This window comes from Algoriphagus hitonicola (assembly GCF_900113375.1).
GTDB classification, from domain to species: domain Bacteria; phylum Bacteroidota; class Bacteroidia; order Cytophagales; family Cyclobacteriaceae; genus Algoriphagus; species Algoriphagus hitonicola.
On the sequence record NZ_FOPC01000005.1, the window covers coordinates 1 to 115,343 of the forward strand.

The window sequence follows — 115,343 nt, forward strand, 5'->3', positions numbered from 1 at the left end:
TAAAGGCAGCAATGTCATAGCCGAGCAGTACTAATTGCCCGAAAACTTACCGTAACGCTGTTGCAGTTTCTACAAGATATGTTAAAAGAACAGACACAAGATATTGGATTTAAGACGTTGGACAAGACAGACCGGTGGTCATGAAACTTGATACTAACTACTTGAGTCTTCCAATTTAGGCGGCCCAGCGCAGGGGTCCCACCTCTTCCCATCCCGAACAGAGAAGTTAAGCCCTGCCGCGCCGATGGTACTGGGGTTACACCCGGGAGAGTAGGTCGCCGCCACATTATTCCAAGCCCCCTCAGAAATGACGGGGCTTTTGTGTTTTGAATCCAAGACAAGGGGATTACACCCCGGGACCGTGGAGCCTGTCCCAACGTTCGGGGTCGCCGCCACATCATTCCAAACTTCAGTAAAATTGATGGGGCATTTTTGTTTTGGGCCTATTCCAGGATAAGCATTACCAGACAAACGCTTGCCGCTGGATAGTTCCTAAAGCATGCCTAACTCAAGGCGTCAATAATTTTTTCCTAAAAACCTGACTTTTATCAGTTTTCCTACTGGATTTAGTCACACTCTCAGAAAAAGCTTCGCGGTAGTTTTGAATCAAAATAACTGCCATGGAGATCAAAACCTCATACGCTTCTAAATTTCATCTACCGGAAGAAATTCTGAAGGAGTATAATTGTCCTCAACTCAGCGCTGACTTTTCTCCCTCGGATTATGAAAGGCAATTTTGTGAACCATCTGAAAGTCCTTCTCTGATAAGTGTTGACTTATATAAGGTGCTGGATTGGTTGCATGGAAGTGATCTGCCTAAACCCTTAGAAAAAGAAGTATGTGAAATCCCGGTTTTACTTTATGTTTCTGATTTTTCTACCAAACACCTTCTTTTTCATTATGATGGGACACCTGAGTCTGCGCATTTGATCAAAAAATTCATCGAACTTTTCTCAGACCTAATTCAGCAGAGTAAAGCCACCATCATTTCTCCAAGCTTTATCCCAAAATCCAAAATCCGGGAGGAGCAGGAAATCATCCAACTTGTCTCTCAGACCACTCAGGAAACCAGTTTTATTAAGTTTAATTTCACTAGGATTGGAGATTTTTGGTCCTACGCCGTGAAGCACAATTGCACCCTTTTGGTGACCACTAAAAACTACCAGGCAGATTTGGCAAAAGTCCTTTTTCATTTTTATAAGGGAAAGATGTGGAGCTCTAAGCTTTCCTTCTATCTCTCAGTTTAATTTTCCCTCAATATGATTTTCATCATGTTTTTCACGCGTTTTATACACTAATTTTAAAAAAAGGAAACCTTATGCCTTCTACAATTCAAAAATCCGAACTCAAATGTTACCACTGCGGTGAGCAGTGCGAGCATGGCAGTTTGGCTATAGAGGATAAAGTTTTTTGCTGTCAAGGGTGTAAGCTGGTTTATGAGGTATTGGCTGAAAATGATCTTTGTACCTATTATGATCTGGAATCTTTTCCTGGCGAAAGCCAAAAAACCAAACCGTCTAGGAGTAATCGCTTTGATTATTTAGAAGACCAAAGTACCGCAGATCAACTCTTGGATTTCAAAAATGAAACCGAAAGCCATGTCACTTTTTATATTCCCTTGATTCACTGTGCTTCGTGCATCTGGCTCCTTGAAAATCTCTATCAAGTGCATCAAGGGATTAGTTTTAGTAGGGTTGATTTTATCAAAAAGAAAGTGCAGATCAAGTTTTTAAATGATAAAATAAGTCTCAAAGAACTTGTGAGCTTGCTTTCGATGATAGGGTATGAACCTAAAATCAGCCTAGCAGCTATTGACCAAAAAAATAAATCAGCCGTAGACCGCCGAACTGTGAAGCGGCTGGCTGTCGCAGGCTTCTGCTTTGGAAATATGATGCTGTTTAGCATTCCTGAATATTTCTCCGAAGCTGAGTTGATCGCTGAAAACTTCCGAGGACTATTCAATTATTTGAATGTGATTTTGGCTCTGCCAGTGGTTCTTTATTCGGCTAGTGATTATTATTTATCAGCTTGGAATGCGATCAAGCAGCGGCGAATTAATATGGATGTGCCCATTGTATTGGGGATCATCGCCTTATTTTTTTATTCCCTATGGGAAATATTTGCACTAGGAAATGCCGGATATATGGATAGTCTCGGCGGGCTTTTGTTTTTTCTCCTTCTCGGAAAAGTATATCAGCAAAAAACATTTGCCACGCTGGAATTTGATCGAGACTACAAATCCTATTTTCCGATAGCCGTGACCAGACTGGTCAAAGACAAAGAAGAAGTCATACCGGTGACCAAGCTGGAAGTGGGAGATTTGATTTTAGTACGTGATGAAGAATTGATTCCTGCTGATTCTCTCCTGATCAGTTCATCTGCCAATATCGATTACAGTTTTGTAACGGGTGAAGAAATACCCATTCCCAAAAAGAAAGGTGAACTGATTTACGCCGGGGGCAGACAAAAAGGAGATGCTGTGATACTAACAATCCAAAAATCACCATCTCAGGGCTATTTGACAGATCTCTGGAATAATGAGGCATTTGAAAAAGGGAAAGAAAAACTCCTTGAACCTTTATCTAACCGGATTTCGGGTATTTTCACTTGGACTGTTTTGATCATAGCATTTGGGGCCTTTGGGTTTTGGGCGGGGTATGATCTTCCTCTGGCTGTAAAGGCATTTACTTCGGTATTGATCGTAGCCTGTCCCTGTGCCTTGGCCATGTCGACTCCTTTTACCTTGGGAAATACGCTACGCATTTTCGGAAAAGGGAAATTTTACTTAAAAAACGCCAGTGTGGTGGAGCGGATGGCGCTGATTGATACGGTCGTTTTTGACAAAACAGGAACACTAACAGATCCCAAAAGAGCAAAAGTCAATTACAATGGCGAATCATTATCAGATGAAACTAAATCGATACTAAAATCAATGGTATCCCGATCCAGTCATCCCTTAAGTCATCGCATTAACTACTGGTTAGGTGAAATTCCATCGTTAAGTTTGGATGGAATCGAGGAACTAAAGGGAAAGGGAATTCAGGCGTATTACAAAGGTCAATTAATCAGATTGGGATCGGCAGACTTTACGGGATTCGTTTCCAATCAAGTCCTGGAAACTGGCAACTATGTTTATTTGGCAATCGAAGAATCTGAAATTGGATATTTCCATATTCAATCCGGATTGAGGGCGGAGGCTGATCAGGTGGTAAAATCGCTCAACCCAGCTTACGAATTGCATTTGCTTTCAGGAGATCATCCTCATGAGCAAGCTTCATTAAAAGAGAAGCTTGGACACTCAATCCATTTTAATTTTCTCCAAAGTCCAAGTGACAAGCTTGAATATTTGGGAAAATTGAATCAATCTGGCCTTCAGACAATGATGGTGGGTGATGGCTTAAATGATGCTGGAGCCCTTCAGAAGAGTGCAGTCGGAATTGCTGTAACCGACACAGTAACTCATTTTTCTCCTGCCAGCGATGCGATATTGGATGCTACAGCTTTTCATCAGATTCCAAATTTCCTTGCATTTGCCAAGGAAAACAGAAAAATCATTAAAGCAAGTTTTGGTCTGAGCTTTTTATACAATGTAGTCGGTGTTTCCCTAGCGGTGCAAGGGATATTAAGTCCTGTGATTTGTGCAGTTTTGATGCCTTTGAGTAGTATTTCAGTGGTGGTATTTACCACCTTAGCTACCAATGCGGTTGCTTGGAAACGTGGATTATTAAACCCAAAAAGTATTTGATATGGAAGTTATCTTTCTATTGATAGCCGTCAGTTTAGTATTAGCCATTACTTTTCTAGTCCTTTTTTTCAGGGCTATGAAGGATGGACAATTCGACGACGACTACACCCCATCCGTTAGGATTTTATTCGATAATCATAAAAAAACAACAAAAAAAGATCAACCATCAAAACCTAAGTCCTATGAATGATACGATACTGGAGAGGTTCCATTATGACAATAAGATAGTCAAGTATTTTGGAGCAGCGACGATTATCTGGGGCCTAATTGGGATGCTGGTAGGGGTTTTGGCCGCTACACAGCTATTTCTTCCGGAGGCCAATTTGGGCAATCCCTACACTACTTTTGGTAGGATCAGGCCCTTGCATACCAACGCCGTCATTTTCGCTTTCGTTGGGAATGCGATTTTTGCGGGGGTATATTATTCCATGCCGAGATTGCTTAAAACTCCCATGTGGAATGAAACCCTGAGCTGGTTTCATTTCTGGGGCTGGCAACTAATTATAGTAGCAGCTGCCATTACGTTGCCTCTCGGACTGACTACCTCAAAGGAATATGCTGAACTGGAATGGCCAATTGACATCGCGATTGCGATAGTTTGGGTGGCCTTTGGGGCCAATATGATTGGTACCCTCATCAAGCGGAGAGAGCGTCATATGTATGTGGCTATTTGGTTTTACCTCGCCTCATTTGTGACGGTTGCCGTTTTGCATATTTTCAACTCTTTTGAGCTTCCGGTTAATTTTTGGAAAAGTTATTCAGCGTATGCCGGGGTACAGGATGCCCTTGTACAGTGGTGGTACGGACACAATGCTGTGGCATTCTTTCTGACTACTCCATTCTTGGGATTGATGTATTATTTCCTTCCAAAGGCTGCGAATAGACCCGTTTATTCATACAAGCTATCCATTGTCCACTTCTGGTCCTTGATCTTCATTTATATGTGGGCAGGACCGCATCACCTGCTTTATACAGCACTACCCGAGTGGGCTCAGGTGTTGGGTACGGCATTTTCGGTAATGCTGATTGCTCCCTCTTGGGGAGGTATGGTTAATGGATTATTGACTTTGAGAGGGGCCTGGGATCGAGTGAGAGAAGAACCCGTTTTGAAATTCATGGTAGTGGCTATTACGGCATACGGGATGGCGACATTTGAAGGACCAATGCTATCCCTGAAAAATGTCAATGCCATAGCGCATTACACGGACTGGATCGTGGCCCACGTGCATATAGGTGGATTGGGATGGAATGGCTTCCTGACTTTTGGAATGCTGTATTGGATGTGGCCAAGATTATTCAATACTTCTATTTATTCTAAAAAACTTGCAAATACGCACTTCTGGATCGGTACGCTAGGCATTCTTTTCTACGCATTACCTATGTATGTGGCTGCATTTACTCAGTTTTTGATGCTGAGAGAATTTGATGAAATGGGTAGGTTAGCCTACGGCAATTTCCTTCAGACAGTGGTTGAATTGGTTCCCATGTACATGTTACGGGCCTTTGGAGGATTGCTATATCTCAGTGGAGCAGTGATGATGATGTACAATATGTACAAGACTGCCCAAAAAGGAGTATTCCAAAAATATGAGGAAGACCAAGCACCAGCCTTGACCAAAAGCTACAATGCGACTGGTGAATTTTGGCATAGAGCCTGGGAGCGAAAGCCAATATTCTTCACTGTGCTCTCTACAATTGCCATAGCCATCGGTGGAGCGATTGAGATTATTCCTACCATTTTGATCAAGTCAAATGTGCCGACTATTTCTTCGGTGAAGCCCTATACTCCACTAGAATTGGAAGGAAGGGATCTTTACATTGCCAATGGATGTGTGGGATGTCACTCTCAAATGATCCGTCCATTCCGATTCGAAACCGAGCGATATGGAGAATATTCTAAGGCAGGTGAATTTGTCTACGATAGACCATTCTTGTGGGGCTCCAAGCGAACTGGTCCAGATTTGCATCGGATCGGAGGCAAATATCCCGATTCCTGGCATTATTTCCACATGGAAGATCCAAGAAGTATGTCACCGGGATCTTTGATGCCGCCTTACCCGTGGATGACAACCAATCTGATGGATTATTCTGACCTGCCTGCAAAAATCCGAACGCTTCAAAAGCTAGGGGTACCCTATCCTGAAGGATATGATCAGCAGGCTATGCAAGAACTGGATGAGCAGGCTAATCAAATTGCTGAAAATCTTAAGGAATCGGGTGTAGAGGTCTTGCCTCATACTGAGATAGTGGCTCTGATTGCTTATTTACAGCGATTGGGGACCGATATTAAAACTTCAGCATCTAATTAAACATCAGAAATCATGTATAAAGAAGTCTTAAGATCAATCGAAAATATAGAAATCTACCCGATTATTTCACTTCTCATCTTTGTGCTGTTTTTCCTCGGCGTATTTATTTGGGTGAAAACAATGCCTAAAGATCTGGTAGATCATTTGAAGTCTTTGCCAATGGAAAAAGACGAGGACCAAAACAAAGAACAGCCATGAAAAAGCTATTGACCCTCATGTTGATATTGAGTTCCATTTCGGCCAATGCCGCCTGGGCTCAAAGCGAGTCATCTACTTGGTATACTGATCTCCAAGCGATGGATTCCGGACAGTTGACCCTTCTGATCATTTTGGCAATTGTATTGGGAGTGATCCTTTTACTGTTGATTTTGATGGTTTATCTCATGTCTTTTATGAAGGCTATTATTCGTAAAGAAAGCCCCGAAAAGGTTCAGCAAGCGAGCTGGTGGGATAAATTCAAAGAGCGGTTTGTAACTGGAAAAATGGATGAGGCAGGGGGATTGGCTGAGCGCAAAAAAATGATGGCCGATCACTCCTACGACGGAATTACCGAATTGGATAATTTTATGCCGCCCTGGCTTCAGTGGGTGTTTACTTTATCGACTGTCTTCGCAATCATCTATTTTGTCCACTATTCTGTACTGGGTACAGGAAAAACAGGAATAGAGGAATATGAGGAAGAGTTACGTGTAGAAGCGATTGCTGCTGAGCAGAGACAAGAAAATATGGCCTCGTCCATAGATGAAGATAATGTAGCCTTTGACAGTTCGGAAGAAGCTTTCAGTGTAGGGAAATCCATCTTTGAGGTGAATTGCGCTGCCTGTCATGCCAATGATGGAGGGGGAGGAGTCGGCCCTAATTTGACCGATGAATACTGGATCCATGGTGGCTCGATCAGTGATATTTTCTCTGTGATCAAATACGGTGTAGTCAGCAAAGGGATGGTTCCATGGGAGGATCAACTAACCCCGCTGGAGATCCAGCAGGTATCCAGCTATATTATGACTTTGGAGGGTACTACTCCTGCTAATCCTAAAGAACCTCAGGGTGAGATTTATTCTCCAGAGGAAAATTCCTCCGAAGCTGAGGAAGTGACAGAAGGCACAAGCGGGGCTGTCAGTTTATAATAAATTTATGACGTCGGGAGACCAATCCCGACGTCCTAACCCTAGTCAGAAATGGCCAAGAACAATCCACATTTAAACCCGGATGCTTTCAGGGATGCATTAGCGACTGTCAAAGAGGACGGAAAGCGGAATTGGGTATATCCCAAAAAAGTTAAAGGGTTCTTTTATCGATATAGAACCTATCTTTCTTGGATATTATTGGCCATTTTATTTGCTGGACCCTTTATTCAAGTGGACGGCAGACCATGGCTTTTATTCAATATTTTTGAACGAAAGTTTATCATATTTGGAGCTGTTTTCTGGCCACAAGACACCCATTTGTTGATATTCCTACTGCTCATCTTTTTTGTTTTTATAATTCTGTTTACGGTGGTTTTTGGTAGGATTTGGTGCGGGTGGGCCTGTCCACAGACTCTTTTTATGGAAATGGTTTTCCGTAAAATAGAATACCTGATCGAGGGAGATGCCAATCAACAGCGAAAACTTAATGAGGCTCCTTGGGATGGGAATAAAATCCTCAAAAAAGGGATAAAACTGAGCGTTTTTGCCATGATTTCTCTAGCAATAGGTCATTTGGTAATGGCATACCTCATCGGAATAGATCAAGTAGCAGAAATTGTATCGAAACCGCCTGCTGAGAACCTTGCCGGTTTTATCGGATTAGTTGCCTTCTCGGGAATTTTCATGTTTGTCTTCACGTGGTTTAGAGAGCAGGCTTGTATTGTAGTCTGTCCTTATGGTCGATTGCAGGGTGTATTGTTGGATAACAACTCCATCAATGTCATGTACGATTATGTCAGAGGAGAACCCCGTGGACCTATTCGGAAAAATGAAAAAGAAGTTTCTTTAAAAGGGGATTGTGTTGACTGTTCGCTATGTGTTCAGGTTTGTCCTACAGGAATCGATATCCGAAATGGGATTCAAATGGAATGTGTGAACTGTACCGCCTGTATTGATGCCTGTGATGAAGTTATGGTTAAGGTAGACCGTCCTAAAGGACTAATCCGATATGCTTCTGAGAATAGTATTAAAGAAGGGGTTCAGAAATTGATTACCAATCGGGTGAAAGCCTATTCTGTGGTTTTGGTTTTATTAATTGCTGCTTTTATTACGTTGATCGCAACTCGCGATGTGTTTGAAGCTACCATCACACGCTCTCCGGGAATGACCTATCAGCTGCGGGATGATCAGACGGTGTCTAATTTGTATCAAATCACCCTGATCAATAAAACCTTTGAACATCAGGAGGTAAATTTAGAGTCGATTGTATCCGGATATCGAGTGGAGAAAGTTGGTGATCAGAATTGGGTTTTGGAGCCGCAGTCAAAAATGGAAGGTAGATTCTTTTTAGTGAAAGATCAGATCTCGGTAGAATTACCGCAGGAAGAAGTATCTCTGTCGCTTACCCATGAAGGAGTAGAAGTCGAAAAAATCAACACGAGCTTTATGGCTCCTGTATACAAAGAAAATTAAACGTTATGGATTGGGGAAAAGGAATAATATTAACCATAATTGGATTCGTTATCGTCGTCATGACAATGGTCGTGATTTCGGTTCGGATGGATGGAATCGAATTGGTCACTGATAACTACTACGAGCAGGAAATCAAATACCAAGACCGGATTGATGAAGAAAAACTGACTTTGGCTTTGGGGAGAGATGTACTGGTTTATGAATCGGATACCAAGTCGGTTATTTTGGATTTGCCGGTAGGTTCCAAGGGAAAACTTAATCTTTTTCGTCCTTCCGAAAGAGCATTGGATCAGGAACTGGCTGTGGAAATTAAGGATGTTGGAAAAAAGGAGGTTTCCATCAAGCATTTGAAACCCGGCTATTGGAGAGTTCAACTTTCTTGGACTGAAAATGGCGAAAATTACTACCAGGAAAAGAAAATATCGCTTTAATGTTACTTTGGACTGCATTTCTGCTCGGATTTCTCGGCTCTTTCCATTGCATTGGAATGTGTGGTCCTATTGCCCTTGCCGTCGGAAACGCCAAAGGGAATACCTATTTGATAAACAAAGTTTTTTATAATCTTGGAAGAAGCGTCACGTATGCGATTTTAGGGTTGGTTATCGGAAGCTTGGGCTTTACCCTATCCCTAGCAGGTTTTCAGCAAGGATTCTCCATTTTGATGGGAATTGTCATTTTAGGACTAGCTATTAGTTATAAAAAATCGGATCAATTCCTTTCACTTCCAATCTTCTCAGGAATAGTCAAATGGATTAAAAGCAGGCTTTCTTTCTTTTTGAAAAAAGGCGGGACTTGGGCTTTTTTTGCTACCGGTTTGGCCAATGGACTTTTGCCTTGTGGAATGGTGTACATGGCCTTAATAGCCGCATTAGGTTTACAGAGCCCACTTCTTGGCGCTACTTATATGTTTTTCTTCGGCTTGGGGACTATTCCTTTGCTATTGGTTTTGATGTATTCGGGAAGTATTATTCCCTTAAAATTGAGATTGAATTTTCAAAAGGCGATTCCTTACGTAGGAGTACTCATCGGATTGATTTTCATCTTTAGAGGTTTGGGATTGGGTATTCCTGGATTAAGTCCCAGCTTGGAAGTGTTTAATTACGGCACCGCCCAATTCGAAATTACCATGTGCCATTGATTTTACCGAAAGTAAAAAGCGCTGGAGTCAATTATGCCTTAAATGACCTTGCTAAACGTAAGCTGCCCTTGGGATTTGTGAATCAGTCTCAGGTCAAACTGCATACAAATCGTTCGGATCAATGCCATGCCCATTTCGGAAACCTGTATGGATTTCCCATTGATTTCTAGGAGATCCTCCGATTGCATCTCCTGCAAGTTTTTCAGATTTTCAATCGGCAGTTGGTCTAGGATCTCAGTAGGAATTTCTGCTTTTCCAGTACAAATCAATCCTAAGATAAGCGCTTTGATTTCGAGATCTTCTTCGCTGAGGATATGTCCTTTTTGTAGGGGCCAATTCCTGTCCAATAGATTGTTTTCGTAAGCGGATATGGATTTTTCATTTTGGCAATAGGCCAGGTAAATATCACTGATACTACTCGCTCCCAGTCCAATCAAAATCCTGGAAGGGGAAGTCGTATAGCCCATAAAATTCCGGTGAAGTGTGCCTTTTGCCTTGGCGACAGATAGAGGATCTTCAGGTTTAGCAAAGTGATCCATACCGATTTCCTCGTAACCCATCTGGATCAGTTTTTCTTTCCCATATTCATAAAGGGCTCGTTTCTGCTGTTCCGAAGGAAGGAAGCTTTCATAACTCCGCTGCGCAGGGAAAGAGCTAGGTACATGGGCGTAGCTATAAAAAGCAATCCGATCCGGTGCAAGTCTCGCCACTTGCTCAAAAGTAGCCTCAAGAGTCTTCAAGGTCTGATGGGGAAGCCCGTAGATCAAATCAAAATTGACTGAATTGTATCCTGTTTTGCGTGCATTAAGCGTGGCTTCTTCTACCTTCTCAACGGGCTGAATTCGATGGATGGCTTTTTGGACAGTCTGATCAAAATCCTGTATTCCATAGCTCACGCGATCAAAGCCCAAATTGGCCAACACTTCTAAATGCTCCAAAGTGGTATTATTGGGATGTCCTTCGAAGCTGAATTCTTTGCTTTGCAGGATTTCGACATCTTTTAAAATATTGCTTAAAAGATAATGCAGTGACTCCGGGCTAAAAAAGGTGGGAGTTCCACCACCTAGGTGGATTCCCGCTAATTTTGGTTTTTCGTCAAATAAAGCAAGATACTTTTTCCATTCTGTCAGCAAAGCCTCGAGATAGGGTGACTCGACTTGATGATTTTTTGTGATTCGTTTATTGCAGCCGCAATAGGTGCAAAGGCTTTCACAAAAAGGGAGATGAAGATAAAGTGTAATTCCCTCTGACTTTCCGTATTGGTGAAATGATTTTTTTACCAATTCTCCCCAATTTTCCGCATTCAGATTATTTTCCCAAAGCGGAACAGTCGGGTAGCTGGTATATCTTGGGGTGGGTTTATTGTATTTTTGAATGAGCGAAGCGGGGAGATTCATAAGAAAGCTTTTGGCAAAAATGGGCTGATAAGAGGTAAAAAATGCTGATCAAGATGAGCTTAAAACCTGATAAAAATCAGGATTGAATCAAAATATCTATTTTATTGATATGCGGAGTTTTGACGGATATACCTCGACTTTCGGCCTTCCTCCTTTTAAATCAAACTGATTCTGAGACATAGAAAAGCCGAGGCCAATCAGTTAATTGATCTATGCAAAGAAGCGGTTATCCATAGTTTGTTTTTCAACAATAAAAAAAGCGTTATTTTCAAGATGATTGAATTCAGATCTATGAACAGTAGTTTTAAGAAAATAGGGTTTTTCAGTGCGCTGATTCTGCCCGTATTGCTGATAGCAGGTTATTATATCGGTGGTTTGGGCATATTTTCTATTCATCTGTTTGTGTTTTTACTTGTCCCGATCATGGATTTTTTGATAGATCGAGATCGAACTAATATTGCTAAAGAAGCGGTGTCTGACGTGGCAAAAGAGCGTTTTTACAGATGGGTGACCTATGGTTGGGTTTATGTCCAAATGGTGGTTTTGTTTTGGGGATTTCATGTGGTCTCATCAGATCTATTGACACCAGTCCAATGGATCGGAATAATCAGTGGCATGGGACTAATCACGGGAGGAATCGGAATTACAGTGGCACATGAGCTCGGGCATAAGAATACGAGATTACAGCAGTTTTATGCCAAAATTCTCCTGATGACAGTTTGCTACATGCATTTTTTTATTGAGCATAATCGGGGACACCATGTTCGAGTGGCGACAATAGAGGATCCGGCGACGAGTCGAGAAGGTGAACATTTCTATGCCTTTTGGCTACGATCTATTCGCGACGGCTATCGAAGCGCCTGGCATTTGGAAGGAAAAAGACTGGAAAAAAAGAGCGAAAGGTTCTGGTCTATTAGAAACCAAATGTTCCCCTTCACCATCCTGCCATTGGTTTTTGTGGGATTGGTTTTTGGTTTTTTTAGTTTATGGCAGGATCGGATAGTTTGGGAAGTTTTACTTCTGTTTTTTGGGCAAAGTCTTGTAGCTATCAGTCTTTTGGAGGCGGTCAATTACCTGGAGCATTATGGTATGGAGCGAAAAAAGCTCCCCAATGGATTTTACGAAAAAGTCACTCCACTTCATTCCTGGAATGCCAGTCAGCGAGTTAGTAATTTTCTCCTTTTTCAGCTTCAGCGTCACTCAGATCATCACGCATTTGCCCACAAACCTTACCAAGTATTGAACCATTACGAGGAAAGCCCACAATTACCCGCGGGTTACTCGGCTATGATTTTGGTAGCTTTTATACCACCTATTTGGTTTGCGATGATGGATCCGAGATTAGAGGCGTGGAAAACCAAATCCCGACTATCAGTCCAATAGGAAGTTGTTGAGAAAACTGCTTTTGAGCATCAACCAAATCAAGAAAAACAAAATCCCCCAAAAAAGGTAAACTCGGTAATAATCCGTGGTTTCCTTATATCGGTTTTCGATGATTTCTGTTTTTTCCAAAGTATCGATTTGATCAAAAATATTCTGTAGGGCATTTCCGTCCGAAGCCCGGAAAAATTCCCCGTTGGATAAATTCGCGATTTCCCTCAGCGTGGTTTCGTCGAGGTAGCTTTCGACCATTTGTGGTCGTCCAAAAAAGTCTGTGCCATAGGGAACCATTCCGTCTTTTCCGACGGCGATTGTGTAGATTTTTATTTCCAGAGCAGAAGCTAATTCAGCTGCAAATAGTGGATCTACATTTCCTGCATTGCTTTCTCCATCACTCAAAAGTATCATCACTTTGGAAGCTGATTCTGCTTCTTTCATCCGATTGGTTCCCGAAGCAATCGCGGAACCGATAGCCGTGCCCTTGGCCTCCATCATGTCAAAGGCTATCTCTCTGATCAATTCTGTCAGGAGCTTGTAATCATTGGTCAGCGGGGCCAAAGAATAGGCTTCACCAGCAAAAACCACCATCCCGATTCGATCTCCCACACGGCCATTTATAAAATCGATGGCTGTATTTTTTGCGGCTTCGAGTCGATTAGGTTTGAAATCCTGCAAATCCATGGATTCTGAGATATCCATGACCAACATGATGTCTATTCCCTCAGTGTATTGTTCGACGCGCTCATTGCTTCGCTGTGGTCTGGCGAGTGCCAAAATTATTAGAGTTAGTGCTAACAGGAATACTCCGGTAGGAATCAGCCTTAGGTAAGTCCAGGGATTATTTCTGGCTATTCGTTTGGGAAGCGAAAGCTCCAATACCGGGTTTTTCAAGAATTTGATAAATTTCCGGATGATCATCAAAAGGGGGACCACCCAGATCAAATTGAGAAGCAGCGGCTTCTCCCATTCGTAAGTGCTGAAGGTCTCCGGTAAAAACCACGACCAGCTAAAAAACTCGGTTAGTTGCTCGATCATGCTTTAATTTGGCTTAATTTTTCCTGATATTTTTTTCGGGCTACCTCCAGAAGGTATGCATTGGCCTCTTGATATTCTCCTGTTTTTCCGGCATAAATAAGGATTTCTACGACACGCAGGGAGCTGAAGACTTTCGGGTCATTTAGGTTTTTACCGATTTCACTTGCGGTCCATTCCTTGATCGGTAAGGAAGTAATGTGCTCTAGGTAGCCTTTCCATAGCCCGAGCAATTCATCGCCTGCCTGAGTGGTTTTTTGATCTTCAAGTTTTTGGGTGGACAGGTTCCATTGTTTTTCAAATCGTGCCCATTGTCGCTTCGTGTTTCGCTCGGCCCAAAGTAACCTAATCCGATCGGCAAACAACCAATAGAGCAATCCAAGAATGAAAACGAATATTAATGCCCCGATACCCAAAAGAATCCAATTCCATCCTTTTTCGATGGATTGATAGACATTATTTTCTTTAAAAACCAATTGCTCCGGAATACTATCCAGCGTCAATTTCAGCTTAAGCTCGGCTTCTAATGGAAAATGAGCAATACTGTCATATCGATTCAGTTCATAGACTGGCAATGTCAGATAACTGCTTGGTTCCAAGGAAAAATTGGAAAGAAAATAAACCGTGCTGTCCTGCGTGATACTATCCGTGGTAGAAGAGATGTAGGTCTTTTTTTCCAACAAGACAAAGGGCTCAAAATCAAATGTAGAATCGGGAAATATGAGTTGCTTATCTTGTGGATAGGTGGCCTTCAGCACATATCCTACCCGCTCGCCAAGCTTAGCCGAATCCTGCATAAAATACCCATCAATGCTCACATCTTGCTGGGCAAAAAGCGATGATACTGGAAGTAGCGCAAAAATGAAAAGCCAGAATTTACCCACGTTTCATGCTTTTGTTTCGGTACTTGAATAATTCGATCAGCGGTAGCACGATATCCTGAGTGGTATCGATGGCTAGGTAGTTAATTTGATTCTTTTTGCAAAGTTCTTTCAACCGATCCCGCTCTGTGGTAAAGGTATCGGCTATTTTTTTAGAAAAGCTTCCAAATGCCGTATTGACCCAGGTAGTTTTGCCTTTTTCTTTATCGTAAACAGGAATGATTCCCAAAGCCGGGAGGGCTGATTCACGAGGATCAGTCAGTTGAATAGCCACCAAATCATGTCGCTCTGCCAAAGCCCGGAAGGGTCGCTCGTATCCTTCGTCTATAAAATCAGAAATCACAATGATAATACTTCGTTTTTTAATCAGATTCAATGCAAAAGTAAACATGGCATTCAAATCCGTCTTCAGGGAATTATTTTGATGGTCAAATATCCCACGGATCATTTTGATGCCCTGCTTGCCACCCTTTGCCGGAAGAATAATTTTCTCTTTTTGGTCTGAAAAAATAACTAACCCTACTTGACTTCCCTCAAATATTGCGGCAAGAGTCAGTACCCCGCTGATTATTTTTCCCTGATCTATTTTTTTATTTCCTGCCTGACCGATGTCCTGACTCCCGGAGATATCCAGTAAAAAATAAACTGACTGATCTTTATCCTCTCTGAAGGTTTTGACAAATGTGCCGTGGCCTTTGGCAGAAACTTTCCATTCGATGGTCCGTACATCATCACCGTATTGATAGGGTCTGAGATCGTCAAATTCAAGCCCGGACCCTTTGAAAATTGATTGGTACTCTCCCTGCAAGTGGTTATTGGCCACTTTCCGGATCATTATTTCATATTTGCGGAGCTTACTAAAGAGCTGATTCATCCTTGGGTGATTTGAACAGCCTAAGTTATGGTACTGCGAGCAATTATAAAATTTCCCTTACAGGAAGGGTAAGAAGATTATCCGTTAAAAAAACCTAATTTTGTACTGTGAAAAACTATTTAGCTCTAGTCGTCTCGATCTTTTGCCTGATTTCATGTAGTGAAAAAGAGTCTGTGGAGGATGTGCTTCCCGAAGACCAAATGGTAAGTGTCTTGGTGGATATTCACCTGACCGAAGGCATAGCCAGCGCCATGCCCATCCCCTATGATTCTTCGCAGACCCTCTATAAATTAATGGAAAGGGATGTTTTTTTGAAACATGATGTATCAGATTCGGTTTTCAACGAAAGTATGAGATACTACCTCCAATATCCCGACCAGATGGACAGGATTTATGCACGTGTAATTGATTCCTTGGTCGTTCGTGAGACCAAGCCAGAAAGCGAAGAAAAACGCTAATGTTATATCCAAAAAATCTCGAGCAAAAAATAAATTTTCAGAAGATCAAAGACCTGCTCAAAGAAGAATGTACTTCTGCTTTGGGAATGGACTATGTCGATAAAATTGCTTTTTCTTCTGACCCTCGACTCGTTCAGAAACTCCTGGACCAGACGGATGAATTTCTTCAGATAATCATTTCAGGAGAATTTTTTCCCAGTTCCAACTTTACCAATTTGAATCCATTTCTGGAAAAGGCCAAACTGGAAGGCGCTTTTTTGGACCAAGACGAATTCCATGAAATCAAACTTTCCCTCCAAACTCTTCAGGCTTGCCTGAAATTTTTTGCCAAAAATGGAGAAAACTATCCAGCTCTGAGTCAGCTTTTGGGATTGGTGATGGAGTTGGACATGGGCTTACTCAAGGCTATCGAATTGATTATCGATGAAAAAGGGAAAATCCGGAGTAATGCCAGCAAGGAACTTCAGCTGATCCGCAATCAGATTCTGTACGAAGAAGGAAGACTCCGAAAGGTGATGGATCGGGTTTTCAAGGAGGCCAGGGCAAAAGGATTGACTCCGGAGGATGCAGCGATCACGATTCGGTCGGGGCGTTTGGTCATCCCGGTGGCAGCTGAAAACAAACGAAAATTACGGGGATTTATCCATGATGAATCTGCGACAGGCCAAACGGTGTACATGGAGCCTGAAGAAGCGCTGGATATCAATAATGAGATTCGGGATTTGGAATATATGGAGCGTCGGGAAATCATCAAGATTCTCACGCAGCTCACGGATAGGCTTCGGCCATCCATTCCTTTGCTTCGAAAAGCCACCAATTTTCTGGGGTTGATTGACTTCATTCGGGCCAAAGCCAAATTTGCGCAAAAAACAGAAAGCACCAAGCCTGTATTGGTGCGAGAGCGCACGATTTCTTGGATGAATGCTAGGCATCCACTATTGGAGTTGGCACTGAAATCTCAGGGGAAAAAAGTCGTTCCCTTGTCAATAGAACTAGGAGGGCAGGATCGTCTTTTGGTAATTTCCGGTCCTAATGCAGGCGGAAAATCCGTCACGCTGAAAACCGTAGCTCTCCTTCAATACATGCTGCAATGCGGAATTTTGATTCCGGTTCATCCAGACTCTAAAAGTTCGCTTTTTGACCATTTCTTTATCGATATTGGAGATGAGCAAAACCTGGAAAATGATTTGAGTACTTACTCATCCCACTTGATGAGCATGAAGTATTTCACCCAATTCGCCAATAAAAAGACCTTACTTTTTATCGATGAATTTGGGACAGGGACGGAACCTCAGTTTGGAGGAGCGATTGCCGAGTCGATTTTGCTTTCCTTAAACAAAGCCGGTGCTTTTGGCGTGGTGACCACACACTATGGTAATCTCAAGCAGGTAGCCAGTAAAAATCAAGGCTTGGTCAACGGCGCGATGCGCTATGACGTAGAAAAGCTGGAGCCACTTTATCAATTAGAAATCGGCAAGCCCGGATCGTCTTTTGCTTTGGAGATTGCATCAAAAATTGGGGTTTCGAAAGAAATTTTGGATTATGCAAAAGCCCAAATTGGAGAAGATCGGGTGCGATACGATCGCTTGCTGACCAAGCTCGAAAATGAGAAAAATCAATATGCTGAGCTACTCCAAGAAGTCAAGCAGAAAGAAAAACTGCTCAAGACTCGGTTGACAGAATACAATGAATTGAAAGAGACTCTGGATCAGACCAAAAAGCGCTATATCCAAGAAGCTAAATTGGAGGCAAAGCGGATTTTGGATGAGACTAATAAGAAAATCGAAAAAACGATCCGGGAAATCAGAGAAGGAAAAGCTGAAAAAGAGAAAACTATTCAACTCAGAAAGGAACTTGAAGTCTTTAAAGAGGAGGTAAAGCCTGAGAAAAATGTGATAAAAGATCCGGAAGTTAAGGTTTTGGGTGGGAAAATCGAAGTTGGTGACTGGGTCAGATTGAAGGATAATGGAGCGATTGCTCAGGTTTTGCAACTCAAAGCCAAAGAAGCGGATATTTCCATCGGAGAATTAAAGTCGACCGTGAAACTTACCCGGCTGGAAAAAATATCCAATACTCAGTTGAAAAAAGAGCAAAAATCAGTAGCTCTTCGGTCAGGATTTAGCACCACTCAAAAAATGATGGATTTTTCTCCTAATCTAGATTTGAGGGGAAAAAGGGGGGAGGAGATATTGCCTTTAGTCCAAAATTTTATTGATGAAGGGAATATGCTCGGTGTCAAGGATCTTCGGATTGTTCACGGTAAAGGAGATGGGATTTTGAGGGAAATCACCCGAAATTTGCTGCGGACCATGCCTCCCGTTCGAAAGATGGAAGATGAACATGCGGACCGGGGTGGCGCGGGAGTTACCTTGGTGACCTTAAAATAAAAATGGGAAGCTTTAAACTTCCCATTCAATTTTTTATATCTCAAGTCGGATTATTTTTTACCGAGATTAAAAACATAATCTCCGGCGACTGCGAAACTTTCTCCCATTCTGGCTTCAGGTGCCGGAATGCTAAACTCCAACCTTAAATCATCTCCATTGACGGTAAACGAAATCTCTCTTCCTGCAGCAGGTCGAGTACCTGTCAGACTGAATTTATCAAAATTGGTCCCTGCAAAACTCCAATTCCCCGAATTATCAAAAAGATCATTGTTGTTACGAGTCGTGTAAGTTTGAGAAGAACCGGAGTTGAGGATAATCTCAAAACCTTCATAAAGATCGGTAACATCCGTCCCACCTCTAGTTACTGAGCCTCCATTAGAAATCTCCCAAGTTTGGGAGCCCGAACCGGTTAGCGCTTCTATGGCGATTTCTTCCTCGGTCTGCTGAGGTGGAGGTGGAGTGGGATCTCCTCCACAGGCAAAAGAACCAACTAAGATGAAGGCCAATAGGCTTAATTTAAACAATGAAACTTTCATATTTTTACTTTTATAGGCTATAAAATTAACGATAAGGACGGAAGATCAAAGTCTTGTTTCATTTATAATCTTCCAAAGTGATCTTTTGTTGACAAAATTCAAATTCTCTCGGCTCGTTGGAGCAAATGATTAATATTTGATCTTTGGTAAACCGCTGAATCATTTCTTGATACCAAGCGATCCCGGTTTTATCCAGATTGGAGGTAGGCTCATCCAAAAAGACCACTTCTGATTCAGAAAATAGCGCCAATCCCAACTTTAATCGCTGTTTCATCCCGGAGGAAAAGAGAGCGATTTGCTTTTCAATATGCCGATCCAAATATAGGAGTTCGGGGATATCGCTAAGCTGAATACTTGATTTTTGGTTTTTGAATTTGAAATGAAACTGAATCAGCTCTCTTAAACTCAGCTCTTCCGGCAATTCCATATACGGTGCCGCAAGCGTCAGTCTGGAAAACCAATCCGAGTCCGGAATTTGACCATTGGAATCCACGTATCGGATTTGTCCCGATGTCAAGGGAATGGCTCCTGCGATACATTTGAGCAAGGTGGATTTTCCGGATCCATTGCTGCCTGTAATCGCCAAAGAATGCCCTGATACTAATTCAAGGTTGAGATTTCTAAAAATCCATTCGTATTGAAATCGCTTGGAAGCTTCTTCTAGATGGATTTTCAACATGCTTAATTGATATAGCCTTTCATGACACCCCGCTCGGATGAACGGATAAAGTTCAGGATTTCATCCCTTTCTTTGGTGGCGGGGAGGTTGACTTCGATTTCTTCAAGGGCTTTGCTGTTGTTAAGGCTATTGAGAAAAAGGTAGCGATACACCTCTTGGATATGAGCAATGGTTTCGCTGGAAAAACCTCTTCTTCTCAACCCAAGCGAATTGACTCCGGCGTAAGAAAGCGGTTCTCGGGCGGCTTTGGTAAACGGTGGGACGTCTTTTCGAACCAAAGAACCTCCGGAAATCATGGAGTGCATTCCTACTTTCACAAACTGGTGAATAGCACTTGACCCGCCGACAATCGCCCAGTCATCTATGGAAACGTGACCTGCGATTTGTACCGAATTAGCGATAATCACATTGCTACCAATCACACAATCATGGGCTACATGGACGTAGGCCATCAAAAGGCAGTTGCTTCCGATCACGGTCGTCTGCTTATCGACTGTGCCTCGGCTAATGGTGACGCATTCTCGAATCGTCGTATTGTCACCGATTACCACGGTGGATTCTTCTCCCTGAAATTTCAGATCTTGTGGAATTCCTGCGATTACTGCACCTGGAAATATTCGGCAGTTTTTGCCTATTCTGGCTCCTGGAAAAATAGTGACATTTGGACCGATCCATGTATTTTCACCGATGATCACATTGTCATGGATCATGGTAAATGGATCAACGGATACGTTTTTGCCAAGCTGTGCGCCCGGATCAATATGTGCTAAAGAGCTAATCATGACTCTTTTCGTGTTATGCTTGCGGTCATCACTGCCTCACAGACTAGGGTATTTCCGACGTAGGCTTCTCCTCGCATTTTTGCGATACCTCTTCGGATTGGAGCCAAAAGCTCGCATTTAAAAATCAAGGTATCTCCGGGAAGAACCATCTTGCGGAATTTACAGCTTTCGATTCCTAAGAAATAGGTCCAATAATTTTCAGGATCATCTACTGTACTCAATACCAAAATACCGCCGGTTTGAGCCATCGCTTCAACTTGCAATACGCCAGGCATAACAGGATTTCCAGGAAAGTGGCCCATAAAAAACGGCTCATTCATCGTCACGTTTTTTACACCAGCCACGACCGTATCGTCCAAATAGATGATCTTATCTATCAACTGAAAAGGGTATCGATGAGGAAGAATATTACTGATTTGATTGATGTCCATGACAGGAGGAAGCTTCGGATCATAATGTGGTATGTGCGAAGCACCTGCTTTTTCCATCGCTCGTTTTAATTTCTTTGCAAAAGCTACATTGGCTGCATGGCCTGGTCTAGCTGCTAAAATCTGAGCTTTCAGTGGTCTTCCGACCAAAGCCAAATCTCCCACTACGTCCAGTAACTTATGTCTTGCGGGTTCATTGCGATAGCGAAGATCCACATTGTTTAGGATACCTTCTTTTTTTACCTCTACGCGTTGCTTGTTAAACATTTTAGCGAGGTTAGCCAATTCTTTTTCCTCTACAACTCGATCGACCACCACAATGGCATTATTTAAATCTCCTCCTTTGATGAGGTTGGAGTTATAGAGCATTTCTAGCTCATGCAAAAAACAAAATGTGCGGCAGGATGCGATTTCGGATTTAAATTGGTCTATATCAGTAATGGAGGCATGCTGACTGCCCAATACCGGGGAATTGTAATCCACCATTACGGTAACCCGATAGTTATCCGTGGGGAGAGCAACCATCTCCACTTCCCGGGAAGGATCTTTATATTGAATGCTTTCTTGTACTTCAAAAAAACGTCTCAGTGCGTTTTGCTCCTCAAGTCCAGCATCCTCCAATACGTCAATGAATTGGATGGAAGACCCATCCATGATGGGAGGTTCTGGTCCGTCGAGCTGAATCAGGACATTGTCAATCTCCATTCCTACGAGTGCAGCAAGGACATGCTCTACGGTATAAACTCTAGCGCCGTTTTGCTCCAAAGTAGTTCCTCTGGAAACATCCACAACCAAATCGCAATCGGCATCTACAGTGGGATTACCTTCCAAATCGATCCGTTGGAATTTGATCCCGTGATTGGGTGGGGCAGGTAAAAAAGTCATATTAGAAATCACTCCGGTGTGGAGACCTACTCCCGATAGTTCGACTTGTTTCTTTATGGTGTGTTGTTTTACTTTCATTTCTTCTTCAGCCTTTTCAAATGCATTGGGGCGCAAAATTAAGGCTTTTTTTCCAGTTCTTTGATTCGATTTTCAAGTCCCTCCAAGTTTTTGAAAATGGTGTAGGACTTTAGGAAGTTTTTCATATCCATGGCCATGTAGCCAAAAAGCGTCTGTCCGGACTTTTTGATGGTTTTACTGATGCCTGTATTGGCTCCTATGGTAGTGTTATCTGCGATTTTGATATGTCCGACGATACCTGCCTTTCCCGCAATGATGCAGTTTTTACCGATTTCGGTCGAACCCGAAATTCCGGTTTGGGCGGCGATTACGGTATTTTCACCGATGATGACATTATGGGCGATTTGAACTTGATTATCGATTTTAGCCCCTCTTTTAATAATCGTAGATCCCATAGTGGCGCAGTCTATCGTGGTATTGGCACCGATACTGACCCAATCTTCCAAGATCACATTTCCGATTTGGGGGATGGTTTTGTAGCTGCCATCTTCCTGAGGAGCAAAGCCAAATCCATCTGAACCAATAACCGCTCCGGGAGAAACTTCACAATTGGATCCGATGACAGTGTCTGCACAGATTTTTGCACCAGCATGAATCACCGTATTGTCTCCGATTTGGACTCGATCACCGACGTGAGCCTGAGGGTGGATTTTTACATTTTCTCCAAGAACACAGTTTTTTCCAATATAGGAAAATGCCCCGCGATATCCATTTTGCCCCATTTTACTACTTTCATCCAGGTATGCAGGCTCTACGACACCGACCAAGGCTGATTTGGTAAACTGTGCATAAGCCTCCAGCAAATGGGTGAATCCCAAATAGGCGTCTTTGACACGTATTAAGTTGGTTTTAAATGATTTGGTAGGTTTGAATCCTTCGGAAATAATCACCGCCGTAGCTTCGGTGGTGTAGAGGTAAGGCTCGTATTTTTCATTGGAAAGGAATGAAATACCGCCTGGCTTTCCCTCTTGGATTTTGTCCAATCGGCTGATTTTAAGTGAAGGATCACCTTCCACGGTTCCGTTTATAAGCGAGGCAATCTGTCCTGTGGTAAATTCCATGGTTTCTCTGATGGATTTAGGAGTTTAAATTTAGGCTTTTGGCCTTACATACATAGTGTTTCTCGACGATTTTACTCATCACTTTAATATTCGGAAGGTCAGCCGCTTGAGCGACGTCGATGACTTTCCCCTTTTTGGTCAAAATATTAATCCGGTCCCGAGTCAGATAGCCGTAGTTACTTACTGTGCCGCTGGAAAAAAAATAGGGTAAATCCGACTCTGGGATTTCCAGTTTTTTCATCGTTTTGGCTCGGATTTCGTCAATTTCTTCAGCGCTTGGTTTTTCATTACTCAGGGTGATCTTAAAAAGATTTCGAGTCAAAAACATCTGTGAAATATTCCTTAAAACATAATCAGGATGCCTTTTCCAGAGTTTGATGGCTCCCCAAATGTCGAAATCGTCTAGCTCCAAAAAGATCTTCAACAATTCGGGATTGCTTTTAAAATCAGCCAAGGAAAGGTCGTGGGACAATAAGTAGTCAAACTCATCCGAAATCATAAAGTTTGTTCCGGATTGTCTGAGGTATTTGGCCCGATGGATTAGATTAATCAGCATTTTCTCGGCGCTGACGGTAGTTTTGTGCAGATAGACTTGCCAATACATCAAGCGACGGGCGCTTAGGAAGTTTTCGATGGAATAAATTCCCTTTTCCTCAATAACCACCTGATCATTTTTAACATCCATCATTTTGATGATGCGGTCCGCACCGATTGTTCCCTCGGATACACCGGTGAAAAAGCAATCCCGCTGCAAATAATCCAAGCGATCGATATCCAACTGACTGGAAACGAGCTGGAAAAAAAACTTCCTATCGTATTGATTCTTAAAGATTCTTAAAGCTAAGCCCAACTTGCCACTAAATTCTTGATTGAGGAGTTCTATGGTAAGAAGTGAAAGTGACTCATGGGGTACGGACTGAAGTAAGCTGTACTCCAGCGCATGCGAAAACGGCCCATGACCTACATCATGAAGTAGAATCGCGATTAGCGAAGCTTCATATTCCTCATCAGTAATGTCGGTACCTTTATTGCGTAGATTATCGAGTGTGATACTCATCAGGTGCATGGCACCGATGGCATGATGAAATCTTGTATGGTGCGCACCCGGATAGACAAAATCAGTCAAACCCAATTGCTTGATTCGGCGTAATCTCTGAAAGTAGGGATGATCGATAATGGCAAAAATCAATTCACTGGGAATAGTGATGAAACCATATACGGGGTCGTTCAGTATTTTCTGGCTTTTCAATGAAGGCCTGTTTTTGTTTACCCAAAAGTAATTATAATTTTAAAAGAAACGGAAACCGAAATGTCCCAAAAATCCAAGATACTCTGGGCAGACGATGAAATCGACCTGCTCAAGCCCCATATTCTTTTTCTAGAACAAAAAGGCTATGAAATTACTACCGTAAACTCAGGTGTAGATGCCATCGAAGAAGTAGAATCCCATCATTTTGATGTGATATTTCTCGACGAAATGATGCCGGGGATGACCGGGTTGGAAACTCTCCAGCAGATCAAGCAAATCAAGCCACAAATCCCTGTAGTGATGATCACCAAAAGTGAAGAAGAACACATCATGAATGATGCGATCGGAGGTAAAATCGCGGATTATCTGATCAAACCTCTTAATCCTAGCCAAATCTGGCTTTCGGTCAAAAAGATCCTACAAAACCGACAATTGATCGAAGAAAAAACCACACTTAATTATCAGCAGGAGTTTATGCAGATCAGTATGGCTTTAGGTGATGCGGTGGATCATGAGGACTGGGCTAGTGTTTATAAAAAACTAGTCTATTGGGAATTGCAGATCGATGATACGGAAAACAAGAGCATGCAGGAAGTGCTCGAAACTCAAAAAGTAGAAGCAAATGCCTCTTTTGCACGATTTATCAAGGAAAACTACCTCGACTGGATGGAAGAGCGGAATCAGGAAAAGCCGCTCCTTTCCCATCAGGTCATGAAGAAAAAAGTTTTTCCCCGGCTCAAAGAGCGGTCTTCGCTGTTTTTTATCGTGATTGATAATCTTCGCTACGATCAATGGGAAGAAATCGAACCCTTGATCGGGACCTATTTTAATATTCAGGAAAAAGAATCCTACTACAGTATCTTGCCGACTACCACTGCCTTTGCCCGAAACGCTCTGTTCAGCGGAATGATGCCTTCGGACATGGCGCGATTTTACCCCAATTTCTGGGAAGATGAGGATTCTGACGAAGGAAAAAATAATTTTGAGCCGGATTGGCTGAAAATCAACTTGGAGAAAAACCGAATCCCTTACAAATTTTCCTACTCCAAAATTATTCAAACCCAGCAAGGCAAGACGGTCTTGGATCAGTTTCATGCCATGATGGGGAATGAGCTCAATGTCCTCGTTTACAATTTTGTGGATATGGTGTCCCATGCCCGGACTGATATGAAAATGATTCGTGAATTGGCACCAGATGAATCGGCTTACCGTTCTTTGACCAAGAGCTGGTTTGAGCACTCCAGTCTATTCGAACTTTTGAAAAAAATCCATCAGGCTGGTGCAGAAGTCATCATCACTACAGACCATGGAACCAAGCGAGTCAACAAGCCTTATCGGATCATCGGGGATAAAAATGTCACGACGAATCTTCGCTACAAGCAGGGGAAAAATTTAAATTTCGAATCGGGAAAGGTATTTGAAATCCGAAAGCCTGAGGATGCCAAGCTTCCAAGACTCAATGTTTCTTCCACTTATGTTTTTGCAGTGGAGGATTATTTCTTTGCCTACCCCAATAATTATAATTATTATGTCAATTACTACAAGGATACTTTTCAGCATGGCGGCGTATCTTTGGAGGAAATGATTGTACCGATCGTGTACCTTACGCCTAAATAGAATTCGAATTGGTCGAAAAAACGTATCAACTTCAAGAACTGGATGCTGTAGCAGAGGAATTGGTGGCAGCAGCCCAAGAAGAGCGCATTTGGGTTTTTCAGGGGCAAATGGGCGCAGGAAAAACCACCCTGATCAAAGCACTTTGTCGTCAATTTCAGGTCAAGGATGCTGTCAGTAGCCCTACTTTTGGGATAGTGAATCAGTATGAGACTGAAGACCATCAGCTTATTTACCATTTTGATTTTTATCGGATTGTAGATCCGCTAGAAGTATTAGAAATCGGGGTAGAGGAGTATTTTTACAGCGGAAATTATTGCTGGATAGAATGGGCCGAGAATCTCGGCGGATTTATTCCACAGCAATTTTTTCTGATTAAATTGGAAGTTATATCCGCAGACAAAAGAAAGATCACCTACCAACACATCGATTATGCCCACGGAAATAAATGAATTCACCGCAGTAGGTTTGATCCCTAAAGAATCTCCTGCCAAAATCAAAAAAGGAGATAAAACGTTGTTGATTGGTTTGCCCAAAGAGCAATCTTCAGAAGAAAAGCGAATTGTCCTTACCCCGGAGGCGGTGGGTTTGTTGACGAATAATGGACTGAGAGTCATGGTGGAAACCGGAGCGGGCTTACAGACTAAATTCACAGATCAGGATTATTCCGATGCGGGGGCCAAAGTCGTGTACAGTGCCAAAGAAGCCTTAGAAGCAGAAATTGTTCTCAAAGTAGATGCACCAAGCCTCGAGGAGATTGAAATGATGAAGCCGGGTGCTTGCTTGATTTCAGCTTTACAAGTAGGAAGGCAATCCAAGGAGTTTATCGAAGCACTCAATGCAAAAAAAATCACGGCTTTGGCCTATGAATATTTGGAGGACAAAGTAGGTGGGATGCCAGTCGTCCGAGCGATGTCAGAAATTGCGGGAAGTACGGTAATGCTCATTGCTGCCGAATATCTCTCCAGTGTCAATCAAGGAAAGGGGCTGATTTTGGGCGGGGTTACGGGTGTACCTCCTACGCAAGTGGTGATCGTAGGTGCGGGAACAGTTGCCGAATATGCCGCACGTACTGCTTTAGGATTAGGAGCAAATATCAAAGTGTTTGATAATCATATTTATAAACTCAGAAGATTGAAGCAATTGCTCGGGCAGCAGATTTATACATCCACGATTGATAATCTGACCTTGACCCAAGCACTCTCTGAAGCTGATGTGGTGATTGGTGCATTGCGGGCCGAAAAAGGGAGAAATAAAATTGTCATCTCTGAAGAGATGGTAGCCAACATGATGCATGGAAGTATCATCATTGATGTCTCAATCGATCAAGGAGGCTGTATAGAGACTGCTAGGATGACCTCGCATAGCGAGCCTGTCTATCAAGAACATGATATTATCCACTATTGCGTGCCCAACATTGCATCCCGCGTAGCACGGACAGCTTCTTGTTCGTTGAGTAATATTTTTACTCCGATAATTTTACAGATGGCTGATTTGGGAGGAGCTGAGGAAATGATTTTTAATTACCGCTGGTTCTTACGAGCCGTTTATACTTATCGGGGAAGTCTGACCAATGCCTATTTGGCAAAAAGATTCAATTTAAACCACAAAGAATTGCAACTTCTCTTGGCTGCTAGATATTAATTTAAGAAAGTAAATTTTGACGTAGAAGAAACTCGAGCTGATCATTTGCTTTGATCAAGGCTTGAGTTAGACGTTCATTTTCGCGTCTAAGGGTGTAGATTTCGTAGGCATTTTTGATGACAGTACGAAGATAGTCTTCCTCCCAGGGTTTGGTGAGGTAGTGATACACCTGTCCCTTATTGATCGCATCTATCACAGCTTGTATATCCGTGTAGCCAGTCAGAAGTATGCGGATAGGATTGGGATGGATCGGGATTATAGACTCCAAAAACTCCACGCCAGTTTTTTCAGGCATTCGCTGATCGGTAATGATAATATCAATATCTTCCTTGGCAAGAATATCTACCCCCTCTTGAGCTGAAATGGCTAAAAATATCTTGTAGTCTCTTCTGAAAGTAGCCTTGAACGCCTGAAGGTTATTTTCTTCATCATCAACGTACAGAATCTTTATTTTTTCTTCTGATGTGGTTTCCATTAATTTTCAGCAAATAATCTTTTAAAAACTTACACTAAATAATTGTTTTTTTTACTTAAAAACAAACTATTTCTTTTAACAATTATTATTGGCCGTAATGAAAATTTGAACGATTATTGATAAATAATCACTAAAAATATTTGAGTTTATAAATCAAAAACTAACTTTACAAGGCTAATCAGCAAGAGGCGCCCCACCATGATGCTTACATTTCCACAGCTTGATCGTCGAGATCAGGTAAAACCAGTTTTTTTTAACCCAGCTGATGCTGAGGAATATCAAGTTCTTAAAGAGTTGAAAAAGAATCCCTCTGTATTGGTTGTGGACGAAATAGAGAGTCAGGTAGGGGACTTGATCAAGGCAAATAATCCATCTAAAAATTTTGAAAGAAAAGAACTTCAGAAGGAGATAAGTACATTTTTTGAAACTGAAAACAAAGAACGCTTCGGAAATTGGGTCTATTTTCCATGGAAATCTACATTGGTTCATCTTCTGAACCGGGAGGATTTTATCAAGGTGCGTACTTCACGAAACAATTATAAAATCACTCCAGAAGAACAGACTCTTTTGGCTGCCAAAAGAATCGGAATTGTCGGTTTATCTGTCGGTCAAAGTATCGCTTATGCGATTGCTCTTGAGCGGGGCTGTGGGGTGCTGAGATTGGCGGATTTTGATACCTTGGAACTCAGTAACTTGAACCGAATAAATGCCGGAGTGACCAATTTGGGACTGGAAAAGATCGTGATCGCTGCCCGGGAGATCAGCGAGATTGATCCTTATTTGAAGTTAGAACTTTATCGTGATGGGGTGACCGAGGAAAATATAGCAGATTTTTTGACGCAGGATGGCCAGTTGGATCTTTTGGTTGATGAATGTGATAGCTTGGATATTAAAGTTCTGCTTAGGCACAAAGCACAAGCGCTAGGAATCCCTGTGATGATGGAGACGTCAGACCGAGGCATGCTTGATATTGAGCGATTTGACTTGGATCCAAACCGCCCGATATTTCACGGACTTCTGGGAAATATCAATCTTGAATCCCTAAAGGGCTTGTCCAACACTCAAAAAGTAGGAATGGGATTAAAAATCACAGGAACTGATACCCTTTCCCCCCGGATGAAAGCCTCGCTTTTGGAAGTAGGGCAATCGATCAGTAGTTGGCCTCAGTTGGCTTCGGCCGTATATCTCGGAGGGGCGACCGTGGCTCATGTAGGCCGAAAATTGCTTTTGGGAGAGGTCGTCCAATCGGGAAGGTACTATGTGGATCTAGACGAAATTGTAAAAATAGAAACTCTCGCAGAGCCTATTTCTGTCCCAGCACCTCCAGTAGTTGGGAATGATGTGAAAGATAAGATTCCAAAAAATATATTGCCATCAGGATACTTGCTTACTGATGCTGAATTATCGGATTTAGTGACATTTGCCAATTTGGCACCATCCGGTGGTAATATTCAGCCTTGGATTTGGGTCTTTGATCAGAAAGGAGTTTTACACTTGATTCATGATCAAGTGAGAAGCCATTCATTGTTGGATTTTAAAGGGACAGGATCCTTGATTGCATTTGGTGCAGCCCTTGAAAATATCCGCCTTTATGCGGGGAAAAAGGGATTTGAACTTGAGGTAATTACCCATATTGAGGAGTTTGAGCAAGAGTGTATTGCTAGTATTCGTTTTGTTTCCAAACATGTCTCCTCCATAGAAATCCCTTATTCTGACTTAGTAGACGGGGTTAATCTCCGCTGCACGAATAGAAAAAATACGAAAAGGAGCCCATTGGAACCCAGTTTGGTAAGCGATCTTTTGGAAATGGCAACTCAGGAAAACATGATCCTAGAGTCAATCGAATCCAAGGAGGAGCTGGAGAAATTATCCGGTATCATAGGGGGAATGGATCGAATGAGGCTTTTTCATGAGCAGGGACTTAAGGATTTTATCCAAGAGGTAAGGTGGAGTGAAAAAGAGGCCAAAGAAACCGGGGATGGGATTGACATCGCTACGCTGGAGCTATCCGGCACGGAGAGAGCGGCAATGAGTCTCTTGAAAGATCCGAGGACAGTTCGCTTTTTTCGAAAATTTCTGATGGGATATGGACTGACCAAAATCTCGCATGAAACCTTAATGAGTTCGTCAGCTATTTTTCTCTTACAAGCGCGCGATTTCAGTCCCGAAGCCTATTTACAGGCTGGTAGAGTTTTACAACGGGTTTGGATCAAAGCAAACATGCGGGGGATAAGCTTTCAGCCGGTAACGGCTGCGATGTTTATTTTTCATAAATTGGCGATGGACAAAAGGCATGGATTTGGTGAAGAGGAAGAAAGATTGATTCAGCAATACAAAAAAGAATTCAATACCTTGTTCAATAAGAACCTAGATTACAAAGAAATCTTTATGTTTAGGTTAAATATTGCCGGAGAACCCACCGTACGATCATATCGGAGGGATTTGAGTGAAACCCTTATCAAATTAAGTTAATGTTTACTTTCAAAGCATTTAGAGCTGTCGATGAACCAGAAATTTGCGATATGTTTATTGAGGGTCATGCTAACGTGTTGAAAGATTATGGTGTAACCAAAGTAACCTCTTCAAATAATGACTGGAAGTTTAACCCGTATGTGTTTGTGGTTACAGTTCATGAAGATTCTACTGGGAAAGTTGTAAGTGGACTGCGAATTCACATCGCTCACGAAGATTTTCCGCTACCGATGGAAGGTGCCATCGCGCCGGTCGATTCAAAAATTTTTGAATTGGTAAAAGGATATCGAATCAATGGAGGTACTGGCGAAATAGGTGGGTTGTGGAATAGTCGGCTAATTTCAGGATACGGAATTGGGGCAATATTTTTATCAAGAACTTCTTTGGTGATAGCCGAGCAGTTAAATGTCCCATCGCTTTTTGCACTCTGTGCCGAATACACCTTAAAACCAACCTTGCAGAAGGGATTTGAAATAGAAGAAAATATTGGGAATAAAGGCACCTTCTTTTATCCAAAATTGGATTTAGTTGCGACTCTGGCGGTTTTGAAAGATGTCAAGAATCTTCCAGTGGCGCTTCCTGTCGAACGGGATTTTATCCTGGAATTGCGAGAAAATCTTGATTGTTCCCGAATGGAAAATACGCTGAAAGGACCGGTAGAAATCACCTATCAGCTTAAGATTAAAAATCCTGACTGGAGAAAAAATGCCTAAAATGTAGCCGATAAAAAGAGTTTAAATAGGAGATTTAATAGCTTGGACAGTCAGCCAAAATGAGGTTCTCAAAAATGTTTGAGACAGACGAATTGACCTTTAAAAATTTAACTTATTAACATTTACAGATGAAATCTAGCATGACTAAAACGTTGACCAAAAGGCTATTTACTTAAATGCGAAATTTTCACTTAATGGATAGATTTGGGACAGGTTACTCAGGTCTTTGGAGCTGGCTGGTTTTGACTATTGAAAATAAATCATGAACTGATGAAATTAGTAATTCTTTACTTATTAGTTTTTTTAAAGGGCTTTTCGCCCATCCAATTAACGGAGGAGCCTCAAGACCTGAATAGTTATAGTTATCTCATATTGGATAAGGACGAGACCTTGTCTATTGAGGGAGTTTTGGTGAGTAATGATTTTATTGATCTTGAAAATGAGGTAAAGAATTTCGGGATCAACAATGATGTGGTTTGGTTGAAGTATAGTGTTTTAAATAATAGCTCCAGTGAGACCAAGTTTTTTTACATCAACAATCCCTCCTTGGATAGTTTGCAGTTGTATGTGGCGAGTGAAGGGGAAGTTTTAAAGCAATATTCGGGAGGGCGACTGGAGGATTATAATTCTAAACCCATCCCCTCCAAATCTATAATTTTTAAGATCGACTTGCCTCAGGGACAAGTTTCTGATTTATACCTAAGAGTAAAAAGCGTCAATAAAAAAATTATTACCTCAACCATAAGCAACCGAGATTTTGTAGAAGGACTGATCAATAATGAAAATATCTTTTTCGGGATTTTTACAGGAGTGATTTTAGGGCTGTTCTTCTATAATCTATTCTTGTATTTCTCTGTTAAAGATAAACTTTATCTTATTTATGTCATTCACACTGTTCTTGTCTGGTTTGCGCAATCCTCTATTTTAGGATTCACGCAAGAGTTAATTTGGCAAGATTCGGTTTGGTTAAACCTCAGGTCAGGGGTGATTTTCTCTTCTTTGGTAAGTATGGTGGGGATCTGGTTTTTACGGGTATTTCTATCGACTAAATCCTTCATCCCAAAAATCGACAGTGGCTTTTATTACATCTATGGAGTCTATTTCTTTATTCTGATTAATGCTTTTTTCTTTTCTATCACGGTAAGCTATCAGACTTTATTGGTCACCCAATCCATTGTAGTTCTTTATGTCTTGTTTGCCGCTTTTTCTGTACTTAAGCTAGGATATAGACCGGCCCGCTATTATTTGGTGGCCTGGTCAATCTTTATGTTGGGGATTTTCCTATTTGTATTGAGCGAAATGGGCTTGATTCCCACTAATAATCTGACGGCCTACATCATGCCTCTGGGTTCAGCTTTGGAGGTAGTGTTGCTCTCCTTTGCCCTAGCTGATAAAATCAATATCCTCAAAAAGGAAAAAGAATCTGAACAGCTTGAGCGACTACGGGTATTGAAAGAAAATGAATCACTTATCAGGGAGCAAAATACCTTGCTGGAAGATAAGGTAAGGCTGAGAACTGATGAATTGGAGCAGGCATTACGAAATCTCCAAAATACCCAAAGTCAGCTGGTCAGTCAGGAAAAAATGGCCTCACTCGGTCAGTTGACTGCCGGTATTGCGCATGAAATCAATAATCCGATCAACTTTGTGAGCTCTAATATCATGCCGCTCAAACGCGACGTGGCGGATATCATGGAAGTGATTGAGTTTTATAGAAATACTGCTAATAATGAATTTACTCCAGAATCAATTAAGAAAGCCAAACGACTCGAAGAAGATTTAGAATTGGATTATGTCCTCGAGGAGGTGGATCAGCTTCTTAAAGGAATGGAAGAGGGAGCAAAGCGAACCGTAGAAATCGTCAAGGGACTTCGGTTGTTCTCCCGAGTAGACGAGCAGGATATCAAAAAAGTGGATCTGCATGATGGGATCAACAGTACCTTGATTCTTTTGAACAGTTCGATTCCAGGCAAAATCCGAATCGTTCGTGAATTTGGCGAACTTCCCATGGTCGAATGTCTGGCCGGTAAAATCAATCAGGTATTCATGAATATCATCAATAATGCAGTCCATGCATTGAGTGATCACATTGATGAAATTAACGATCCGAAAATCGAGATACGGACCAAATCTCTGGGGGAGGCTGTTGTCGTAGAAATTAATGACAATGGACCGGGTATGCCGGAGCACGTGAGGCAGCGGATTTTCGAACCTTTTTTTACTACTAAGTCCGTAGGAAAGGGGACAGGTTTGGGGCTTTCGATAGTTTATTCTATTATTGAGAATCACAAAGGAACACTGGAGGTGGAAACTGAGGTGGGCAAAGGGACTACTTTTATTATAACGCTACCTATTTATCAAAGCACATCAAAGTATGAATAGCAACATTCATGTGCTCTACATTGACGATGAGGACAACAACCTCAAGTCATTTCGGGCCACGCTGAGAAAAGATTTTAAGATTTTTACTGCTATAGACGCAGAGGAGGGGTTGAAAATAGCTCAAGAAGAGGAAATCCATGTGGTCATTGCAGATCAGCGCATGCCGGGGATGACTGGGACTGAGTTCTTTGAAAAACTTATCGAAATCAATCCCGATCCCATTCGAATTCTATTAACCGGCTATTCGGACATTGCGAGTGTCATCGATGCAATCAACAAAGGCGAAGTGTATCGATTTATTGATAAGCCCTGGAATATCGAGCAAATCAAAAATTCGATAAAAAATGCAGCCGATATCTTTTTTATGCGTCAGGAGCTGAAAGAAAAAAATATTCGACTTCAGAAGCTGCACAGTGAGATGAATCAATTTGTTTACAGCCTTTCTCACGAGTTAAGAGGGCCGTTGATGAGTATATCGGGAGTTTCCAAATTGGCAAAAATGGAGGTGGCAGATCCTCAGATTTTGGAATATTTTGACATGATCGATACGGCTACGACTAAGCTGGATGATTTTATTTATAAAATGCTGGACTTTTATCGATCGACCAAAATCGACCATAAAATCTCCGAAATCAATTTTTCAGATGTGATCAACCAACAGATGGAGGCCTATCAAGCCAAGTTTGATTTGAGTCATTTCCATATCGAGACCCAAGTCAATCAAGAGGTTCCATTTTACTGTGATGATGCCAAAATCCGGGTGATTTTAAATAATTTGTTCAGTAATTCGGTCCAGTTTCAAAAGCATGAACCCGGGGAAAAGCGAATCGCCTTGACAGTGGATGTCAGCGAGAATGAAGCCACAATCCTGCTTGAGGATAATGGAATAGGGATAGAAGATCGACACCATCCCGAAGTGTTTAATTTGTTTATGCGAGCCACCCAAAAAAATGTGGGAACTGGCCTGGGCTTATACATGGTCAAGGAAGCCGTGGAGCAACTTGGTGGCACGATCACCCTAGAATCCATGCTTCACGTCGGCACTACTTTCAGAGTGATCCTTCCCAGTCTTAAATAAGTTTTTAACTGGGGATTTTTACAGGAAAGCGTATCTTTGCAGCCTAACTTTTTATTAACAAAAGCGAAAAATTATGATTAATCCTTGGCATGATGTCCAAATCGGTAAAGATGCCCCAGAAGTCGTCATGGGCGTGGTGGAAATTCCTAAAGGCAGTAAAGGAAAGTACGAGTTGCATAAAAAGACTGGGATGCTTATGCTGGACCGGGTTTTATTCTCCGCAGTGCATTATCCGGCAAATTATGGTTTCATACCACAAACCTTCTGCGAAGACCATGATCCTTTGGATATTTTGATTATTTCACAAATCGATATTCCTTCCATGTGCTTGGTGGAGGCTAAAGTGATCGGCGTGATGCGAATGGTGGACGGTGGTGAAGCTGATGATAAAATCATTGCCGTGGCAGCTGGTGACCAATCGGTCAATTACATCAATGACATCGACGAACTCCCCCCTCACTTGATGAAGGAAGTTCACCGGTTCTTTGAAGACTACAAAAAGCTGGAAAACAAAGAAGTCAAAGTAGAGGACTTTCTTGGAAAAGAAGAGGCGATCCGAATCATCAATGAAAGTATCGCGCTATACGATAAAAACTTCAGAAATCAACGATAATCCAAAAAGCCTGAGTAATCAGGCTTTTTTACTTTTCACCTCTTTTTTGGCTGCCTTTTTCCGAAGATACTTCACCAATTCATAATAGGCTTCATGCTCATGATTGGAGACACGGATGGATTGCTGATCCGAAAAGGCCACAGTCAGCTGTCTAAATTCTTTTTTATTCGCCAAAACCACTTCCTCTTCCCAAGCCAAAATATCAGCGATTGGATAGGCTTTTTGGTATCCCCGCAGCGGGAGTTTGACTATAATCTGATCCCGGCCTGCGGTAACAAACCGAAATCCGGCCAGCATTTTCACCAAAAGCATCAACAGCACCAAGGTGATCAACGAAGCGGCAATAAGGTAAAACCAAAGTCCAAAACTCCCGGTGTAGGCAAAATCTCTCAGAATAAAAATCAGTCCTGCCAATAAAGCGACTACAATCAGTCCTAATGAGAAATAAGTGGACCCTTTGGGTTTAATGACGACCATGTGCGTTTTTGATTTCTTGAAGTTTTGCGAATGCAAAAGTCTCCAAATCCTTGAAAAAAGCGAAGAAAATCACTTGAAATTGAGGTTCGTATTCCAATAAGGCCAAATGAGCCTCCTCCATTTTGGACACAAAGGTGGTCCGTCGGGACATTCCGGTCAGCGATCGTTGGATGCCCTCAATTTCCCCGTAGTGTAGCAGCCAATTGTCTTTTTTCATAAATGAGTACATTTTGGCAAACCGTTCCGGAAATACATCGGAATATCCATCCAGTGCCGTGTAGGTGTCTTCTATGAATTTTGGAAGTGGGGTACTGGAAAAATCCTTCCAATTCTTAATCAGAAAATAATCAAAAAAAACATCTGTGATTACGGTCGAATAATGCCCGAACTTTTTGCGCAGGTACGATTGTCCAGCCTTGACCAAGGGATGGGAATCGGTGAAATAATCAATCTCCCGATGAAGCAGAATCCCCTGCACGATCTCATCTTCGAAATCGTTGATCTGCTTTCCTTTGACAAAATCGGCAATAAAATTCCCCACGAGGATTTTTTCCTGTCCAAAAGATAAAAATGCATGCGCAAGAAAATTCATGATCAGTTTTGCTACAAAAACACAAGGGCTTTTGATTAGTTTCGTTGACAAATTACACATTGATGGATAAAGTCACCGAGGAATTAAAAAAAGGACTGAAACTTTTGAAGCAGGAATGGCAGGAAGACCTGGCCCAATACAAAAAGAAATTTTTAAATACTTCACTGGCAGATAAGAAAAAAGAAGGGATTACCTGGTATCCCATTCAGATCAAAAAAGCAAAAATCGGAATGGGAGAACGGCTTTTGGTCGAAATCGAAAAATTGGACCAAAGTCAGAATTCAGCTTTTCAGTCTGGGAAATCCGTCGCGTTCTTTTCGACTCAAGATGGGTATTCCTCGCAAGATAGCCGGATAAATGGTGTCATCAATCAGGTCAAAAAAGACACGATGATCGTCACGCTGAAGGCTGACGAACTTCCCGATTGGATGGATAGCAGTCGACTTGGTGTGGATTTGCTTTTTGACGAAGCGAGCTACCGTGAGATGGAGTTTGCGCTGAAAAAAGTGATCTCTTCCGAAGATCTTCGACTGAAAGAGCTGAAGGAAATATTGCTTGGAGATCAAAAGCCAACTTTTTCCGAAAAAAGAAGAGAAAAAAGCCCATTGCTCAATGATTCCCAAAATCAAGCCTGCGAAAAAATCGCCAATGCAAAGGATGTAGCAATCATCCATGGACCTCCGGGAACAGGAAAAACTACCACCCTGATTCAGGCCATCACGGAAGCAGTGGAGTACGGATTGTCCATTCTTGTATCCGCCCCGAGCAATGCTGCAGTGGATTTGTTGGTAGAGAAGTTGACCGATGCGGGGATTTCCACACTCAGGCTGGGGCATCCCGCCCGAGTGGAGGAGAAGATTCTCAATCAGACAATGGATGCAAAAACAGCCCATCATGAGTCTTACCGGGATCTAACAAAACTCCGAAAAGAAATCGACCACTACCTGAAACTTGCCAAGCAATACAAGCGGAATTTTGGCCCTGAGGAACGTAGGCAGCGGAAACTTTTATTTGAAGAAGTAGGCAGAATTCGGGAAGCTGCTAAGCATCTCGAAGAATACATTTCCTTTGATATTTTCCAAAAGACCCAGGTCTTTGCCAGTACTTTGGTCGGAGCTTCTTCGCATCATTTAAGAGGAATGACCTTTGATGTCATTTTCATTGATGAAGCGGCACAAGGGTTGGAAGCAGCGACTTGGATCCCGATTTTGAAGGCAAAAAAAGTCGTATTTGCAGGAGATCATTTGCAGCTCCCACCAACGATCAAGTCCTATGAAGCAGCAAAAGAAGGGCTTGCGGTTACCTTGATGGAAAAGGTAATACAGCGAAAGTCCCAAGTGGCAGAATTACTACAGGTGCAATATCGAATGAAAGCCGAAATTATGGGCTTTTCCAATGAATATTTTTATGGGGGAAAATTACAGGCAGCTGAAAATACCGAGCAGCATTTCTTTGAAAATGAGTCGGTTTTGGAGTGGATCGACACCGCTGGCGCAGGATATACAGATCGGCAGGAAGAGGAAGGTCTGAGCACATTTAATCCTGAGGAAGCTTTATTCGCTTGCAAGTATCTGAATGAACTGATCAAGCGAATCGGAATTTCAAAATTCAAAGAAAATGGCTGGACCATCGGTTTGATTGCGCCCTATTCAGCACAGGTTAGGTACTTACGCTCCTTGATTTTCGAAAGCTATGATTTTCCTAATTTGAAAGCCTTTTCGGATTTGATCACGATTGATACCGTGGATGGATTTCAGGGGCAGGAGCGGGATTTGATGTTGATTTCCCTGACTCGGTCCAATGAGCGAGGAGAGATCGGTTTTTTAGCCGATGAGCGCCGGATGAATGTGGCCCTGACCCGTGCCAAGCGCAAGCTGGTCCTGATCGGAGATAGCAGCACCTTGGCTAGCAACTCCTTCTTTGATTCTTTACTGGGTTATTTTGAGGAAAAGGGAGGGTATAGGAGTGTTTGGGAGTTTATTGTGGATTGAAGATTTTAAGATTGAAAATCTTCCGATTTTAAAACTTAATTCCTAGATATCTTTTCCTGCTGATAGACTAAATTGAGTAGGCTAAGTACTTCTCCAAAAGCCTCCGCGGATTTCATTTGCTCATCCGAAACAGTCTTTCCCAATAGTCGACAAAGCAAGAGTCCATAGACTCCATTCAGGCAGATTTGAATTTCATTCCCGAGGTCTTTTCCTTCAGCTTCCATCACAGCTTGGAGGATGTAGGGTTTAGCTTTTTGATAGCTTTCAAAATAGGTTTTGTCCGTTTTTAAGAGCTGCCAGTGGATTTGGGAGAGTTCGTTGACTAGTTTTTGAGTTTCCTCCAGATGCCCTTTTTTCAGTATCCCTTCCTTTTCCATTTGATTTCTAAAGTCTCGGTACCAATGAAAAATTACTTCTTTTTCTTGATCCGAAACCGGAAAGTGTGCGACCACATATTGCTTAATTTCTTCCAGATTTCCTTGAAAAGATCGGATGAGATCCTCCTGCTGATAGAGATAAATAATGTATTCGGCGATATTTTGGGATTTTTTGCTTTCGGCAACTGACTTCATGATTACCTGAGATTTTGAAACAAAGTTAAGAAATGCAGAAAGATAGTTTTGCTGGGGGGTAAAAGACAAGGCTTCTTCAAGATAGTTTGCAAAGCAAATCAGATCATCTTACCACCATTTTGCTGTTCTGCTATTTCCCCTAGTTTCAAGGAATATTCTCCTTCTTTTTCCCTATTTTTGCGCCACAAATGCTTATGAAAAACATTAGAAATTTCTGTATCATCGCCCATATTGATCATGGGAAGAGTACATTGGCGGATAGATTGTTGCAGGAGACCCATACGGTCGCAGATCGGGATATGCAGGATCAATTGTTGGATAATATGGACTTGGAGCGTGAGCGAGGCATCACTATCAAGTCTCATGCGATCCAGATGAAATACATGCATGAAGGGGAAGAATACACGCTCAACCTGATTGATACTCCCGGACACGTGGATTTTTCCTATGAAGTGTCCAGATCCATTGCCGCTTGTGAAGGCGCACTTTTGATTGTCGATGCTTCACAGGGTATTGAAGCTCAGACGATTTCCAATCTTTATCTGGCTTTGGGACATGATTTGGAGATCATTCCCGTTTTGAATAAAATTGACCTGCCCGGAGCAGATCCGGAGTCGGTAGCCGATGAAGTGATTGATTTGATCGGTTGCGACCGAGAAGATATCATTTTGGCTTCCGGGAAAACAGGAATCGGAATTGACGATATTTTAAAAGCAGTCGTGACTCGTATCCCTGCTCCGACAGGAGATCCTGATGCTCCGCTTCAGGCGATGATTTTTGACTCGGTTTACAACCCGTTCAGAGGTGTGGAGGTGATTTTTCGGATTTTCAACGGAACCTTCAGCAAAGGAGATAAAATTAAATTCGTCAATACTGGGCGGGAATACGAAGCTGATGAGATTGGGATTTTAGGTTTGAACCAGATTCCCCAGCAAACTATGGCTGCAGGTAATGTAGGCTACCTGATTTCCGGGGTGAAAGTCGCCAAAGAAATCAAAGTTGGGGATACCATCACACATATCAAGCGTCCCTGCGAAAAAGCCATTCAGGGATTTGAAAACGTGAAACCGATGGTTTTTGCGGGGATTTATCCGGTGGATACCACGGATTATGAAGAGTTGAGAGCTTCCATGGAAAAGCTTCAGCTCAATGATGCTTCCTTGGTTTGGGAACCCGAAACTTCCGCGGCCTTAGGCTTCGGTTTTCGTTGCGGATTTTTGGGAATGCTTCACATGGAGATTATTCAGGAGCGACTGGAGCGGGAGTTTGACATGACGGTGATCACGACGGTGCCTTCGGTGCAGTTTAGAGCTCTCATGACCAATGATACTTACCAAGTAATCAACGCTCCTTCAGACATGCCCGATCCTACAAAATTTAAGCATATCGAAGAACCTTATGTCAAAGCTTCCATCATTACCGCTTCAGAATATGTCGGTCCCGTCATTCAGCTTTGCATGGATAAGCGAGGTCAGATCAAAAATCAGGTTTACCTGACCGCTGAGCGGGTTGAATTGCAATTTGATATGCCTTTGGCAGAGATCGTATTTGATTTCTTCGATAAGCTGAAGACCATTTCCCGGGGATATGCTTCATTGGATTACGAGTTGAAAGGCTATCAGCCTTCGCACATGGTTCGGCTCGATGTCATGCTCAACGGAGAGGCTGTGGATGCGCTATCAGCGATTGTTCACCGGGACAAAGCCTACGAATGGGGCAAGAGGCTTTGTGAAAAGCTAAAAGAACTCGTGCCTCGTCAGATGTTCGAGATCGCGATTCAGGCGGCCATTGGTACTAAAATCATTGCCCGGGAAACGGTGAAAGCGCTTCGTAAAAACGTCTTGGCAAAGTGCTATGGAGGTGATATTTCCCGTAAACGTAAGCTTCTTGAAAAGCAGAAAAAAGGTAAAAAACGCATGAGACAAGTCGGAAACGTCGAGGTTCCTCAGGAGGCGTTTATGGCGGTTTTGAAATTGGACTAATGGATTTACGAATTATGATTTTCGATTTACGACCTTAAATCGGATATCATGCGTGTAATTCAGAAACTAACCTTTAGTATTTGGTAATTCGATTTTGCTTCAAATTTCGTGTTAAGATCTAAATTATTTTAGGAGTGAATTAAAATAATGGATGCATGAATAAATACCAGATGCAACATAGGACAAAGCCGTTTGCAATCGATGTTTGGTACTTATGTCAAAAGCTCCCTTATTCGCGAGAGTTTAACAGCATTGCAGGACAATTAATTCGTGCTTCTACCTCGGTAGCTGCCAATTATAGGGCTGCTTGTAGAGCTAAATCAACTCCTGATTTTATCAATAAATTGAAAATTGTAGAGGAAGAAGCAGATGAAAGTCAGTTTTTTCTAGAATTTACACTTTAAGTCCAGCTTGACGGTAAGTTAAGCTCAGAACTGACTAGACTCATCAAGGAGGCTGATGAAATCCTTTCAATAGTGGTTTCCAGCATTAAAACTCCCAGAGGGCTTTAACTACCAAGTGATAATGTGCGTAAATCGTAAATCAAAAATCGTAATTTTAAAAGTAAGCTCAAAAAATAGAAATGATATTAGTTGACGGTAAAAAAACATCCCAAGACATAAAAAATGAAATCGCGGCACGAGTGGCTGAGATCAAAACAGAAGGAGGAAAAACTCCTCATTTGGCGGCAATCTTGGTTGGAAATGACGGAGCAAGTCAAACTTACGTGGGAGCCAAAGTCAAAGCCTGTCATGAAATTGGTTTTGAATCTACTTTGGTGAGATTGGAGGAGACTGTATCGGAGGAAGAACTGCTCAAAGTAGTGGATGATATCAATCAAAATCCGGACATTGACGGGTTAATCGTACAGTTGCCCTTGCCAAGGCATATTTCTGTCGAAAAGGTGACCAATAAAATTAAGCCTGAAAAAGATGTGGATGGTTTTACTCCAGCTAACGTGGGAAGAATGACCTTAAATTGGCCGGCTTATGTGGCTGCCACGCCGTATGGGATCGTGGAGTTGCTGAAACGCTATGAAATCGAAACTTCCGGCAAGCACTGTGTAGTGATCGGAAGAAGCCATATTGTAGGTAGCCCGATGAGTATTTTGATGGCCCGAAATGGGAATCCCGGCAATGCCACAGTTACGCTTACCCATAGCCGAACCCAAAATCTAAAGGAGATTACCAAAACCGCCGATATTTTGATCGTAGCGATCGGAAAGCCTGAATTTGTCACCGCCGATATGGTCAAAGAAGGAGCGGTAGTGATCGATGTGGGAATTCACCGAGTTGAGGATTCCAGTAAGAAATCGGGATTTCGATTGATCGGAGATGTAAAATTTGATGAGGTTTCCCAAAAAGCTTCAGCGATTACCCCTGTTCCAGGTGGAGTGGGGCCGATGACTATCGCCTCTTTGCTATACAATACCCTACAGGCTGCAGAGAAGAAAATTTATCAATAAGCGATAAAATTTATCAAAAAAGCCAGATTCGGGTTTGTTTCGAACGTTCTGACTTTCTACTTTTGCAGACCCTTATCCGCGCACGTGGTGAAACTGGTAGACACGCCAGCTTGAGGGGCTGGTGCTTTAAGTAGTGTGGAGGTTCGAATCCTCTCGTGCGCACAAAGCCTTTCCAATTTTTTGGAGAGGCTTTTTTGATTAATGGTGTTTAAGGATTTGGATTTTTGTTTACTTTTCGACTCTTAACATCTCTTCTATGAAAAAGAATTTATTGCTCTTCACTCTTTCGATTTTATTCGCCACTACTTCGCTTATCGCCCAAGAAGCACAATTTCCAATTGTCAAAGGACATGGCGGTATTTATGAAGTTACCGACGCAACCGAACGGCCTGATCCCAGTTTGGAATATAAAATTTTGGTGGATTTGATCTCCGGTGCTGATAATCCGGCACAAATCAATCGATACGTAGATAATGTCGCCCGTCTGATGAACCTACATGGCCTGGCAGGTGTGCCCAAAGACCGACTTCACGTCAAAGTAGTAGTTCATGGAGGAGCAGTTTTCAGTATTTTAAACAATGAAAAATATCAAGAACGCTTTAAGACGGACAATCCTAACCTTGAAGTGCTCGATGCTTTAAGGGAAGGTGGAGCAGAGATCATGGTTTGTGGGCAGTCTTTGGTGGCAAGAGGATTTACAAAAGAGGATCTTTGGCCTGATATTATTGTGGCACACTCGATGTTGACCACCGCTACCACCTATGTGCCTCAGGGCTATGTTATGCTTCGCTTTTAAGCAGTTGGACCTCAAAGATTAAAGACTAAAATTCTGGTTTAAGTTTGATGGAATTTTATTGGAACTTTTTGCAGGGATTATCTTTTTATTAAGCTTAAATTTGAACTCTCAAATATAAACCCAGAAAGGTTCTCCAATGAGTGACGCCATCAAACACGAATGCGGCATAGCCATGGTTCGGCTCCGAAAATCACCCCAATATTATATCGATAAATATGGGACGCCGGCCTACGCTTCCAATCGCATGTACATCTTGATGCAAAAGCAAATCAATCGCGGGCAGGATGGGGCAGGTGTGGCCAATATTAAAATTAATACAAAGCCCGGTACCCGATACATCAGTAGGTATCGATCTATTGAGCCCTCTGCTGTCAATTTTATTTTTGACAAAATCAACAAGAAGTACAAAAAGGCAAAAAAAATGGGCGGAGAAGAGGCCCTTAATGATGCCGACTGGCTCAAAGAAAATATTGCGTTCTCAGGAGAGGTTTGGCTGGGACATCTTCGCTATGGCACCCACGGAGAAAACAGCATTGAGACATGCCATCCTTTTTTGAAGCAAAATAACTGGCGAAGCCGAAATTTGGTAATGGCTGGAAACTTCAACATGACCAATGTCGAGGATCTGTTCAGTAAGCTGGTTGAGCTAGGTCAGCATCCCAAAGAGAAAACAGATACGGTCACTGTAATGGAAAAAATCGGCCACTTTTTGGATGAAGAAAATCAACGAATTTTTGATAAGTACAAGCATCAATACTCCAATGAAGAAATCACCCATTTCATCGAAGATGAGCTGGATGTAGCTAGAATCTTAAGGCGGTCCTGTCGGGATTTTGATGGGGGATATGCGATGGCTGGATTGATCGGAAATGGCTCCTCTTTTGTGGTTCGAGATCCTTCGGGGATTCGGCCTGCCTATTATTATGCTGATGATGAGGTCATTGTAGTCGCTTCCGAAAAGCCTGCAATCAAATCGGCATTTGATATCGATTTTAAGGCGATCAAAGAAATCAAGCCTGGACATGCCTTGGTGATCAATAAAGACGGTTCCTACGCCGAATCCGAGGTGATGCCATCTCGTGAAAAGAAATCCTGCAGTTTTGAGCGGATTTATTTTTCCAGAGGAACGGATCCGGATATTTATCAGGAGCGGAAAAATTTAGGGAAAGCTTTGATCCCTCAGATCCTCAAAGCCATTGATTTTGATCTAAAAAACACCGTCTTTTCTTACATACCCAATACTGCCGAAACTGCCTTTTTGGGTTTGATCGAAGGATTGGATGAATACTTGGTAGCGAAACGAAAAGAAGTTTTGCTGGATGGGAAACCCCATGTTGGTGATTTAGATGAATTGCTCAGTTTCCGGCCAAGAGTGGAGAAACTGGTCAGCAAGGATGTCAAACTGAGAACCTTTATCACCAATGATGACGATCGAGACATGATGGTTTCGAGTGTTTACGATACCACTTTTGAAGTGGTCCGTCAGGGAGTCGATACTTTAGTAGTGATAGATGATAGTATTGTGAGAGGTACGACCTTGGAAAAAAGTATCTTGACCACTTTGGATAAGTTAAATCCCAAGCGAATCGTCATCGTTTCCTCCGCGCCGCAGATTCGTTTCCCGGATTGTTATGGTATTGACATGTCCCGGATGAAAGAATTCATCGCTTTCCGTGCTGCTTTAGCTTTGCTCAAAGAGCGAAAAATGGAAAATATTCTGGATGAAGTTTACGATATGGCAATCTCTAACCCGATGTCAGAAGAAAACTTTATCAAGCGGGTATATGCACCATTCACTGACGATGAAATATCCGATAAAATCGCGGAAATTGTCACGGCTCCCGAGCTGAATGCTGAGGTTTGTGTCATCTATCAAACTGTAGAAAATCTGCATAAATGCATCCCAAATCATTTGGGAGACTGGTACTTTACAGGAGACTACCCTACAAGTGGCGGGACTCAGGTGGTTAACCGGGCTTTTGTCAACTTTATGCAAGGAAAGACTGTCAGAGCATATTAATTTTCAATAGATTTTATCAAAGGCGCTGGGTGCAAAACCTAGCGCCTTTTGTGATTTAGAACAGGACGCTTAGGGATAAAAATCGTATTTTGCCCTTCTATTGGTAAAGAAATGAAAATGGATATAAATGTAAAGTTGCTCACTCAAATCTGCGAAATCGCTGGCGCTCCGGGCTTCGAAAAAAGAGTTCGGGACTTGGTGATCGAATTGGTGACTCCCCATGTAGATGAAGTGAAAACAGATAATCTCGGAAATGTCATTGCCCTAAAAAAAGGAACGCGAAATCCCGATGGGAAACGCGTGATGGTAGCAGCCCACATGGATGAAATTGGTTTTATCATCACACATATTGATGACAACGGATTTCTGAGGTTTCATACCTTAGGAGGCTTTGACCCAAAAACTCTTACTGCTCAGCGGGTAATCGTACACGGAAAAAAAGATCTCGTCGGCGTGATGGGAAGCAAACCCATTCATGTGATGAGTCAGGAGGAACGAAACAAATTGCCCAAGACTACTGATTTTTTTATCGATTTGGGAATGCCAAAAGAGGAGGTGGAAAAGTATATTTCAATCGGAGACCCGGTAACCCGTGATCGGGAATTGATTGAGATGGGCGATTGTGTCAATTGCAAATCTATTGATAATCGAGTAGCAGTTTTTATCTTAATCGAAGCGCTTAAAAAGCTTAAAAACCCCGCATACGATGTCTATGCCACTTTTACAGTACAGGAAGAGGTGGGGATCCGGGGAGCAAATGTCGCCGCACACGGGATAAATCCGGACTTTGGAATTGCTTTGGATACCACGATTGCCTTTGATGTACCGGGGGCTCAAGCTCACGAAAAAGTCACCGAACTCGGAAAAGGTACAGCGATCAAAATCATGGATGCGATGACGATTTGTGATTATCGAATGGTGGATTTTATGAAAAAAACTGCAGACAAAGAGAAAATCACTTGGCAGCCTGAGATTCTCACCGCCGGAGGGACGGACACTGCCGGAGTACAGCGCATGGGAAAACAGGGCGCTATTGCCGGTGCGATTTCCATTCCTACCAGACACCTGCATCAAGTGATCGAAATGGCCCACAAAAAAGACATTTCCGATTCCATAGAGTTGTTGGTGGCTTGTCTCGAGCAGGTCGATACCTACGATTGGAAGCACTAGATGAAGGCCCTGAGAAATCGGGGCTTTTTAATTTAAAAAACAATCCCCTATCTTATTGACATGGTTTTTTGGAATAGATTTTTGAAATGGATTGGTAAACTCGAAGTGATCCAGATTGAGCCTTTTCTGGCGATCAGCAATGGACAGCAGGTTTTTGTCAAGGGTCGGGTGATTTCTGCCTATAAACAAAGCCGTCCCAAAGCCCGGAATAATCCCATGAAAAATATTTTTGCCTCGATCAGGCGATATGCCGTGACGAGCATTCCCGAGATTCCTATCTTGATTTCTTTGGGCGATGGTCAAGAAGAGGTGATCAGTGATCAAGATGGAGTATTTGAATGTTTACTTACCTCTACTGATGATACCCAAGTGTACTTTTCGGTCAATGAAAAGGAGGAGGGCTTAAAATACCAAGATGGGGAATTATCAATTTACCATGTTCAATATCCGAATGGAGTTATTTCAGATATTGATGACACGATTTTGATTTCCCATGCTACTCAAATCGGTAAAAAGCTTTGGCTTTCTATCTCTAAAAACGCCTATACCCGGCGGCCTTTTCCCGGAGTCTCGGAATTTTATCAGAAGCTGGCCATCGGCGGAAGAAATGAGGTTTTCTATGTCTCAAGTAGTGATTGGTCCTTATATGATCTGATTCGGGATTTTTTAGAGTTTAGAAATATTCCCACCGGACCTATTTTACTAAAAGACAAACATATCAATCTCAAGAATATCTGGACCTCTGGAGGAGGAAGCCATGATCATAAATTTGAGAAAATCCGATTCCTATTTTCATTCTTTCCTGAAATGAATTTCATTCTGGTCGGGGACAGCGGGCAACACGATCCGGAGATCTATGCCGAACTCAAGGAAGAATTTCCCGATCGGATTAAATCAATTTTTATCCGGGAAATCAAGGCGAATAATTTTATTGATACAAAAAGAGATTATCTTCAGTCTAATCTTGGATTTTACTTTGTGAAAAACACAAATGATGCAATCCAAATTGCCGAAAATCTAGCGCTGTTTTCATCATGAAACAAAAGGCCTTATTTATTTTCAATCCCAAATCAGGAACAGGTGACTTCACTTTTCCTGAACTCAAAGAAAAAGTCCTCGCAAATTTGGATGGTTTTGAGCTAGTCGATTTCGAAACGACAGGAGAAAACGATCCTCAAAAGATTCGGGACCAAATCAATCAGTTAACCCCGGACCTTATTCTAGTTGGGGGTGGAGATGGTACGGTAAAACTCGTCGCCGAAAATCTCGAAAAGTCAATTCCGATGGCGATTTTGCCTCTCGGTTCAGCTAATGGTCTTGCCAAATGTCTGGGAATTGATCTACTGGAAGATGGATTGGATGCCCTTCGCAAAATGATGGCCATATCCATGGATGCCATTGAGATCAATGGGGAGTTATGTTTGCATTTGGCGGATTTTGGATTTAATGCCAAGTTGATCGAAGGATTCGAGCAGCAGGAGGGAAGGGGAATGCTGGGGTATATCAAAAGTTCGTTTTCCCAATTATTCATAACTGAAAAATACCCCTTTCAGATCCAAACTAATGACAGAACTTGGGAATTGGAAACCCGGATGCTTTTGATTGCCAACGGAGATCGATTTGGTACGGGGGCGGTGATTAATCCAAATGGGAAATTGGATGATGGCAAATTTGAAATTGTGACATTGAATATTGAGACCTTTGATGATTTGCTGGATGTTTCCAAAAGTTTGATTTCCGGGGATATGGGAGAGGGCGAAGGGATTCAATCCTGGTCACTTACTTCTTGTAAAATCATAAATAAAGCTGGGGTCAAATTCCAGATTGATGGAGAATTGAAAGGAAACCCAGATGAAATAGAGGTAGCGATTCATCCCGGAAGATTTCAGTTTATCACAAGAATGGAGTCAACCCATACTACGTAATTTCAAGTAAAAGCATTCCTAAACCTTACCCTATGAAGAATTTATATCTATCAAGTTTTTTCTTTTTCTTACTTTTTTTCACCTTTTCCTGCGAGCAAAAATCCGGTGAAGTAGAAGAAGTTATTGCCGAAGAGCCAAAATGGATGGATTTATTTAATGGAGAAAATCTAGATGGTTGGATCCCAAAAATCCATCATCATGAAACCGGTGAAAATTACGCAAATACCTTTCGAGTTTCCGATGGGATTATCGAAGTAAACTATGATGACTACGATACCTTCGAAGAGCGATATGGGCACTTGTTTTACCAAAAGCCCTTTTCCAACTTTCATTTGAAATGGGAATATCGATTTACGGAACAGTGGCTGGAAGATGCCCCGATTTATACGTATCGCAATTCGGGAATCATGTTTCATTCCCAGGCACCGGAGACGATTTTAAAGGAGCAGGATTGGCCGATTTCGGTGGAGTATCAGATGCTGGCTGAAGAAAAGGAAGGACAACCACGCCCCACGGGGAATATGTGCAGCCCGGGCACGGATGTGGTTTTTGATGGAGAAATCGATGATCGGCATTGCATCAATTCCACTTCTCCGACTTACCAGTGGGATGAGTGGGTAAGTGCCGAGCTTATCGTCTATGGAGATTCGATAGTTCATCACTTGGTCAATGGCGATACGGTTTTAACTTATAGCAAACCTCAAATCGGTGGCGGCGTTGCCAATCGATATGATCCTGATATTAAAATCGATGGTACACCCTTGAAATCCGGCTATATCGGGCTGCAAAGCGAGGGACAGGGAGTGTTGTTTCGGGAGATTAAGATTCGGGAGCTTTGATCGATTAATTCAAATCTCCAAGGATTTTACATCCCTATTGAATCTGATCGAGGGTTTCAGCCTTGAGACCAAATTTAAACTCAATTTTCATTTTTGAGTTGAATTATTTTTTTTCTTCTAATTCTTTAAAAAGTTTGAAATAGGTATCAGAAATCTTTTCGGCTATTCCCTCTGCGATTTCTTGATTATATAAGAGGATTGATTTCTACTTTTGATCATTTCCATCCAGCCTTCTCCATCCTGAATCAATCTCAGCCTAAAACCTTCCCTTGAGGCATCCCTTGAGCCGGTGATATCCGGGTTTCCTTGAAACGCGAAATAATCTTTTAAAACATTCCAAGCCAGATCATGAGTAAATTCAAATGCTTGAATCATTCCTTGCTCCTCCAATGGTGACAAACCTCGCTGTTTGGATAGCAAAACAGCATTTTCCAATTACCGAAGAGCTTTTGAATAATTGGTCAGTCGTTAATGCCAGCGAATTTTAGAGTTCATAACTCCAATTTATACTTAAACCCGAAATATGCATTAGACTTCTTATTACGAGTCCAAACCGCTTCAAAATCAATCGCTTTGCTGCATTTAGCTCAATCACCGTCCCGTAGGTACGGGATGCCTCATTCTCCGCCTCAGGCGGATTGATTTTATTGCGGTTTGATCTCTCACTACAGATTCTAATGCATAATCCGGGTTAAAAATCTAAAACTCTAAACACTGCTTGATATCAAGAAAAAATCCAGCGCCTCTTGACACTGGATTTTTTAATGTCTGATTTGATTTAATCAGTTGGAGATTATTTACTTCAAATAAACCATAGAGGTCTTTGAGATCTCAAAGGTTGTTACCCCAATTTCGATAAACTTTCCTCCAAAGCCTTAATCTTGGCTTCGGCATCTGCTTGTTTTTTCTTCTCGTTTTCGACGACTGGAGCAGGGGCGCCAGCAACAAATCGCTCGTTGGAGAGCTTTTTCATCACCGAGGCTAGAAAGCCTTTGGTATACTCGATTTCCTTCTGAAGATTTGCTTTTTCTTCCTCGATATTAATCGAATCGCCCATCGGGATGAAACATTCGTCGGATTTGACCACGAAGCTCATCGCATTTTCTACTTTTTCAGAGAAATTCAGTGAGGATAGATTGGCCAACTTGATCAACACGGATTCGAAACGGCGATAGAGTTCCGGAGTCTTCGTGTTGATCGTCAGTTCAAGCGACTCCTTTGGAGACATGCCTTTGGAAGCCCGGAGATTTCTCACCTGTGACACCACTTCAAAGACCTGTGCAGCTTCTTCGATGATCTTCTGATCAAAGTCTTTTGCCTCAGGCCAAGTGGCCAAAATCAAGGATTCTCCTACGCTTCTTTCTTTGATTTGATGCCAGAGTTCCTCGGTAATAAAAGGCATAAAAGGGTGGAGGATTTTGAGAACATCCTCAAAAAGCGCAATGGTTTTATCGAAAGTAACCTGATCAATAGGCTGTTGGTAAGCAGGCTTGATCATCTCGAGATACCAAGAGCAGAAGTCATCCCAAACCAGCTTGTAAGTTACCATCAAGGCGTCTGAAATACGGAATTTTTCGAAATGCTCGTTGATTTCTGCCAAAGCCTGCTGGAATCGATTTTCAAACCATTCGATTGAAGAGGTATTGCTGGCTCCGTCAAGTTTAGGATCGATTTCCCAACCTTGAACCAATCGGAAAGCATTCCAGATTTTATTGGCAAAGTTTCTACCCTGCTCGACCAATTTGTCATCGTAGGGCAAGTCATTTCCCGCAGGAGAAGAGAAGAGCATCCCGGTGCGGACTCCATCAGCCCCGTATTGGGCAATGAGTTCCAAAGGGTCGGGGGAGTTGCCGAGCGATTTTGACATTTTTCTCCCTAATTTATCCCGTACGATCCCGGTGAGATAGACATTTTTGAAGGGTTTTTCGCCCATGTATTCGTATCCGGCAATGATCATCCGAGCTACCCAGAAAAACAAGATTTCAGGCGCAGTCACCAAATCATTGGTAGGATAGTAGTATTTCAGTTCTTCGTTGGGTTTGCCAGTGGTGAATACCTCCGTGTCAAAAACGGAAATCGGCCAAAGCCAAGAGCTGAACCAAGTGTCGAGCACATCTTCGTCTTGCTTGAGATCCGCGAGGACATAGTTGGTTCCAAATTGGTTGTTGGCGATTTGAAGTGCTTCCTCTTTGGTCTTGGCTACAACAAATTCCCCATTGGGAAGATAAAAAGCCGGAATTTGATGTCCCCACCAGAGTTGGCGGGAAATACACCAGTCGCGGACATTTTCCATCCATGCCCGATACATATTTTTAAACTTGGGTGGATGAAGTTGGATGACATCTTCCATGACCGAGGAAAAGGCCGGTTTGGTGATTTCATCCATTTTAAGAAACCACTGAAGGGAAAGCTTGGGCTCAATTACCGCATCGGTACGCTCCGAGTGACCGACATTGGACTTGTAATCCTCCACTTTATCCAGTTGCCCGGCTTCATCGAGCAGTTTTGCGATCTTTTTTCTGGCTATAAAACGGTCCTCTCCGATGAGAATCTGGGCTTTTTCGTTGAGGGTTCCGTTGTCATTGAGAATATCGATTACCTCCAGTTTATGTTTGATTCCCAATTCGTAGTCATTGATATCATGTGCTGGAGTGACTTTGAGACAGCCCGTACCAAATTCCATTTCCACATAGTCATCTTCGATAATTGGAATTGCACGATTGATCAGGGGAATGATGGCTTTTTTACCTTTGAGATGGGTAAACCGTGCATCCTGAGGATTAATGCAGATGGCCACATCAGCCATGATGGTTTCAGGGCGTGTCGTCGCAATGGTTAAAAACTGATCTTCAGTTCCTTCGATTTTATACTTGATGTAGTAAAGTTTTGAAGCGATTTCTTTGGTGATTACCTCATCATCAGACAGGGCGGTTTGTCCTTTGGGATCCCAGTTGACCATGCGGATGCCCCGATAGATTTTGCCTTTTCGATACAAGTCCACAAAAACAGTCGTCACTGCCTCACTCAGGTCTGCGTCCATGGTGAATTTTGTCCGGTCCCAGTCGCAGGATGCGCCAAGTTTTTTAAGTTGCTCGAGTATGATTCCTCCGTATTTTTCTTTCCATTCCCAAGCATGATTAAGAAATTGCTCTCGGGAGAGATCCTTTTTTTCGATGCCTTTTTCCTTGAGGAGTTGGACCACTTTGGTTTCTGTCGCGATCGAGGCGTGATCCGTACCTGGAACCCAGCAGGCATTTTTCCCTTGCATCCGTGCCCGACGGATCAGCACGTCTTGAATGGTATTGTTCAGCATATGACCCATATGAAGGACTCCTGTGACGTTTGGCGGAGGAATAACAATCGTGTAGGGTTCTTTGCTTGGGTTTACTTTGGAGGAAAAAAGCTTGTGCTCCATCCAGTAGCTATACCATTTGGCTTCCGCCAAACTTGGGTCATATTTGCTGGCAATAGACATAAATGTGGGATTGGTTTTGAATTTGCAAAAATAGGGGAAAAAGGGGAATTGACCTTAGAGGAATGGGATTGATGGAAAACAAAAAAGGTTGTCAAACTCATAGAAAGACTTTTTTCGAATGTGAAATTAACATAGGCCATAAAAAAAGACCGACATTTTGCCGGTCTTTTAAGAAAATTAAATCATCATGTTAGTCACCTACATATTCATCCCAACTCAATTCTGCCTGAGGGTGGGGGAATTGCTGGAAGATCGTGCCTCCGTCAAAACTTGTAGGAATTTCATCCAGTCTACCATATCGGCGGGCGTCAATCCAGCGATGTCCCCAAGGCTCAGCCCAGAGCGAATACCTTCTTTGATATAGGATCTCATCAATCAAGGCATCCTGAGAACTTGCTCCTTCATAATCCCCAAGTCCGGCGGCATTTCGAATGATATTGATCGCTTCGATGGCTTCATCAGCCTGGTTCAGATTGGCATGAGCTTCGGCTTTCAACAAAATCAGTTCTTCATTTCTGATGAAAGGAATGGATTCGGTATTGCTAGACCATCGGGCATCTTGATGGGTACCTTCCAAAGCACCCGCATCTGTAGTGACAGTAACTGGTTCGTCTCGCTCCAAAAACTTGTTTTCCACACGTAAATCACCAGGTGTAGCGTCTTCCAAAACGGACGGATGTACTACAATAATGGTGTTTACAGCTGCATTTGGAACATAATAAAGTGGATTGAAAACATCTGGAGAAGCTCCATAGGGATGAGCTGGTCCAGCATTCAGATCTCCTCCCAAATCCATAAAGGATGCATCCAAAGCAGAAAGTACTCCCTGCCAATCTTGGCGATAGGCATTCAATCTTGCCGTAATCGCACGGTTAACCTGCCGCAATCCCTCGATGGTGTTAAATCCATCAAATCCTCTGGTTAAGCTAAAAGGAAACTCTCCTGATCCCGCAGTCTGAAGCGCCGCATCTCCTTCATCCAAGATCGCCTTGATCGCATCAAGTGCTTCCGCATAAGGCACAAATGGCCCAGGATTCAATGGATCGGCAACGTCTATTCGGATTCCATTTTCATAAACAAAGTTTGCCGGAATCATAAACTGATAACCTTGGATGGTTTTGGCAAAACCGGATACTGCACTTCTGGCAGGCGCTTGGATATTTTCGGTGTTCTCCGCAGCGGCTACTAAGACATCGGCTTGTTTGATGGCTTGGTAAGGTGCTGCCCAAGAGCCTCCACCTGTATTTCCAAACCCGAAATAGGATCGATCTGGAGTTCGTCCATTTTGTCCTAACCAATCCGTTTGAAACCGAGGATCGGAGGCATTGAGGTACCAGATCTCACGTCCAAAGGTATTCCAGGCTTGAGATACATTGGTCACATATCCACGATGTCGCGATTCTAATCCTGTAATTAAAAACTGGATTTGTTCAGCGGTAGCATTATTTGATACCGATCCGACTGAGGGATTGTTTGGATCCTGGATTTCGTCCAACTGAAGTGGATTACAAGCCACTAAAGCGCCTGCAACCACGATTATTTTGCTTATATTTTTTAATGTATTTTTCATGGTTTTGCCGGTTTAGAAGTCAATAGTTAAGTGGAAAAACACCCTTCTCGGCGTTGGATATGGTGCGATGTCGACGTTGTTGGCAACAGCCTGAGCGCCGAATGTTGAGGTCTCTGGGTCATAGCCTTCATAGTCGGTAAATAGGAATGCGTTGTTGACAGAAGATCCTACCCGGATATTTTGCACTGCAGTTCCAAACCAATCATTGATAGTCGCTTTTGGAATGGTATAGTATAATCCAATTTCTCGGACTTTCACAAAGGTGGCATCTTGTACCCATCTTGCTGCATTGTTGTATGGCTCTGGCTCGCGCTGACGACCGTTTGGTATTCCGTCCCCATTGTCATCATCAAACCAACCGTTAGTAGTACCTCCTCCATCGGTCAGGAATGAGGTCAAGTTGATATTGTCACCACCTTGTCTCCAATCAACTAAAACTGAAAGCTCGAGTCCTTTGAAAAGGTTTATGCTATTGAAGAAGGAAAGGTTGAAATCTGGTTGGGAATTACCCCAAATGGTAAATCCTCCCGGAGTGTCAGGATCAGCTGGTGTACCCACGATGGTAGTCGGAGAGAAGCCCTCTGCATATAGGAAAGTTCCAAGACCAGCTCCAAAGGCTCCGGCAGTATAAGTCGGAATACCCAATCGGGTCATTTCGATCTCATTTTTCCAGTATAAAATTCTGGAGAACCAGCGGATATTAGATTTTTCGATAATGGTACCAGAAAGCCCCAATTCAATCCCTTTGTTTTGAAGCTCAGCCTCATTACTTGGGGTGGTGTTTACACCGGTAGATGGGGAAAGATTTAGATTCTGGAAGTTGTTTTGAGAGTTTTTGATGTAATAGGTAGCTTCCAAACTCAATCGATTATTGAAGAATCCAGCATCCACACCAAATTCAAGTTCTGTAGCAGTCTCCGGACGGATACTGGTATTTCCCACTTGGGTAGAAACTACCGAACCTAAAAGACCTCCGATATTTGCACCATTTAATGGAGTAAAGGTCGCGCCGAAAGGCACTGGGCCTGCCGTCTCACCGTAAGCTATTCTTGGCTTTAGTTGATTGATGAAGGAAGAATTCCAGAAATCAAAATTGCCCAAATTGATCGCTACGGATGCTCTAGGGAAAGAGTAGAACTGATTGGGGTCACCATTCAGACTTGATTTGTCCCATCGAATACCGACGGTTCCGATGATTTTATCTTCGAAATTTGCTTCCTGCTGCAAGAAGACACCGGCTTCCTGTACTTCAGACATAAATTCCTGATTGATTTGCTGAATGGCAGCTTGAAGTAGGTTTGTTTGACCTGGGACAAGTCCACGACCTCGGTTGAATAAGGAGTTTTCATTGAAATCCAATCGCACCAATCCGGCCTGAGAATTCATGTTGACTTTTCCAAGATTCCAATTGTAAACCAAAGCAGCTTGAAAATTGGTGTTGAAGCTTTCTTGCTTTCCTTTTAATAAGTCGCCCGGATTTGCCTGAGCTCGTTGAAACTGAAGGAATTCAGGAAGGTAAACCATGGTGCGGTTTTGCAAGAAATCCAATCCACCGGAGAAGGACGCCTTTAGGAAGCTGTTGCTCGTTTGTAGCAGGTCAATATCCAAAGTGAAGGCTTGAATAAAGCGATTCACTTGGGCATTGTTTATTCCATTATCCGTGACCGCAACTGGATTTTCTGAGAAGTAGGGATTAGTGGGATAGGTTCCGTCTTCGTTTCTCCTCAAATCAAAATAATTGGGTACATAGGCAATGCTATATCCAATGGATGCACCACTGTTGTTTTGGTTTCCGGTAAAACCTCGATCCGCATCGGTCTGAATGTAATTTGATGAAACACCAAATCTGATTTTATCAGAGATTTTATGATCGATATTGGCTCTCACAGAATATCTTTTGAATCCGGTATTTCTTACGGTTCCTTCTTCATCGGAGATATTGCCTGATACGAAGAATTTGGTTTTATCATTTCCTCCGGAAACATTGATCCGGGTATTGAGGAGTGTTGCTTGATTGTTGTAAAAATAATCCTCGTAGTCAATGAAATTCCCGGAAGACTGAGCTGCTCTAAAACGCTCCAGTTCTACAGGTCTTCGTGCTTCGGTAAAGAAGAAATTGATTTTTTCCTCACTCCAGTCATCTGTTCCCAGTAATCTTAGCGGCTGTGCAAATCCGATATCCTGAGAAAGTGAAACTGTCGTGCGGCCTTCGGCTCCTCTTTTAGTCGTGATGATGATTACCCCAGCATTTGCTCGGGTACCGTAAATTGCAGCAGCAGATGGTCCCTTTAGCACTTCGATGGTTTCGATATCGGCAGGATTTAAATCTGCCAATCGGTTGGCGCCGTCATCCTGATTGCTTCCTCCGGCACCTGATACTGTGGCTCGACCGGTACGCTGAGAGGCATTACTGATGTAAACCCCATCCACAATGATCAGTGGCTGTGAGGCTCCGGACAAAGTAGAAATTCCCCGCAATTGGATGGACATTCCACCTCCTGGTGCACCGCCATTGGATCGGATCGTGGCGCCGGCTACTTTTCCATAAAGGGCTCCGTCTGTAGTTTGAATTGTTGTCGTTCCGGTCAGATCTTTCGCCGATACCGTTGAGACAGCATTGGCGAGATTACTTCGCTTGACCGAGGAAGCCAAACCCGTAACCACCACTTCTTCCAAATTGGTGGCATCTTCCCTCAAGGTAATATCAATCCTAGTTAGTGAGGAGGATACCTCCACTTCTTTGGAAAGATATCCAATTGAGGATACGACTAAGGTAGCCCCTTCATTAGTTGGGATGTTGAGGGTGAAATTGCCGTCCAAATCCGTCACCGAACCTGTGGTAGTCCCTTTTACCAGTAAACTGGCTCCAATGAGGGGTTCTCCATTTCTTTCATCCTTTACCGTCCCTGAGACGGTATACTGTGCCCATGCCCATCCTATGGAACACCATAGGAATAGGAGGGTAAGTGATAGTTTGTAAAATCTGGTCATATTGTTTGATTTAATTTATGACCATAATTTCTAAAAAATCTATCATATTCCAATTTAAATTTTAAAGATCTAAGTTAAAAATGATATGAATGGACCTAAACAGCCTTTTATTGTCACTTTATCTTTTAAAAACATTACTTTTTGGGTAATTATTGCGGTAATAAAACTTTTCGAACAATTTCCTTTCGTTCCATCTAATCAATATTTTTAGAATTCAACTTGAAAACCCACCAACAAAAAAAGACCGACATGGCTGCCGGTCTTTATCCTATTTTTTTAATACTTACTCATTATTTCTCAATTATAGGCAAGACTATTCGACTGGGATGAATGCCTCCATGATGAATGGAATTGGTCGCGATTTTAGCTTCAGTTTCATCGTAATTATTTCCACCGGTATTCAGGTTTCGATCAAAACGTGGGAAATTCGAACTGCTGACTTCGATGCGGATGCGATGTCCTTTCTCAAAATAATTGGAAGTACTCATCGGAGTCATTTTGATTTCATAGACTTTGCCATCTTCCATCCAGACTTCTTTGTCGTAGCCTTCACGATAGCGTACGCGCTGAATGGTTTCGTCCAAATTATAAGCTTTGCCATCAGGATAGACATCAATCAGTTTGATGGTGACATCGGTATCCTTGACATCTGATGAAAGGTAAAGGTAGCTCTCTATAAATCCGGAAACCTCAACTCCTTCTTCCAAGGGCTCTGAGGTATAGACCAAAATATCATCCCTGAGTTCCATTTCGCTTTGATCAAAGGCTCCGCCTTGCACAGCATTTCCTGTACAGCAGACATTTCCTCCGTAGGAATTGACCGGATTCATCGGATCATATTTAAAGGTGTCCTTCGCTTCCGATTTTGGCTTTTTTTCAATTAGTTTTCCATCCCCATTTCGAGTATTGGCACTGCCCTCAGAATCTAGGTAAAACTCGGTCATTTTTGCCTCAGCAGGCGGCCACACATCAGAAGATTGCCATTCATTCGTCCCCATGGTGAAATAGGTGACTTTTGGCATTTCGTCAATTGTACTGCTTTCTTCACCTTTTAGCCATTTGTCAAACCAAGCCGTGATGACCTCGTCATAGTTCCAACGGGCATCACCTACGCTTCGCTCTCCGATGATAGTGTTTTCGGTAGCACGGGTGTAGGAGCAGTGAAGCACCGGTGCGATGACCAGGTACTGATTGTCCCGTGCCATTTGGCTGATGGCATTTTCCCGAGCATGATTATAGAGTGCAATATTGGGAGATGAGGAGACATCGTACCAAGACACAAACCACATACTCGGCTTGTCAAATGGCATATCGTCATGATAAAGTCCGCCCTGATACCAGCGAGGATCATTAGGTTTGCGGGTGATCATTTCTTCGTAGATTCCCTTCGGCCCGTTTTGATTTTTGATAATATCCTGTACCGGTAAATGCGCCAAGCCGTCTTTCCAGTCTACTCTTGGATACCTTGGTGCCATATCATAAAATCGCTGCAATCTGAGTAAATCCTCTTGCCCGATTCCGTCAGGTAATTTAGGCGCCATTGGATCATGCTGGGTGCTGTAAAGCCAAGCCGTAAAAAGCATCTGTCCAGCACCTCCTCGGTACCAGTTCCCTTGCTCGACAAATTCGCCGATTTTACCCACTCCGGCTCCATAGCCCTGAGGCACTAATGCTGCCAAAGCAGGGTGATCGAGGGAAGCAGCAGCCATTTGCCATTCGGCAGTGGAGGAGCAGCCTAATAAACCGATTTTGCCATTGCTCCAAGCCTGGTTTTGCATCCAGTCAAAAGCATCATAACTATCCGTCACCGGCGTGCCGAGAATATCCCATTCCCCTTCGGAAAAGAATCTTCCTCGCTCGTTTTGAACGACGTAGGCATAGCCTTTTTTGACCCAGTCCAGTGCACTCTGCATGGTTCTGGTGCGCAATTCTCCATCTCCGTACGTGTTGAAATTGTAAGGAGTTCTCGAAAAGACGATGGGGACTTTTTCGTCGGTTTTGGGACGGTAGATATCTGTTGCCAGGCGATTTCCATCACGCATCGGCATCATGACTTTTTGGTCGATGATGGCGATTTCGTCGAGTTGCTCCAAAATCGACTTTTCCTGTGCAAATCCTTCGATTTGGAGGAAAATCAGTAGCGAAAGAGCAAAGAATTTTAAGGTTTGTGTTTTTATCATAGTTCAAGCAATTAATTGTGTTAAGATAAAAATTGCCTTTGAATTTTTAGTCTCAAGAATGATGAATGGTTGGGTTTTGCTCAGAAATAATTTGGTTCAAAAAAGTCAAAACTTGCATTCCATTGAAAATGAACCTAGTTAGGGAGTTAAATTTCTCCTTTCTCAGGAATAGTCCTGTGCTTTGCTTTCGAATTCCTCATTAAAGGCTAAATTTGCGATTCAATAATTTTTACCATGAGTGATAGCAAGACAAACACCCTGGAAACTTGGGTGGAAGTGCCCAAAAGTTCTGATTTCACAATTTACAATCTTCCTTTTGGGGTTTTCAAAAATAAGCGATTGAGTCCACGGGTAGGAATAGCCATTGGCGACAAAATCGTGGATTTAAGTATCTTGGATCAGGAGGGTTTCTTTTCGGATATGTTTTTGCCCGAAGGGATTTTTCTTACCGATTCACTCAATGAGCTGATCGGACTGGGGAAAATCCAAACCAAAAAAATCCGGGAGCGTGTGCAGGATTTGCTTTTGGCAGACAATGAAAAGCTTCGGGATCATTCTATCCGGGGCAAGGTCATGGTCAATCGAAAAGAAGCAGAGATGCTTCTTCCTGTCAAAATTGGCGATTACACAGATTTTTATAGCTCTATGGAGCATGCAACTAATGTGGGCAAGATGTTTCGGGATCCAGAAAATGCGCTGCTTCCCAATTGGAAGCATTTACCCGTTGGCTATCACGGCCGGGCATCTTCGATCATTCCATCTGGAGTGAATATTCATCGCCCAAAGGGACAATTTAAAGATCCCGATATGGAGACCCCGGGTTTTGGGCCTAGCAGGAAATTGGATTTTGAATTGGAACTGGCCTTTATTACGGGTAAATCCACAAAGCTGGGAGATTCGATTTCTACCGAAGAAGCCGAGGATTATATTTTCGGATTTGTGCTATTTAATGATTGGTCGGCACGAGACATTCAGGCTTGGGAGTATGTGCCACTAGGTCCATTTCTTGGAAAAAGTTTTGCTTCCTCCATATCTCCATGGATCGTGACGATGGAAGCTTTGGAGCATTTTCGCGTAGCGGGACCTAAGCAGGACCCGGAGGTTTTGCCTTATTTGCAATGTGAAAAAGCACATGGTTTTGATCTCCAATTAGAGGCTTATATCCAACCGGAAGGGGTGAAACAAGCCACCAAAGTCTGTACCTCTAATTTCAAATACATGTATTGGAATATAGCTCAGCAACTCGCGCATCACACGGTCAACGGATGCAATATCAATGTAGGCGATATGATGGCCTCAGGAACGATTTCCGGACCGACCGAAGACTCCTTTGGATCCATGCTGGAGTTGAGCTGGAAAGGCACCAAACCTATCAAACTCGATACCGGGGAAGAGCGGAAATTTATCGAAGATGGAGATACGGTGATTTTAAAAGGTTTTGGTGAAAAAGACGGAATCCGCGTAGGGTTTGGTGAAGTGAAAGGAAAAGTATTGCCGGCAAAGTAATCCTTGAGTAAAAAGAGAATAAAAAAACCGGCAATCGCCGGTTTTTTTGGTTTGGGTCGGTGGTTAATTTTTACTTGTTATTTTTTATTAGTTCAAGGAGCAATTCGGGCTCATCAGTCGTGATGAAATCCACTCCTTGGTCCAAAAGCCACTTCATGTCTTCGGGATCATTGACAGTCCAGGCGTTGGTAGTCAAGCCTAATTCTTTGGCTTCCTTTATCCAGTTGGATTTTAGTTTTAGCAATCGGATATTATAGTCAAAACCGAAAAACCCTGCTTCTTTTAGTTCGACTGGAGATTTGTCTCCGGTGAGGTAAGCAACATTGGCGTCAGGGTCGGTTTCTATGGCCTTTAATCCACCTTCATAGCTAAAGGTAATGTAGTCCACCCATTTTTGGGCTTGAAGCTGATGAACCATGTTGACGACTGCTTCTCCGATTTTTTTACTCCGCTCCACACTGATGTCCGAGGGCTTGAATTCTAAGATAAGCTTTGTCTTATTTTGCTTCATCCCTTCCTGGAGGTATTCTTCAAGTGTCGGCAATTTTTCGCCATTGGGATGCTTTTTGGTCAATAGTGTCTTGTATGATACATGCTCGATTTCCAAACCCTCAAAATCTGCATCGTGATTGACTACCAATACCTCGTCTGCGGTCATCCAAACGTCAAACTCCGTCCCTTCGCAGCCGAGTCGAATAGCTTCCTTTAGCGAAGCAATGGAGTTTTGGGGATGGCTTTGTGCCTTCCAAGCCCCGCGGTGAGCGATAACTTTGTTTTTGAGAAAGTTGTCCTGGGCTAAAACTATCGAACTGAGAAACAACATGAGAATTGATGCGGTAAGAGATCGCAGCATAGGAATCAAAGTTTAAATGTTAGCTAAAAGTATCAATTCTAATCCTTTTCTAATCCAATGATATCAAAATTCACAGAAAAATGATCTTGAGTTGATCTTTACTCACTCTTTTTTCTTCCCTTTCATTTTGTAAATTAAGTAGCCGATACCGATCAGAAAATGCAATCCTAGTACAGATACGATCAATATAATTAAAGCCTTATCACCCATTTGCTTGTATAAAATTAATGGACTTTTTTGACCCATTGAGCGACGCGAATGCCCAGCCCTTTTGCTTTTTCCAAAAAAAGCGGATCCACTCCTTCAAACGGACCTTCATCTGTGATGGCCGATGCCCCAAATGCAGCTTCAACTTTATCTCCACCGATAATCAACATCCCGTGAATCAACATGGCGCGGTGAATGCTATGAAGGACGGATTCTTCTCCGATTGAAATTCCCCCTCCGCTGGAAAAAGCCGCACCGATTTTGTCTTTCAGCGGTCGGTCTTCAAAGGGCCATGAATTGATAAATTCAAGGATAGCCGGTGCTGGATTTCCATTGTAAACCGGGGAACCCACGATAATGGCATTTGCATTTACTAAATCTTCCAAATTGACTTCATCGATGCATTTGAGAAGCACATTTATATTTTGGGATGTGACACCCTCTGCGATTGCCTCAGCTAGCAGACGGGTATTACCTGATAGGCTATAATAGGTGACCAAAACAGTCCCTTGGCAAAATCCATAAATGGGCAGAATTAACATCAAAAAGAAGATAAACAGTCTTTTCATTTGAGATTTTTGATTTTGACCAATGATCATTTGGCGGGATATTGAGTTTTTGTCTTTGGTTTGAACAAAAGTAATCTGATTCGTATTTTTAAGTAAACCAAACCACAAATTTTATGGCAGATACTGTTAAGATTTTAGATATTCTTTCCTTAACTCATGACGTGAAGCAGTTCACCGTCGAAAAACCTAAGGGTTATCAATTTATCCCTGGTCAAGCGACTGAGGTGGCAATCAATAAGGAGGGATGGACTGAAGAGAAAAGACCATTTACTTTTACGAGCCTTCCCGGCGACGATCATCTGGAATTCGTCATCAAATCCTATCTCGATCACGATGGAGTGACCAAGCAAATTGCCAATTTGGTGCCTGGAGATGAGTTTATAATTGATGATTCTTGGGGGGCGATTCAATACCACGGTCGTGGAGTGTTTATTGCCGGGGGGGCAGGCGTGACCCCTTTTATTTCCATTTTGAGGGATTTGAAAGCAAAAGGAGAATTAGAGGGTAATAAATTAATCTTTGCCAACAAGACAAGAAAAGATGTCATTTTGGAAGCGTACTTCCATGAGCTTCTTGGGGATGACTTTATTTCAATTCTGGATCAGGAAAATCTTGAGGGACATGAAAAAGGCCGGGTGACGATGGAGTTTTTGAAGGAAAAAGTCGAAGATTTTTCTCAGGAATTCTACGTTTGCGGACCCGATCCGATGATTAAGGCCGTTTCTTCAGCCTTGGAAAACCTTGGTGCCAGCCCGGATGCAATCGTTTTTGAAAAGTGAAAATGTGAATGATGGATGTATGAAAAAAGCCAACTTCTTTTTCGGGAAGTTGGCTTTTTTATTCTACTCACTGAAAATTATTGAAAACCAATTTTCTTGAGTCCTTCTTGGCTGATTTTGATCGCTTCCATCGGGTCCAAATCAAAGGTATTGTCTTGCTCGACGAGAAAGTACTCCATTCCGGATTGATCTTTTTGGGCAAGGATTTTTGCAAAGTCAATGTTTCCTGTTCCGACCGGAGCAAAGTTGCCTTCATCGTTCATATCCTTGACATGCCAAGCTTTGAATCGGCCAGGATATTTCTCGAAATAAGCCAAGGGATCTGCTCCTGCTTTAGTTACCCAAAAAAGGTCCATCTGATAATTGACGTGCGCTGGGTCGGTATTTTCCAAGATATAATCAGTCAAAATCGTTCCGTCTTTCATCGGTTTAAATTCGAAGTCATGGTTGTGGTAAAGGAGTTTTAATCCAGCTGCGCTGCATTTTTCACCGAGAGTAGTTAGAATATTGACCAATTCCTCTTTCGTACCTTTCATACCCATGCCTTCGGGACCAGCGGTAAACATGCCCATCGGCGGGACGGGGATTACAAAATATTCAAATCCGGCAGCTTTGGTAGCGGCAATTTGCTCATCAGCATTTTCGAGGGTGACTCCGCCCATGTGTGTACTTTTCGGATCCAGTCCGAGCGATTCGAGGTAAGATTTGAACTCTCCAGGTTCCATGCCATAAAACTTACCATCCGCATAGCCTGCAGCTTCTACATAAGCATAGCCTGCATCCGCCACTTCTTGAAGGGTGGCTTTTGGATCTTCAGACATGGCGTCTCTGACGGTATAGAGAGCCAATCCTCCGATTCGTTCTTGTTCCTGATTTTCGATCACTTCGGTTTCAATGTTTTCTTCATTGGAGTTTGAGCTACCGCAGGCGGTTACCCCTAGAATTAAGGTGATTGCTAGTGCTAAATTCCAAATAGGTGATTTTTTCATGTGCTTTTTGTTTGAGTTGTAATGGCCACACCCTTGTTGAGACAGCCGGGTGTTTAAATTCCAATAGGTTTGGGTTTTTGAAATGGAAAGATATTGAAAAGGGATGGGAAAAATTGAGTTTATCAAGAAGAATATTCATTCAATTAAATTCTCGGGAGAAATGAAAATATTTCAGATTTTCCTTTTTTTTTCAAAAAATACTTGCATCTTTCTTTCTTTAGTCAAGCTTTGAAGGCAGAATTGTTTTCAGGTGATTTTAATCTATTATCAACTAAATTTTATTACTATGAAAAGTAAAAGTAAATTTCGGTTTTTGGCAAGTTTGATTCTTGCCTCGGCTTTTGGGGTTTTTCTAGGAATTTCCCCCTTGACGTCTTTTGGGGAGGAAGCCCCAGAAATGGGTATGATGGATGTAAACTACTGTTTGCATAACGTAAGTGGTGATGATGGTCTCGCTAATTTTTGTCAAATAGATCGTTGCGCACCGGTTACCGGCCAGGGTACTGTTGTAGGTCCTTGTGGATCAGGTTCAGGAATGGGTGAATAAAAGTAGGGTAGGTCGGTTGTCATATAGATAACCGACCTTTTAATTTGTTTTATTATGTGTATATCCAATAAAATGATATATTTGCTAATATCTATTATTATGTCCATTAATTCTAATGGAATTAAAAGCCCTGGATCCATACATGAAATTTCTAAAGAGGATTTCCCTTTGATAAGGAAGATTTATGGTGAAAAGATTTTAACTGATAATTATAATCATCATCATAAGATTTTTGTTATTGATAAATATTTGTTGACTATGGTCAATAGTGGGGATAATCATTATCATGTATTTGATAAAAATAGTCAAGAATATTTGGGTCCAGTAGGAGTTAGAGGTGAAGGTCCTAATGAATGGGAGATCCCTCAAACAACTGTAGGTCAATTTACAAAGTCAGGAGATGAGATTCATCTTTGGAATTTTGATTTTCTCAGAGGGAATTTTAATAAAATAAATCTAACGAAGACCCTCAGTTCAAATTCTGCGTATCCTGTTTTATTGGATACTGAGCGGATTAATATGCGGGATTTCCCCTATTTTCAATTATTTAAAGGAAATAACGGAAAAATATACGCTAATGGCTGGATATATGAAACGAATAGAGTGAGGTTAAAATCCTATAACCCAAATACTAAAGAGGTGGAAAAATCCGGTTTATTTCCGAGGATTAAAAATTCGAATCATCTACCTGCAGAAGTAATGAACTCACTTTATGGGGGGTCATTTGATAAACATCCATCTAAAGATGTTTTCGTTCAGGCTATGTTTATGTTTGATAGGATTGATATTTTTGATGAAAACCTCAATTTAATAAGGTCCATTGTTGATGGTGAAAATTGGAAAGATGATTTTTATGATGGAAACGATATAAATCCATCAATTAATTTCCTTAGACCTCGAATAAATGGTTACAATGGTTTAGCAGTTAGTGAAAATTTTATTTTTGCTTTAGAAGCTAAGCAAAATGAAGGTACAGATGATGAAATTGAAAATGAAAGCTTTATACGTATCTATAACTGGGAGGGAGAACCTTTAGCCTATTTTGAAGTCGAACATGACTTAAGTTCTATTGATATAGATGAGGATGAAGGAATACTTTATGCCACAGATTATAGTCATGAGCTTGTATTGCGTTTCGATATTTCTAACTTTATAAATGATTGGTTATGATTAAGAATGTTTTAATCTTATTGTTTGTTATTGTTGCGAGTACTGTTTCCTCAATTTTAATAAAAAGGTATCTAGAAAACAGTTATGTCGCTAAAATTTCTTTTGTTGAATTAGAACATGATTTCGATACGTTAAGAAATCAGTCTGATGCTGAATATTATTTTGTTTATAAAAATTTGGGTAGCAAGAATCTTCAAATACATAATATAAAATCCTCTTGTGGATGTACAATACCTTCATGGAATCCGGGGGAATTAAAGCCAAATGAAACGGATAGTTTTAAAGTTGTCTATAATATTGAAAACAAAGGGTATTTTATTAAAGAAGTTTTGGTCTATTCTAATAGTGAATCCAGTCCAGATAAATTACAAGTCTTGGGATATGTCCCCTTTGAATAAGTGAAAATGGCGAGAAAACATCTCGCCATTTTTCTATTCAAACCCGAAAGCCCAGGGAAATACAAATACCACAATCATCGTCCACAAAACGTAAACCGGAAGGTAGTTGACCACTACCAAGCCCACTTGCGGAAGTGAATTGTCTTTTCGCAGCGTAGTGATCAGCTTTTTGCAAACCAACACCAAATGAACCAGCATCAGAATATTCACGCCAAGCACCGCGAGCCTATTGGGGGTGATGCCATATTCGGTAATTCGAAATGCAATCGCTGAAAGTGCCACCAGGTTGACCAATACGGTTGTGATAGAAAGTAGCACCAAGATCCAGTGGGAGGTTTTTCCGTTTTGCCCCGCTGCAGATTCGGTCACCGAAAAGAATATCAGCGCCATTACTCCGATCAGCAATAAATTGAAAAGCAGCAGAAATTCTCGGTCATTGTAGGGATCTTTGCCCGCATAGACAATGGCGCCCAAGTAAAACAAGAGCATAATCAAGACTAGCGGAGCAAAGATTTTGGCAATGATGGGCGGGACTTTGTTTACCAACTGTGGATTGGTTTGAGTAAGATGTGTGGCGATAAGCGGAGCTGCTACCAAACCAAAAAGCCCGATATTTTCAAAGTAGAATTCGCCGATTTCCAGCCCAATCAGGTTAAATAATCCGATCGTGATTCCTGAGAGGAGCATTCCAGCCAAACCTAACACGGCGCCCATAATTACGGCATCTCCATTGAAATTGAGGAATTCCAGCCGCTTCAGTAGATTTTTGGGTTGGGCCTCGCCAAATACAAATCCCAGCACTGCCCAAAGAAGTAAGGGCAAATGAATGCAGGCCAAAATTAAGGTGTCGCTTTCCTCTTTCTGTGGGAGCAGGTTGATGTAAATCATTGAAGCTCCGAGAATCACAATCGGAAGCCAAAGGGACTTGAGCGAAAGTTGTTTTTTGCGAATAAAATAAAGTGAAACAAAAGGGAAGAGTAGAAATCCCATATTCCGGGGATAGAAGAACTCCTCATTCCAAGAGAAAAACTGAGGGGATTTTGCAAAAATCCAGGCAATCAGCGCTAAAATGATAAGAAAGCGCCAATCTTTGATCGATCCCCAGCCAACCGAATCGGTGCTGAAGTTGAGACGGGCATTCCAAAATTCTACGGAATGGCGTCCTTTGATTTCGGGATAGAGATCGTTAAATGCAGTTTTAAATTCTGACTTGCTTTTGCGGTATAGTTTTTCCAATTCTTCCGCTTGGTGAAGATTGGAAAGGATTTGATTTTTCATAAAAGCTGAGATTGTTTTTAGAATTAGTTGTTAGTTCCAATGTCCAGTTACTGCAAACGCCATGACCGCGCTTATCCAAATGGCCACAAAATAGAGAATGGTGCTGAAAATGACCGCGACGAGTTTTTGATTTCCTTTGGGAAACCACTTGAATCCCATCAGAAAAAAGAATATTCCGCCAGCAGATCCACCTAGAGGAATAATGATCAGCGGGTAATACATCCAAGTTTCAAAGAGGTCTCCTTTGGTCAGAATAATAAATAGCAACCAAGCCAAAGGCAAACTTGCTCCCAATAGTGCCGGCAAAAGCAATTCTTTGGGTCTGAAGGGCAGGAAAGATGAGGAAGTGTTTTTCATGGTTTTTGATTTTGAGATGAATTTATTTTGAAAGTGCTTTGAAATTCAAAGTGAATAGGTAAATTTTTTTAGGGTTTATTTTCATTGATTAAATTTTCAAGGAAATTCAAATGGGCTTGAAATGCTTTTTTCCCGGCGGAAGTTGCCGAGTAATTGGTCAAGGGTTTTCTTCCGGCAAAGCTTTTTTCCACCTCGATGTATTCGGCATTCTCCAAGTGACGAAGGTGAGAGGCTAAGTTGCCGTCGGTGACTTGCAGGATTTGCTTAAAGGAATTGAAGTCATAGCGATCATTGACCATCAGGATGGACATAATGCGCAGTCGGATGACGTTTTCAAATGCCTTGTCGTAAGTTCCCTTCACCTTATCGATCGTATCGGTAATACATCATGGAGCCATAGATCACATGTAGCACACCAAAGCCGAGTGCCCAACAGAGTAATCCATACTCCGGGAAAAAGGCCGCGAGAATACCGAGAATCCATTGGCCAATTCCCAAGTTTCTGATTTCTCCCAAAGTAAAATGAGAGGCGCTAATCAGACCCAAACCGTAGAAAACCAAGGTGGCCGGGGCGATCAGCTGATAGGTACTTTCATGGATCAGCGAAAAGGAAAAAAATCCACCGGTAACCACTGGAATGAATAAAGCCAACAAGAACCGCTTGCTTGCTGAAGTCCAGAATTTTTCGGCTTTTCGCTGGCTTTTGCTTTGACTCAGGAGATAGGCCGAACCAATAGCCAACAATAAAACAAGCACCGCCACGGCCAATAAATTGATTTGCAATTCTGCCGGTGAACTTGCCTCAAATTCCGCTCCGTAGGTGGTGGAAGGAAAGTAAATCCAATACCAAGCAATTCCTGCACCGACAAAGGCGTAAATGCCCGCCAATACTCCCGCCAATCCGCTCAAAGACAGGAACCGGGTGCTCCGCTCCATCATGGATTTGATTTCAGCTAATTCTTGTTCTGGTTTTCTCATAATAAAAGTACTTTGTGATGCAAAGTAAATCGAATTTTCTAATATTTAATCCTTGGGCGGAAAAAATTTTAAATCCTTCCCCTCCAAAAAATCAAATATTTCCTGTAAACCATGATTTAGGGCATTTGACGTATGGTTTGATTTTGAGGATTGGACTTCCTTTGGTATAAATTAAACCAATACGATGATGCAAAAAGTATTTACTTCTTGGATTTTAGGACTTATGATGGTGGCTTTGATGGTGTCCTGCACGGAAAGTGAAGATATGGATCCGGATGATCCTCAAATTAGCAATGATTTGGATTTTGAGTTTACGCTGTCGGGAGATGAAAGTAGCTATTCGATGCTAATTGATGGAGAAGAGGTAGAAAACTATGCCGAAATTCTCAATTCTCTAAATACAGATAAGTCCATATCGATCAATTTTTGGGGACCGGGAAACGATTTTGATTTTTCGGGGATTAGTTGGATACCTCTAGGTACCGGAACCTATGAAACTGGGCATAATCTCGGACCGGGAAATGGCACTGAGGGCAATGACTTGTTTATGGTCGCCTTTGTCAAAAAGGATAATGAAAAGCATTTTGCCTATTCTTCTCATGCTTATGGGTATTTGGAGGATGAGCGCATTCCTGGTTCTTCCTGCACGGTCGAAATCATCACTTTCGAAGGAGGTCAAACCACCTATGAATTCATGAACGGGACTTATAGTCTGTTTATTGGTATTGTTGAGGGAAAATTTGCAGGTACCTTCAAAACCAAAGAAGGGAAGGAAGTCAAAGTGACCAATGGGCAGTTTCGAATTGTTCGGGAGTTGCCACCAGGGGCTACAGTAATCGATTGATTTTATGGGCTTTTCTTTCGGGGAAAGCCTTTATTTTTTCCCGATTTCCCCAAGATGGGTGAATTTAAACCCTTTTTTATATTTCAGTCCGTATCCCAGCATTCGATCAAAGGCGATATGTGAAAACAGGATGATTCCTGCAATCTCAGCGGTCTGGGATTCCAATAAAACTCCCAACCCAAAAATTAGCAATGAAATCCCGCGATGATGGAATAGATTGTAAATCCAAGCTCCTGTTTTTTCACCTGCCAAATATCCAATCATCCCAATATCCGGTAAGAAAAATAATCCGGCAAACCACCACCAGGATAATTCAGTCAAATGAAAAGCGAAGATTCCCAGCAGTAAAAGGGCCAATTCTTCCAATTGGATCAGGGTTTTCATGGGATAGGGATAGTATATTGACAAAATTACAATTTTACCTAAGACCTGCCAAGCTTTCAAAACCTGACAGTTCTAATGACTGATTCCCAAAGAAAAAACGCCATCCTTTTGGGACGGCGTTTGATACTCTTGAATTTGCTGATTTTTTATTGGAAAAGCATGGGTGCAAATTGACTTAAATACACTCTCCAGTTTCTCCAGGTGTGCCCTCCTTCACTTTCCACATATTCATAAGGCATGTTCATGGCGTCTAGCTTGGCTCGATATTCGGTGTTTGCCTCGTAGAGAAAATCAGTTTTTCCGATCGCGATCCAATAAAGCTCATAGCCATTGTCCATTTGAGTCTGAAGTGTCTCATCAAAATTGCTGTATACCTTTCCCGTGGCGTCCTCTCTCGGCATAATAGCCGCAGAAAATAAACCCATGTAGTCGAATGTATTGGGGTAATACCTGGAAATATGAAGGGTATGATATCCACCCATAGAGAGACCGGCTATAGCACGATGGGCTTTGTCGGCTTTTACGCGATAGTTATTCTCCACAAACTTGATGATATCCCCAAATGCTCCTTCGTAGGTTCCATCCATGGTATTAGGAATCATAAAAGTCGGTTTGTAGAAGTTTTTGCTTCCTTCGCCTGGCGCTCCATCTTGGATGACATTGCCATTGGGCATGACCACGATCATAGGCTTGGCTTTTCCTTGCGCAATCAGATTATCCATGATTTGGGCAGTGCGGCCCAGATTGATCCAAGCTTCCTCATCTCCACCTGCTCCATGCAATAGGTACAAAACAGGATAAGTTTCCGCTGACTTTTCATATCCAGGAGGCGTGTAGATCGTGATCCTTCGATCCATATCCAGTCCTGGGGAATCGTACCAGCGGCGAGTCACTGAGCCATGAGCGATGTCATTGGTTTTGAAAAGATCCGCGTGACCTCCATCGATAATAAAAACATTCGTCGCCGTAGCCACATCCCGGATCAAGAAAGGATTATTGGGATCGGTAGTTTTAAATCCGTCAACAAGGAAGGAATAATTATACAACTCTGGACCCAAGGATTCGGTAGTCAAAGACCAAACGCCATTATCGTCTTTGGTCAGTTTGGCCTTGCCCGGTCCATCCATGGGGCCTCGGGGAGTTTCGACTTTTACTGTGGGGAGAAAATCTCCTGTCACTTCCACCACATCTGCATCGGGAGCAAAAAGGCGAAAAGTAACCGTTTTGTCTTCGTGGACTTCGGGAGAAATAAGTTGCTGCGCATTAAATAGGGCTTCCTGTGCAAAGCCAGTAAGGCAAAATGCAAGTAAAGCAACTGGGAAAAGGAATAGATTTTTCATAGGTTTTAAAGGTCTATTGTTTCATTTTGGAAAAATAGAGAAAAGGAAAGTAAAAACCTAGATTTTTACTCCGCTTTGCCTGACGTTCAGTTGATCTTAAGTAAGTTGAAATGATCTTATTTTTAAATCATAAAGTACACCAAGGCTCCTAAAAGTAGAATTAGCGCGATTAGCCAAAGGATCCAATACGGTTTTTGACTTAATGGGTTTTTGCCCCAAAAAGCCAGGGTCATTTTCATCAAAAAAGGTCGGTTTTTGGATATGGTCACATACAACTGGTCACTGAACTTGCGAAACAGACTGGATCGCTGATACCAATGATGCCAAATTTTCATAGGCTTTTTAAAATACCAAAAAGTGCGATAGGCAGAATCAGGTCCGCTGAATACGGCTCCGTCTTTTTCGATCAATCGGGATGCTTTTTTGAATTCCTTGAGCGGAATGTCAGGGAAATTTTCGGCCACATCCTGAAAAGTTTGGTATTCAAGCCCCTTTGTTTTACTCTTCCAAAAAATGATCCAGTATTTACAAAAACCACATTTTCCATCCCAAACAAAAAGGGGCTCTTGAGGTGGAAACTGCGTTTTTTGGATTGACTTAAACATGTTACTTGTGGTTTATAGACTAAAGGACTACACTATTCTTACGGACTTTCCGAGAGATAGATATGAATCAGACCGCGATGTTTCTTTTTCCATCCTTATCATTTATTCTTTAGTAGGATGGGATAGGCTTGACTTTTAATTTTTTTAAAGCCAGTTTGAAAAAGGACGGTAGTTATTTAGAACTGCTGATTTTATTCACTTAAAAATCAAAAAAGTATGAATTCCTTGGTAATCGGAGATCTTCATGGAAGGAATGTTTGGGAGAAAATCCCTGATCTCTCGACATTTGATCAAGTGGTGCTTTTGGGAGATTATTTTGATGCCAAAGAGGATATTACTGAGGAAATGCAAGTGGAAAATTTCTTGAAAGTCCTGGATTTCAAAAAATCCAATCCCGAAAAAGTTAGACTTTTGACAGGAAACCATGATTACCACTATTTTCCATTTTCAGATGCGGTGTTTAGCGGGTATTCCGAAACCCTCAATGCCAAGGTTTCTAAACTGCTGGATCAGGCCTATCAGGATGGAGTTTTAGACGCGATCTGCCTGATCAACCATTTTTTGATTTCCCATGCCGGAGTCACCAAAACTTGGTTTTCGGAAAAAATCGGGAATCCAGAGAAACTTCAATTGCTGGAAATAGAAGATGCAATTGCCAAGCTGTGGAGAGTGCAGCCAAATGCCTTTGGATTTGACAATCGTCCGGGGGCTTGGCCGGATGGAGATGACATATTTCAGTCTCCATTTAGCGTGCGTCCCGGTTCACTCAATCGCGACCGAATTCCCAATTGTATACACGTAATTGGTCATACTCAGGTACAGAAAATAACTATGATCGGAAATAACCTTATTCTTTGCGATGCCTTGGGCTATTCGAGGGAAGCTCTGATCATTAGAGACTCTACAGTTACGGTGATGGAGTTTTGAATCGCTTATCGATTCTATGGATTGAAAAATGTAACTTGAAAATCTTATTAAGACCCAAAAAGAATTCCAATATGAACAAGTTATTTATTGCATTTTTCCTTTTCCTCTTGATCAGTCATTCCGCTTTTTCCCAATCTCAGATTATCACGGGAGGCTGGGTGTTTGACACGGAGAGCAAAAGCTTCAAAAAAAATCAGGGGATTTACATGATCAATGGGCTTTTTGGCACCGGAAATGAAAATATCACCAACTGGCAAGTCCGAAATCTGAAAGACGACGACTACATTTTGCCGGGATTTATTGACCTGCATGCCCACTATCGGATAAGCCATGAAGGAAAGGCTTTTGATGATACGGTTGCCATGCCGAAGATTTTTTTGGCAAATGGCATCACGAGTACTTTTCCCGCAGGGGAAATCGAACCCGATAAAATGTGGGCTCTTCAGGAGGCTATCGATCGGGGACAGCGACCCGGCCCCAGAATCTTACACTCAGGCCCCTATTTTGGTACAGCCGCACCGGATTGGGATCAGGAAATCACCGAGGATCAGATTAGACAGCGCGTGGATGAGTGGGCTAAGCGAGGGGCTTATGGATTTAAGGCAAAAGGAATCACCGCTGATCAACTGCGCGTGTTAATCGATCAGGCCCACAAGCATGACTTGACGGTGACAGGTCATCTCAATTCTGGCTACCGCAATTCGGTCAATCCGCAGGAAGCAATCGAAATGGGGATTGATCGGGTAGAGCATTTTTTGGGAGGAAGGCTTTTGGCTGATTCCATCGATGCTTATCAGAGCCTAAAGCAACTCGATCCCGCCGATCCGCGATTGGATGAGATTATTCAATTGTATATCGATCATGGAGTTTATTTCGATGCCACACTGGCGACTTATGGGGCAATAGGTGGGGTTGATTCCCCAGTTTTCTTCGATTTTGCTTTTGAGGAATTGTACTACACGCCTTTGGCTGATCGTGTGATCAAGGCAAATGAGCCATCCGCATTCAATGAATTGTGTGCTCAAATCTATCCGGTCAAGCAAAAAGTACTCAAGCGCTATTACGATGCCGGGGGTTTGATTACGGTGGGCACAGATCGCCCCTTTTTGTTGGATAATTATCTGGGAGCTGGGATTGGCGGTTTTTTTATCCATCGGGAATTGGCCGCGATGGTAGAGATCGGGATTCCAGCTGCGGATGTGCTGTATTTTGTCACTCAGCAAAACGCCGAAGCATTAGGGATTGCTGACAAGGCAGGAAGCATCAGTCCCGGAAAATGGGCGGATTTTTTGGTGATTAAGGGAAATCCACTGGAAGATATTACCCGTACCCGATCGGTTCATACGGTGGTTCGCGGTGGGATAATTTACGATTCTCAAAGTTTGAAAAATGCAGCCAAAGGGAAGTTGGGGCCGGTGGAGTAATGCGCAAGTGAATAAAATTTAGTTTTAAATGTTATTTCAAAGCTGAATTTGAACTTTGGAAGTCCTTAATAAGTATATATCTTTAGTATCACTTTGAAAAAAATGAAAACACTATCTTTAAAGCTTAAGGAGTCTGTTTTTGAGGAAACAGAAGGAATAGTGAAAGAAAAAGGTCTTTCGCGAAATCGGTATTTTAATGAGGCTATTGATTTTTATAATCGCTATCAAAAGCGAAAAAAATTAACTCAGGCCTTTGCGAAAGCCTCTAAACTAGTTCGGGAATCTTCGATAGAAGTCAATGAAGAGTTTGATCGATTAATTGATGAAGGGGCAATTTGAAATTTGGCTGGTGAATTTAAACCCGGCGAAGGGTACGGAACCGGGGAAGATCCGTCCTGCAGTCGTGATTCAAACCAACTTGCTCAATCAATTCGATCATCCTTCGACATTAATCTGTCCCTTCACCACTCAACTTTCTACTAAAGAAAATTTACTGAGAGTTCGGGTAGGTAGGGAAGGTACAGGTTTGGAAGAAATCTCGGAGATTCTGGTAGATCAAATCCGCGCTTTGGATAATCGACGTTTTTTGGAAATGCTGGGGAAATTATCTCCAATAAAAGCATCTGAATTGAGCAAAAAGATTGGGGGGGGTTTAGATTTTTGATTTTGACAACCTTTACTTTTCAGAATAATATTTTGAATCGTCAAAATAATCTTTGATCTAAGAAATTAATTCTGACACAAGGAGGTCTTCATCCAAATCTTCCCAATGAATTCCTTCTCCTTCGCCAATAAATCTCCAATTTAGGAGCTCAGCTTCTGAAGCTCCCCTCAGCTTTATAAACCATTCTAAAGGTATACTCACTTCTCTTCCATCCTCCAAGAAAATAATCATTTTTTCAGTGGTAAAAGAAACATCTTTTGCAAGATTGGATTTCAAATTAGTTAAAATACTCATCCCAGCTTTTTGTTAGACTGTTTATATTTCTTGAATCAAGATACGAATTTCTCTAAGTTCAGGTGCAGAAAAGTTTTTTGTGGAAATTAGTTCAATAGGATCTAGAAGAAATTTTGCAGCTTTTCCAGACTTTTCTACATGAATGTGTTTTGGCAAGTGGTCGTTACTGTAAAAGAAAAATCGATAGCCATCTATTTTTTAAATGGTGGGCATTTTTACTAAAATTTAACTTAAACAACTAATAAAATTTTTTAACCATTGTCAAATCAGAAGTCCCAAATTAACAAACCTATTTGAAATTTTTAATTTATTATGGCAACTCTAACTCCATTTGCCATTCCACCATCCTCAAGGTATCTTTGCGACAGAAATAAAAAAACCGTAGCCGTGTCCAATAAAAACGTCAAAGTAGGTCTCGTTCAGCTCAGTTGCTCTGGGGACGTGGCCGAAAATATGAAGAAAACCATTGCAGGAATCCGTACTGCCGCCCAAAAAGGCGCTCAGGTGGTGGTCCTGCAGGAACTTTTTAGATCCCTCTACTTCTGCGATGTGGAGGATTATGAAAACTTCAAACTCGCCGAAGCCATTCCCGGACCTTCTACCGAATCCCTAAGTGGCATAGCCAAAGAATTGGGTGTGGTGATTGTTGCCTCACTTTTCGAAAAGCGTGCTGAAGGATTGTATCATAATACGACGGCTGTCCTTGATGCCGATGGAACTTACCTAGGGAAATATCGGAAAATGCATATCCCTGACGATCCGGGCTATTTTGAGAAGTTTTATTTCACCCCGGGCGATTTGGGCTACAAGGTGTTTCCGACCAAGTTTGGAAAGATTGGCGTTCTCATTTGCTGGGATCAGTGGTATCCGGAGGCGGCTCGGATTACGGCATTGAAAGGTGCTGACTTTTTGGTGTATCCTACGGCCATCGGCTGGCACAAGGATCAGGACGAACTCACCAACGAGGAGCAGTACGGCGCTTGGCAGACGATTCAGCGTTCCCATGCCGTAGCCAATGGCATTCCGGTTGTTTCAGTCAATCGAACAGGGGTAGAAGGACACATGCAGTTTTGGGGAGGTTCGTTTGTGGCCAATCCATTTGGAAGAGTCGTTTATAAAGCCCCGCATTTGGAGGAGGAAATCCACGTGGAGGAATTGGACTTGACTGGATCGGATCGCTACCGTACGCACTGGCCTTTCCTCCGGGATCGTAGAATCGATTCCTATGAGCCCATTACCAAACGTTTTCTCGACGAAGACTAAGCCGATGTCAGATATTTTCACACTTGCGCGAGAAGGGAAAGCAACTCCCGCTGAATTGGGTTATTATTTCCCGGCGGAATTTGCGCCGCAGGAGTCCATGTGGTTGTCTTGGCCGCATAAGGAAGAAAGCTGGCCGGGTAAAATCGAGACGATTTTTGCACCCTATTCCCAGTTTATCCGAGAAGTAGCCAAAGGGCAAAAAGTCAATATCAATGTGGCTGATGAAGCCATGAAGGCCTTTGCTTTGGCACATTTGGAAAAGACCGGTGCAGATTTGAGTAAAGTCCATTTTCATTTCTTCCCCACCAATGATGCTTGGTGTCGGGATCATGGTCCTGCCTTTGTAATCAATCCCAAAGCAGAACAAAAAAAGGCCATCGTCAAGTGGAATTACAATGCCTGGGGAGACAAGTATCCTCCCTACGATTTGGATAATCAGATTCCCATTCGAATCGCAGCGCACCTGGGTATTCCCTGTTTCAAGCCGGGAATCGTCATGGAAGGGGGTTCGGTTGAATTTAATGGAAAAGGAACGCTCCTCACTTCCACTGCTTGTTTGCTTAACGAAAACCGAAATCCTCACCTCAACCAAGACCAAATCGAAAAATACCTCTGTGACTATTATGGGGTAAATCACATTCTTTGGGTAGGGGATGGCATCATCGGGGATGACACAGACGGGCATATCGACGACATCACCCGCTTTGTGAATGAAGACACGGTAGTGACTGTGGTGGAAGAAAACAAAGCAGATGCAAATCATGAAATTCTGGCCGAAAATCTAGGATTACTGAAAAAAATGCGTTTGGAAAACGGCAAGCAACTCAATATTGTCGAACTACCCATGCCAAGTCCGGTGTACTGGGAAGATCAGCGGCTGCCTGCTTCCTATGCCAACTTTTATATTGGAAATGAAGTCGTCGTGGTACCCACCTTTCGGGATAAAAACGATCAAAAAGCCCTCGATATCCTGACAGATTGTTTTCCTGGACGATGCGTGGTGGGTATCGACAGCACCGATATAATCTGGGGACTTGGATCTTTTCACTGTTTGAGTCAGCAGGAACCGGCGGTTTAGTAGGCAGTTCGCAGTGTTCAGTAGGCAATGTTGCATTTAGCCGATGGTATTGATCAGTCTCAGCCTGTAGTCCAGTTAATAATCTGTGCAAATCAGAGGAATCTGTGAGCAATTTTTGAAGGCAGAAGTCCTCTGTTTCGCCTATTCTCCATACAAGAACCAGAAGTCTGATTTTTTTGAGGCGAACGATTTCGCCCTAAGTCCATGAGAAGGGAACTCTTCTAAATTTATCGTTTGACTTTTCCAAGAATCTTAAATAATTTAAAAATAGTTGAAATTTGATTGTTTATTTTGTTAGTTTAAGGTATTACCGAATAAACTAAGGAATAGGGGGGTGAAATATAAGAACTCAAAAGAATATTCCGAAATATTCCGTTTTTAAGTTTGTATTTTTCCAATAACTGTAAGTTTCTGAAAGTGAGGAATTTGGAAATGTGAACTAGAATACTTAAAATCAACCATTCATTTAATTATCTCTAACAATTGACTAGTAACAACTATGGAAAAATTAACAAATGACCAGATGGAAAATCTGGTGGGGGGCACAGACAGATTCGAATATTGTACTACTTTAGCTACAATGTGGACTTCAGGGGGCTGGCAAGGAGGATTTAATCTATTTATGGAAACTTGGGGCCCCAATTGTGCTGCTTATGGTTATGATTTCGACCCTGCACCCGCATCGGTTGAAGGATAATTCACAAAAAAAGTGTTTTCTTGAATCTAGAAAATTCCTCGGGGTCTGCCCCGAGGTTATTTATATTTATGAAGTTATTAAGTATTGTAAACTATTAAAAAGTTATAGGTGAAATATATCGTAGTTTTTGTTATTTTTTTTTTCCCCTTGAAGGTATATTCACAAACTTCAAAAATATGGGGAAAAGTTGTGGATTCCAAAGACAATTCCTCTATAGAAAATGTTTCAATTTATATAAGAGATAGTAATCAGGGGACATTTTCAAATGAAGAGGGAAACTTTATTTTTACCTTCGATGGTGATTTTACATCAATTATATTTCAAATTATCGGTTATAAACCTGTAGAGATTCTAATTTCTGAGGTTTCAGATAACATGACAATAAGAATGGATCAGGATCCATATTTTTTGCAAGAAGTATTAATCGAGGCTGATTCCTCATTGCAGATTATGCAAAATGCATTTTCAAGGATAAAACAAAACTATCCGAATAAACAACATTTACTAAAAGCATATTATAGAGAATCTGTTTTGAGAGATGATAATTACGTTAGATTTTTAGATGCGGCAATTGGAATAAATGACTTTTCCTATAGATCAGATCCATTAAGAAGAAAAATTGAAGTATATAATCTTCGCAAGAGTAAAAATTTCGTTGAAGAAAGTTTAATGCGGAAAATATTTGCCTTATTTTTAACTGATGAAAATGACTTTTTAATCAGTTTGAATTTTAGAGATATCTTGAGAAGATACCATCGAGAACCATCTTATTTTAGGGGTATAAATAAAGATTTGTTAAGCTTTTTTGATTTTAAGGTTGATTCAATTTTTAAAAATGGGATGGAACCCGTTGCGAAAATTTCTTTTTCTGCACCAACTGGGATGTTTTCGACCAATGGGTTCTTTTTAGTCAATTTAACAGATTATGCTGTAATATCCATAGAGATGACCCGAGTGCCAACTGATCTTTTAACAAAGGATCTCTTTTTGAAAAAGGCACTTTCTAATTATTCGATCGTGGAGTATCGTAAAGTTAATGATAGATATTATTTGTCTAGGTTTTTTTCTCAAGGTACAGAAAACTTGGCTGCTATAGATTCAGATTCGAAAAGCGGTATTCAAGTATTAAAAATGGAACTTTGGGTAAATGAAGTTTTTGACAATAAGCGTTTTTTTGAGAAGATCAAAAATAAAAATAAACTAGAATGGAAAGCTGAACTAAGAGATTTAGATATTCCCTATGATTCTGCTTTTTGGAAGTCTTATAATTTTATCCCGGATTCACTTGAATACCAAAAAATGGTACGGGATTTAGAAAAATTAAATTCCAATAATTAAGTATATGTCTCACTTTCTATCACCAATAAATGAATTCGCGAGTCAGTCTTTTTGGAGAATTTTTATCATTGTTGCTGCACTCAATTTAATTTCAACACTAATCTACAACCATCTTGTATGGTCTGAATTGGTATATTTGAATGAAGTAGGTCTTGAAGTTCCTAATGATAATTTTAGAAAAGGGAGCAAAACTAGATTCATGATTAATCTGACTGTGGATGCTTTTTCTCCATTATGGCTAATGGTAAAAAGTGGAATTGTTACAGGACTTATTTATTTGATATCATATATTCTAAATGTAATAGTTGCTCCATTACACATCATGAAAAGTATATTAGCCTCCTATCTTTTTGTTATTTTTGGTGATTTAATCTATTCAGTTATTCTTTTATTATATTGTCCACCCTTAGTTAAAAACGACATATTGCATTTTTATCCCTTAAGTTTCTTGAATTTTTTGAATCCTAGTTCTGATCTTAATAAATTTTACCCTATTTGGTCCAGAATTAATATTTTTCAATTATTGTTTATCTTTTCATTATATTATTTATTTCGAATCCAACATAATCTTTCCCATAAAAATTCTATTTGGTTGATTCTTTCGTATATTATTTTTTATGGTATGTTCTTAGTTTTTTGGCTACTTATTTCTATTTAATATACTACTTGTTTAAATAAATATGGACACTAGAAAGTTTATTTTATTATCATTGTATTTAGTGGTTTTATTATGTTTTATTCTCATTTATAGGCAATTTTCCTATCAATTTAATCGAAAGATGTTGTTCATAGAGTTTCCAAATTTAATCATAAAAAATTTGGACGGTAATAATGCAAGCTTAAGGAATATTACAACTGATATCCCTTCTGTTTTAATCTACTTCAATTCCTCCTGTCCGATCTGTCAGTCTGAGGCTGAGTTAATTGAGAGTAAATTTAGAGCGGATACGCTCACGCGGTTTTTATGGGTTTCCTCCGAGTCGCTTGAGGAGGTCAAAAAATTTGCTGCACACTATAGCCTTGATAGATTGGATACGCACCGCTTCTATTCTGATACACTTTTTAGACTGGCCAATGCCTTTCGATTGACCGGAGTCCCCGCTACGTTTGTCTATGATGCTGAAGGTAATCTAGTGGATTATACCTTGGGTGCGGTATCCGTGTCAGACTTGAATCTTTCCATCCAAAAAGCCCATGATCGCTCCCGCTAAAATGCCTGTGGTCTTGCAGCAGGCGAGTTCTGACTGTGGGGTGGCCTGCCTGGCTTCGGTGATTCGGTATTTTGGTGGGGAGTGTTCGTTGGAGCATCTGCGTCATCTTAGTGGCACAGCTATTCAGGGTACGACGGTTTTGGGTTTGGTGGAAGCAGCTCGGCAGCTGGGGATGGAAGGCGATGCTTTCCGTGTAAAGCAAATCAATTACCTCGATAACCTTGAGTTTCCTGTCATTCTTCATGTAGTCATTGATCAGAAATTGAGCCACTTTATGGCATGCTATGGCAAAAAGGGAGACCGGTATCAGATGATGGATCCGGCTTTGGGAACTCGCTTGCTCACGGCGGAGGAACTTTTGGAGATCTGGCAAAGCAGGACGCTGGTTTTGATCCAGCCCGGATCTGTTTTTGAGACATCGGAAAGTAGCCGTCAAAGAAAGAGAAAATGGATCCTAGACTTGATCCGTCCGGATTTACCGATTTTGTTGATTTCGGGTTTTCTGGGGTTGATCGTGACCGTTTTGGGGCTGGCTGTGGCAGTATTTTCCCAAAAACTCATCGATGAGTTTCTGCCCAATCAAGCCTGGCAAAAGCTTAGCCTGGGCCTGGTATTGCTTTTAGTCCTTTTGATAGGTAGATCGGTACTCAGCTACCTGCGTGCGTCCATTTTGGTGCGTCAAAGCAAAGAATTGAATCTCCGACTGATTAGCGGATTTTTTGAGCAGTTGCTGGGATTGCCCAAGGTGTTTTTCGACTCCAGAAAAGTCGGGGACATCACCTCGCGGATGAATGATTCCCGCCGCATTCAGCGGGCGGTATCGGTCTTGACTACCGAACTGATGGTGGATTCCTTTGTGGTAATTGTGTCCATGGTTTCGATTACCTTATACTCTTGGGAGGTTGGAAGTTTGGTGGCTATTTTTCTGCCGGTTTATTTTATTCTGGTGTTTGGATTCCACAAGCCGATCAAGAAGGGGCAGAAAGCACTGATGGTGAGTTATTCGGGTTCAGAATCAGCCTTTATTGATACTCTGACCGGTATAGGAGCCGTCAAAGGAGAATCCAAAGAGGGGCTGTTTTTGAAAGTTAATCAAAGTGCCTACCATAGATTTCAGGATGATGCTTTTGCCTTAGGACAAGTCAGCAATCGCTTAGGCTTGGTGTCCCAACTGGCGGGTGTGGTTTTTTTGGTTTCTGTTTTGGGCACAAGCTGCTATTTGGTGGCACAAAATCAAATGGAGTTGGGAGTCTTGGTGGCCATCAGCGGAATGCTGGGCATGCTGGTGCCAGCGGTGAACAAGCTGGCCCTTGCTAATCTTCAAATTCAGGAGGCACAGATCGCGGGGGATAGACTTTACGAGTTTGTACAGATAAAAAAGGAGCAGGTAGAAGAGGGGGTGGAGATTCCTGAGGCGGTAAACCGGATTCAGGTGGAGAACTTGAGTTTCCGCTTTCCAGGTAGAAAACTTCTCTTTGACGGGCTGAGTTTTGAATTGAAGCAAGGAAAGTTGAGCGTACTGTTGGGCGAATCCGGGGGTGGTAAAAGTACACTCTTACAAGTTTTGATGGGTTTTTATCCCCCCGAATCGGGATCTATCCTGATCAATGGGGATAGGTTACTGCAAGATATTTCTAAAAACGGCTGGCGAGAACGAGTAGGCTACGTACCTCAGGAGATCAAAATTTTCAACGGGAGTCTGGGGTATAATCTCAGCTTGGAACCCAATCCGGCTAGTTTTGAACAGGTTGTCCGACGATGTCAGGAGTTGGGCTTGCGTGAGTTTTTCGAGCGGATGCCTCAGGGCTATTTTACTCAGGTGGGAGAAGAAGGAGTGAATCTATCGGGAGGCCAAAAGCAGCTGGTAGGCATTGCCAGGGCTTTGATCAAACGTCCTAAGGTACTTCTGCTGGATGAATTCACCGGAGCCATGGATCGGATGACCGAGCAAAAAATGCTTGACTTGATCCTGAAGCTAAAGGAAGAGATTGCTATCTTGGTCGTGACGCACCGAATCCGACCTGCCTTGCTTGCAGACGAAGTGTTGATATTGGATCAGGGTAAACTGGTGGAGGTAGGTTCACCTCAGCTACTCTTGCAAAGAGAAAATCTACTCACAGCAAGTGTTCGTGATTTGACTAGTGCTTGAGGAGGATGTTTTGACTAAATATTTTCTAAATATGCTGGTAATCGGCATCGACAGCACAGATATCATCTGGGGGCTCGGATCATTTCATTGCTTGAGTCAGCAGGAACCGGCTGTTTAGTAGGTGGTGATCAGTCTCAGTTGGCAGTAGCCAATTTTGTCAGGCTGAACACTGGAGCTACGAGAGTAGCGTATATCGAAGCTGGCAGTTTGTAGTCCGGTCAATAATCTGTGTAAACCCTTGGATTCTGGGAGTTAAAGTGAAAGTAAAAAGCTTAAGTCAGAAAGCTGAAAATTGGATTTCTACAGATAAAACAAGAATCCGTGAAAATTTTGTGATTTATTTTTGAAGGCAGAAGTCCTCTGTTTCGCCTATTCTCAATACAAGAATCAGAAGTTTGAATTTTTTTTCTGAGTTGAGCGACTCCGCCCCAGTTCCATTGCATGGGACTTCCATTAAATTCACCGTTTGATTTTTCCAAGAATCGAAAATAATTTAAAAATAGTTGAAATACGATTGATTATTTTATCAGTTAACAATCTAGCCAAATAAACAGAGGAATATGGGGGGGGTAAAACCTAAAAATTCAAAAGAATATTCCGAAAAATCTCATTTTCAGCTTGTACTTTTCTAAGAATTGCAAGGGTTTGATCCTAAGGGATTTGGAAGTATGAACTAGAATACTTAAAATCAACAATTAATTTAATTATTTTCAACTTACAAAATTAGAATATGAAGAAAAAACTAAAAGTTTTATCGATCATGCTTGGACTTTCTTTTATGGGAATCCTTGGATTTGACTTGATAGGGTCAAACAGCTCGGTTGGAATGATTTCACAGAATCTCATTTCAACCTCTCAAGCACAAACCCTCGAAGAGCCTTGTCCACCTTGTGGACCGCTTATGGGAAATGAATCTGGTACTCGTTATTGTTGTGCTGATACCAACAGTGACTATTGCCCTGCTGCAAAGTGCTAGATAAAAAAATCAAGCTGTCTCAATGGTTAAGTTTAGAGACAGCTTGTATTTCATCATATTCAAACCGAATCATTAAATGTCAATCATGAAGCAATACATTTTTATTTTATTCTTTATTTTAATGGTAGGATGTAACCCTTCAGGAGAAAAAGAACTGAATTATACTAAAATAGTCCAAGGTTTACCATCTATTAATGATGTTGTCGAATTCAATAACTATTTCGAGATAAGTGAAATAATACCTTTGGAAACTAGTGATTCTTCAATTATTGATTATGTATATAAAGTTGTAGCGGATGAATATTTATTTATAAAAGGTGGAGGGGCAGTTTACAAATTTGATAGGACTGGTAAATTCCTTTCAAAGATTGAAAAAGGTATTGATGGTCCTAATAACTTTAAAAATTTAACTGATATCATTTTATTGCCTGAACAAAATAGGATTTGGATTTATGATTCAAATAATAGAAATATTCTTCAGTTTGATTATGATTTTAACTTTGAAATAAAACACAATTTGGGTTTTCCTCTATTTGGTATCGAAAGAACAAAAGAGCAATTATTAGGTAGCCCTGGCTATATGAGGTCTACTGATAAGCCAAATTCTCTGTTAAGATTTTCCGGTAATAATTTAGCTACTGGCTATTCGTTTCAGGAATCTTATCTTCCTTTTAATGAGGAAAAATCCAAATATTTACACATCAATAGAAGTGATTATTTTTCTGCTACAAATCGAGAGGGTTTAAATTTTGTAAATTCTTTTAATGATTCAATTTATTACATTGATAAAAATGGAGTGCCAGAGGTAGAGTATGTAATTGATTTTGAGGATAAAAAGGTTTTAGAAGAAGATTTAACGAATAGGGGTTACTCCACAATCGTGGATGTATTTACCTTTATTAATTCTACAGATAAATCATTTAATGTCGGTAATATTGTCCAAACTAATGAGTATCTTATTTATCGGTTTTTCAACTCTGGAAAGCCATTTATATCAATTTATAATAAAACGGATAATAGTTTGTCTTCTGGTCAAAAAATAAAATTAAAATTGAAAGATAGAGAATTTATTTTTAACGTAGATGAAGAGATGCGGATTGGCTCTTTTGGTAATGGGTATGGATATATTTCTTTACCATTAGAAGGAGGTGTTTTGGATCAAATTGAAGGATTCGAAACTATAAAAGAAGGCGATAATCCAATTATCATTTTATTCCATGAAAAATAACTTTATAATTCTTTTATTTATGCTATTAGGTTGTTCTGAAAAAGATTCAATTGGTGATTCTTCTTTTGAAAAAGTTGATAACTTAAGTCGATTAATAGCTGAAGGTTTGGAAAATAAAGATGGATTTTATTTTACTTTTGAAAATAAATTTTCGAAAAATATCAATGGTGTTCTATTTGTTTTACCCAAATCTTCTTGTTTTAATTGTTTTGAATATTTGACAGATGAATTAGCCCTTTTTTATTCAGAATATAACTTGAATAAAATTATTGTAATAAAAAATGAAAATATTAAGAATAGGGAAATTAGATTTTCTTTGAGAAACGTCATTAATGCAGATAGTATAGATGTATTCAATAATTTGGATTTTGACATTGTTAACCCTCATGAATTTTATCCGAAATTAGGCTTAATTAAAAATGGAACCCTTTCCTGTGTTGAAGTCTTTGAGCAGGGAGATGACTTGAAAGTTAGAAATTATTTTAAATTTCTAAAGGTTATGATAGAATGATTGTGATTATTAAAATTTGAATAGTGAACATTAGAATATTAATGCTTTTAATTATGATTATTTACCAATTTATATAGAGTTTTTCTAAAGCATTGGTTATTTCCATTTATTTCTGTTGTAAGAAATCAAATAATATAAATTTATTTCTAACTATTTCCTATGGCTATTAGAAGTTTTTGACTTGGACCTCTATTCTGCTCCATATTACATTTTGATTTTATTTTACTGATTGTATCGATAAAATACGATTTCTTACAAAAACCAACACCATCTTATTAGAAGTAAATCAACTCGGATCCACATCCACAATCCACCGAACAGAACGAAAAGCCGGAATGGCTTGAAGCTCTTGTAAAATCTCCCCCAATTTTTCTTTAAATGTCGTTTGGGTGGTTCCGGAGCGCTCCAGCTTGATCAGGCTTTCAAACTGATACTGATTTTTGATACGACCGATCAGTCCTTTTTCGGGACCCAAGACAATCTTTTTCACGGCGATTTGAGCCATTTGTCGATGGAGAGCAATGGCCGCTTTTTCCGCAGTCTTATGATCGCTGTGTCGGGTAGTGATTTTGACCAACTTGACATAGGGAGGATAGAAAAATTGCTTTCGGTCCATCATTTCCTTTCGGAAAAAAGCATCGTAGTCTCCCCGGATCACCTGCTCAAAAAGCGGATGCTCCGGATTTCTGCTTTGGATGACGACTTGACCTTTTTCGCTTCGTCGACCCGCTCTTCCCGCTACTTGAGTGATCTGCTGATAGGCACGTTCTCCGGCTCGAAAATCCGGAAAATTTAAAATCCGATCTCCGTCCCAAATTCCTACCACTGTCACCCGCCCAAAATCCAGGCCTTTGGTAATCATCTGTGTCCCCACCAAAATATCGATCTGCCCTGCACTAAATTCATCCAAAATCCGCTGATAGCCATATTTGCTTCGGGTGGTATCCAGGTCCATTCTCCCCATCCGAGCTTCGGGAAAAAGTAAAATCAACGATTCCTCTATCCGCTCGGTTCCCATTCCCATGGTGCTGAGCTGTGTGCTGCCGCAAGCTGAACAGTCGCTCGGGACCTTTTCCTTGTATCCGCAGTAATGACAGCGGAGTTCCTCGGCAAACTGATGGTAAGTCAGGCTTACATCACACTGCACACATTGCCCGGTCCAGCCGCAGTCTTCGCATTGGATATAAGGCGAATAACCACGGCGATTTTGGAAAATGAGTACCTGCTCGTTTTTGCCCAAAGCCTCTTGGATTTTCTCTCTGAGCAGGCGAGTCGAATCCAGTTTGAGCAGATTTTTCTTTCGGTCAGCAGCTAGATTTGCGAGGTGAAATTCTGGTAAAGCCGATTCGCCAAAGCGTGAAGTCAACTGTACATAGCCGTATTTTCCTTTGCTGGCATTGTAGTAAGTTTCAAAGGAAGGAGTAGCCGAACCCAACAGCGTTTTGGCCTGATGAAAATAAGCGAGCATGATCGCCGCATCCCGTGCCTGAAACCGCGGTGCCGGGTCAAACTGCTTGTAGCTCGACTCATGCTCCTCATCCACGATAATCAACCCCAAGGAATCAAAAGGAAGAAAAATCGATGAGCGCACGCCGACCACAAATGAAAAGCGCCCGCTCAAAACGCCATTCCAAACTTCAACACGCTCATTATCCGAGTATTTGGAATGATAAACGCCCATTTTAGATCCAAATACCTGCTGCAGTCGATTCACAATCTGCGTGGTCAAGGCGATCTCCGGAAGGAGCAACAAAACCTGAGAGCCGCTCTCGAGTACTTCCCGAATGAGTTGAATGTAAATTTCGGTTTTTCCACTCCCCGTAATTCCGTGGAGCAACACGGTATTTTTATCCTCAAAATGACCCTTGATTTCTTGTACTGCCTGCGCTTGAGAAGTGGAGAGTTTGGCTGCTTCCTTTTCAGGTTCCACTTCGCCGATTCGGTTGATGAGTTTCTTAAAACTCTCGAAAACCCCGTTTTTGATCAGGGTTTTCAGGGAACTTTCCGAATCTCCCTCTTCCAAAAGTTTGGATTTGTCCAGCCCTTTTTCATTCAATTCTGGAGAATTGAAAATGGGCACATCTCTCAAGTATTTAAGCAGGATAGATTCCTGTTTAGGCTTTTTGGCTAGTTCCTCAAATAGGGTTTCGAGGATTTTTCTATCGGAGACAAATTCTGCGGTAAGCCGTACCCGAGTTTCAATTTTTGGGGTATATTTTTCTTGGACTTTTTCAAAAATCAAAATAGCTTCTTTGGCTACCAAACTTTTCAGAATCGGATGAATCGTCTTGATGCCCAGTACTTTTTCGCAATCTTCGTAGCTTAATTCCGAATTTTGTTCAAGCGCATCTAATATTTTATCCTCGCGCTCATCCATGGGGTAGGAGGCATTTTCCCGATCAAAATTAGGATTGGATTGGACTTTGGATTCACTGGAAAGCCGAAGCCCCGAAGGCAATGCCGCAAACATGACTTCCCCGATATGGCAGCAGTAATATTCCGACATCCATACCCAAAACCGAATCTGAAGCGGATTGACAGAGGGCTGAATATCGAGTACCTCCAGGATGGGCTTGGCTTCGTAAGCCTGAGGGGCCTTGTTGTGTACTTTGCCGATGATTCCGGTGAGGATTTTTTTTCGGCCAAACTGGACAATGACCCTCGCCCCAATCTGAATTTCTGAAAGCAGATTGCGGGGAATTTTGTAGGTAAACATCCTCGGGATGGGTACCGGCAAAATCACATCCGCAAAAGAAAGTGATGCGGACTGTGGGCTAAAATCTTCGTCTCCAAAAAGGCTTTGCACGGAATCAGGTTAAATAAGGCAATTGGTCGAGTGCTTCTTTTATGGTGCTGACCGGCCGGCGGCAAGCATGATCAAAGCAAACATAAATTAAGGCATTTCCGGTCGAATCGGGAGTTTTTCCGGTCAAAATCGGGGCACTTTCTGTCATTTTTTCTGACCAAGCCACGATCAAATTGGAAGGATGTTTTTTGAGGAGCTCACCGGCCAATTTTTGGGCACCTTTTCCGACGATGGCAACCTCAGCGGTGGGAACAACAGTTTCCAACAATAAACTCGCCCAATTGCAGAGAAATCCGGGTTCTTTGAGAATCAATTCCCTCATTTGGTTTAGCATTTTCTGGGAAATCAAAGCATAGTGATCCTCATAGGTGAAAAGCGACAGCCGGTGGAGATTGCGGGCCATAATGGAATTCGAAGCTGGAATCACATTGTCGAAGAGCTCCTTTTTGTTGGCAATGAGTTTTTCGGCTTTGGGATTGTTGAAAAAGAACAGGGAATCGGCCTCATCAAAGAAATGCAGTAGACAATCATCTGTGAGTTTTTTGCCCAAATCCAAGTATTTTTTCTTACCGTTGATTTCAAAAGCGCGAAGTGCAGCTTTGATTACCGCCGCATAATCCTCCAAAAAGGCAGGAGTGTAAGCTTTACCGTTTTTGTAGCTACGATGAAGTGTCCCATCGATGATCATTTTTTCCTGGATGAAATCCAGATTTTTCAACCCCAAGTTAAGCATCCTTTTTTCTCCCGTCGCGATAAAACCTTGAAGCAAACCAGAACTCATCAGCCCATTCCAGCCAGAGATGATTTTATCATCTTTGCCGGGAAAAATCCGCTTATTTCGTACCACAAGTAGCTTTTTCTTGATCGTATCCAGCTTAGATAAAAGCTCCGAATCCTCCATTTTGAAGTCTGAAGCTACTTTTGAATAATCTTCGGTCTGAAAAAGAATATTGACACCTTCTTCCCAATTTCCGTGGATTTTAAGGTTATACAACTTCCGAAACCAAGGCATTTCATCCCCGACCAGTTTTTCGAGTTCGGAATAGCGCCAAGTGTAAAATTTCCCTTCGACTCCTTCGCTGTCAGCATCCTGTGCGGCATGAAATCCACCTTCTTCGGTGAGCATTTCGGTTTCGAGCCAGTTGACGGTTTCAGTGATTTTTTCGATAAAAAGAGGTTCTTTACTTACCTGATAGGCTTTGGCATACAATTCCAGCAGTTGGCCGTTATCGTAAAGCATTTTTTCGAAGTGCGGCGCAAACCATTCTCCATCGACCGAATACCTAGAAAATCCACCGCGGAGATGATCGTAAATCCCGCCCATTCCGATTTTCTTGAGTGTAAAAAAAACGCGTTCTTTTAAATCCTTCCGCTGCGCAATGATCGCATAATCCAATACAAAATCCCAAATGGATGGCATGGGAAACTTGGGGATCCGTTTCAATCCGCCCCATTCCGGATCAAACTGAGGGCTGAGTTTGGAGATGATTTTGATCAGGTCATCGGGATTGGCTTGTTCTTCACTCACCCGAATGCCATATTTTTCGATTTCAGAGCGATTCAGGCTATGACCAAATCCTTCGGCACTCTCGGCCAACTGATCCGGATGCTTTTTGAAGGCATCGGCAATATTGGCCAAGAGACGCGTCCATTGCTCATTTTTGAAATAGGTACCTCCATAAAAAGGCTTCTGATTGGGCATCAGAAATACATTCAATGGCCAGCCACCCTGAAGGCCCATGGCTTGTACCGCATCCATGTAAATATTGTCCAGATCAGGCCGCTCTTCCCGGTCGATTTTGATGCAGACAAAGCGCTCATTCATCAACTCGGCGGTGAGCTCATCTTCAAAACTCTCCCGCTCCATCACATGACACCAATGACAGGCCGAATAACCGATGGAAACGAGAATCGGTTTGTTTTCCACTTCTGCTTTCTTCAGAGCCTCGGGTCCCCAAGGATACCAGTCTACAGGATTATGAGCGTGCTGGAGTAGGTAAGGGCTTTGGGAATGGATAAGTCTATTGGGCATGGTGGTAAAGTTTCATTGTTGAAAAGAGCTTAATCGGTGTCACCATGAACGGAGTCGAAGGGATTTTCCCGTTCGTTAAGCGTAGTTTTTATTTTCTTGATCTCATTTGAAAAATCAAATTCAGTACTCATTCGTTCCAGTTTGATCAAGAGGTTTTGGAGAAACTTCCGATGAGCATCACTTTCTGGATTCAAAGGCCGATGCCCCAATTCTCGTTGGATTTTTTCAATTTCAGAGACTTTTTCTCGGGTTTCTTTTGAAAAGAAAGTACTTGAAAATCGCTCCCAAATGTAGTTTTCGGCCTCATCTGTCGGATGAATCCGGTCTTCTTTGTAAAAACGATAATCCCGTAATTCATCCATCATGATTTCATAAGAAGGGAAATAGCTGACAGATTCAAATTTCTTTTCCAATTCATGGCAGAGTACACGAAGAAGACTTTTGCTCAACTGATTTTCGGGAATGCCGTCCTTGATATGGCGAACCGGACTGACAGTAAGGATAATGTTGAGCTGAGGAAAAACTCGGGAAAAATTATCTAGGACCTTGGCCAAATCAAACGTCATACCTTCTAGGGAAGAAAGATTCTTTTGAAAGAGTTTCTGAGGTTGTTTGTGGCAATTGGCAACCGACCCAAAGTCCTGATGATCATAAATCCAGGCAGTGCCAAAAGTCAGAATCAAGTGTGAACTTTTTTTGAAGTATTCGTGGGTTTTTTGAATTTGTTGGTTCCATTTTTCCTCCAGTTCCAAAGCGCTTTTTCCATTCAAATCCGAATGTACCGCATAATGAAAGAATAGCCCTTCCCGCTGCAAAATTCCCGATGGCTCCAAGGGGTCCTGAAAAAGTGTGTGATCCAGCAGCTTAGCGAGTATGCTAGGGTGAAAGATCGTTCCGAAGGGATTGATTAACACGTCAAATTTGCTTTCCAGCATTTTCTGACCAATCACCTGCGCAAAACAGGAACCCATACTCAGGATTTTAGACTGATGGGAAATGGGAAAGTCGGCTGGTGGAATTTCAAAGGAAGTAAACCAATTCATGATATGAATTTAAGAATTCTTGATCCCTGATGGTTTATTTAGTCGGATAGTTTGTTTTCATCCAGTCGTAGGATTCCCTAATCAATTGACGCAAAACCACCTCATCTACATCGGCGAGTTTATTGATATACAAGCAGGAAGCTCCTGTTTTGTGTTTTCCGAGCTTGGCAAAAAGCTTATCAAAACTTTTTTCCATACAACCAAGCAGGTAAATGGAAAGGGAAGTTTTGCGCGGGGAAAAACCCGCAATCAGAAAATCTCCCTCCCGACCGCTTTCATATTTGTAGTGATACTGCCCAAATCCAACGATAGAATCTCCCCACATGACGGCTTTTTCGCCGGTAACTTCTTCCATGATTTCTTTGATGCGGAATGCATCTTCCCGTTTTTTGGAAGATTCTACTTGATTGAGGAAATCTGCTACAGAAGCATTGGTAGGTTGGGTTTTGTTTTCTGCCATGATTTAGTCCATTAAGTGCTTTTTCAGAAAGTTGGCGGTTTCATTGGAAACGCGGATCATATTTTCCCACTTCATCCAGTGATGTGTGTCTCCGGGGATCAGGATGGACTCGTAGGGCTTTTTCAGTTCGTCAAAGCGTCTGATCAAATTGGTCGTTTGAGCTACGTTGACATTGCGATCATCATCCGAATGGATGAACAGCACCGGGCTGGTCCAAGTATCTAAATCGGCGATTGGGGAGGATTCCCATGCGATTTTTTTAGCTTCCTCGTAATCTGGTGCAACTTCGTATCCTTCTGGTAATTCATAGCGGCTATCTAGGTCATGTACCCCATGAATATCCACACCCACCTTGAATAAATCCGAATCTCGTGCCAAGGCTAATGCGGTCAAATAGCCACCGTAACTTCCTCCATAAACTCCAATTTTGTTCGCATCCACTTGGGACAAGTTGGCAAGATATTCTCCTCCAGCCTTGATATCTTGGTATTCAACCGCTCCCTGATAATAGGCATTTGCAGGTCGGTGAAAGTCATAACCATAGCCGATCCCCAGTCGGAAATTGACCGAAAGTACCACAAATCCCATCTCTGCCAAGTATTGGTTCAAGGCATAGGTATTCGTGTAATAGTCCATATAACTCCAGCCTAATAGCATCTGTCGCTGCGGACCGCCGTGGATAAATACGATGCCGGGCTTTTTTGCTGAACCACCTTCTTTTTCGAATAGCTGCCCAAATACGGTGGTGCCATCAGGCGCGGTGAATTGTACCTGTTTTGGGGTGACTAATTTATCTTCAGGGAAATCAGAGGGAATCAAATCGGCTTGAAGGAGTTTAGTTTCATTCTCTTTTTTTATGGTGACTAGGTGTGGTCTTTGGGCGGTAGCCGAAAAATAAGCCAAACCATTTTCTGACAATGCAACCGGATAGGCTTCGATTCCTTTTCCATCGGTTTCCCAAGTTAGTTTTTTGCTAGCTAACTCTACCGTGCCAATATGTCTGCGGTCTTGATCTTCTTTTGTGGGACCAAAATTGGCGGAAAATAACACCTTTTTACCATCAGGACTGATGTTGATCTGTTCGACCATATAGTCTCCGGGAGTCAAAAGAGTCTCAGCTTTAGTCTCCAAATCCAAGCTATATAGGTGCTGCCAGCCGTCGTGGTAGGATTCAAACACCAATTCGTTTTCATTGGGATAGGAGAAAAAGAAATAGCGATAAGAACCGGGGAGGGTTTCCGGTGCTTTCCAGAGCATCTCGGCTTTTCCGCTTGCTACATCCGCTTGCCAGATTTCCCATGGACTGTGCCGAGGTTCTAAAAGGGGATAGGCTGCTCCTGTTCCACCAAGGGTTTTGATAAAAGCGATTTTGCTTCCGTCCGGAGACCATTTGGGCTGGGAATATCGGTGAAAGGAGGGCGCGATAAACTGGATCGGAGTCTCTGAGTCTCGATATATTCCGATCAACTGATGACCACTCCTGTTGACAGTAAAGGCCAAGCTTTTTCCATTTGGAGAAAATTCCATGGAGTTGACAGTTCCTTTGATTTCAAAGAGTTGATACGGTTCTTCTACATTATGGGCATTGGCTTTCCATACTTGCCCATTTTTTAAAAATAAAATATCACTGAAATTGCCCAGGTGAATATTATCTCCTTCGCCAAATCCCTCGATCATTCGGGAAGGGAGGTCGATAGCAAATAGTTCTACCTTAGGGAGCTTGGTTAGGTTATCGGCATTGACGGTGGAGGAAGCGTTGCCTCCTCCATGGTCTCCACCGCGAACAAAGACCAAATGATTTCCTTCGGGGGTGAAGCTTAGCCCGCTGATTTCCTGTCCATTGTCTTGATCAAAGGAGGTCAGTTTTTCGGGTTGGAAATCCGGTGCTTTGGCGTAATACACGTTCCGCTTTCCCTGCTCGTACATCACCCAGGCAAGTTGAGTGCCCGAATGATCGGCTGTGAGTCCGGATGGAAAGGTGAATTTGCCCACTTGCTCTATGGTAAAGGATTGGGAGAAGACGCTTTGCAATGAACAAAGGAAAAGGATAATAAGGAGGCGTATTTTCATGGTTGTAGTCTTTGGAAAGAAGTTTCTCAAGTTCGTGTGCGAGTTCTTGGTTTTATGGAAGATAGAGTTGGTATTGGCTGACAAAAGGCGGTTGCAGTTGTATTCTGCCTAAAACCTCCTCTTTGTCCTTACTCCATGCCAGGCGATGAAAAAGCATGCTCTTCATTTGGCGTTTGAGTTCCCGGACAGACCAGTTTTCTTTTTCGTATTGTCTGGTGTAGAAGCTGATTTCGAGTTCATTATTAGACTTTAATATTTCACAATAATGACTCAACGACAATTGTCCAGACAGTGTCTGGATTTTTGGGAAATTGAGATATAGGTTTCGGATTTGAAATAAGTTGGACCTGCTAAATCCTTTTCCAAACTCAAGGCTCAAATCTTTGGAAAGTCGATCTAGCAGATTTGTCCCATACTCCGATTTTACCTCGCCTCCCTGCTCAAACTCCACGATATGCCTTCCGATTTGCCAGTAAGTCTGTACAAGAATGGTGTTTACTGTTCGGCCGGCTTGTACTCGCCCTGCCTGCAAGAGCTTACTAATCTCGGTTTTCAGTAATTGATAGTCGGTATGGCTCAGAGATTTTTTCATGTCAATAGCGATCATGAATCAGATAAAGTACTTTTTGCAGTTCCGTTTTCAGTTCGCTAGAGGGAATCTGATAGTTATTCATCAAACAGGAAAAATGAAGGATTTTTCCGCTTTTTGTCAGCAAATATCCACTCAATGCACTGGACATGCTCAGGGTCCCGGTTTTAGCATAAATGTAGGCAGGCTGACCCAGGTCGGCAGGATACCAACTTCGGATCGTGCCAGATTCTCCTCCTGCGGGGAAGTAGGCCTGGATTTTTTCCCATGGGACTTCCGCTCGGATTTTTCCCAAAAGGGCAATAATTGATCGTGGCGTAAACATATTTCTAGCGGAAAGTCCCGAACCATCGAACCACATAGGTTCGTCGGGTAGATCATTGAGCAGGTTTTCTTTGGCATAATCGATCGCGTCTTTTGTGCTGATCTCATTGTTTAGTTGATCTGAGACCAAGAGTAAGAGTTGCTCGGCTAGGAAATTATCACTGATTTTCATCATTTGAGCATAAATGCTATCGGCTGCTGCGGTTTGGAGTTTAAGGGGTTCCGATGCTAGGTAATTGGAAGGTTGGATCAGGGTAATTTTTTTACCTATTTTTTCTTCGAGTAATTTGCTTGTAAATTCTGCGGAAGTCACAAATGGAATGTCCCGCTCAAAGGTTTTGCTGGATGCGGGGGTAAAGTATTCGTACTCATTTTTGAAGCGATTTCTACGAAAGGTTAAATAATCAGGAGGCCCAACAGCCGGTATCAATTTATTCTCAAAATAGGAGGGATAAGTGTTAAATCCCGCCATGGTGGAGTCTTTGGAGAAACGTACCACATTGCCATAAACCGGAAATGCCGACCGCTCGGTGGCATAGTAGGCATTGTACCAATCCCAAGACCAGCCGGGTCCAAAAGCATCCACCTGATCAAAATTATCGACAAGATAAAGGTCTTTTTCAGAGCTTCTCAAAAAGTCAATGACCGTGCTGTCCTGAAAATCTGGATGGAGCAAACTCGGATCTCCCGTACCCCAAAAAATAAGTGAATCCCCGCGCTCCAGGTAATTCAGCCCGTTGATTTTTTCATCCCCAAGAATCGTGTAGGAAGTGTAAAAAGTAAAAAGCTTGGTGTTGGAGGCAGGGATAAAGTATTTGTCCTCATTGATGGCGCTGAGGGTTTTGTTTTTGACTGGGTCAACTAACATGAAACCCAAATGCCCCTTTTCAAAAACATCCGATTTGCGAATGCTTTTGTTGATTTTTTGGGCCGTGCAGGAGCATGCCAAGATCAGTAGCGCTAGGAGTATTCTATTCATGAGTGTAAAATAAAAAAAGTCTCCCGCTTATGCAGGAGACTTGACTAAATAATTGATTTTTACTGATCCCACCAGATTCGATCGAGTAAGGTTACCTCAGGGACATTGTCCCCGTTTCGGCTAACCTCACTGTCTGGATAGGCTAGACGGCGAATGAAATTTCCGTTTAGATTAGGATTTAGGTTAGCTGGTAGCGTCATATCTTTGTAGCCATAGTCAAATCGTCGGGCATCATTCCAGGTTTCTGGATGAAGGAACATGGCCACCCATTTTTCTTTCATAATATCATCCAAAGTCAAGGAACCTGCGCCCATACTGACACTTTCATCTGCCAAGTAAGCCGCTTTTTCTTCTTCACTTACGCCCAACATATCCATGTGGGCTTCGATACCGGAGAGGTAAGCCTCATAAGCTCGTCCCGGATCAGAGTCCAAGGCTGCCTCGGCTTCGATAAACTTCAGTTCCGCATAGGTGGCAATCAGGATGGGGGATTGTTCCGAGGTGTAGAATTGACCTGGGATCAGGGTAGATCTTGCGCCTTGCTCGGGAGCATCTCCTCGACCGGCACCATTGGGCACACCGATAAATTCCCCATCATCCGTCGTGCCTACCATAAGGGGAAGACGAGGATCCGCTACCGGATAGGAAGTCCCGTCCAATGCCTCGATAAACTGCTCGGAAATCCAGCCTCCTAAAAGCAGGTTTTCATTATTGATCGCCACTTGGGCCCAGGGATTAAAGCGCTGCTCGAAGAAGGTGACTTGGGCATCATCAGCATTGGAAGTGAACCCTCCAGAGACTGCCGCGAGAACTTCGTTGGCATCATAGGAGGAGCTTCCCTTGGTATGAATTAGAAACCGGGCCTTGAGGGAGTTCCCAAACTTGATCCAACTGTCAATATCTCCTGCGAAAATAAAATCATCCCCGCCGATGGAAATGGCAGACTCAGTTTGAAGGTTTGCGATCCCTTGATCCAGTAAACTGATCACTTGATCGTATAGAATCTGATCATCATCGTAAGCTGGGGTTACCGTTTCAAAATTGAAACTTTCTGAGAATGGAACATCGCCAAACAAATCAACGGTCATACCCAAGTTTAAAGCCATCAAAATCTGGCCAGCACCCAAGTAGTGATTGGCACCGGATTCTTCGGATTTGCGGATGATTTCATTGAGATCGGTCATCACATTGTAAAGGTTGAACCAAGTACCGCTAAAGTCCAGCTGATCCATGATATCTGAACCACTGGATGGGTTAGGAGAAGCTAAATACTGGACATAATTGCTCGTAGCACTGCCTGCCCGATAGACATTGAGCGCGGTTTCATAGGTGCTATTGGTCATCAATCCAGAGATAGGAGCATCTTCGGGATTGTTGGGATTTTCGTTGACATCCAAAAAGGACTCACAAGCTGAAGCCATTAAGACAATGGATGCACCTAAAATCGCTGATAGTTTATTTTTAAATTTCATCTTTTTCGTGATTTAGAAGGTTTACAGTCCCAAGTTCAGGGTGAAGAAAACACTTTGTACGCCCGGAAATCCGAGTCCGGTAAACCCTACCGCATTGCCACCGGCACCGGCAGAGAATGATTCCGGATCAAATCCATCCCATGGGGTGTAGAGGATAATGTTGTTTGCCGCTACAGAAAGGCGTGCAGTCCTAAACGGAGTTCGTTTAATCAAATTGGGCTGAAGGTTGTAAGCCAAGGTGATATTTCTCAGTTTGATAAAACTGGCATCGACTACAAAATTTTCTGAGGTCGTCCGGTAATGATTTCTCCAATATCCAGCTCCGTAATCCACACCGTCGGGACCTACACCCTGTCCGAGCCATACTTCCTGATTATTCTGTGATCCATCGGCAAGCACACCCGGAAATACCCGGAAATCATTTCTGGCCAAGGAAGCTTCTTGTTTTCCAAAAGCGGAAAGGAAATTGTCAAACTGGCTATATTGATCTACTCCTGCCCTGAAATCCACGAGGAAGGAAAGTTCAAATCCTTTGTAGTTAAAATCATTTCTCAAACCCCCGAACACTTTTGGAACGGCATTGCCTAAAACCAACTGGTTTCCAGTTCGAACTGGGAATCCATTTGCTCCTATCAACTGAGGAAGGCTTCGGTCCAGTACTTCGGAATCAGGGTCTGCATCGGGTCGTACATAGCTTGATCCATAAATATCACCATAAGGCCGGCCTTCTTTCAAAATCATGGTGACTGTACTTCCCACATAGCCAAACTGTGAACCCACCACGATTTGATCGATTCCTTCCCGGATGGCTACGATTTCGTTTTGGTTGGTGGTGATATTGGCAGTCACATCCCAGCGAAAATCACCACGCTCGATTGGAGTGCCTCCCATGACGATTTCCCAGCCTCGGTTTTCGATTTCACCGGCATTGGTGATGTAGGAAGAAAATCCAGTTGCATCCGAGATCGGAACTGGAATAATCTGATCTTTTGCGTTTGACTTGTAATAAGTGACATCCAAATTAGCTCGGTTATTAAAGAAAGCGAGTTGGGTACCTACTTCCACGGAAGTGGTCTGTTCAGGTCTTAATAGTGGATCCCCAAAGGTGGAGTTTCTCGAAAATCCGACTTGACCATTCAGCGGGAAAATGGATGGAGAGACAAAGGTGGCACCTAGAATGTGCGGGTTGGTGTCTTTACCTACCTGAGCCCATGAGGCTCTGAGTTTTCCAAAAGTCACCCAACTTGGCATTTCCAAATGCTCGCTGAAGGCGTAACTCAAGTTAATGGAAGGATAAAAGAAGGAATTGTTGTCCACAGGAAGGGTGGAGGAAATGTCATTTCGACCGGTGATATTAAGGAAAAGGAAGTTTTTGTAGTCTACCATCAAATCCCCATAGAAACCGACTAACCTTCTCATGCTTTTGCCTTGGGAGGCAAAGATCTGAGTGGTATTATTTAGGTTATAAAAACCTGGAATCACAAAATTGGACCCGGTGGCAGTCACTCGGTCAAATCGCCTTTCGAAGACATCATTTCCCAACCTCAAGCTCGTATTCCAGTCTTCATTCCACTGCTTTTGAAGGGAAATGTAGAAGTTGGAGGTCAAGTCACGACTGTTAATTCGGTTTTCTGATAAGAAACCTGTAGAACTCAGGGCAACTTCTCCGTCAATTCCCATCGGGCCGGGAGTTATTTCTGTTCGGGAGTCAGAGTAATTGTCCATTCCCAATCGATAGGAAAAGGTCAACCAATCGGTCGGGCTATAATTCAAATTGATGTTTCCAATGACACGATTGACATTATCCTCATAGGTCGCAAACCTCGCATCATAGATAGGGTTAGTGTTGGCGTAGGTTTTCATTGTTCCATCTGGATTGATATAGTCACGGACATCTTGAGTTTCTGCCCAATACATCATTCGTTCAAGGAACCGGTCATGAGGCACGCGATTACCTCCCGAGTTGGTGTAGTTCATCGAGCCAGAGAAATTGAATTTCTCATTGACCTTAACTGTACCGGAGAGTTTGGCGCTGGTTCTATCCCAATTGGAGAATGGGATAATCCCTTTTTGATCCAGTCGTCCAATGGAGGTGTAAAACGTGGCGTTTTCGTTTCCGCCAGACACACTTAAGCTATTGTCAAAATTGACGCCCGTATCGAAGGCTCGAGTCCAGTTGTCCTGATAGACATAGTTCGGGTCATTTTCCTCTGCGATATTTGCTCCCCAAGAGGGCCAGAAACTGGAATCATTACGCTCTCCACTGAAGCCTTGACCGTACTCTTCTTGTAGCCTTGGTTTTTTGACCAGTTTATCAAATCCCAAAGAAGAGTTGAAATCAACTCTGATTTCTCCAGATTTTCCTTTTTTGGTGGTAATGATTACAGCGCCATTGGCCGCACGCACACCGTAAAGTGCAGTAGCTGCTGCACCTTTAAGCACAGACATGGACTCGATATCATTTGGGTTGATATCAGCGATTCTGTTTGACATTCCGCGTGGGGTTCCGCCAGATTCGATGGTTGAGTTGTCCACAGGTACACCATCGACTACAAATAGTGGCTGATTGTCTGCAGACGGATCGAGTGAGTTGATTCCTCGGATGATGATTCGGGCGGATTGTCCGGGAGCACCTCCGGAATTGGTGACCTGAACCCCGGCTACTTGTCCCTGAAGAGAATTCACCAAGTTGGGTTGCCGGGACTTGGTGATAGCTTCTGCATCGATACTTTGTGCGGAATACCCCAGAGATTTTTTCTCTTGAGAAATACCGAAAGCAGTGACGATCACTTCATCGAGCTGGGATTCCTCAGTAGCCATGACCACATTAATCGTGTTAGTATTTCCTACTAATATTTCTTGGCTTTCGAATCCGATAAAGGAAAATACCAAGACCGATTCGGAATCCGGTACATTGATAGAATAGTTTCCGTCGATATCCGTGACGGTACCTGTCGAAGTCCCCTGGACTACGATGCTGACACCCGGCAAGGGCTGTCCGTCTTCTTCTGCTGTTACTTTTCCCGATATAGTCTGCTGCGCAAAAAGCGACAAGGAAGTCAGCAAACTCATCAGAAACAGCAAGGTAAACTTGTAGCTGTTTTTCATGTGTTAGAAAGGTTAGAATTTTGAAAATTGGTTTTAAGTAGATTATTCAGGGTATTTGCGGTTTTTTTCGGTTTTATGGAGTTGAATACTGCTGTTTTTGCCATTTTAGGTATTCAGATTCAGGTTTTTGCTTGATTTTAAGTGGTTTTAGCCGAATGTTACGGCTTAGAAATTTGCTTAAAATCCATGGATGAATACATTAATTTTGAATTCATAAGTTAAAACATGCTTAATTTAAAAATAATAAGCGGTTAATTTAAAGAAAGGTGTTCAAAAAAATATCAAATTATTTCAAGTAATGTTTTGGCTCAAATAAAATTTGCTTTTGCTACTTTTTGCCAGAATATATTTTTGTTTAATGCAAAAAGAATGAAAGTTAGGCCAAAAAAAAGAGGCTGTCCGAATAAGAACAGCCTCCATATTTTTTTAAGAAAAAGTTAATTAATCACTTTTTTGATTTCAGTGATGACTTCTTTTCCATTTTCCATCTTGATTTCTTTTTTAACTTCGATTTTCTCTGCTGTGGGTTCGCTATGATTACCTTCAGAAATATGCGGTGCAATCACCAAAGCCACAATAGACATCAGTTTGATCAGGATATTCATTGATGGCCCTGAAGTATCTTTAAATGGATCTCCTACCGTATCACCTGTCACGGATGCTTTATGAGGTTCAGATTTTTTATAATACATCTCGCCATCGATTTCTACTCCTTTTTCGAAGGACTTTTTCGCATTGTCCCAAGCACCACCGGCATTGGACTGGAACATTCCCATCAAAACTCCAGAAACGGTCACACCGGCAAGTAAGCCACCCAAGACTTCAGGCCCAAAAGCGAATCCGACTAAGATCGGCGTGATTAGAGCAATAGCCCCGGGGGCGATCATTTCACGAATCGAAGCTTTGGTAGAGATCTCCACACATTTATCGTACTCTGGTTTGGCTTTGTACTCCATGATTCCGGGGATCTCACGGAACTGACGTCGCACTTCATTGACCATATCCATGGCTGCACGACCTACGGCTGCAATAGCCAAAGAGGAGAAAATAAACGGAATCATCCCTCCGACAAATAGTCCAGCCAAAACGGGAGCCTTATAAATATCAATGGCATCAATACCTGCAATTCCCACAAATGCCGCAAATAAGGCCAGTGATGTCAAAGCAGCAGATGCGATCGCAAATCCTTTACCGGTAGCTGCTGTGGTGTTTCCGACTGCATCCAGAATATCAGTTCTGCCCCGAACCTCTTCGGGAAGCTGACTCATCTCTGCAATCCCTCCGGCATTATCCGCGATCGGTCCGAATGCATCAATCGCCAACTGCATCGCTGTGGTAGCCATCATTCCTGCTGCAGCGATTGCCACACCATAAAGACCTGCAAATTCAAATGCACCATAAATACCGCCCGCCAACACTAAAATGGGAAGTACAGTGGATTCCATTCCTACAGATAATCCCCCGATAATATTGGTAGCGTGGCCTGTAGCTGACTGCTTTACGATCGACATAACCGGACGCTTGCCCATGGCAGTGTAGTATTCGGTAATGATGGACATCAAGGTCCCTACTACCAAGCCTAGGATGATTGCGTAAAACACGTCCATGTTTCCAAACTCATAGCCTCGGATAACCATGGTCTCCGGAAGCATATATTGGACGACAAAAAAGGATGCAATTCCAGTGAATACGATAGAAGACCAGTTTCCTAGGTTAAGGGCTTTCTGCACATCTCCATTGTCATCTTTTACGGTGACAAAGGCCATCCCCATAATGGAGAAGATGATTCCTAATCCGGCAAGTACCATGGGAAGTAAGATCGGTGCCAAACCGCCAAAATTATCCGCAGATTGGATTTCACGTCCCAAAACCATGGTAGCTAGGATAGTAGCCACATAAGATCCGAAAAGATCCGCCCCCATTCCTGCCACGTCACCGACGTTATCGCCTACGTTGTCGGCAATGGTCGCGGGATTTCTCACATCATCTTCGGGAATTCCAGCTTCTACTTTTCCTACCAAATCAGCTCCGACATCGGCAGCTTTCGTATAGATCCCTCCACCTACACGGGCAAAAAGCGCAATGGATTCAGCACCTAGAGAGAATCCAGCGAGAACTTCCAGTGCTTTTTCCATTTCCAAGCCATTGACTCCGGCACCGGCACTGACTACGTACATTTGATAAAAAACGATAAATAATGAACCGAGACCCAAAACAGCAAGTCCAGCTACTCCAAGACCCATCACAGAACCTCCGGTGAAGGAAACTTTCAGCGCTTGCTTCAAGCTAGTTCGGGCAGCTTGTGTAGTTCTGACATTGGCTTTGGTAGCAATATTCATCCCGATATAGCCGGCAAATGCTGAGAATACCGCTCCGATTAAAAAGGAGATGCCAATGATCCAGTCTGAAGTTTCAACTAAAGTGCCTGACCAAGCCAATAAGATGAAGGCTATGATGGCAAAATAGGAGAGGACTTTCCATTCTGCTTTTAGAAATGCCATCGCGCCATCGGCAATATATCCTGCCAATTCCATCATATTTTTGTCACCCGTTTCTTGTTTGGTGACCCAGGCAGACTTGATAGCCATGACTATCAAGCCGATAATTCCCAATGCTGGGACCAAGTAAATTGCCGCTTGTTCCATAGAGTAAATCGTGTACCGTTAATTGTTTGGTTTATTGTTAGTGGGGCAAATATAGAATTTCTCTTTAACCTGCCAACTGAAAAGAATGATCTGATTTTTCATATTCACAATCATTCCTTTGATGATAACTATTAGGCTTTGGAGTCAAAACTCCGATTAATCAAAAATGGGAACTTAATACGTTCAATTTTGGTATTAAATCACTTAGCATTCCGAACATGGAAAACTCCAATTCCAACCTTTATCAACGCGTAAATTCCTATTTGGACTTTTCGATGCTTTTTGCACAGTGGGAAAGACTATCCAACAAAGCTGAACCTGATACTTGTCTCTATCACGATTTGCTCCAAAGAATCAAGGAATTTCCTGATTTGAATCAATTCCCAGTCAATCCTGAGGATCTGAAAAAGCGCGAAAATCGATTGGGATTAGGTTTGATTTTAGGTTCTATTTTTCCGCTTTCTGGACAGGAAGAGCGGAAGATTTTCGGAATTGCCAAACCCTTTGAATTTAATCCGATTTATGCTACTCCGGTTTTTCATGCGCAGTTTTTAGACCAAAAAGGAGAAATTATCATCCCGGAAAATCTGGATCCTGATCGGCTTCATTTCCAGAAAATGCTTTTGGTGTATGAGCTTATTTTAGATCAAATTTATGGGATCAAGATCAATCCGGTGCATCCCCTTGTTTTTAAGGTTTCAGATGAAAACGGAATTACCCGTCATTTTCAGATTCAGTTCACCACCCAATTTGTGAAAGTAGTACCACGAGGACCTTTGCCAGCTATTCAGAGCAAGTCGGAGATCTGCAGTGGAAGTATGCCTAGCAGCTATGATCTCAATCAGTGGATGGAATTGTTGCCTTTGGATCAATTTGATTTTTATGGTTTTATTATAGAGGAAGCGATTGATTTGACTATGGCTCAGTCCGTGGCTCAATTGAATGAAACTGTACTTCGTCAGGAACAGCTATCGGTAGAGGAATTTTTGCATGTGGTGGAGGATTCAGTGAAAAGTCTCCTAAGTAAATCCAATATCAAAGTGGGATTGGCCATTTTGCAGCGAGTCAATGAACGCATGGTTCTTACCGAAAGTCGTTTGGCCTATAGTTTCTTGATCAAAAACCTCTGTACCGGTGGATGTAAGGATACTCTGCAAGGGGTGATTGAATTTCTTTCCCGCGTGAAATCACCGGTATTTCTAAACGACTTGGATCAGATCGATGAGTATTTTCCCATGGGTGAGAAATTTGCTCACCTTGGAGTCAAAGAAATCATACTTTATCCGCTGAAACACAACGGAAATCTGGTGGGCGTCTTGGAGATTTCGGCATTTGAATCACAGAACTTTGATCCATCCATGCTGCTGACCTTGGATTTTTTGGCTCCATCACTTTCGGTGGCTTTGCATCGACAGGCCGAAAACCTCGAAAATCGAATCAAAAGTATTGTGCGGAAAAATTTCACAGCGATCCATCCTGTTGTAGAATGGAAATTTGACGAAATCGCGCTGGACTTTGTGTTGGCCGAAGAAGAAGGAAAACATCCTGAAATCAAGCCTATTTTATTCAAGGACGTTTACCCACTTTATGGGATGATTGATATCAAGGATTCTTCACTGGAGCGAAACAAAGCCATACAAAGTGATTTATTGACCCAATTGGAATTGGCTAAAGGGATTTTGAAAGAGGCAAATACCCTTGATTTTTTGCCTTTGTTGGAAAATATGCTGGATCGGCTGGAGGATTTTCAACAAAAAATCAATTTAATATTAGTGAGTGAAGAGGAGATGCGCTTGGTTGATTTTTTGCAAATAGAATTGACTCCTCTTTTCAGACATTTGAGAAATCAATATCCTGAACTGATCCCTCAAATAGACCATTATTTTGAGCAGCTTGATACGGACTTAAATTTGATTACTCAAAAAAGGAGTGCTTTTGAAAAAAGCATGCGCTTGATAAATGATACTATTGGTAGTTTTTTGGACAAGGAAGAAGTGAAAATCCAGCGGATGTTTCCGCATTACTTTGAGAAATTCAAAACCGATGGGATTGAATACAATATTTATATCGGTCAATCCTTGGTCAAAAATCATCAATATGATGAGATCTATTTGAAAAATCTCAGATTATGGCAACTCCAAACCATGGTGGATTTGGAAGGTATGATTCGACTGCAGGCTGCTGATTTGGATTACCCGCTGAACACAACTCAATTGATTTTGGCTTATTCTCAGCCGATTTCTATCTCGTTTCGACTGGATGAGCGGAAGTTTGACGTGGAGGGGAGCTACAATATTCGCTATGAGGTGATCAAAAAGAGAATCGACAAAGCGCTGATCAAAGACAGTGGTGAACGGTTAAATCAGCCGGGAAAAATAGCGATCGTTTATTCACAGAACCATGATGCGGAGGAGTTTCGCGAGTTTATCCATTTTCTACAGAAAAAAGGCAAACTGGAGTCTCATGTCGAAGACTTGGAACTCGAGGATATGCAGGGTGTGCATGGATTGAAGGCTTTACGGGTAAAGGTGAAAACTGAGCTTTTGGAGCTCAAGGATTCCATTTTTTCAAAATTGATAGCCGAAAGTAAAGAAGGGTAAGGTTTCCTCTTTATTAAATCCTACCGAAAAGACCGTCACAAACTGATTGAGTGGTGCCAGCCAAATCCCCGCACCCGCAGATCGATGCCAAGTATCTGAAGATTCTCCTTGTAGCCAGACTCTCCCAATATCATGAAAACCAATTAGTCCTACCGTGGCAGGTAGGAGATAGGTGTTCAGATTGAAGAGTTGGATTCTGACATCAAAATTATGGTAGGCGACGGCATCTCCATTGAATCGGAAGCGCCGATATCCTCTGAGATTATCCATTCCACCGAGCGTTTGACCTTGGAAAAATCCGTAATTCCCCCAGTTTTTACCATAGCCAAATCGTGTCGCATAGGTGATTTTGGCAGGATAGGAAAATGACCAATACAAGGCCAAAGAGGATTCTAAGCTTGTAATAGTAGAAGCGGATTTCGAAATAGCCCATCGCTGCTTGAATTCGTTGTGAAACAAAAATCCCCGCGAAGGAAGCCTGTCATCATCCCGTTTGTCGTAGTTGAGTTGGGCAAAAAGGCCACCAAAAGTTTTGGGTTCCAACAAAAGATTTTGGTCGATACCGCTTTCCTGGCTGGTGATAAATTTATCCGTATTGTCATCCGCATCAAATCGAAATAACTCTACCAGAGGCCCCATTTGGAAATAACCGGATTCTGCCAGTTTTTTTTGTAGGCCCATCTTAGCCTCATACCAGCTGAAGCGGGTTCGGTAAAATCTCACTTGTTCGCTTCTGTCTTCCAATTCCCCCGAAGGAGCGCCTGTTTCATTTTTAGTGATGAATTGACTTTCATTTCCAAATCCAAAAAAGTTGAATGCATAATCAGGTGCTCGGACATCGCCACTCCAAGTCAGATCCCAATTGCCCAAAACATCGACCGCATGACCTTGGTATCCAATATTGAAGGCTCCTGTTCGGATGGCATAGTTTGCTTTGATCTGCTGCTGGGTTTGATAAGGGGATTTTTTCCAACCCTGTTTTTGCCAGAGAATTCCGCCACCGAGAAAGATTCCGTCGTCTTGATTGTATTCCAGAGAGGCTAGCGGCATCACTTTGTCGTAGGTAAATTCCTTGCGATTATATTCCAGTTGGGCTGGGTTGATGGCCTTTTTGTAAATGGATGACGGGCCTGCAGCTTTTTGGGTAAAGCTTGTTTTTGGCTGATAAATCAACTGGTTTTTTTTCTGTAGTTGAGCTTCGTCTTGGATCACATAAGGATCAATTCCCGGGATAATCCAGACTTTAATTTGACCAGGTCCTTTGCCTTTCAGCAGAAAAACATCTTCTCCCTCCAAGCCATAAAGACGGATTTCCCGCGTTTCGTCTGGCTTAAAAGTCCGGTTGTAATACCGCTGTTTTATTTTTCCAGACTTCGATATTTTCCTAATTTCGACATCAATGGTTCCATCTTCGGCATGCTTGATTTCGAAGCGATCATTTTTTTGACTTCCGGGTATGTCTACCTCTTCGGCCAAAAAATCATAATATTCCAAAGCCTTTTCCTCCAGCCATTCTCTACGATGCATCAGTTTTGCTGCAATTTCCCTTTCATCTAGCTCCCGTACAGAGGCAGGCCAGTCCGAAAACGCCGCGAGGATGTTTTGATCGGTCATTTTTGGGATTATTTCGTCCAGTTCCTCTTTCCAATCACTCCGATCCAAATCATTCAGGAAATTTCGGTCAAAATAGCGGCCATTAAACATGAAGCCATTTACATTTTTGAGTTCATATCCAAAACCTTGAAATTTGGGATTGGCCCATTTTCTTGAGGCAATTTTTGGAAAAACACCTTCGTTGACAAAAAAAGCCTGATCTCGATCCCGAGGCATGGGGAGAAACTCCCACCCGTTTTTCCCTTCACTGCGAACCCATCTCCATTGATCGTCATGCCGATCCCAATCCGCTATCCACAAATCAAAAATCCGAGCTTGAAGTACTGCCCGTTGGTTGACTTGGTCATCATTATCCTTCAGGACAGTTTTGATCATTTTGTCGGTGCTGATGACTTTCGCTTCAGGATCGGCTAAAGGTTGGGTCACTTCACGCTCTTCATACAGAAAAACCTCTCCGCCAAAGTCTTTGCGATAGGGGCCTAGAGCAGGATCGTCTGGCAGAAATACGATTTCAGGATTGGTATGAATAATGTCAAGAGACTCTGCAAGATTGGCCACAGCAATTGCCGCGTAGGGATGAGATGCCGAAATTTGGTCCTGAACGATCTGCCTGGCTATGGTTTTTCGCAAAATAGGGCTTAGGGCATTTTCGGGATATTTATTCACGGAGCGAAGGACAAACTCTTCACCTTCTGAGTTTTCCAATCGTAAGCTTCGGGTTTGCATACCGCCACCTCTTTTTGTGATGGAAAGCCCGCCTTTTTCCTCCAAAAGATCGATGGATCGAAACTGCTGAGGAAGCGCCCAAGTTGCCCGATAATTTTTTCCAAAAAAGAATTGGTGTCCTTTGCCTTTATGATATTGAAGTGAAATGGGTTTGGAACGTTGGATCCTTGCTTTTGGAAGAGTATCTACTTCGGATAAGATAGTCTGGTTTTGATTTCCATCAAGCCAAGTTTCGTACAATAGCTGTTCTTCCTCTGGACTGATAAAACTCAATTTGACTTTTTTATCCCTGTAGAAATCCAAAGCAGCATAACCTTGATTTCCATAGGTGAATTTGGCTGGATTCTTCTTTCGGATTACGGTATGTTTTGCACCGGCGCCACTGACAATGTAGTGAGCGTTTTCCTCTTGGGTATAAAATAATCCATGCTCATGTCCTGAAACTTGGATGACGTGGGGATGTCGCTTGATGAGTTGATCCAAAGATTGAATCATCGCCTGATATTTGGGGTGCGGGATATCCTGTATGTCTCCAAACCAAGTACGGTAGAGCGGAAAAATTGAGCCTAAAACCGGAATCGGAATGTAGAGCTTGGAATTAAGTGCGCGCAAGGGAAATAAGTGATCTTTCCAATCATATCCGCCATTGTGAGGGCCATAGGCTCGCATGGGATGATGCATGGCTAAGATGATAGTTTTATCCTGATTGCTCTGAAAGCCAGCTGACAGCTCAGCAAGGATTTCCTCTTCGGTCTTGTATTCGCAATCGGAGTCTTCTCCTGGCTTTTGGTTTTGATGCAGCCACCACTGACTGTCTATGATCACCAAGACTGTTTCTTCGTCGAGTTTAATCCATTCTGGTCCTGGGCAGGCGTCTGCGGGGATCCATTGTACACGGTCTGCAGGGTAGTTTTCATGGACAAAAGCCTGTGCCCTGAGAATCGCCTCATAGCCACCGGATTTCCCTTTTTCCCAATCGTGATTGCCAGGAATCATCCAGACTTTTTCATTGATTTGACTGAAAATATCCAGTTGTGTTTTCAAAATCAATTCGGATTCAGCTCGATTTTCGGCGGATTTTTTGGGTAATCCCAAAGGGTAAATATTGTCTCCGAGATAAATCAAATAATTGGGGATATCCGACTGGTTTTTGAGTTTTTGACTCAAATCATCAATCACGGGGTGGTTCCCATTTTTCATTTCTCCCGCATCACCGATCAGATAAACTCTAAACTTCAGAGCCTCGGTGGATTGGGCAACTGATTCTTTTACCCCTAGAATCAGGATAAGAACAAACAGAAGATTTTTCATGGCTGATAGGCAAAGATCAACAGATTGGCTCTCCCGTCTCGGGCTTCATTGGAAATGTACAAGGTGCCGTCCGGGGCAAAAGTGATTCCTTCGGGCTGCTTGAAAAGTGAGAGAGGCAAGTGATGAAAATCCAAAAATTCCCCTTGCTGATTCATCACCAGAAGCCAACGATCGGTGGACGAGAGCAAATAGATTTCCCGGGTGATAGGATGGATGGCCGCCGCCGCTGGCTGAACTTTGATTTCTGATAAATCCATCAACGGAAATGCTGCTTGGATTTCACTTCGCTTAAGTATCATGTATGCCTCTATATCAAATTTTTTTTGAACTAAATCAAATCGGTAAACCGATGCTTGAGCGGGGTTTTTGTCCCACTTGCAGACTTTACAAAAAAGCAACAAAGATGGTTCTGTATCTAAGGTCACAATGGCTTCAAAGTCACGTTTTTGATCTAGCGGAAACTCATGGACTTGGGTGGAAAAATTCTCAGTCAAGGGCGCATTTACTTGGTAGAGATTTCCGTTACTTTGCAAGGCATAGGCCGAATCCTGAAAGATGAGTAGATCCTCGATATCCTTGTTTTTTGCAAACTTTTGTTTTTTCAGGATTTTGCCGGATGTCGGATCAACTGAATAAATAATGGAAGATTCATCCTCAATTGCCCAAATTTCATCTTTCCCTATCCAAGCAATGCCTGAGATCTCATCCAAAGTCCCCGGTAATAAGATTTTGTTTACCTGATCTAACTGATACCCATTAGGTAAAGCGTATTTATTTGAAAAATCTAAATTACTAGAGCATTGGGCCAAGATAAACGTAAAAATCAAGGAGAATTTAGCGGAATGCATAGTTATTTTAAAGGAAGTCTTTAACTTTCGTTTGATCAAGTACCAATTCAAGCTAATAAGTGGAAAACCTGCGCGAAAAGTTCGAATCGTGGATTCGGGAAATGTTTCATCAGCGACTGAAAGAAGAAGTATGTTACCATAATTTGGATCATACGCTTTTAATAGTCGAAAAATCAAGAGAAATAGCAGGTTACGAAGGCTTGGAAGGAGAAGAACTCGATGATCTTTTTTTTGCCGCTTGGCTGCATGACACGGGATATTGGGAGGGAAAAGCGGAAGGACATGAGCAGAGAGGGGCCGAGCTGGCGCAATCTTGCCTTAGTGAGTTGGGAATTGCTCAGCAGCGAATCGATCGGATCAAATCGGCTATTCTCGCCACCAAAGTTCCTCAAAATCCCCAGAATCTCTTTGAAAAAATCCTTTGTGATGCGGATATGTATCACTTGAGCACACCGGAATTTTTGACCTATACGATGTGTCTTCGACAGGAAATGGAAAATCTCCATACCGAGAATTGCACTAAGCTGGAATGGCTTAAAAAATCAAGGGAATTCACGCTGTCACATCGCTACCATACTGAGTATGGAAAAAAGCATTTGGAACCACTAAAGCTTAAAAATTTAACCATTTTGGAAAAGGAAATAGAGGAATTGGAGAATCAGAAATTCAAACCTGAAAAAAAAAAGAATAAAAAATCAGATCGTGGAATAGAGACTATGTTTCGGGTTACTTCGACCAATCATTTGGAACTTTCGGCCTTGGCTGACAATAAGGCCAATATCATGATTTCGGTCAACTCGATCATTATTTCCATCGTAGTGACAGTTTTGATCCGAAAGCTGGAGGAGTTTCCAAACTATACCATTCCTGCAATTTTGCTGATATCCACCTGCTTGGGAGCGATGATTTTTGCGATTTTGGCCACGAGACCAAAGGTTACCAAAGGGCTGATTACCAAAGAGAATATTGAAAAAAAACAAGGGAACCTGCTGTATTTTGGCAATTTTCATCAAATGTCCATAGAGGACTATTCGGCGGGTATCCGTGAGTTGATGGAGGATAGTGACTACCTCTATGGGACCATGACCCGTGATATTTATTTTTTGGGAAAGGTATTGGCTAAAAAGTATAAGCTCCTAAGAAAAAGCTATACGGTTTTTATGTTTGGCTTTGTGGTTTCGGTTTTGTCTTTTCTCATTGCTACCTTGTTTTTTGATCCGTTTACGTATTAGTAATTGATCCCTTTCAAGAATTTTTCGGCATTTTGAGGGATCTGATAGGGAGAATTAGGATTAAAATGATTCCATACTTCATGGGAGACTTTTCGACTCAGTTTCCAGGCTTCATTGTCATATTCCCAGCTTTCGTCCTCATTATTTTTGGTAAAAAAGGAGAGGACGTAATCTCCCGCAGGAGAATTGACTAAGAGAACCTCTGAGCGGGAAGCATTGACCATGCCTTGCTTGGAAAGCACATTGATAGTTGGCGGGATTTGAGAGAGGGCATATTCGGTGTAGTAGCTATTGGAAAGCAACCGAGTCATCTGTTCAGAACTACTCCGACCAAAAATTGTCCCTTTATAAATTCCTTCCAGCAATTGAGCCATTTCCTTCGGAGTGGTTTGTCCCCAACCATAAATTTCCCAATCCTTCTCACGACCCGGGGTACGGCTATTGATCCGAGTGTGTTGAACGCCCCATTTTTCCAAAAGCGGATTGATAGATTCCCCACCTCCGGCCAAACCTTGAAGCCAAAGCGAAGTCGTATTGTCAGAATAACTCAGCATCAGGGCAACCAAAGTTCTCAAATCGGTTTGGGTGGAGTCATTGAAAAACTGCATCAAGCCAGAGCCCCCATATTTGATCGAATCCCGGTAGATTAGGGATTGATGAAATTGCAGTTCTTCCTTTTCGATCTTTTCAAAAATCCCAAGTAGAATGGGGATTTTCACTATACTGGCTGTTGGGAAAATGCTGTCTGAGTTGATTTGGGCGGATTCTTGGGTGTTGAGATTTTTGACATAGATGCCAAGTTCCCCCTTGAAATCTCTTGCTATTAATTCAAGTTTTTGCTGAAGTGAACTGCCTTCCTGCGAAAAGCCAAGCCTAATCATTCCCAGAAAAGCCAAAAGAAGTAGTGGAAAGTTGCGCATAAGTTTAAGAGCTGTTAATTTCAATTATCGAGATAAATGTAAAAATCTATGACTAAGCTCCATCAGGATAAAAGAGAAGATTTTTTAAATCAAACAGAAAAAGACTTAGGAAAGGACCCGATTTTACTTGCCTTGTGGCATGATGCTAAGGGAGACTGGGATGCTGCACATGCTCAGGTTGATCAGTTGAGTGGAAAAGACGCGGCAAGGATACATGCTTATCTGCATCGCAAGGAAGGAGATCAGTGGAATGCCGATTACTGGTATCGGAGATCTGGAGAGTCTAGACCCGATTTGAGTTTGGAACAGGAATGGGAAGTTCTCTTACAGCAGTATTGGGATAGTAAGTAACAATTGAAAATCGGACTAGTTATCATGTCATGATACGTTTAGGAATAATCGGTTTGGTGTTAGTTACATGGATTTTACAAGCAGAACAAGGTATGGAGTTAAAGGATTTTCGCTGGGAAAACCGGGTGTTGATTTTGAGAGATGTCCAACTTGGGGAAATAAATGAAGATGATTTTAAGGAGCGAAAGTTGGTCTATGTTCAGTTTTTAAGCGATACGCTATCAGCCACCAATTTTGAAGGGGAAATAGAGCCCGAATCATTTAAGGAATTCTTGGATATCCGACCAACAGAAAATTGGTTTTTGATTGGCTTGGATGGAGGCTTGAAAAGTAAAGGTTCAAAGTTGCCGAAGATTAGCGATATTTTCAGAATTATCGACGCCATGCCTATGCGTCAATCGGAGATGCGAAAGGGTAAAAAAGACGGAAAATTTTAAAAATGATAAGAAATACCCCCAAAAATACCCAGAACTGGGTATTTTTTGGCACTTTTTGAAGTAGTATTTTTGAGATAAATCTTTATCCCTTTTTCTATGAAATTCTTTTACCTATCCTCGGTAGCCAACGAAGCAGGCAAGTTTGAAGTGCACCATCGAGATTGCGAATTGATTCCGGATGCTATTGATCGGGATTATTTGGGTCCTTTTAACAATGGAGCAGAGGCGATGCGAAAAGCCAAAAATTTGAATCCAGAATCCTGCCTTTGTCCTTCTTGTTGCAGTAATATGACCCAATCTGTTTTTTTTAAATGTAAAAATGATTAGCTGAGATTCAGGAAATTATCCTGAATTGCGGTTAAAAATTCGGATTCTTTATTTTATCAACAGGTAAAATTAATAGATTTGCAATCCAATCGGGGTGTGGCGCAGTCCGGTTAGCGTACACGTCTGGGGGGCGTGAGGTCGCAGGTTCAAATCCTGTCACCCCGACAAAATAGGATTTTAAAGAAAATCAAAACTCTGTAAATAGCTGATTTACAGAGTTTTTTGATTTTAAGGAATTTCAAAAAACATCAAAAAATATCACTATTACGTGAGCAATTCCGTGAGTCGGAGAACTAAAAGTATCGACAGTTCACGATTCACTAAGAAATTGTGAGTAAAACGAAGGTTTAAATATGATAATGTTATAGTTTTAACGAATTTTAACATTTCATTCACCGGTTTTGCACCGATCTAGCCTCTTTAAAAATGGAATCTGGATTCAAAAGTTTTTGAAATCCGGTGTTCTTAATTTCTAGGCTTTATTCTCACTTCTAATTCTATTGAGTCTGGTTAAACTACTGAAAAACAGTGGTTAATAAATTTTACTTTCAAAAATTTAAAATCAGACCAATGAGCAATTCAAAAACACTTGGGATTCGATTCATCAGCAGGAATTCAAAATCAAACTTGGGTCGGGTAAACCTATTTATTAGGATAACTGTAGATGGGAATATGACAGAAATGAGTTTGAAAAAATCTGTCAAGAAATCCTCCTGGGATAATGTCAGGGGAATATCAAAAGGCTCAACTACCGAAAGCAAGGATCTTAATTTTTTCCTTGAGAGACTAAGATCTCTTGTTGTAAATAAGTACCATGAATTACTGCTTAGTAATAAGCCATTTTCGGTGGAGGATCTGAAAGATTTGGTTTTGGGGAAAGAAGAAAGTGAATTATCGCTAAAGGGATTGATTGATTATCATCAGGAGGTAATGACTTCCGTTTTGAAGCCTGGCACACTAAAGAACTACGAAACTTCCAAGAAATATATCCTGTCATTTCTTCAAAAGAAGTTGAAGAAGGAAGACTTGACTTTACGTTCAGTTGACTACAAAATCATTCTTGATTTTGAGAACTTTTTAAGAAAACGTAAGCCAACCGATCACCAGCGCCCTTTGACCAACAACGGACTGCTTAAGCATATGGAACGGTTTAAGAAGATTCTGAATCTTGCCGTTAAAATGGATTTACTTGAAAAAAATCCCTTCGATAAATATCAGTTCAAATTTCATCGGTTTGAACGTGATGTTTTAAATGAAAAGGAACTCTTGATTCTTGAAGAAAAGAGATTCAAAAATGCCAGAATGGATTTGGTAAGGGATCTATTTGTGTTTTCCTGCTATACCGGTTTATCCTATATAGATGTGGCAAATCTAAGGCATGAGAATATTGTATTGGGTGAGGACGATGAATTGTGGATCAGCACTGAAAGAAACAAGACCATGCTACCCGTTAAGGTTCCTTTGCTGCCAAAAGCATCCTTTATTCTTGAGAAATATGCGAATGATCCAAGAGCTGAGGTGAAGAATATCATGCTCCCTGTTCTTTCCAACCAAAAGTTGAACTCTTATCTAAAAGAGATCGCCGATGTGTGTGGAATTGAAAAAAATCTGAGTTTCCATGTTGCCAGACACACATTTGCCACAACTGTAACCCTTCAAAACGGTGTTCCTATAGAATCGGTAAGCAAAATGCTGGGGCATAATAAAATCTCAACGACTCAAATCTATGCTCGGGTCATGGAAGTGAAACTTAGAGAGGATATGAATCTTCTAAAGGAAAGGCTCAAAATGAAAGCAGGAAAAAAAGGTTTTCGCAGATAAATGGGTTATTTGGGATCATTTTAAAGTTTGAGGTGACCTTCAAAAACTTGAATTATAGATTTCTCAATCCACTTTCCTTCATCCGTTCCTCCTTCAGTAAAGAGGATTGTAAGTAAGCTGATTGTTTCA

General features: G+C 42.1%; 100 protein-coding genes, 2 tRNA genes and 1 rRNA gene. 59 read left to right on the forward strand and 44 right to left on the reverse strand.

Annotated elements, in window-relative coordinates; all coding sequences use genetic code 11:
- Positions 1-175 precede the first annotated feature (175 nt).
- The 10 genes from rrf to BM043_RS07935 all read left to right on the forward strand — a co-directional run bounded on the left by rrf (position 176) and on the right by BM043_RS07935 (position 9,792).
- A 5S ribosomal RNA gene (rrf, locus tag BM043_RS07890) occupies positions 176-287 on the forward strand.
- 333 nt (positions 288-620) lie between these two features.
- Positions 621-1,247, forward strand: a complete 627-nt coding sequence (locus BM043_RS07895; protein WP_092790521.1) for a hypothetical protein — start codon at positions 621-623, stop codon at positions 1,245-1,247.
- 71 nt (positions 1,248-1,318) lie between these two features.
- Positions 1,319-3,745, forward strand: coding sequence for a heavy metal translocating P-type ATPase (locus tag BM043_RS07900; protein WP_092790523.1), 2,427 nt, complete (start codon positions 1,319-1,321; stop codon positions 3,743-3,745).
- Position 3,746: 1 nt separating this feature from the next.
- A complete protein-coding gene (ccoS, locus tag BM043_RS07905) occupies positions 3,747-3,935 on the forward strand; it encodes a cbb3-type cytochrome oxidase assembly protein CcoS (protein WP_092790525.1) in 189 nt (62 codons plus the stop codon).
- Positions 3,928-6,054 carry a cytochrome-c oxidase, cbb3-type subunit I gene (gene ccoN / locus BM043_RS07910; protein WP_092790527.1) on the forward strand — a complete coding sequence of 709 codons (2,127 nt, stop codon included), beginning with the start codon at positions 3,928-3,930 and terminating at the stop codon, positions 6,052-6,054. The genes ccoS and ccoN overlap by 8 nt, the downstream gene beginning before the upstream one ends.
- A 12-nt stretch (positions 6,055-6,066) precedes the next feature.
- On the forward strand, positions 6,067-6,252 hold the full coding sequence (locus BM043_RS07915) for a CcoQ/FixQ family Cbb3-type cytochrome c oxidase assembly chaperone (RefSeq protein WP_092790529.1): 186 nt from the start codon (positions 6,067-6,069) through the stop codon (positions 6,250-6,252).
- Positions 6,249-7,181, forward strand: a complete 933-nt coding sequence (locus tag BM043_RS07920) for a cbb3-type cytochrome c oxidase N-terminal domain-containing protein (RefSeq protein WP_092790531.1) — start codon at positions 6,249-6,251, stop codon at positions 7,179-7,181. Before BM043_RS07915 ends, BM043_RS07920 begins: the two co-directional genes overlap by 4 nt.
- 51 nt (positions 7,182-7,232) lie before the next feature.
- Complete coding sequence (gene ccoG / locus BM043_RS07925) at positions 7,233-8,654, forward strand: cytochrome c oxidase accessory protein CcoG (protein WP_092790533.1); 1,422 nt, start codon at positions 7,233-7,235, stop codon at positions 8,652-8,654.
- Between the two features lie 5 nt (positions 8,655-8,659).
- Positions 8,660-9,085, forward strand: coding sequence for a FixH family protein (locus tag BM043_RS07930; RefSeq protein ID WP_092790534.1), 426 nt, complete (start codon positions 8,660-8,662; stop codon positions 9,083-9,085).
- Positions 9,085-9,792 carry a sulfite exporter TauE/SafE family protein gene (locus BM043_RS07935; RefSeq protein WP_092790536.1) on the forward strand — a complete coding sequence of 236 codons (708 nt, stop codon included), beginning with the start codon at positions 9,085-9,087 and terminating at the stop codon, positions 9,790-9,792. The genes BM043_RS07930 and BM043_RS07935 overlap by 1 nt, the downstream gene beginning before the upstream one ends.
- A gap of 38 nt (positions 9,793-9,830) precedes the next feature.
- On the opposite strand, the gene hemN is transcribed toward BM043_RS07935, so the two are convergent.
- A complete protein-coding gene (gene hemN, locus BM043_RS07940) occupies positions 9,831-11,189 on the reverse strand; it encodes an oxygen-independent coproporphyrinogen III oxidase (protein WP_092790537.1) in 1,359 nt (452 codons plus the stop codon).
- Between the two features lie 291 nt (positions 11,190-11,480).
- On the opposite strand from hemN, the gene BM043_RS07945 reads away from it, so the two are divergent.
- On the forward strand, positions 11,481-12,572 hold the full coding sequence (locus tag BM043_RS07945) for an alkane 1-monooxygenase (RefSeq protein WP_092790538.1): 1,092 nt from the start codon (positions 11,481-11,483) through the stop codon (positions 12,570-12,572).
- Here the strand turns inward: BM043_RS07945 and BM043_RS07950 are convergent.
- From BM043_RS07950 to BM043_RS07960, 3 genes are read right to left on the reverse strand one after another with little or no spacing between them, the layout of a single operon-like run.
- Complete coding sequence (locus BM043_RS07950) at positions 12,561-13,604, reverse strand: vWA domain-containing protein (RefSeq protein WP_092790540.1); 1,044 nt, start codon at positions 13,602-13,604, stop codon at positions 12,561-12,563. The two genes, BM043_RS07945 and BM043_RS07950, sit on opposite strands and share 12 nt — an antisense overlap.
- Complete coding sequence (locus tag BM043_RS07955) at positions 13,601-14,485, reverse strand: hypothetical protein (RefSeq protein ID WP_092790542.1); 885 nt, start codon at positions 14,483-14,485, stop codon at positions 13,601-13,603. The genes BM043_RS07950 and BM043_RS07955 overlap by 4 nt, the downstream gene beginning before the upstream one ends.
- Positions 14,478-15,356, reverse strand: coding sequence for a DUF58 domain-containing protein (locus BM043_RS07960; protein ID WP_092790543.1), 879 nt, complete (start codon positions 15,354-15,356; stop codon positions 14,478-14,480). Before BM043_RS07960 ends, BM043_RS07955 begins: the two co-directional genes overlap by 8 nt.
- A gap of 107 nt (positions 15,357-15,463) precedes the next feature.
- Here BM043_RS07960 and BM043_RS07965 point away from each other — a divergent pair, with 107 nt between their 5' ends.
- Positions 15,464-15,814: a DUF4296 domain-containing protein gene (locus tag BM043_RS07965; protein ID WP_092790545.1), complete on the forward strand. Its 351-nt coding sequence runs from the start codon at positions 15,464-15,466 to the stop codon at positions 15,812-15,814.
- Entirely contained in the window at positions 15,814-18,201 is a 2,388-nt protein-coding gene (locus BM043_RS07970) for an endonuclease MutS2 (RefSeq protein ID WP_092790546.1), read from the forward strand. The genes BM043_RS07965 and BM043_RS07970 overlap by 1 nt, the downstream gene beginning before the upstream one ends.
- A 50-nt stretch (positions 18,202-18,251) precedes the next feature.
- Here the strand turns inward: BM043_RS07970 and BM043_RS07975 are convergent, their stop codons facing one another.
- Genes BM043_RS07975 through BM043_RS08000 form a run of 6 tightly spaced genes read right to left on the reverse strand, consistent with a single transcriptional unit; the run spans position 18,252 to position 23,899 of the window.
- Entirely contained in the window at positions 18,252-18,737 is a 486-nt protein-coding gene (locus BM043_RS07975) for a hypothetical protein (RefSeq protein WP_092790548.1), read from the reverse strand.
- Between the two features lie 58 nt (positions 18,738-18,795).
- Positions 18,796-19,416 (reverse strand): ABC transporter ATP-binding protein, encoded by a 621-nt coding sequence (locus tag BM043_RS07980; RefSeq protein ID WP_092790549.1) that lies wholly within the window; start codon positions 19,414-19,416, stop codon positions 18,796-18,798.
- Positions 19,417-19,418: 2 nt separating this feature from the next.
- Complete coding sequence (gene lpxA, locus BM043_RS07985) at positions 19,419-20,198, reverse strand: acyl-ACP--UDP-N-acetylglucosamine O-acyltransferase (RefSeq protein ID WP_092790551.1); 780 nt, start codon at positions 20,196-20,198, stop codon at positions 19,419-19,421.
- Entirely contained in the window at positions 20,195-21,589 is a 1,395-nt protein-coding gene (locus BM043_RS07990) for a bifunctional UDP-3-O-[3-hydroxymyristoyl] N-acetylglucosamine deacetylase/3-hydroxyacyl-ACP dehydratase (protein WP_092790552.1), read from the reverse strand. The genes lpxA and BM043_RS07990 overlap by 4 nt, the downstream gene beginning before the upstream one ends.
- 38 nt (positions 21,590-21,627) lie before the next feature.
- Positions 21,628-22,650, reverse strand: coding sequence for a UDP-3-O-(3-hydroxymyristoyl)glucosamine N-acyltransferase (lpxD, locus tag BM043_RS07995; RefSeq protein WP_092790554.1), 1,023 nt, complete (start codon positions 22,648-22,650; stop codon positions 21,628-21,630).
- 16 nt (positions 22,651-22,666) lie between these two features.
- Positions 22,667-23,899 (reverse strand): HD domain-containing protein, encoded by a 1,233-nt coding sequence (locus BM043_RS08000; protein ID WP_092790555.1) that lies wholly within the window; start codon positions 23,897-23,899, stop codon positions 22,667-22,669.
- Positions 23,900-23,959: 60 nt separating this feature from the next.
- Between BM043_RS08000 and porX the strand changes: the two genes are divergently transcribed.
- From porX to BM043_RS08015, 3 genes are read left to right on the forward strand one after another with little or no spacing between them, the layout of a single operon-like run.
- The gene (gene porX / locus BM043_RS08005; RefSeq protein ID WP_092790557.1) at positions 23,960-25,516 is read left to right on the forward strand and encodes a T9SS response regulator signal transducer PorX; all 1,557 of its coding nucleotides are present in this window, start codon (positions 23,960-23,962) and stop codon (positions 25,514-25,516) included.
- An 8-nt stretch (positions 25,517-25,524) separates the two neighbouring features.
- The gene (tsaE, locus tag BM043_RS08010; RefSeq protein WP_092790558.1) at positions 25,525-25,965 is read left to right on the forward strand and encodes a tRNA (adenosine(37)-N6)-threonylcarbamoyltransferase complex ATPase subunit type 1 TsaE; all 441 of its coding nucleotides are present in this window, start codon (positions 25,525-25,527) and stop codon (positions 25,963-25,965) included.
- Positions 25,946-27,157 carry an alanine dehydrogenase gene (locus BM043_RS08015; RefSeq protein ID WP_092790560.1) on the forward strand — a complete coding sequence of 404 codons (1,212 nt, stop codon included), beginning with the start codon at positions 25,946-25,948 and terminating at the stop codon, positions 27,155-27,157. The genes tsaE and BM043_RS08015 overlap by 20 nt, the downstream gene beginning before the upstream one ends.
- Before the next feature lies 1 nt (position 27,158).
- Here the strand turns inward: BM043_RS08015 and BM043_RS08020 are convergent, their stop codons facing one another.
- On the reverse strand, positions 27,159-27,632 hold the full coding sequence (locus BM043_RS08020; protein ID WP_092790562.1) for a response regulator: 474 nt from the start codon (positions 27,630-27,632) through the stop codon (positions 27,159-27,161).
- Between the two features lie 198 nt (positions 27,633-27,830).
- Here BM043_RS08020 and BM043_RS08025 point away from each other — a divergent pair, with 198 nt between their 5' ends.
- The 5 genes from BM043_RS08025 to BM043_RS08045 all read left to right on the forward strand — a co-directional run bounded on the left by BM043_RS08025 (position 27,831) and on the right by BM043_RS08045 (position 34,890).
- Positions 27,831-30,104: an Rv1355c family protein gene (locus BM043_RS08025; RefSeq protein ID WP_143189495.1), complete on the forward strand. Its 2,274-nt coding sequence runs from the start codon at positions 27,831-27,833 to the stop codon at positions 30,102-30,104.
- Positions 30,104-30,817, forward strand: coding sequence for a hypothetical protein (locus BM043_RS08030; protein WP_092790564.1), 714 nt, complete (start codon positions 30,104-30,106; stop codon positions 30,815-30,817). The genes BM043_RS08025 and BM043_RS08030 overlap by 1 nt, the downstream gene beginning before the upstream one ends.
- Positions 30,818-31,087: 270 nt before the next feature.
- A complete protein-coding gene (locus tag BM043_RS08035) occupies positions 31,088-33,199 on the forward strand; it encodes a sensor histidine kinase (protein ID WP_092790566.1) in 2,112 nt (703 codons plus the stop codon).
- A complete protein-coding gene (locus tag BM043_RS08040; RefSeq protein ID WP_092790567.1) occupies positions 33,192-34,277 on the forward strand; it encodes a hybrid sensor histidine kinase/response regulator in 1,086 nt (361 codons plus the stop codon). The genes BM043_RS08035 and BM043_RS08040 overlap by 8 nt, the downstream gene beginning before the upstream one ends.
- A gap of 73 nt (positions 34,278-34,350) precedes the next feature.
- The gene (locus BM043_RS08045; protein WP_092790569.1) at positions 34,351-34,890 is read left to right on the forward strand and encodes an inorganic diphosphatase; all 540 of its coding nucleotides are present in this window, start codon (positions 34,351-34,353) and stop codon (positions 34,888-34,890) included.
- An 18-nt stretch (positions 34,891-34,908) separates the two neighbouring features.
- Here the strand turns inward: BM043_RS08045 and BM043_RS08050 are convergent, their stop codons facing one another.
- Positions 34,909-35,367, reverse strand: coding sequence for a hypothetical protein (locus BM043_RS08050; RefSeq protein WP_092790571.1), 459 nt, complete (start codon positions 35,365-35,367; stop codon positions 34,909-34,911).
- Positions 35,354-35,959 (reverse strand): acyl carrier protein phosphodiesterase, encoded by a 606-nt coding sequence (locus tag BM043_RS08055; protein ID WP_092790963.1) that lies wholly within the window; start codon positions 35,957-35,959, stop codon positions 35,354-35,356. The genes BM043_RS08050 and BM043_RS08055 overlap by 14 nt, the downstream gene beginning before the upstream one ends.
- Before the next feature lie 62 nt (positions 35,960-36,021).
- Here BM043_RS08055 and BM043_RS08060 point away from each other — a divergent pair, with 62 nt between their 5' ends.
- Complete coding sequence (locus BM043_RS08060) at positions 36,022-37,950, forward strand: AAA domain-containing protein (RefSeq protein ID WP_092790573.1); 1,929 nt, start codon at positions 36,022-36,024, stop codon at positions 37,948-37,950.
- Positions 37,951-37,985: 35 nt separating this feature from the next.
- Here BM043_RS08060 and BM043_RS08065 read toward each other — a convergent pair whose 3' ends face one another.
- Positions 37,986-38,522, reverse strand: a complete 537-nt coding sequence (locus tag BM043_RS08065; protein ID WP_092790965.1) for a DUF4924 family protein — start codon at positions 38,520-38,522, stop codon at positions 37,986-37,988.
- A gap of 194 nt (positions 38,523-38,716) precedes the next feature.
- Here BM043_RS08065 and lepA point away from each other — a divergent pair, with 194 nt between their 5' ends.
- The 10 genes from lepA (at position 38,717) to BM043_RS08115 (ending at position 48,719) form a co-directional block, all read left to right on the forward strand.
- On the forward strand, positions 38,717-40,504 hold the full coding sequence (gene lepA / locus BM043_RS08070) for a translation elongation factor 4 (RefSeq protein ID WP_245752989.1): 1,788 nt from the start codon (positions 38,717-38,719) through the stop codon (positions 40,502-40,504).
- A 155-nt stretch (positions 40,505-40,659) separates the two neighbouring features.
- A complete protein-coding gene (locus BM043_RS08075) occupies positions 40,660-40,908 on the forward strand; it encodes a four helix bundle protein (protein WP_245752990.1) in 249 nt (82 codons plus the stop codon).
- Between the two features lie 179 nt (positions 40,909-41,087).
- Positions 41,088-41,969, forward strand: coding sequence for a bifunctional methylenetetrahydrofolate dehydrogenase/methenyltetrahydrofolate cyclohydrolase FolD (folD, locus tag BM043_RS08080; RefSeq protein WP_092790577.1), 882 nt, complete (start codon positions 41,088-41,090; stop codon positions 41,967-41,969).
- A 78-nt stretch (positions 41,970-42,047) separates the two neighbouring features.
- Positions 42,048-42,131 (forward strand) — tRNA-Leu (locus BM043_RS08085).
- A gap of 94 nt (positions 42,132-42,225) precedes the next feature.
- Positions 42,226-42,765 (forward strand): DsrE family protein, encoded by a 540-nt coding sequence (locus BM043_RS08090; protein WP_092790578.1) that lies wholly within the window; start codon positions 42,226-42,228, stop codon positions 42,763-42,765.
- A 136-nt stretch (positions 42,766-42,901) separates the two neighbouring features.
- On the forward strand, positions 42,902-44,785 hold the full coding sequence (locus BM043_RS08095; RefSeq protein WP_092790580.1) for an amidophosphoribosyltransferase: 1,884 nt from the start codon (positions 42,902-42,904) through the stop codon (positions 44,783-44,785).
- 117 nt (positions 44,786-44,902) lie between these two features.
- Complete coding sequence (locus tag BM043_RS08100; RefSeq protein WP_092790966.1) at positions 44,903-45,955, forward strand: M42 family metallopeptidase; 1,053 nt, start codon at positions 44,903-44,905, stop codon at positions 45,953-45,955.
- A 60-nt stretch (positions 45,956-46,015) separates the two neighbouring features.
- Positions 46,016-46,993 (forward strand): App1 family protein, encoded by a 978-nt coding sequence (locus BM043_RS08105; protein WP_092790581.1) that lies wholly within the window; start codon positions 46,016-46,018, stop codon positions 46,991-46,993.
- The gene (locus BM043_RS08110) at positions 46,990-47,880 is read left to right on the forward strand and encodes a diacylglycerol/lipid kinase family protein (RefSeq protein WP_092790583.1); all 891 of its coding nucleotides are present in this window, start codon (positions 46,990-46,992) and stop codon (positions 47,878-47,880) included. Before BM043_RS08105 ends, BM043_RS08110 begins: the two co-directional genes overlap by 4 nt.
- Before the next feature lie 143 nt (positions 47,881-48,023).
- On the forward strand, positions 48,024-48,719 hold the full coding sequence (locus tag BM043_RS08115; RefSeq protein WP_245752999.1) for a 3-keto-disaccharide hydrolase: 696 nt from the start codon (positions 48,024-48,026) through the stop codon (positions 48,717-48,719).
- A gap of 162 nt (positions 48,720-48,881) precedes the next feature.
- On the opposite strand, the gene BM043_RS08120 is transcribed toward BM043_RS08115, so the two are convergent.
- The 5 genes from BM043_RS08120 to BM043_RS08140 form a co-directional block, all read right to left on the reverse strand.
- The gene (locus tag BM043_RS08120) at positions 48,882-49,154 is read right to left on the reverse strand and encodes an HI0074 family nucleotidyltransferase substrate-binding subunit (RefSeq protein ID WP_218144135.1); all 273 of its coding nucleotides are present in this window, start codon (positions 49,152-49,154) and stop codon (positions 48,882-48,884) included.
- A gap of 406 nt (positions 49,155-49,560) precedes the next feature.
- Positions 49,561-52,194 (reverse strand): valine--tRNA ligase, encoded by a 2,634-nt coding sequence (locus tag BM043_RS08125; protein ID WP_092790586.1) that lies wholly within the window; start codon positions 52,192-52,194, stop codon positions 49,561-49,563.
- A 190-nt stretch (positions 52,195-52,384) separates the two neighbouring features.
- Entirely contained in the window at positions 52,385-53,764 is a 1,380-nt protein-coding gene (locus BM043_RS08130; protein ID WP_092790588.1) for a RagB/SusD family nutrient uptake outer membrane protein, read from the reverse strand.
- 12 nt (positions 53,765-53,776) lie between these two features.
- Entirely contained in the window at positions 53,777-56,755 is a 2,979-nt protein-coding gene (locus BM043_RS08135) for a SusC/RagA family TonB-linked outer membrane protein (RefSeq protein WP_092790590.1), read from the reverse strand.
- Between the two features lie 290 nt (positions 56,756-57,045).
- Positions 57,046-58,935, reverse strand: coding sequence for a CocE/NonD family hydrolase (locus BM043_RS08140; RefSeq protein ID WP_092790591.1), 1,890 nt, complete (start codon positions 58,933-58,935; stop codon positions 57,046-57,048).
- A 234-nt stretch (positions 58,936-59,169) separates the two neighbouring features.
- Here BM043_RS08140 and fahA point away from each other — a divergent pair, with 234 nt between their 5' ends.
- Positions 59,170-60,441, forward strand: a complete 1,272-nt coding sequence (gene fahA, locus BM043_RS08145) for a fumarylacetoacetase (protein WP_177188437.1) — start codon at positions 59,170-59,172, stop codon at positions 60,439-60,441.
- A gap of 70 nt (positions 60,442-60,511) precedes the next feature.
- On the opposite strand, the gene BM043_RS08150 is transcribed toward fahA, so the two are convergent.
- Entirely contained in the window at positions 60,512-61,294 is a 783-nt protein-coding gene (locus tag BM043_RS08150; protein WP_177188438.1) for a glycerophosphodiester phosphodiesterase, read from the reverse strand.
- Between the two features lie 224 nt (positions 61,295-61,518).
- The gene (locus BM043_RS08155; RefSeq protein WP_092790971.1) at positions 61,519-62,070 is read right to left on the reverse strand and encodes a flavodoxin family protein; all 552 of its coding nucleotides are present in this window, start codon (positions 62,068-62,070) and stop codon (positions 61,519-61,521) included.
- A 113-nt stretch (positions 62,071-62,183) separates the two neighbouring features.
- Between BM043_RS08155 and BM043_RS08160 the strand changes: the two genes are divergently transcribed.
- A complete protein-coding gene (locus BM043_RS08160) occupies positions 62,184-62,849 on the forward strand; it encodes a ferredoxin reductase domain-containing protein (protein WP_092790593.1) in 666 nt (221 codons plus the stop codon).
- A 77-nt stretch (positions 62,850-62,926) separates the two neighbouring features.
- Here the strand turns inward: BM043_RS08160 and BM043_RS08165 are convergent, their stop codons facing one another.
- Positions 62,927-63,838, reverse strand: coding sequence for a sugar phosphate isomerase/epimerase family protein (locus BM043_RS08165; protein WP_092790594.1), 912 nt, complete (start codon positions 63,836-63,838; stop codon positions 62,927-62,929).
- A gap of 286 nt (positions 63,839-64,124) precedes the next feature.
- On the opposite strand from BM043_RS08165, the gene BM043_RS08170 reads away from it, so the two are divergent.
- The 3 genes from BM043_RS08170 (at position 64,125) to BM043_RS08180 (ending at position 65,953) form a co-directional block, all read left to right on the forward strand.
- Positions 64,125-64,385, forward strand: coding sequence for a hypothetical protein (locus tag BM043_RS08170; RefSeq protein WP_092790596.1), 261 nt, complete (start codon positions 64,125-64,127; stop codon positions 64,383-64,385).
- A gap of 99 nt (positions 64,386-64,484) precedes the next feature.
- On the forward strand, positions 64,485-65,555 hold the full coding sequence (locus tag BM043_RS08175) for a BF3164 family lipoprotein (RefSeq protein WP_177188439.1): 1,071 nt from the start codon (positions 64,485-64,487) through the stop codon (positions 65,553-65,555).
- Positions 65,552-65,953, forward strand: a complete 402-nt coding sequence (locus tag BM043_RS08180) for a DUF1573 domain-containing protein (protein WP_092790600.1) — start codon at positions 65,552-65,554, stop codon at positions 65,951-65,953. The genes BM043_RS08175 and BM043_RS08180 overlap by 4 nt, the downstream gene beginning before the upstream one ends.
- A gap of 33 nt (positions 65,954-65,986) precedes the next feature.
- Here the strand turns inward: BM043_RS08180 and BM043_RS08185 are convergent, their stop codons facing one another.
- From BM043_RS08185 to BM043_RS08200, 4 genes are all read right to left on the reverse strand, one after another.
- Positions 65,987-67,231 (reverse strand): DUF4153 domain-containing protein, encoded by a 1,245-nt coding sequence (locus BM043_RS08185; RefSeq protein WP_092790602.1) that lies wholly within the window; start codon positions 67,229-67,231, stop codon positions 65,987-65,989.
- A 30-nt stretch (positions 67,232-67,261) separates the two neighbouring features.
- Positions 67,262-67,588, reverse strand: a complete 327-nt coding sequence (locus BM043_RS08190; RefSeq protein WP_092790604.1) for a hypothetical protein — start codon at positions 67,586-67,588, stop codon at positions 67,262-67,264.
- Positions 67,589-67,656: 68 nt separating this feature from the next.
- Positions 67,657-67,950: a winged helix-turn-helix domain-containing protein gene (locus BM043_RS08195; protein ID WP_092790606.1), complete on the reverse strand. Its 294-nt coding sequence runs from the start codon at positions 67,948-67,950 to the stop codon at positions 67,657-67,659.
- 1 nt (position 67,951) lies between these two features.
- Positions 67,952-68,566, reverse strand: coding sequence for a hypothetical protein (locus BM043_RS08200; protein WP_218144136.1), 615 nt, complete (start codon positions 68,564-68,566; stop codon positions 67,952-67,954).
- 184 nt (positions 68,567-68,750) lie between these two features.
- On the opposite strand from BM043_RS08200, the gene BM043_RS08205 reads away from it, so the two are divergent.
- Positions 68,751-69,410 (forward strand): hypothetical protein, encoded by a 660-nt coding sequence (locus BM043_RS08205; RefSeq protein WP_143189496.1) that lies wholly within the window; start codon positions 68,751-68,753, stop codon positions 69,408-69,410.
- Between the two features lie 30 nt (positions 69,411-69,440).
- Here the strand turns inward: BM043_RS08205 and BM043_RS08210 are convergent, their stop codons facing one another.
- The 3 genes from BM043_RS08210 to BM043_RS08220 form a co-directional block, all read right to left on the reverse strand.
- The gene (locus BM043_RS08210) at positions 69,441-69,794 is read right to left on the reverse strand and encodes a DUF4260 domain-containing protein (RefSeq protein ID WP_092790611.1); all 354 of its coding nucleotides are present in this window, start codon (positions 69,792-69,794) and stop codon (positions 69,441-69,443) included.
- Positions 69,795-69,940: 146 nt separating this feature from the next.
- A complete protein-coding gene (locus tag BM043_RS08215) occupies positions 69,941-71,134 on the reverse strand; it encodes an esterase (RefSeq protein ID WP_092790613.1) in 1,194 nt (397 codons plus the stop codon).
- Positions 71,135-71,256: 122 nt separating this feature from the next.
- The gene (locus tag BM043_RS08220) at positions 71,257-71,739 is read right to left on the reverse strand and encodes a thiol-disulfide oxidoreductase DCC family protein (RefSeq protein ID WP_092790615.1); all 483 of its coding nucleotides are present in this window, start codon (positions 71,737-71,739) and stop codon (positions 71,257-71,259) included.
- Between the two features lie 216 nt (positions 71,740-71,955).
- Here BM043_RS08220 and BM043_RS08225 point away from each other — a divergent pair, with 216 nt between their 5' ends.
- From BM043_RS08225 to BM043_RS08240, 4 genes are all read left to right on the forward strand, one after another.
- Positions 71,956-72,666: a metallophosphoesterase gene (locus BM043_RS08225; protein ID WP_092790617.1), complete on the forward strand. Its 711-nt coding sequence runs from the start codon at positions 71,956-71,958 to the stop codon at positions 72,664-72,666.
- Positions 72,667-72,737: 71 nt separating this feature from the next.
- A complete protein-coding gene (locus BM043_RS08230; protein ID WP_092790619.1) occupies positions 72,738-74,090 on the forward strand; it encodes an amidohydrolase family protein in 1,353 nt (450 codons plus the stop codon).
- Between the two features lie 102 nt (positions 74,091-74,192).
- The gene (locus tag BM043_RS08235; RefSeq protein ID WP_092790621.1) at positions 74,193-74,429 is read left to right on the forward strand and encodes a hypothetical protein; all 237 of its coding nucleotides are present in this window, start codon (positions 74,193-74,195) and stop codon (positions 74,427-74,429) included.
- Positions 74,413-74,754 (forward strand): type II toxin-antitoxin system PemK/MazF family toxin, encoded by a 342-nt coding sequence (locus tag BM043_RS08240; RefSeq protein ID WP_092790623.1) that lies wholly within the window; start codon positions 74,413-74,415, stop codon positions 74,752-74,754. The genes BM043_RS08235 and BM043_RS08240 overlap by 17 nt, the downstream gene beginning before the upstream one ends.
- Positions 74,755-74,811: 57 nt before the next feature.
- Here BM043_RS08240 and BM043_RS08245 read toward each other — a convergent pair whose 3' ends face one another.
- Both BM043_RS08245 and BM043_RS08250 read right to left on the reverse strand, forming a co-directional pair.
- Positions 74,812-75,048, reverse strand: coding sequence for a DUF2442 domain-containing protein (locus tag BM043_RS08245; RefSeq protein WP_092790625.1), 237 nt, complete (start codon positions 75,046-75,048; stop codon positions 74,812-74,814).
- A gap of 21 nt (positions 75,049-75,069) precedes the next feature.
- Positions 75,070-75,204 (reverse strand): DUF4160 domain-containing protein, encoded by a 135-nt coding sequence (locus BM043_RS08250; RefSeq protein ID WP_245752991.1) that lies wholly within the window; start codon positions 75,202-75,204, stop codon positions 75,070-75,072.
- A gap of 231 nt (positions 75,205-75,435) precedes the next feature.
- Between BM043_RS08250 and BM043_RS08255 the strand changes: the two genes are divergently transcribed.
- The 10 genes from BM043_RS08255 to BM043_RS08305 all read left to right on the forward strand — a co-directional run bounded on the left by BM043_RS08255 (position 75,436) and on the right by BM043_RS08305 (position 85,499).
- Entirely contained in the window at positions 75,436-76,311 is an 876-nt protein-coding gene (locus BM043_RS08255; RefSeq protein ID WP_262481166.1) for a carbon-nitrogen hydrolase, read from the forward strand.
- 4 nt (positions 76,312-76,315) lie between these two features.
- Positions 76,316-77,389, forward strand: a complete 1,074-nt coding sequence (locus BM043_RS08260) for an agmatine deiminase family protein (protein ID WP_092790629.1) — start codon at positions 76,316-76,318, stop codon at positions 77,387-77,389.
- A gap of 499 nt (positions 77,390-77,888) precedes the next feature.
- Positions 77,889-78,086 carry a hypothetical protein gene (locus BM043_RS08265; protein ID WP_092790631.1) on the forward strand — a complete coding sequence of 66 codons (198 nt, stop codon included), beginning with the start codon at positions 77,889-77,891 and terminating at the stop codon, positions 78,084-78,086.
- Between the two features lie 108 nt (positions 78,087-78,194).
- The gene (locus BM043_RS08270; RefSeq protein WP_092790633.1) at positions 78,195-79,424 is read left to right on the forward strand and encodes a carboxypeptidase-like regulatory domain-containing protein; all 1,230 of its coding nucleotides are present in this window, start codon (positions 78,195-78,197) and stop codon (positions 79,422-79,424) included.
- Between the two features lie 779 nt (positions 79,425-80,203).
- The gene (locus BM043_RS08280) at positions 80,204-80,635 is read left to right on the forward strand and encodes a TlpA family protein disulfide reductase (RefSeq protein WP_262481164.1); all 432 of its coding nucleotides are present in this window, start codon (positions 80,204-80,206) and stop codon (positions 80,633-80,635) included.
- The gene (locus BM043_RS08285) at positions 80,619-82,784 is read left to right on the forward strand and encodes a peptidase domain-containing ABC transporter (RefSeq protein ID WP_092790639.1); all 2,166 of its coding nucleotides are present in this window, start codon (positions 80,619-80,621) and stop codon (positions 82,782-82,784) included. Before BM043_RS08280 ends, BM043_RS08285 begins: the two co-directional genes overlap by 17 nt.
- Positions 82,777-82,902, forward strand: a complete 126-nt coding sequence (locus BM043_RS19345) for an agmatine deiminase family protein (RefSeq protein ID WP_377900825.1) — start codon at positions 82,777-82,779, stop codon at positions 82,900-82,902. Before BM043_RS08285 ends, BM043_RS19345 begins: the two co-directional genes overlap by 8 nt.
- Before the next feature lie 612 nt (positions 82,903-83,514).
- On the forward strand, positions 83,515-83,760 hold the full coding sequence (locus BM043_RS08295) for a hypothetical protein (protein WP_092790643.1): 246 nt from the start codon (positions 83,515-83,517) through the stop codon (positions 83,758-83,760).
- A gap of 85 nt (positions 83,761-83,845) precedes the next feature.
- Positions 83,846-84,988 carry a 6-bladed beta-propeller gene (locus tag BM043_RS08300; protein WP_177188441.1) on the forward strand — a complete coding sequence of 381 codons (1,143 nt, stop codon included), beginning with the start codon at positions 83,846-83,848 and terminating at the stop codon, positions 84,986-84,988.
- Positions 84,978-85,499, forward strand: a complete 522-nt coding sequence (locus BM043_RS08305) for a hypothetical protein (protein WP_092790647.1) — start codon at positions 84,978-84,980, stop codon at positions 85,497-85,499. The genes BM043_RS08300 and BM043_RS08305 overlap by 11 nt, the downstream gene beginning before the upstream one ends.
- Before the next feature lie 286 nt (positions 85,500-85,785).
- Here the strand turns inward: BM043_RS08305 and priA are convergent, their stop codons facing one another.
- From priA to BM043_RS08355, 10 genes are all read right to left on the reverse strand, one after another.
- Positions 85,786-88,305 (reverse strand): replication restart helicase PriA, encoded by a 2,520-nt coding sequence (priA, locus tag BM043_RS08310; RefSeq protein WP_092790649.1) that lies wholly within the window; start codon positions 88,303-88,305, stop codon positions 85,786-85,788.
- Between the two features lie 4 nt (positions 88,306-88,309).
- A complete protein-coding gene (locus BM043_RS08315) occupies positions 88,310-90,337 on the reverse strand; it encodes a thioredoxin domain-containing protein (protein ID WP_092790651.1) in 2,028 nt (675 codons plus the stop codon).
- Between the two features lie 29 nt (positions 90,338-90,366).
- Complete coding sequence (locus BM043_RS08320; protein WP_092790653.1) at positions 90,367-91,380, reverse strand: GSCFA domain-containing protein; 1,014 nt, start codon at positions 91,378-91,380, stop codon at positions 90,367-90,369.
- A 34-nt stretch (positions 91,381-91,414) separates the two neighbouring features.
- Entirely contained in the window at positions 91,415-91,840 is a 426-nt protein-coding gene (locus BM043_RS08325) for a DUF1801 domain-containing protein (protein WP_092790655.1), read from the reverse strand.
- Positions 91,841-91,843: 3 nt separating this feature from the next.
- Positions 91,844-93,910: a S9 family peptidase gene (locus BM043_RS08330; protein WP_092790657.1), complete on the reverse strand. Its 2,067-nt coding sequence runs from the start codon at positions 93,908-93,910 to the stop codon at positions 91,844-91,846.
- Between the two features lie 52 nt (positions 93,911-93,962).
- Positions 93,963-94,502: a DUF1016 N-terminal domain-containing protein gene (locus BM043_RS08335; RefSeq protein WP_092790659.1), complete on the reverse strand. Its 540-nt coding sequence runs from the start codon at positions 94,500-94,502 to the stop codon at positions 93,963-93,965.
- 1 nt (position 94,503) lies between these two features.
- On the reverse strand, positions 94,504-95,802 hold the full coding sequence (locus BM043_RS08340; RefSeq protein WP_092790661.1) for a D-alanyl-D-alanine carboxypeptidase: 1,299 nt from the start codon (positions 95,800-95,802) through the stop codon (positions 94,504-94,506).
- Positions 95,803-95,861: 59 nt separating this feature from the next.
- Positions 95,862-97,274, reverse strand: coding sequence for a SusD/RagB family nutrient-binding outer membrane lipoprotein (locus BM043_RS08345; protein ID WP_092790663.1), 1,413 nt, complete (start codon positions 97,272-97,274; stop codon positions 95,862-95,864).
- 21 nt (positions 97,275-97,295) lie between these two features.
- Positions 97,296-100,382, reverse strand: a complete 3,087-nt coding sequence (locus BM043_RS08350; RefSeq protein WP_092790665.1) for a SusC/RagA family TonB-linked outer membrane protein — start codon at positions 100,380-100,382, stop codon at positions 97,296-97,298.
- Between the two features lie 437 nt (positions 100,383-100,819).
- A complete protein-coding gene (locus tag BM043_RS08355; RefSeq protein ID WP_092790667.1) occupies positions 100,820-103,027 on the reverse strand; it encodes a sodium-translocating pyrophosphatase in 2,208 nt (735 codons plus the stop codon).
- Between the two features lie 218 nt (positions 103,028-103,245).
- Here BM043_RS08355 and BM043_RS08360 point away from each other — a divergent pair, with 218 nt between their 5' ends.
- On the forward strand, positions 103,246-105,627 hold the full coding sequence (locus BM043_RS08360; protein WP_092790669.1) for a GAF domain-containing protein: 2,382 nt from the start codon (positions 103,246-103,248) through the stop codon (positions 105,625-105,627).
- Here BM043_RS08360 and BM043_RS08365 read toward each other — a convergent pair.
- Both BM043_RS08365 and BM043_RS08370 read right to left on the reverse strand, forming a co-directional pair.
- Complete coding sequence (locus tag BM043_RS08365) at positions 105,595-109,278, reverse strand: BamA/TamA family outer membrane protein (protein WP_092790671.1); 3,684 nt, start codon at positions 109,276-109,278, stop codon at positions 105,595-105,597. The genes BM043_RS08360 and BM043_RS08365 overlap by 33 nt on opposite strands.
- Positions 109,275-110,126 carry an SdiA-regulated domain-containing protein gene (locus tag BM043_RS08370; RefSeq protein WP_092790673.1) on the reverse strand — a complete coding sequence of 284 codons (852 nt, stop codon included), beginning with the start codon at positions 110,124-110,126 and terminating at the stop codon, positions 109,275-109,277. Before BM043_RS08370 ends, BM043_RS08365 begins: the two co-directional genes overlap by 4 nt.
- A 59-nt stretch (positions 110,127-110,185) precedes the next feature.
- Here BM043_RS08370 and BM043_RS08375 point away from each other — a divergent pair, with 59 nt between their 5' ends.
- The gene (locus BM043_RS08375) at positions 110,186-111,358 is read left to right on the forward strand and encodes a Pycsar system effector family protein (protein WP_092790675.1); all 1,173 of its coding nucleotides are present in this window, start codon (positions 110,186-110,188) and stop codon (positions 111,356-111,358) included.
- Here BM043_RS08375 and BM043_RS08380 read toward each other — a convergent pair.
- On the reverse strand, positions 111,355-112,278 hold the full coding sequence (locus BM043_RS08380) for a serine hydrolase (protein ID WP_092790677.1): 924 nt from the start codon (positions 112,276-112,278) through the stop codon (positions 111,355-111,357). The two genes, BM043_RS08375 and BM043_RS08380, sit on opposite strands and share 4 nt — an antisense overlap.
- Before the next feature lie 48 nt (positions 112,279-112,326).
- Between BM043_RS08380 and BM043_RS08385 the strand changes: the two genes are divergently transcribed.
- The 5 genes from BM043_RS08385 (at position 112,327) to BM043_RS08405 (ending at position 115,214) form a co-directional block, all read left to right on the forward strand.
- Positions 112,327-112,629 carry a hypothetical protein gene (locus tag BM043_RS08385; RefSeq protein ID WP_092790678.1) on the forward strand — a complete coding sequence of 101 codons (303 nt, stop codon included), beginning with the start codon at positions 112,327-112,329 and terminating at the stop codon, positions 112,627-112,629.
- 29 nt (positions 112,630-112,658) lie between these two features.
- Complete coding sequence (locus tag BM043_RS08390) at positions 112,659-113,066, forward strand: DUF4174 domain-containing protein (protein ID WP_092790680.1); 408 nt, start codon at positions 112,659-112,661, stop codon at positions 113,064-113,066.
- Between the two features lie 96 nt (positions 113,067-113,162).
- Entirely contained in the window at positions 113,163-113,393 is a 231-nt protein-coding gene (locus BM043_RS08395; RefSeq protein ID WP_092790682.1) for a hypothetical protein, read from the forward strand.
- Between the two features lie 90 nt (positions 113,394-113,483).
- Positions 113,484-113,558 (forward strand) — tRNA-Pro (locus BM043_RS08400).
- 405 nt (positions 113,559-113,963) lie between these two features.
- Positions 113,964-115,214 carry a site-specific integrase gene (locus BM043_RS08405; protein ID WP_092790683.1) on the forward strand — a complete coding sequence of 417 codons (1,251 nt, stop codon included), beginning with the start codon at positions 113,964-113,966 and terminating at the stop codon, positions 115,212-115,214.
- Positions 115,215-115,343 lie beyond the last annotated feature (129 nt).

Bases quoted from the DNA above. Each gene is read 5' to 3' on its own strand.
- BM043_RS07895 (WP_092790521.1), top strand. From the start codon at position 621: ATGGAGATCAAAACCTCATACGCTTCTAAATTTCATCTACCGGAAGAA.
- BM043_RS07900 (WP_092790523.1), top strand. From the start codon at position 1,319: ATGCCTTCTACAATTCAAAAATCCGAACTCAAATGTTACCACTGCGGT.
- ccoS (WP_092790525.1), top strand. From the start codon at position 3,747: ATGGAAGTTATCTTTCTATTGATAGCCGTCAGTTTAGTATTAGCCATT.
- ccoN (WP_092790527.1), top strand. From the start codon at position 3,928: ATGAATGATACGATACTGGAGAGGTTCCATTATGACAATAAGATAGTC.
- BM043_RS07915 (WP_092790529.1), top strand. From the start codon at position 6,067: ATGTATAAAGAAGTCTTAAGATCAATCGAAAATATAGAAATCTACCCG.
- BM043_RS07920 (WP_092790531.1), top strand. From the start codon at position 6,249: ATGAAAAAGCTATTGACCCTCATGTTGATATTGAGTTCCATTTCGGCC.
- ccoG (WP_092790533.1), top strand. From the start codon at position 7,233: ATGGCCAAGAACAATCCACATTTAAACCCGGATGCTTTCAGGGATGCA.
- BM043_RS07930 (WP_092790534.1), top strand. From the start codon at position 8,660: ATGGATTGGGGAAAAGGAATAATATTAACCATAATTGGATTCGTTATC.
- BM043_RS07935 (WP_092790536.1), top strand. From the start codon at position 9,085: ATGTTACTTTGGACTGCATTTCTGCTCGGATTTCTCGGCTCTTTCCAT.
- hemN (WP_092790537.1), bottom strand. From the start codon at position 11,189: ATGAATCTCCCCGCTTCGCTCATTCAAAAATACAATAAACCCACCCCA.
- BM043_RS07945 (WP_092790538.1), top strand. From the start codon at position 11,481: ATGAACAGTAGTTTTAAGAAAATAGGGTTTTTCAGTGCGCTGATTCTG.
- BM043_RS07950 (WP_092790540.1), bottom strand. From the start codon at position 13,604: ATGATCGAGCAACTAACCGAGTTTTTTAGCTGGTCGTGGTTTTTACCG.
- BM043_RS07960 (WP_092790543.1), bottom strand. From the start codon at position 15,356: ATGAATCAGCTCTTTAGTAAGCTCCGCAAATATGAAATAATGATCCGG.
- BM043_RS07970 (WP_092790546.1), top strand. From the start codon at position 15,814: ATGTTATATCCAAAAAATCTCGAGCAAAAAATAAATTTTCAGAAGATC.
- BM043_RS07975 (WP_092790548.1), bottom strand. From the start codon at position 18,737: ATGAAAGTTTCATTGTTTAAATTAAGCCTATTGGCCTTCATCTTAGTT.
- BM043_RS07980 (WP_092790549.1), bottom strand. From the start codon at position 19,416: ATGTTGAAAATCCATCTAGAAGAAGCTTCCAAGCGATTTCAATACGAA.
- lpxA (WP_092790551.1), bottom strand. From the start codon at position 20,198: ATGATTAGCTCTTTAGCACATATTGATCCGGGCGCACAGCTTGGCAAA.
- BM043_RS07990 (WP_092790552.1), bottom strand. From the start codon at position 21,589: ATGAAAGTAAAACAACACACCATAAAGAAACAAGTCGAACTATCGGGA.
- lpxD (WP_092790554.1), bottom strand. From the start codon at position 22,650: ATGGAATTTACCACAGGACAGATTGCCTCGCTTATAAACGGAACCGTG.
- porX (WP_092790557.1), top strand. From the start codon at position 23,960: ATGTCCCAAAAATCCAAGATACTCTGGGCAGACGATGAAATCGACCTG.
- BM043_RS08015 (WP_092790560.1), top strand. From the start codon at position 25,946: ATGCCCACGGAAATAAATGAATTCACCGCAGTAGGTTTGATCCCTAAA.
- BM043_RS08020 (WP_092790562.1), bottom strand. From the start codon at position 27,632: ATGGAAACCACATCAGAAGAAAAAATAAAGATTCTGTACGTTGATGAT.
- BM043_RS08025 (WP_143189495.1), top strand. From the start codon at position 27,831: ATGATGCTTACATTTCCACAGCTTGATCGTCGAGATCAGGTAAAACCA.
- BM043_RS08030 (WP_092790564.1), top strand. From the start codon at position 30,104: ATGTTTACTTTCAAAGCATTTAGAGCTGTCGATGAACCAGAAATTTGC.
- BM043_RS08035 (WP_092790566.1), top strand. From the start codon at position 31,088: ATGAAATTAGTAATTCTTTACTTATTAGTTTTTTTAAAGGGCTTTTCG.
- BM043_RS08040 (WP_092790567.1), top strand. From the start codon at position 33,192: ATGAATAGCAACATTCATGTGCTCTACATTGACGATGAGGACAACAAC.
- BM043_RS08045 (WP_092790569.1), top strand. From the start codon at position 34,351: ATGATTAATCCTTGGCATGATGTCCAAATCGGTAAAGATGCCCCAGAA.
- BM043_RS08050 (WP_092790571.1), bottom strand. From the start codon at position 35,367: ATGGTCGTCATTAAACCCAAAGGGTCCACTTATTTCTCATTAGGACTG.
- BM043_RS08055 (WP_092790963.1), bottom strand. From the start codon at position 35,959: ATGAATTTTCTTGCGCATGCATTTTTATCTTTTGGACAGGAAAAAATC.
- BM043_RS08060 (WP_092790573.1), top strand. From the start codon at position 36,022: ATGGATAAAGTCACCGAGGAATTAAAAAAAGGACTGAAACTTTTGAAG.
- BM043_RS08065 (WP_092790965.1), bottom strand. From the start codon at position 38,522: ATGAAGTCAGTTGCCGAAAGCAAAAAATCCCAAAATATCGCCGAATAC.
- lepA (WP_245752989.1), top strand. From the start codon at position 38,717: ATGAAAAACATTAGAAATTTCTGTATCATCGCCCATATTGATCATGGG.
- BM043_RS08075 (WP_245752990.1), top strand. From the start codon at position 40,660: ATGAATAAATACCAGATGCAACATAGGACAAAGCCGTTTGCAATCGAT.
- folD (WP_092790577.1), top strand. From the start codon at position 41,088: ATGATATTAGTTGACGGTAAAAAAACATCCCAAGACATAAAAAATGAA.
- BM043_RS08090 (WP_092790578.1), top strand. From the start codon at position 42,226: ATGAAAAAGAATTTATTGCTCTTCACTCTTTCGATTTTATTCGCCACT.
- BM043_RS08095 (WP_092790580.1), top strand. From the start codon at position 42,902: ATGAGTGACGCCATCAAACACGAATGCGGCATAGCCATGGTTCGGCTC.
- BM043_RS08100 (WP_092790966.1), top strand. From the start codon at position 44,903: ATGGATATAAATGTAAAGTTGCTCACTCAAATCTGCGAAATCGCTGGC.
- BM043_RS08105 (WP_092790581.1), top strand. From the start codon at position 46,016: ATGGTTTTTTGGAATAGATTTTTGAAATGGATTGGTAAACTCGAAGTG.
- BM043_RS08110 (WP_092790583.1), top strand. From the start codon at position 46,990: ATGAAACAAAAGGCCTTATTTATTTTCAATCCCAAATCAGGAACAGGT.
- BM043_RS08115 (WP_245752999.1), top strand. From the start codon at position 48,024: ATGGATTTATTTAATGGAGAAAATCTAGATGGTTGGATCCCAAAAATC.
- BM043_RS08125 (WP_092790586.1), bottom strand. From the start codon at position 52,194: ATGTCTATTGCCAGCAAATATGACCCAAGTTTGGCGGAAGCCAAATGG.
- BM043_RS08130 (WP_092790588.1), bottom strand. From the start codon at position 53,764: ATGAAAAATACATTAAAAAATATAAGCAAAATAATCGTGGTTGCAGGC.
- BM043_RS08135 (WP_092790590.1), bottom strand. From the start codon at position 56,755: ATGACCAGATTTTACAAACTATCACTTACCCTCCTATTCCTATGGTGT.
- BM043_RS08140 (WP_092790591.1), bottom strand. From the start codon at position 58,935: ATGATAAAAACACAAACCTTAAAATTCTTTGCTCTTTCGCTACTGATT.
- fahA (WP_177188437.1), top strand. From the start codon at position 59,170: ATGAGTGATAGCAAGACAAACACCCTGGAAACTTGGGTGGAAGTGCCC.
- BM043_RS08150 (WP_177188438.1), bottom strand. From the start codon at position 61,294: ATGCTGCGATCTCTTACCGCATCAATTCTCATGTTGTTTCTCAGTTCG.
- BM043_RS08155 (WP_092790971.1), bottom strand. From the start codon at position 62,070: ATGAAAAGACTGTTTATCTTCTTTTTGATGTTAATTCTGCCCATTTAT.
- BM043_RS08160 (WP_092790593.1), top strand. From the start codon at position 62,184: ATGGCAGATACTGTTAAGATTTTAGATATTCTTTCCTTAACTCATGAC.
- BM043_RS08165 (WP_092790594.1), bottom strand. From the start codon at position 63,838: ATGAAAAAATCACCTATTTGGAATTTAGCACTAGCAATCACCTTAATT.
- BM043_RS08170 (WP_092790596.1), top strand. From the start codon at position 64,125: ATGAAAAGTAAAAGTAAATTTCGGTTTTTGGCAAGTTTGATTCTTGCC.
- BM043_RS08175 (WP_177188439.1), top strand. From the start codon at position 64,485: ATGTCCATTAATTCTAATGGAATTAAAAGCCCTGGATCCATACATGAA.
- BM043_RS08180 (WP_092790600.1), top strand. From the start codon at position 65,552: ATGATTAAGAATGTTTTAATCTTATTGTTTGTTATTGTTGCGAGTACT.
- BM043_RS08185 (WP_092790602.1), bottom strand. From the start codon at position 67,231: ATGAAAAATCAAATCCTTTCCAATCTTCACCAAGCGGAAGAATTGGAA.
- BM043_RS08190 (WP_092790604.1), bottom strand. From the start codon at position 67,588: ATGAAAAACACTTCCTCATCTTTCCTGCCCTTCAGACCCAAAGAATTG.
- BM043_RS08200 (WP_218144136.1), bottom strand. From the start codon at position 68,566: ATGAGAAAACCAGAACAAGAATTAGCTGAAATCAAATCCATGATGGAG.
- BM043_RS08205 (WP_143189496.1), top strand. From the start codon at position 68,751: ATGATGCAAAAAGTATTTACTTCTTGGATTTTAGGACTTATGATGGTG.
- BM043_RS08210 (WP_092790611.1), bottom strand. From the start codon at position 69,794: ATGAAAACCCTGATCCAATTGGAAGAATTGGCCCTTTTACTGCTGGGA.
- BM043_RS08215 (WP_092790613.1), bottom strand. From the start codon at position 71,134: ATGAAAAATCTATTCCTTTTCCCAGTTGCTTTACTTGCATTTTGCCTT.
- BM043_RS08220 (WP_092790615.1), bottom strand. From the start codon at position 71,739: ATGTTTAAGTCAATCCAAAAAACGCAGTTTCCACCTCAAGAGCCCCTT.
- BM043_RS08225 (WP_092790617.1), top strand. From the start codon at position 71,956: ATGAATTCCTTGGTAATCGGAGATCTTCATGGAAGGAATGTTTGGGAG.
- BM043_RS08230 (WP_092790619.1), top strand. From the start codon at position 72,738: ATGAACAAGTTATTTATTGCATTTTTCCTTTTCCTCTTGATCAGTCAT.
- BM043_RS08235 (WP_092790621.1), top strand. From the start codon at position 74,193: ATGAAAACACTATCTTTAAAGCTTAAGGAGTCTGTTTTTGAGGAAACA.
- BM043_RS08240 (WP_092790623.1), top strand. From the start codon at position 74,413: ATGAAGGGGCAATTTGAAATTTGGCTGGTGAATTTAAACCCGGCGAAG.
- BM043_RS08245 (WP_092790625.1), bottom strand. From the start codon at position 75,048: ATGAGTATTTTAACTAATTTGAAATCCAATCTTGCAAAAGATGTTTCT.
- BM043_RS08260 (WP_092790629.1), top strand. From the start codon at position 76,316: ATGTCAGATATTTTCACACTTGCGCGAGAAGGGAAAGCAACTCCCGCT.
- BM043_RS08265 (WP_092790631.1), top strand. From the start codon at position 77,889: ATGGAAAAATTAACAAATGACCAGATGGAAAATCTGGTGGGGGGCACA.
- BM043_RS08280 (WP_262481164.1), top strand. From the start codon at position 80,204: ATGTTGTTCATAGAGTTTCCAAATTTAATCATAAAAAATTTGGACGGT.
- BM043_RS08285 (WP_092790639.1), top strand. From the start codon at position 80,619: ATGATCGCTCCCGCTAAAATGCCTGTGGTCTTGCAGCAGGCGAGTTCT.
- BM043_RS08295 (WP_092790643.1), top strand. From the start codon at position 83,515: ATGAAGAAAAAACTAAAAGTTTTATCGATCATGCTTGGACTTTCTTTT.
- BM043_RS08300 (WP_177188441.1), top strand. From the start codon at position 83,846: ATGAAGCAATACATTTTTATTTTATTCTTTATTTTAATGGTAGGATGT.
- BM043_RS08305 (WP_092790647.1), top strand. From the start codon at position 84,978: ATGAAAAATAACTTTATAATTCTTTTATTTATGCTATTAGGTTGTTCT.
- BM043_RS08315 (WP_092790651.1), bottom strand. From the start codon at position 90,337: ATGCCCAATAGACTTATCCATTCCCAAAGCCCTTACCTACTCCAGCAC.
- BM043_RS08320 (WP_092790653.1), bottom strand. From the start codon at position 91,380: ATGAATTGGTTTACTTCCTTTGAAATTCCACCAGCCGACTTTCCCATT.
- BM043_RS08325 (WP_092790655.1), bottom strand. From the start codon at position 91,840: ATGGCAGAAAACAAAACCCAACCTACCAATGCTTCTGTAGCAGATTTC.
- BM043_RS08330 (WP_092790657.1), bottom strand. From the start codon at position 93,910: ATGAAAATACGCCTCCTTATTATCCTTTTCCTTTGTTCATTGCAAAGC.
- BM043_RS08335 (WP_092790659.1), bottom strand. From the start codon at position 94,502: ATGAAAAAATCTCTGAGCCATACCGACTATCAATTACTGAAAACCGAG.
- BM043_RS08340 (WP_092790661.1), bottom strand. From the start codon at position 95,802: ATGAATAGAATACTCCTAGCGCTACTGATCTTGGCATGCTCCTGCACG.
- BM043_RS08345 (WP_092790663.1), bottom strand. From the start codon at position 97,274: ATGAAATTTAAAAATAAACTATCAGCGATTTTAGGTGCATCCATTGTC.
- BM043_RS08350 (WP_092790665.1), bottom strand. From the start codon at position 100,382: ATGAAAAACAGCTACAAGTTTACCTTGCTGTTTCTGATGAGTTTGCTG.
- BM043_RS08355 (WP_092790667.1), bottom strand. From the start codon at position 103,027: ATGGAACAAGCGGCAATTTACTTGGTCCCAGCATTGGGAATTATCGGC.
- BM043_RS08360 (WP_092790669.1), top strand. From the start codon at position 103,246: ATGGAAAACTCCAATTCCAACCTTTATCAACGCGTAAATTCCTATTTG.
- BM043_RS08365 (WP_092790671.1), bottom strand. From the start codon at position 109,278: ATGAAAAATCTTCTGTTTGTTCTTATCCTGATTCTAGGGGTAAAAGAA.
- BM043_RS08370 (WP_092790673.1), bottom strand. From the start codon at position 110,126: ATGCATTCCGCTAAATTCTCCTTGATTTTTACGTTTATCTTGGCCCAA.
- BM043_RS08380 (WP_092790677.1), bottom strand. From the start codon at position 112,278: ATGCGCAACTTTCCACTACTTCTTTTGGCTTTTCTGGGAATGATTAGG.
- BM043_RS08385 (WP_092790678.1), top strand. From the start codon at position 112,327: ATGACTAAGCTCCATCAGGATAAAAGAGAAGATTTTTTAAATCAAACA.
- BM043_RS08390 (WP_092790680.1), top strand. From the start codon at position 112,659: ATGATACGTTTAGGAATAATCGGTTTGGTGTTAGTTACATGGATTTTA.
- BM043_RS08395 (WP_092790682.1), top strand. From the start codon at position 113,163: ATGAAATTCTTTTACCTATCCTCGGTAGCCAACGAAGCAGGCAAGTTT.
- BM043_RS08405 (WP_092790683.1), top strand. From the start codon at position 113,964: ATGAGCAATTCAAAAACACTTGGGATTCGATTCATCAGCAGGAATTCA.